Below are 112,565 nucleotides of genomic sequence, written 5' to 3' on the forward strand. Positions count from 1 at the left end.
CAACCCATCATCTGGCGAAGCGCCGAAAAGTTGGTCTCGCGGACCTGGCACGCGAAAAGGTCTTCTGGTTCGAACGGGCGCGACAGCCCGCGTTCTACGACCACTGCCAGGCGGTTTTCTCACGCCATGGGTTCGCCCCGTCAAAACTGAGGGAGCCATCGGACCATCACGTTCTACTGGGCGACGTCGCGAACGGACGTGGTATAGCCCTGCTGCCGAAATCGTTCACCGCCTTGAAGCGGGCAGGCGTCGTCTACAGGTCGCTGGTCGAGGGCGAGGCACTATCGGTTGGCATCGGACTCGCGTCGCACGCCGATCGGCCAGGCGTACGAGAAACACTGGCAGCAGCGGCAGAAGTGAACCAGCCGAGGGTTTCAATGGCCTGTCGAATTGCTTGACCTCTGTGGGCCAGGAGCGATCATTCGACACTACGACCTAGATCGTCGACACGCATTAGCGGGCTCGGTGTCAAATGAGCAAACAGTACCCGCGACTGCCTGAGCAGCCGATTTCGATTTCATTGGCCGAATGCAGTAGCCGTCCGCTCCCGCGATTGGAGCACGACTGACGTACCGGGTTTCCGCCGGACACCTGGCGCCTAGGCGGTGCCCAGGCGTGATTCGGCAATCCGCTTCAGATCGTCGGGAGTTGAAGCAGATTCAGCTAGCTGCTTAAGCAAGTCCCTGGCTCTCATTTCGTCTTTCTGACCACCATCGCCAAGCGTCAAACTCGTCGCCAGGTTAAGTATCGACCGGGGCAATCCGCGCGAGGCCAAAGCCTCGAGCAGCTGACGAGCTACTTCAGGTTCCCGGTTTCGGTTGCCGCTTAGCAACTCATCCGCAATCGACTCTACAAACTTCAGCGAGCTTTCGTTTTCCGTTCTGTGTATGCCAGCTACGAGCGCTCGTTCGAAGTGGCCAACGGAATGTTGCCCGACGTGAGCCAACGTACTCAGCGCCTCTTGAAAACTCAGATCTTCCTTTGAGCCGGCAAATGGCGTTTCTATCGGGTGCGCGCCCTCGTCACGCGCGTTCGCGGCCGATGGTTGCCACCATCGGACAAAGTCGTCCGCGGATTCACCGTGAAGGTCAATCGAAGATGCGGCCAATTGAGACGCCTGATATACGCGTCTCGCGGTCAGTGTCGCGCTGTCACACGCTTCGTCGAGTGCGGAAGCTTCTTCGCTGCCCAGCTCGCTGTGGAGGGCGGTCCAGTCGCTATAGCCGAAGACTTCGGAGGTGACTTGTCGCGCCTGCGATTCCTTTAGCGAAAGGCGGTATTTGAGCCGATTGGCGGCCCGTGTCGGGATAGACGCGTTCTGGAAGTAGATACGCATGGCTTTGGTCCGAGTATCCGTGCGGACGAGACTCCACAGCAGGCACGGAATCGAAATGGACTGTGAGGCCGCGGGGCGTGGCGCCCAGTCAAAAAATACCGTCGGTTTCTCATGCAGTCAAGCCTTACGCCTGCGGCCAAGGTCGTTGACTGTGGAAAAAACCTGTTCCCGTGATGCGGAAACTAGCTGGTTACCCACCGAGTTCGGGTGCGATCCATTCAGGATCGGGCAGCGAGCGGCCTGATTGAGACGTTCGACAGTGCCGCATACATCGTCAACAATGCAATGTCTGTCCGTTTGTCTGTCTGGACGCGACCTATTGCATTCGACTTAAAGTAACCGATAGCGTCGCCGATTTACTTCAGTGTCGATATCAGGATTCACATATGTCCCGCTCCGAGCGTCTTCTTCATCTCCTGCAAGTGTTACGTCGTTACCGACGTCCCGTGCGTGGCCAAGCCCTGGCCGAGGAACTCGGCGTGAGCATCCGCACGCTATACCGGGACATTGCCAGTTTGCAGGCGCAAGGAGCAATGATCGAGGGAGAACCGGGCGTTGGTTACGCGATGAAACCGGGTTTCATGCTGCCGCCCATGATGTTTCGCTCAGAGGAACTCGACGCCCTGGTTCTTGGCATGCGCTGGGTGGCCGATCGCTGCGACAAGACGCTCTCGTCCGGTGCGCTGAGCACGCTTGCGAAGATAGCCGCCGTACTGCCCGCTGAACTGCGTCGCGAACTGGAGGAGTCTTCGCTACTAGTCGGCGCGCCGTTGAAGAGACCAGCCCACAAAGTCTCACCTGACCTTCTGCGTACCGCAGTCCGAGAAGAGCATAAGCTCAATATTACATACGTGGACGCCAGTGGTATTCAATCGCAGCGTGTCGTTTGGCCCTTTGCCTTGGTGTATTTCGACCAAGCGCGGGTCCTGATGTGTTGGTGCGAGCTTCGAGCTGATTTTCGGAATTTCCGTTCGGACCGAATCTCGAACGTCGAGCCGTTGGAAGAGCGCTACCCCAAAAGGCGGTCAACACTGCTTCATGAGTGGCGTAGGCTCAATCTCGTCGCCAGCCGCACAATACTGCCAGAATCTGACAGTATCGACCATTAGACTGAGCTTCCTTTCTTGGTCAGGAGCTCAAAATGAAGTTCGCATCGGTTCGTGTAGTTACCCGGGATATCGATGGACAGGTGGAGTTTTATCAAAGGCTTTCCGGTATCGAGGCTGTACGTCCGGCGGATGGATTTGCGGAAATACGATTCGGAGGAGCAACGCTTGCGATATCGTCTGAGCATCTAATCGAGCTTTTCAATGTCGGCGCTGCCACTGCGGCTGCAAATCAATCGGCGATCCTGGAGTTCGAAGTGGAGGACGTTGACGCGGTGTTTGAGCGGATGTGCGCCTGCGGGACGAACATCGTAATGCCCACGACGTTGATGCCGTGGGGCAATCGCTCCCTTTTGCTGCGCGACCCGGACGGCAATCTCGTCAACATATTTTCTCGTCCCAAGAATTGAGGAAACCCGCCGTCACGACTGCCCGACTAGTCTTCATTGCATCACGCGGGATTCTTTACGAATCAGTTTACGGCATTGCAGTGCTGCCACACGTACACGCCTGCGTCGTCGTTCTTCCTGTTTGGAATTGCGCTCCTTAGTCAGATTGAGCGCGGCAACTCCGCATCAAACCGCCACCAACTCCCGCGCGCCTACTTTCGTCGGCGCAGTTACCGAACCGCCTCGCCGACCGGCAAAAGAAGAAGCCCCACTCCCCGTCTGGAACACAGCCACTGCCGAGGTCAATCTGCGAGCCTGGTCCTCAAGCGAACTGGCCGCGGCGGCGGCCTGCTCGACAAGCGCTGCATTCTGCTGGGTCACCTCATCCATCTGCGAGACCGCGAGATTAACCTGATCGATGCCGGTGCTCTGCTCGATTGCCGCCGCCGCGATCTCACTCATGATCGAACTCACACGAGCAATCGCGTCGACGATCTCGGTCATCGTCGAGCCCGAGCGTTGAACCAGTTGCGAGCCGGCCTGCACCCGTGCCGTCGATTCGTCGATCAAACCCTTGATCTCCTTGGCCGCCGCGGCGCTTCGCTGCGCCAGCGAACGCACTTCGCCCGCCACCACCGCAAAGCCGCGTCCCTGCTCGCCCGCGCGGGCCGCTTCGACCGCCGCATTCAGCGCAAGAATATTGGTCTGGAACGCGATCCCTTCGATCACACCGACGATGTCGGCAATGCGCCGCGAGTCGTCGACGATACCGTGCATCGTGCCCACCACCTGCTCCGTGAGATCGCCCCCTTGCGCAGCCAGACTCGACGCACCCTGCGCGAGCGAGCTGGCCTGCTTCGCGTTGTCGGCCGTCTGCTTGACCGTCGAAGTAAGCTGCTCGATGCTCGCAGCCGTTTCTTCAAGCGACGCCGCCTGCTCCTCGGTGCGTTGCGACAGGTCGGAATTGCCTGCGGCAATCTCGCTCACGCCGGTGTCGATGGATTCCGTGCCTTGCCGCACCGAGTTCACGGTCTCGATCAGCGATTCCTGCATCTTGCGCAACGCAGCCGCGAGGCGGCCCATTTCGTTGTCGCCCGTCACGACGATCCGGCCCGTCAAGTCGCCGCCCGCGATTCGCTGAAACTGCGCGATGGTGGCATCGACCGGACTGACGATCGCGCGCACCAGCACCGCGCGGCCGATCCACGAAGCCAGCAGCGACACCGCTATACCCACCGCCACCGCAATGCATATGGCATAGAACAGATCTTGTGCCTCCTGATAGCGTTGCGCGCCGTGGTCGAGCTGCAACTGTTCGAGCGCGAGCATCGCCTTTTCGTACGCGCTGTAGAGCGATGGCAGCTTATGCGCCTGCAATTGCTGGAAGGTGGTCCTGTCGCCGGCCTTGAGCGCGGCAAGAGCCGGATCGACGCCTTCGTGCAGGAAGGTGTCGCGCTTGTCCTGCATGTCCTTGATGAGACGCTGCTCGTCAGCGTCCGTGCTGGCGCGGCTCAAATAGTGAGCAAGGCGGTCGTTAGATGCTTTCTGGTACTGATCGAAACGCTTGAGCACGGCGTTCGCGCCATCCTGATCGTTCAGGTCTACGAGCGAGGCATACGTCGCCAGCGCCAGGCGCAAGCGCAACAGTTGTCCCGCGCTGCCTTCGAGGTCGGCGACAGCGGGTGTGTCCACGGTGTACATCTGCTGCAGCGACGCATTGCTCGAACGCAGCGACAACAGTCCGGCCGCGGCGCCAAACAGCAGCACGACGCCGAAGAACGCGATCAAGAGGGTGAGGCAGGTGCGAATCGACAGATTTTTCAACATCGGGCTTGTCTCCGTTGGGCTGCCTGACCGCATGTTCAGTAAAGCCTCGGCCACGCGTGCTGCGCCCAAGCCCGGTCGGCCAGGTCCGCAACCATTGTCTGAATTTAAGCGAATGCCACATATAAGGACTACGGCGGAAAAACAAAAAACTTTATGGCCGATAGCGCATACGCCTGCGATAGATCAACATACGAGCGGAAGCGAACGCTGCTTCAGGCCCGGCGTGGCGAGACTACCCGGGTGTTCGGCGGGCGGTGGATAACGGAAAGTCATGCGGGTGGTTTGACGGAGCACTGCGATGGCGGAAATAGGCGCGGCTGTGCTGGTGTTCGTGATATTGGTCGCCGCGACTGGCATCGGCGTATGGGTGCGGCCGCTGCTGCCCGAAGAGCACAAGGCGCACGAAACCGTGCAATTGATCCAGTTGGTAATCGGCATGCTGGTGACGTTCGCCGCACTGGTGCTTGGCTTGATGACGGCGTCCGCCAAGGCCAGCTTCGATACCACCTCGAATGATTTGCGCACCTACGCAGCCGATCTGATCGAATTCGATACGACCTTGCGGCAATACGGTTCGGATACCGATATTGGCCGGAGTCTTTTGCGGCAATACACCGCTGCCGCCATTGCATCGACGTGGCCTCACGAGCCGGTCCCCAGCGGCGACTATCCGAAAGATATTGGCACTCAGGACAATTCTCAGAGGCTGGAGAACGTGCAGCTCGGCGATATGTTGACCGCCGTGGGACGGGAGTTGCGGCGACTGCACGCGCAAGATCCGTTGCAACAGCGCGCGCTCGACGACGCGCTGTTGCAATACCGACGCGTAGTGGACGCGCGTTGGAAAATCATCGAGGAAGCGCACAGCACGATTTCACAGCCTTTCTTCACGACGCTGACGTTCTGGCTGGGCGTGATTTTTCTGAGTTTCGGCTTGATTGCGCCGCGTAATACGCTGGCGCTGGTGACTATTTCGCTTGGGGCGGTGTCGATTGCGTCCGCGATCTATGTGATCGTGGATCTGGATACGCCGTTTACGGGGCCGATTGTGGTTTCCAGCACGCCTCTGCGAGATGCGCTGGAGCATTTGAGGCGTTGAGGATTGCCTGGCTTTGAACCGGCGAATGTTTCGATCACGTGGCAGCAATCTGAAGTGAGTCGCCCGCAAGTTGATCATCGCCACTTTGCTTTATTCGACATTTCGACTATTATCGAATCATGGAAACAAACCAGACCATCGCCGCTCTGTCGGCACTCGCGCACGAGTCCAGACTCGCAATCTTTCGCGCCCTGGTACAAGCGGGGCCCGAAGGTATGCCCGCCGGCCAGATCGCCACGCTGCTGGATGTTCCGCCGTCGTCCCTCTCCTTCCACCTGAAGGAGCTGGCTCACGCGCAACTCGTCACCAGCAGGCAGGAGGGCCGGTTCGTCTTCTACTGCGCGAACTTCGCAACCATGAATGGCCTGCTGGCCTATCTCACCGAGAACTGCTGTGGTGGCAACCCCTGTTCGCCTGCATCAGCGTGCTCACCTTCCAGGGAGAAGCAGTCATGAAGCGCTTTCACGTTCACGTCGCCGTCACGGATCTCACCGCCAGCATCCGCTTTTATTCGGCGTTGTTCGCGGTTGAGCCTACCGTCGTCAAGAACGACTACGCGAAGTGGATGCTCGACGACCCACGCGTCAATTTCGCTATCTCACAGCGCGGCGCCACGCCAGGCCTCGACCATCTGGGCGTGCAGGTCGACGACGAAGCCGAACTGGCCGAGATGCACAGCCGGCTGGAAGGCGCCGCATTGCCGGTCGACGCGCAGATAGGCACCGCCTGCTGCTACGTCAAGTCGAACAAGTACTGGACCGTTGATCCGCAGGGCATCGCATGGGAGTCATATCACACACTGAACGACATCCCCGTGTTCGGCGAATCGCTTAGTACGCAGACCACTGCGCCAGCTTCCGAAGTTGCTGCATGCTGCGCGCCATCGTCGGGCAAACCCGTCGGCATTCCGGTCAAGTCTTCGTCGTGCTGCTGAGTCCTGCGCACGATCCAATGGGGAAAGTATGACCACCAACGTATTGATCCTTTGCACGCACAACTCGGCCCGCAGTGTGCTGGGCGAAGGCATGCTGAATCATCTGGCTGAGAAGCTGGGCAAGAACGTGCGCGCCTTCAGTGCGGGCAGCGCACCGGGCGGACGTCTCAATCCGTTCGCCGTCGAGGCACTCACGCGCGTGGGTATCGACGTGAGCGGCTACCACAGCAAGAGCTGGGACGAGTTTGCCGGCGACGGTGCGCCTGCGATGCGTGTCGTCATTACTGTCTGCGATAGCGCGGCCGCCGAGACGTGCCCCTACTGGCCGGGCAGTCCCGTCAAAGTTCACTGGGGCTATGCGGATCCATCTGTCGCACCAGGCGGCGACGAAGGCAGGCGCGTTGCGTTCGAACTTACCCGTCAGGCGATCGGATATCGGATGTTGCAGCTTCTCGCACTGCCGCTGGACACGATGAGTAACGACGAACTCCAGCGCGCGCTGACCGCTATTTCCGAATCATGACCACCGTGATTGCTCTTAAGCGCAAGGTTCTCGCCGAACTCGCGGGAACCGCCCTGCTGCTTGCGGTCGTGATCGGCTCCGGCATCATGGCCGAACGGCTCGCCGGCGGCAATGTGGCGATAGCCCTCCTTGCCAATACGCTCGCGACTGTCGGCGGACTGTATGTGCTGATCGAGGTCTTTGGACCCTTGAGCGGCGCGCATTTCAATCCGGCCGTCAGCGCCGTCATGACACTGCGTGGCGAGTTGCCGGCGCGTGAACTGCTGCCGTATATCGCCGCACAGCTGGTCGGCGCACTATTCGGCGCGTCGCTTGCACACGCGATGTTCGATTTGCCCATCGTCGAGCTATCGAGCAAGGTTCGCACGGGTACCGGCCAATGGATTGCCGAAGCCGTGGCGACTGCCGGCCTGCTGCTGGTCATCCTGCGTGCCCCCGCCGGACGCGCGTCGATCATGGTAGCGGCGTACATCGGCGCCGCGTACTGGTTCACCGCGTCAACGTCGTTCGCGAACCCGGCCGCAGCATTCGGCCGCATGTTCAGCGACAGCTTTGCGGGCATTGCGCCATCCAGCGTGCCCGGTTTCATCCTTGCCGAACTGATTGGCGCGGCAATTGGCCTCGGACTGCATACGGCGTTTGAACCGCGCGCGCAACGTCTTGACCACCCGAACCTGATCGAGTCCTCTGGTGAACACGGAGACACTCGCTGACGCTGGCGACCCCGGCTATGTACCTTTCCGGTTGAGGTCATCCAGCGCCCTGAATCCCGGATACAAAAAGAAAAACCCCACCAGAAGGCGGGGTTGATCTTTACAGTTCTCGCTTACGGGTGGTCAGAACGGAATATCGTCATCCATCTCATCAAACCCGCCGCCAGCCGGCGCGCTCGGACGGCTGGAACCACCACCCGCGCCACCGCCGCTGCCGCCACGCGAACCACCACCCGACATCGCACGGCCACCACCACCGCCGCCGCTACGCTCCGACGGCTCACCACGGCTGTAGCCACCTTCGTCGCCACCGCCCATCGAGCCGCCGCGGCCACCCAGCATTTGCATCTGTTCTGCAACGATTTCCGTCGAGTAACGGTCGGTGCCGTCTTGCGCCTGCCACTTACGGGTACGGATGCGCCCTTCCAGGTACACCGACGAACCCTTCTTCAGATATTCGGACACGATTTCCGCGAGACGGCCGAAAAACGACACGCGGTGCCATTCGGTGGCTTCCTTCATTTCGCCGGACGCCTTGTCCTTGTAGCGATCCGTCGTTGCAAGGCGGATGTTCGCCACTGCGTCGCCGCTCGGAAGATAACGGACTTCCGGATCGGCTCCGAGATTGCCGACGAGAATGACCTTGTTCACGGATGCCATGAGTTTCTCCTGTTGATCGCATTGCGGGCGGCGCGGCGAGTCACAATTCGTGCCTCAAGGCCGACAGGCCGGAGACCGGAACCGCGCCTCTGCCCGCCGCCGGGTGAGTTCTGGGTGAGTTCGGGATGCGCCGTATTACGCTTTGCGCGGCGGCTGTTTCATCTGTGCGGCGATTATAAGCCAGCACAACACCAGCCCCGAGCACGTAAAAAACACGGCGCTCTGCCCGTCCGCTTTCAGCAGCCAGCCGCCGACCACGCCGCCCAGCGCAAGACCGATCGACTGCGTGGTGTTGTACACGCCGGCGGCCGCGCCCTTGCGGGTTCCAGGCGCCAGTTTCGACACCAGCGAAGGCTGCGAAGCCTCAAGAATATTGAAGCCCAGAAAGTACACAAAAAGGATCGCCGCCACACTCAGAATCGTATGCGGAGCGACGCCCAATAACAACTGTCCGATCAGGATAAGACCAATCGCGGACAGCAGCACGACCTTCATTTTGGCGCGCTTTTCAGCGGCAATGATCGCCGGCACCATCATCACGAACGAAAGGCCCATGACCGGCAAATAGACCTTCCAGTGCGATGCGACCGGCAGGCCGCCGGCTTCGAGAATACGCGGCACGACGAGGAACAGCGCGGTTTGCGTGGCGTGCAGCACGAGCACGCCGAAGTTCAGGCGCAGCAGCTCGACGTTGTGCAGCACTTCGGCGAACGGCGCGCGCACGTGCACGGGCTTCGGCGCATCGGGCACGATCCACAGCACCACGCCGATCGCCACGATCGAGAAGATGCCGACCAGCGTGAACAGGCCGCTCATGCCGACCCACTGGAACACGATCGGCGCGCCCACGATCGCCACCGCGAACGACACGCCGATGCTGCCGCCCACCATCGCCATCGCCTTGGTGCGGTGCTCTTCGGCGGTGAGATCGGCGATAAACGCAATCACCGCGGACGACACCGCGCCCATGCCCTGAATGACCCGGCCGACGATGATCCACGTCATGTCGTGCGCGCCGGCCGCCACGAAGCTGCCGATCGCGAAGACCAGCAGGCCGGTGGCAATCACCGGTTTGCGGCCCACCTTGTCGGAGACCCAGCCGTAAAAGATGTACAGCATGGACTGCGTCACGCCGTACGCGCCGAGCGCGATCCCGACCAGCAGCACGTTGTCGCCGCCTGGGATGGTTTTCGCGTAGATCGAGAACACCGGCATGATCATGAACAGACCGAGCATGCGCAGCGCGAAGATGGCGGCAAGCGACACGGTCGCGCGCAGTTCGGGCGCAGTCATGCGTGAGGAGACAGCAGACGGATTGGACATCGGGAGCGTTCTTTGAATGAGCTGGGCGGCACACCGCGGGCGGGCACAGCGGCAAAACGGCGGCAACGGACACAGCGGCGCGCCTTGCCACGGGACAGCGGGCATGCAGGCGGCGCGGCGCTCGAGCCGGCGGCCTTGCTGCGCGCCTTCGCCGGCGCCTCGCGGTGCCTTGTGCTCGCGGAAAACAGCCCCAGTTAGACCTTATCCCCGCAGCACTGAACCGCTGCCTTACAGCTTGCCTCAGCGACTCTTCGGGCTGTCAGGAAGCCGTAACGGCGGTCTTGAAAAGTCGTTATAGTAGCAGGTTTGGTTCCTTCCTCTTTCCGCCAGTTCATGGAATAAATCCGTGGAACAAATCCGTATTCGTGGGGCTCGCACCCACAACCTGAAGAACGTCAACCTCGACTTACCCCGTCACAAGCTCGTCGTTATCACGGGCCTTTCCGGCTCGGGCAAATCGTCGCTGGCGTTCGACACGCTCTATGCGGAAGGACAACGGCGCTACGTCGAAAGCCTGTCCGCCTACGCGCGCCAGTTCCTGCAATTGATGGAGAAACCGGATGTCGACCTGATCGAAGGCCTGTCGCCGGCGATTTCGATCGAACAGAAGGCGACCTCGCACAATCCGCGCTCCACGGTCGGCACCGTTACCGAGATTCACGACTACCTGCGGCTATTGTTCGCACGGGTCGGCACGCCTTACTGTCCGGACCACGAAATTCCGCTGGAAGCGCAAAGCGTCTCGCAGATGGTCGACGCCGCGCTAGCGTTGCCGGAAGACACCAAGCTGATGATCCTCGCGCCGGTGGTGGCGAACCGCAAGGGCGAGCACGTCGAACTGTTCGAGGAAATGCAGGCGCAGGGCTTTATCCGTTTCCGGGTGCGCTCGGGCGGCGGCACCGCGAACGAAGGCGTCGCGAAGATCTACGAAGTCGATTCGCTGCCGAAGCTGAAAAAGAACGACAAGCACACCATCGACGTCGTGGTGGACCGCCTGAAGGTGCGCCCCGACATGAAGCAGCGCCTTGCCGAATCGTTCGAAACGGCACTGCGTCTCGCCGACGGCCGCGCGATCGCGCTCGAAATGGACACGGACAAGGAGCATCTGTTCAGCTCGAAGTTCGCCTGCCCGATCTGCTCGTATTCGCTGCAGGAACTGGAGCCGCGTCTCTTCTCGTTTAACAATCCGATGGGCGCCTGCCCGGAATGCGATGGCCTCGGCCAGATCACCTTCTTCGATCCGAAGCGGGTGGTCGCGCATCCGTCGCTGTCGCTCGCCGCCGGCGCGGTCAAGGGCTGGGACCGGCGCAATCAGTTCTACTTCCAGATGCTGCAAAGTCTCGCGGCGTTCTACGAGTTCGATATCGACACGGCCGTCGAAGACTTGCCGGAAAAGGTCCGCAAGATCCTGCTGTTCGGCTCGGGCAAGCAGGAGATCCCGTTCTCGTACATCAACGAGCGTGGCCGCACGTCGGTGCGCGAGCATGTATTCGAAGGGATCATCCCGAATCTGGAGCGGCGTTACCGCGAGACCGACTCGGTCGCGGTGCGCGAAGAGCTCGCCAAGTATCAGAACAACCAGCCCTGCCCGGCTTGCGCCGGCACGCGGCTGCGCCGCGAAGCGCGTTTCGTGCGGATCGGCGCGGACGGCGACGCGCGCGGCATCTTCGAAATCAGCGGCTGGCCGTTGCGCGACGCGCTCGGCTATTTCCAGACGCTGCGCCTTGAAGGCTCGAAGCGCGAAATCGCCGACAAGGTGGTCAAGGAAATCGTCGCGCGGCTGATGTTCCTCAACAATGTCGGGCTCGATTACCTGTCGCTCGAACGCAGCGCGGAAACGCTGTCGGGCGGAGAAGCACAGCGCATCCGCCTCGCGTCGCAGATCGGCTCGGGCCTGACCGGCGTGATGTACGTGCTCGACGAGCCCTCCATTGGCCTGCATCAGCGCGACAACGACCGGCTCATTTCCACGCTCAAGCATCTGCGCGACCTCGGCAACTCGGTGATCGTCGTGGAGCATGACGAAGACATGATCCGCATGGCCGACTACGTGGTCGACATGGGGCCGGGCGCGGGCGAGCACGGCGGCATGGTGATCGCCGAAGGCACGCCCAAACAGGTGCAGGCCAACGCGGCGTCGATGACCGGCCAGTACATGTCCGGCGCGCGCACCATCGAATATCCGGACGAGCGCAAGGATCCGGACGAACGGCGTCTGCGCATCGTCGAGGCGTACGGCAACAATCTGCGGCACGTGTCGCTGGATCTGCCGGTCGGCCTGCTCACGTGCGTGACCGGCGTGTCCGGCTCGGGCAAATCCACGCTCATCAACGACACGCTGTATCACTCTGTGGCACGCCACCTGTACGGCTCGTCCACGGAGCCGGCGCCGTACGAATCGATCGAGGGTCTGGAGCACTTCGACAAGGTCATCAACGTCGACCAGTCGCCGATCGGCCGCACGCCGCGCTCGAATCCGGCCACTTACACGGGCCTCTTCACGCCGATCCGCGAACTGTTCGCGGGCGTGCCCGCATCCAAGGAACGCGGCTACGATCCGGGCCGCTTCTCGTTCAACGTCAAGGGCGGCCGCTGCGAATCTTGCCAGGGCGACGGCGTGCTGAAGGTCGAAATGCACTTCCTGCCGGACGTGTACGTGCCGTGCGACATCTGTCACGGCAAGCGCTACAACCGCGAAACCCTGGACGTTCAGTACAAAGGCAAGAACGTCAGCGAAGTGCTCGACATGACGGTGGAGAGCGCCTATGAGTTCTTCAAGCCGGTGCCGGTCATCGCGCGCAAGCTGAAAACCCTGCTGGACGTGGGCCTAGGCTATATCCGCCTGGGCCAGTCGGCGACCACGCTGTCGGGCGGCGAGGCGCAGCGCGTCAAGCTCTCGTTGGAACTGAGCAAGCGCGACACCGGTCGCACTCTATACATTCTCGACGAGCCGACCACCGCCCTGCACTTCCATGACATCGCGCTGTTGCTGGAGGTGATTCACCGGTTGCGCGACCAGGGTAATACCGTCGTGATCATCGAGCATAATCTCGATGTAATAAAGACCGCCGACTGGGTGATCGATCTCGGCCCGGAAGGCGGAGCGGGTGGCGGTCAGATCGTTGCCCAAGGCACGCCGGAGCAGGTGGCGAAGTCGAAGGCAAGTTTTACCGGCAAGTATCTGGCGCCTTTGCTGAAACGCGCGGCCAGTCAAAAGTAACGCTGCATCTCACGGGTTGGAGACGGAATAAGCCATGGCCAAGCGGAATCAGGCGCGCGACGACGGGCAAGTGCAGGACCTACGCCCACGCCCGGTCAGGCTGACTAGCGACATGAGCCTGCCGAATTTGTCGGCAGTGGAAATCGGCAGTTATGTGCTGATGCTGTTCGGCATGTGGGCGGCCATCGAACTGCGGCTGCTCGGCGCGTTGCTCGCCGCGCTGCTGGTGTTCCAGCTGGTGCACACCATCGCGCCGCGCATCGAGCGCCACATGTCGAGCCAGCGAGCCCGCTGGCTCGCGGTGGTGATCCTGTCGACGGTTATCGTCGGCGCGTTGACCGGGCTCACGCTCGGCATCATCGAGCATTTCGAGAACGACGTGCCGAGCGTGCAGAAGCTGCTCGACCAGGCCATGCAGCTGATCGATCAGGCGCGCGGCCGGATTCCGCAGTTCATCGCCAACTCGCTGCCGGTCGATACCGAGCAGATGAAGACCCGGGCCACCGAGCTGATGCAGACGCATGCCAACATGCTGCAGCAAAGCGGCAAGACCGCGGCGCGCGCTTTCACGCACATTCTGATCGGCATGATCATCGGCGCGATTATCGCGGTCGGCGCGCAAAAGCATATGCAGCGGCTGCCGTTGTCCACGGCCTTCGTCACGCGCGTGTCACGTTTCGCCGACGCGTTCCGTCGCATCGTGTTCGCCCAGGTGAAGATCTCGGCGATCAACGCGGTCTTCACCGGCATCTTCCTGCTGCTGGTCCTGCCGATCTTTCACGATACCTTGCCGCTGTCGAAAACGCTGGTGCTGGTGACCTTCATCGTCGGCTTGCTGCCGGTGATCGGCAATCTGATTTCGAATACGATCATCGTCGCGGTGGCGCTCTCGGTGAGCTTTCCCGCAGCGGTCATGTCGCTCGCGTTCCTGATTCTGATTCACAAGCTCGAGTACTTCCTGAACGCGCGGATTGTCGGCGGACAGATCGAGGCGCGCGCGTGGGAATTGCTGATCGCGATGCTCATCATGGAAGCCGCGTTCGGTCTTTCCGGCGTGATCGCGGCGCCGATTTTCTACGCGTATATCAAGCGGGAATTGATTTACTTGCGGCTGGTTTGAGCGGGCGGCCACGCCCGGCGGCACCAGGAAAAGCGGCACTGCGGTGCCGTTTTTTTTACGCTCAGAAGTCGATGCGCGCGTTCAGCGGCAACGTGCGCGGATCGCCCGGCGTCACGTAGTCCGCGTGCCGCACTTACGGGAAACTTGCGGCCGATTGCGTGACTCGGCTAAGATGCGAATAATTCCCATTTGCATCAATACGTGGCTGTGACCATCCGTTCGCCTTTCCGCTCTGTCCCGCCGGCCCGCGCATGAGGCGCCAGTTCGTTCGCCTGCATCGCTGGTTCGGCGTCGCGACTGCGCTGTTTCTGTTCGTTGCCGGTCTCACCGGAGCGATCATCGCGTGGGACCATGAACTCGATGCGGCGTTAAACCCTTCGTTCTTCAACGCCCGCACCGCCGCGCCAGCGCTATCGGGACTGGAACTGGCGCGCCGCGTGGAAGCCGCCGATCCGCGGCTGCAGGTCACGTTCCTGCCGCTTACCGCCGAGCCCGGCCGTACGCTGCAAATGATGGTGCTGCCGCGCACCGACCCCGCCACACACAAGCCCTACCCGCTCGACTTCAATCAGATCGCCGTCGACCCAGCCAGCGGCGAGATTCAGGGACGCCGCGAATGGGGCGCCGTGTCGCTCGCGCGCCTCAATCTGCTGCCCTTCATCTACAAGCTGCACTACACGCTGCATTTGCCGTTCACCGGCGGCATCGATACCGGCACGTGGCTGATGGGTATCGTCGGCATCGTCTGGCTGTTCGACAGCGTGATCGCGCTCTGGCTGTCGTTTCCGAGCTTCAAGGCATGGCGCAAGTCATTCGCGTTCCGGTTCGGCCGCGGTGGCTATGCGCTCACGTTCGATCTGCACCGCTCAGGCGGCGTATGGATCTGGGGCTTGCTGATGATCGTCGCGCTAACCTCGGTGTCGATGAACCTCTCGTCACCCGTGGTGCGGCCGGTCGTGTCGCTGGTGTCGACGCTCACGCCGGATCCGATCAACAACCCTGAAATCCTGCGCGCTCCGCAACCCGGCGATCAGGTACTCAGCCGCGAACGCATCGTGCAATTGGCTGACCAAGCCGGCAAAGCACAGCACCTCACCGTGCCGCCGGGCGGTCTCTACTACGCGGAGGCCTTGCATGCGTACGGCGTGGGTTTTTATGCGCCAGGCAACGATCACGGCGACATCGGCCTCGGCAATCCGTGGATGTATTGGGACGCGGCCACCGGCAAGCCGCTCGGCATGCAGATTCCCGGCAAAGGCACGGCGGGCGATATTTTCATGCAGGTGCAATTCCCGCTGCACTCAGGACGCATTCTCGGTCTCGGCGGGCGGATTGCGATTAGCGCAGTCGGCATCGCGGTCGCCGTATTGAGCGCGACAGGACTGCTGATCTGGCTGAAGAAGATGAATGCGCGCCGCCGTTCGGCACAAAACGCAAACTTGGCGCGGGACCCGGGCAGGTCCGCGGCGAGGTCTTAGAAGAAAGGTGCGCCGGCATCACCCGGCGCCGGCACGCTGCCTAAGTGCCGCCTAATTGCAGCCTAAGCGGACGACAGCCTCGCCGGAGCGACACACAGCCGCCCCCTGCAAGCCCATCCACTGCGCCGCTTAGCGGAACACCACCGTCTTGCTGCCGTTCAGCACCACGCGATGCTCCACGTGCCACTTCACCGCGCGCGCCAGCGTCACGCATTCGACGTCGCGGCCGATCGCCGTCAATTGCTCCGGCGTCATGCTGTGGTCCACGCGCTCCACTTCCTGCTCGATGATCGGACCTTCGTCCAGATCCGTCGTCACGTAATGGGCGGTTGCGCCGATCAGCTTCACGCCGCGGTCGAACGCCTGGTAATACGGTTTCGCGCCCTTGAAGCTCGGCAGGAACGAATGATGGATGTTGATCGCGCGGCCGGCCAGGGCCTCGCACAGCTTCGGCGACAGAATCTGCATATAGCGCGCGAGCACCACCAGATCGGCCTGATGCTCGTCGATCACCTCGAGCACGCGCGCTTCCTGCGCGGCCTTAGCGTCGGGCGTGGCGCCCATCAGCGGAAAGTGATGGAACGGAATGTCGTAGCTGGCGGCGAGTTGATAGAACTCCTTGTGATTCGAGATGATGGCCGGAATCTCGATCCCCAACTGCCCAGTGCGATAACGGAACAGCAGATCGTTCAGGCAATGGCCGATCTTCGACACCATGATGACCACGCGCGGCTTCATCGATGCGTCGTGCAATTCCCAGCGCATGCCGAACTGCTCCGCAAGCGTCGCGAACGACGTGCGCAACGCGCTCAGCCCCGGATCGCCGCCCACCTGCTGAAAATGGACACGCATGAAGAACTCGCCGGTGCGGCTGTCACCGAACTGCGCGGAGTCGAGAATATTGCTGCCACGCTCGAACAGAAAGCCCGACACGGCGTGAACGATGCCGGGCCGGTCGGCGCACGACAGTTTGAGAATAAAGCTGTGATCGGTCGACATGACCTGGGTGACTCCCTTCTTCAATGCGTGGTTTGTTCGGTATGTATTGCTCGATGCGGCGCCTCTAAAAAGAGGGGACGTCCTGCACGGCTCGCTTCAATGCCTTCATGATGCGCAGGTCTGCGTGACAGTCAGATCAACGCCGGCGGCTCGAACACGGCCTCGATCCCCGCGCACGCTTCTTCATCTATCCAGCGGCGGCGCAGCAGGCAATCCAGCGTGGCGAGACTCGCGTCCACCGTCATGGCGCCCTCCTCGATCCAGCGCGCCACTTCGTCGATACGTGCGAGCCGGTGCTCGCCCACTTCGCCGTCCTGATTGCGCGGCGCGAAATCGGCCGGCAGCGCGAGGTCGTAAATGAAAATCTGCTCGGCCTGCGTGCCTTCCGGCAGCGACTGCAGCACATGCGCGGTGCGGCCCGCCACGGCGCGCGCGGCGATTTCCTCGGGAATGCCGGCTTCTTCCCAGCATTCCTTGATGATCGTCGCCTCGACGCCGAAGCCCCAGCCGATCCCGCCCGCCACGACGTTGTCGAGCATGCCGGGGTCGGTTGCCTTGGTGTCGCTGCGGCGCGCGATCCACAACTGCGGGGCGCCATCCGCATATTCTACGACGCCGTTCAGATGCACCGCGTACGTCATCGTGCCGAAGAAGCGCGACGCCGCGCGTTCGATATACGCGAGCGGAGGCACATCGAAGGCATTGCGGATCGCGTAGGTCTCGTTGCGCCAGCCGGGAATGCGGCCCTCGGCGGCGAGCGCGCCGATTACGGAACCGAGCGCGGCGCTACGCAGATCGACCGTATTGAACACTGGTTTGAGCGTCACACGGGCGCTGTCGATGTCGAACACATCGGGCCAGCGCGCGAGCAGCGGCACGTCGCTCGCGCGAATCCAGCCGACCTGTTCCGCGCCGATCCAGAACGGCACGTGCGCGCGCGCGTCGAAGCGGCGCGCGGCGGTGAGGCAAGGCAAAGTCATCTAAAGCTCCAAACTGTCCGCGGGCGCGGCCGGTGAGCGTGGCGCCCGTCAGTCGCGCAGCGCGACGCGAATTCCGATTGCGATAAACGTGGCGCCGGCCAGCCGGTCGAGCCACACGCCCACGCGCGGCCGGCGCTTGAGCCAACCGCCGATGATCCCCGCGCACACGCCGAACAGCGAAAACACCACCACGGTCTGCAACATGAACAGCACGCCCAGTTCGAGCATCTGCACCGTGACGCTTTGCGAGCCGTGCGGCTGCACGAACTGCGGCAGGAACACGACGAAGAACAAGGTCACCTTCGGATTCATCAGGTTGCCGAGCACGCTCTGCCGGAACACCGCGCTCAACGGTTGCGGCGGGCGCTCGTGCGCGGTCGCGAGCCCCTGGCTGCGCAGCGCTTTGATGCCGATCCAGACCAGATAGGCGGCGCCGGCCAGCTTGATCGCTTCGAAGGCCACCGGCGACGAACGCAGCAACGCGGCTACGCCCAGCGCGGCGAGCGTGGTGTGAAACGTGATACCGGCCGCGAACCCGAGCGCCGCGACGAGCCCCGCCGCGCGCCCCTGCGAGATGCCGCGCGCGAGCACTTGCAGATTGTCCGGGCCGGGCGCCATGGTGATCGCGATCGACGTGGCGAGAAACAGCAGGAAATTGGGCATCGTTCTGACCTTCTTGTTAGCAGGGAGAAGCGTGTGCAGCGGGTAAGCGAAAAACGCTCAATGACCTTCGAAAGCCGTCACCGTATAGAGCGGCAGGCCACCATTGCGCAGCAGTTTCGAGCCACCGAGCTCGGGCAGGTCGATAATGGCCGCGCCTTCCACCACGACCGCGCCGAGCCGCTGGAGCAGCATCTTGCCGGCCATCATCGTGCCGCCGGTGGCGATCAGATCGTCGACGATAACAACCCGGTCGCCCGGCTTGCAGGCGTCCTCGTGAATCTCGACGATCGCGCTGCCGTACTCGAGTTCATACGATTGCGCGACACGCTTGTAGGGCAGCTTGCCCGCCTTGCGGATCGGAATGAAGCCGATATTCAGCTCGTACGCGAGAATCGGCCCGATGATGAACCCGCGCGCATCCAGCCCGGCCACGTAGTCTAGCTTGGCGTCGATATAGCGCTGCACGAACAGATCGATCAGCACGCGCAGCGACTTGGGCTCCTGCAGGAGCGGCGTGATGTCGCGAAACTGCACACCCGCTTGTGGCCAGTCGGGCACCGTGCGAATGTGGCTTTTGATGTAGTCGGCCGCATCGAGCGGCGCGCTCGCGAGCGCGTTGGACATGATGTCTCCGGATGGACCTCAATGGGTCCGATGAAAAGCTAAAACCAGGGGTGTCACGACGGCACGCCGCCGTAACCGGGCGCGGGTGTCAGGCCGCGGCGGCGCCCGCGCGCCGGTGTTTCGAGAGCCGCTCCTCGGCTTCCGCCAGCTGTTCGGGCAGACCGCGCAGCACCACGATGTCGCTCGCGCGCAGCTTGGTGGACGGATCCGGCTCGACGCCGCGAATGCCATGGCGGCGAATCGCCGTCACTTCGACGCCCAGCTCGAACAGGCCCAGCTCCGCGAGGGTGCGGCCCACCGCGTCCGAGTTTTCGTCGACCGGCACCGATTGTAGCCGCACCTGTTCGTGGCCGTCGTCATCTTCCACGTCGTCGGCGCCGTGGAAATAGCCGCGCAACAGCGCATACCGTTCGTCACGCATTTCCTCGACCCGGCGCACCACGCGGCGCATCGGCACGCCCATCACCACGAGCGTGTGCGAGGCGAGCATCAGGCTGCCTTCGACGATTTCTGGAATCACCTCGGTTGCGCCCGCGGCCAGCAGCTTTTCCAGATCGGCGTCGTCGACGGTGCGCACGATCACCGGCAGCGTCGGCGCCAATTCATGGATGTTGTGCAGCACACGCAGTGCCGACGGCGTGTTCGCATAGGTAATGGCAATCGCCGCCGCGCGATGGATACCGGCGGCGAGCAGCGACTCGCGCCGCCCGGCATCGCCGAACACCACCGATTCACCGGCCGCCGCGGCCGCCGAGACCCGATCGGGGTCCAGGTCCAGCGCGACGTACGACAAGCCCTCGTGCTCCAGCATGCGCGCCAGATTCTGCCCGGCCCGGCCGTAACCGCAGATGATCACGTGGCCGCTCTGCTTCAGGCTTTGCGTGGCGATGCGCGTCATCTGCAACGATTGCATCATCCATTCCGTCGACGACAGCCGCAGCACGATACGGTCGGCATTCTGGATCAGGAACGGCGCGATCAGCATCGACAGCAGCATGGCGGCGAGAATCACCTGCAGCAAGGTGGCGTCGACGAGATGCTTGTCGAGAATCAGATTCAGCAGCACGAAGCCGAACTCGCCGGCTTGCGCGAGACCGATACCGGTGCGCATCGCCACGCCCGGCGAGGCGCCGAACAGGCGCGAGAGGCCCGTCACCATCACCGCCTTCAGCAGAATCGGCCCGACCAGAAAGCCGAGCACAATCAGCGGATGCTCCCAGATCACGCGCGGATTCAGCAGCATGCCGGTGGTCACGAAGAACAGGCCGAGCAGTACGTCGCGAAACGGCTTGATGTCCTCTTCCACCTGATGCCGGTACGGCGTTTCGGCAATCAGCATGCCGGCGATAAATGCGCCGAGCGCGAGCGACAGGCCGAACTTGTCCGTGATGAACGCCGCGCCGAGCGTCACCAGCAGCAGATTGAGAATAAACAGTTCCTGCGAGCGGCGCCGCGCGACCACGTTGAACCAGCGGGTCATGAAGCGCTGCCCCACGATCAGCAGCAGCGCCAACGCCACGACGATCTTGATGGCCGCCACGCCGAGGGCGGTCATGATGTTTTCCGAGTTGCCGCCCAGCGCCGCGATAACGATCAGAAGCGGCACGACCGCCAGATCCTGGAACAGCAAGACGCCGAAAATATTGCGGCCGTGCTCCGTCTCGATCTCGAGCCGCTCCGCCAGCATCTTGCTGACGATTGCCGTCGACGACATGGCGAGCGCGCCGCCCAGCGCCACGCTCGCCTGCCACGTAATGTGAACCCAGCGCTCCAGCACGAAGCCGAGCGTGACCGCCACCGCGATCGTGCCGATCACCTGCAGCAGACCGAGGCCGAACACGAGCCGGCGCATGGTGCGCAGCTTGGCGAGCGAAAACTCCAGCCCGATCGAAAACATCAGGAACACAACGCCGAATTCGGCGAGGTTCTGCGCGCCCGCCGAGTCCGGAATCAGGCCGAACGCGTGCGGCCCGACGACGATCCCCACCGTCAGATAGCCGAGCATCGGCGGAAGATTCAGAAAGCGAAACAGCACCACGCCCGCTACCGATGCCAGCAGCAGGAACAGTGTCATTTCGAGCGGGGAAATCATCGGCTAAAACGCATCGGTCAAGCGTCCTCGTTCGTCAGCGGAACCGCGCACGCAAAACGCCGTGCGACAAGGTTGAGGGGCCTTTAAAAGGGCTGATGAAAGCAGCGGCTTGGCACAGCAGGCCCGGCGCGGCGAACAGGCGCCTTTGCTATACTTCGCGAATGATAGCGAAAATCAATGGCGATCGGGCACTCACGCTCGCTCGTGACGTGCTCGACATAGAAGCGGACGCCGTGCGCGCGCTTCGCGATCAACTCGACGATGGTTTCGTCGGGGCGGTCGATTTCATCCTGGGTTGCAGTGGGCGCGTTGTCGTCTCCGGCATCGGCAAATCCGGCCACGTGGCCCGCAAGCTCGCGGCCACGCTCGCCAGCACCGGCACACCCGCGTTTTTTGTTCACCCTGCGGAAGCCAGCCACGGCGACCTCGGCATGGTCACCGCCGACGACGTCTTCCTCGCGCTGTCCAATTCCGGTGAAACCGAAGAGCTCGTGGCGATCCTGCCGCTCATCAAGCGGCTCGGGGCGAAGCTGATTGCCATGACGGGCCGTCCGTCTTCGAGTCTCGCACAACTGGCCGACGTGCACCTGAATTCCGGCGTGGCAAAAGAAGCCTGCCCGATGAATCTTGCGCCCACCGCCAGCACAACCGCCGCGCTCGCGCTCGGCGACGCGCTCGCGGTCGCGGTGCTCGACGCGCGCGGCTTCGGCCGCGACGACTTCGCCCGCTCGCACCCGGGTGGCGCGCTCGGCCGGCGTCTGCTCACTTATGTGCGCGACGTGATGCGCACCGGCGAACAGGTGCCGAAGGTCACGCCTGACGCAACCGTGCGCGACGCGCTGTTCCAGCTGACCGCCAAGCGCATGGGCATGACCGCGATCGTCGATCACGACGACCGCGTAACCGGCATTTTCACCGACGGCGACTTGCGCCGCGTGCTCGAGCGCGACGGCGACTTCCGCGCGCTGTCGATCGCGTCGGTCATGACCGCCGGCCCGCGCACCATCGGCCCGGACCAGCTCGCTGTGGAAGCCGTGGAACTGATGGAGCGCCACCGTATCAATCAGATGCTGGTCGTCGACGAAGCAGGCAAACTGATCGGCGCACTCAACATGCACGACCTGTTCTCGAAGAAGGTGATCTGATGGCCATCGCCCCCCTTACCGCCACCGAACGCGCGAGCCGCGTGAAGCTGATGATTTTCGACGTCGACGGCGTGCTGACCGACGGCGGCCTGCTGTTCACGGCGGAAGGCGACACGATGAAGGGCTTCAACTCGCTGGACGGCCACGGCATGAAGCTGCTGCGCGAAGCCGGCATCGAGACGGCGATCATCACCGGGCGCAAGTCGGGCATCGTGGCGGCGCGGGCGAAAGAAATGAACATCACGCACGTCTATCAGGGCGTGCAGGACAAACCTCAGGCATTCGCCGACCTGCTGCGTCAGACCGGTCTGACGGCGGAAGAATGCGGCTATATGGGCGACGACTGGGTCGATCTCGGCGTGATGCTGAAGGTCGGCTTCGCGGCGGCGCCGGCCAATTCGCATCCTGAAGTGATTGCGCGGGCCCATTGGGTCAGCGAGGCGCGCGGCGGCTATGGCGCTGCGCGCGAGGTCTGCGACGCGCTGTTGCGCGCCCAGCACAAGTACGAGGCGCTGCTCGCGGCCGCCTGTAGCGGCGAACAGCGGGGCCTCGTCGGATGAATCAATTTCGCTTGACTTCCCTGATTCCGCTGGTTGCCATGGCCGCGCTCGCCGGCATCACGTGGTGGCTGCTGCAAGCCACCCTGCCCCGGCAGAACGAAGGCGTGGTGCGCCCCAAGGAGCACACGCCGGACTATTTCGCCGACAGCTTCTCGGTTTCGGAACTCGATCAGTCGGGCGCGACGCAATACCGCCTGACCGCCCAGTCGCTGATCCACTACGAAGACGACGAACTGAGCGACCTGGTCAAGCCGGCCATGCGCGCGTTCCAGCCCGGTAAACCGGTCGTCACGGCAACCGGCGACACTGGCACGGTGAACGGCGACGCTTCCATCGTCAATCTGTACGGCAACGCTCGCATCCTGCGGGCACCCGGCAACGGCGCTCCGCAGATGCAAGCGGATTCCCAGCATTTTAGGGTGCTAGTCAACGACGATGTGATCGAGACCGAAAAGCCGGTTAAACTTCAGCGCGGCCTGTCGGTGATGACCGCCAGCGGCATGAACTACAACAACGTCACCCGGGTGATGCAGTTGTTCGGCAACGTGAAAGGCGCGATCGCCGCCTCCGACGCCGGCGGCAGCTCGCCCAAGCAACCCGGGTAATCCATTCCAGGCGTGACTGCATGAACGAATCGTTCCCCCGTTTTGATACCGGCCGCTCGCGCTCCCTGCCTGCGTGGCGCGCCGGACTCGCCGCGCTGATGGTCGCGTTGCCGCTGGCCGGCTTCGCGCCGCTCGCGCACGCGGACCGTGCTGACAAGGACAAGCCGCTGAACGTCGAAGCGGACAACATGACTTACGACGACCTCAAGCAGGTCAACATCTTCACCGGCCACGTGGTCGCCACCAAAGGCACGATCGTGATCAAGGCCGACCGCGTCGAAGTGACGCAAGACCCGCAGGGCTACCAGTACGCCACCGGCACCTCGAGCGGCGGCAATCTGTCGTATTTCCGCCAGAAGCGCGAAGGCCTCGACGAATACATCGAGGGCACGGCCATCCGTATCGACTATGACGGCAAGCAGGACCTGACCACGCTCACCACCAACGCCACCGTGAAGCGCCTGCAAGGCCTGTCCACGGTGATGGACCAGGTGCACGGCAGCGTCATCACGTATGACGGTCAGAGCGACTTCTACACCGCGAAGGCAGGCAAGGACGTTGCCGGCCCGGGCAATCCGACTGGCCGTGTGCGCGCCATGCTGGCGCCGCGCAATGGCGGCGCCGTGCCGCTGAACGGCGGGCCGGCCACGCTCGCGCCGTCCTCGTCGATCCCGGGAGCGCCGAACCAGTGAGCAATTCCGCGTCCCTCCCCAATCGCAAGCCGGCCGGCACCAGCAGTTCACTGGTGGTGCGCAACCTGAAGAAGCGTTATGGCTCGCGCACGGTCGTCAAAGACGTGTCGCTCGACGTGAAAAGCGGTGAAGTGGTCGGCCTGCTCGGCCCCAACGGCGCCGGCAAGACCACTTCGTTCTATATGATCGTCGGCCTCGTGCCGCTCGACGCGGGCGAAATCGACCTGGACGGCAAGTCGATCAGCCTGCTGCCGATCCATAAGCGCGCTTCGCTCGGCTTGTCGTATCTGCCGCAGGAAGCCTCGGTGTTCCGCAAGCTCAGCGTCGAAGAAAACATTCGCGCCGTGCTGGAGCTGCAACATGAGGACAACGGCAAGCGGCTTAGCAAAGACACCATCACGGCCCGCACCGAAGCCTTGCTCGACGAGCTGCAAATTGCGCATTTGCGCGAGAATCCGGCCCTGTCGCTGTCGGGCGGCGAACGGCGCCGGGTTGAAATTGCGCGTGCTCTGGCCACCAATCCGAGCTTTATTCTGCTCGACGAGCCGTTCGCGGGCGTCGATCCGATCGCCGTGCTGGAAATCCAGAAGATCGTCAAATTCCTGAAGCAGCGCAATATCGGCGTCCTGATCACCGATCACAACGTGCGCGAGACGCTCGGCATCTGCGATCACGCGTACATCATCAGCGACGGTTCAGTGCTGGCCGCCGGCGCGCCGAGCGAAATCATCGAAAACGAAAGCGTGCGGCGCGTCTATCTGGGCGAGCACTTCCGCATGTAAGTACACAAGGGATTCCCGGCGGCGCGCTCGCGCACCCGCCGGCTCCCTTTGCGCGCAACGCACATCCGGTTGTCTAGCCTGGTCCGTATCGCGTCCAGCGCCGACGAAAAGCGGCGCACGCGTAATTGCGCATGTCGCAAGGTATCGCGGTCGTGGCAAACTCTCTACAATGAAATTCAAATTGCCATGAAAGCCAGCCTCCAACTCCGCCTATCGCAGCATCTTGCGCTGACACCGCAACTGCAGCAGTCCATCCGGCTGCTTCAGCTGTCTACGCTCGAACTGCAGCAGGAAGTCGCAACGGCGATCTCGCAGAATCCGCTCCTCGAAACCGAGGACGACTGGATCGCGAGCCCGCTGCGCGTGGCGGCTGACGGCTCCGTGATCGCCCAGACGCCCAATTCCGCCCCTCCGCCCGACCAGATGGGCGGCAATTCGGCCTCGTCGTCGAGCAGCAGCGAGCGCGCCGAGAACGGCGAGCCGCAGGGGGTGGACGAGTACAACGGCCTCTCGGGCGACGGCAACAGCGACGCGTCGCAATGGAATCTGGACGACTACGGCCGTAGCGGCAATGCTTCGGACGACGACGATCTGCCGCCACTGCAAATCCACGAATCGAGCACCTCGCTGCGCGACCACCTGATGGCGCAATTGCGCGTGACCCAGGCGGGACAACGCGACCGGGCGCTGATCACCTTCCTGATCGAATCGCTCGACGACGACGGCTACCTGGCGGCCACCCTGGAAGAAGTGCTGGCCGACTTACCCGAAGAACTCGAGGTCGACCTCGACGAAATGAACGCGGCGCTCGCGTTGCTGCACAGCTTCGACCCGGCCGGGGTCGGCGCCCGGTCCGCATCGGAATGTCTCAAGCTGCAATTGGTGAGGCTCGACTCGTCGCCCACGCGCACGCTGGCGCTCGAGATTGTCGCCCATCATCTGGAACTACTCGCGGCACGCGATTTCACGCGGCTGCGCAAGCATCTGAAGGCCAACGACGACGATCTGCGCGACGCGCATGTGCTGATCCGCTCGCTCGAACCCTTCCCCGGCGCTGCTTACGGCAAAGCGGAAGCGGACTACGTCGTGCCGGACATCATGGTGCGCAAGACGGCGCAGGGCTGGCAGGCGGAGCTGAACCCGGAAGTGGTGCCGAAGCTGCGCATCAACCACCTGTACGCCAATATTCTGCGCAATAACCGGGGTGACCCGGGTAGCGGTTCGTTGCGCCAGCAACTGCAGGAAGCACGCTGGCTGATCAAAAACATCCAGCAGCGGTTCGAAACAATCCTCCGGGTCGCGCAGGCTATTGTCGAGCGTCAAAAGAGCTTTTTCGTGCACGGCGAAATTGCCATGCGCCCCTTGGTTTTGCGAGAAATTGCTGATACGCTGGGCCTACACGAGTCAACTGTCTCGCGTGTGACAACCGGTAAATACATGCTGACCCCATTCGGGACGCTTGAATTTAAGTACTTCTTCGGATCACACGTATCGACTGACACGGGCGGCGCGGCGTCCTCAACGGCCATTCGCGCGCTCATCAAGCAACTGATAGGAGCGGAAAACCCGAAATCTCCTCTTTCAGACAGTCGCATAGCCGAATTGCTGGCGGAACAGGGCTTCGTGGTCGCGCGGCGTACCGTTGCGAAGTATCGCGAAGCACTCAAGATCCCGGCAGTCAACCTGCGCAAGTCTCTGTAGCCCGTCGCCTTCCGTGGCGGGCATTTACCGGCCGCTCCGCAGTTGGCGGACAGGCTGGCCGATGCGACCTGCCAGAAGTCAGTCACCGGGGGGCGACTCAGGCAAGCCGACAGATCGACCGGACCTCTGTCATCGTGCGGACCAAGCGGCCATTAGCTTGGAGAAGCACTATGAATCTGCAGATCAGTGGACACCACCTCGAAGTTACGCCAGCGTTGCGCGAATACGTGATCTCCAAATTGGATAGGGTGCTAAGACATTTCGATCAGGTCATCGACGGCAGTGTGGTCCTCTCGGTCGACAACCACAAGGAAAAGGAAAAGCGTCAAAAGGTTGAAATCAACCTGCATCTCAAGAGCAAGAATATCTTTGTCGAGAGCTGTGACAGCGATCTTTACGCTGCGATCGATCTGATGATCGACAAGCTCGACCGGCAAGTGATACGCCACAAGGATCGTCTGCAAGGCCATGCGCACGAGGCGATCAAGTATCAACCGGCGCCGCTACTCGACGTGCCGCCGCAATAACGGAAATTAGAAGGTTTTCTTCATTTCCGCTTGATCCCCCGTAGCAGCCAAGCCGCCCGGAACCGGGCGGTTTTTGTTTTCAGACGCCGCTTTCACGCGGCAGCACGGCGCAAAACGACGCTAAAAAACAACCCATCGCGCATTGATGGCGCGCCGCACCATCCACAGCTACCGTGTTCTATAATGTTCCGGTTACCATCGGGGTCAAGCTAGCTCGAACGGAAATCGTCGGCCGGAGTCCTGCGCATTCGGACACCAAAACACATCGCCGTGAGCATCAAACGAATGGATCACCACTCAAACGCCCCTGCGAGGAGAACCCAGGCCACGTTTCCGCCTGCCAACATGAATCGTTTAGCCAAATATCTTCCCCTCGAGAACGTCGTCGTCGGACTATCGGTCACCAGCAAGAAACGCGTGTTCGAGCAAGCGGGCCTGATTTTCGAGAACCAGAACGGCATCGCCCGCAGCACGGTCACCGACAATCTGTTTGCGCGCGAGCGCCTCGGATCAACGGGCCTTGGTGAAGGCGTCGCGATTCCGCATGGCCGGATCAAAGGCTTGAAACAGCCGCTCGCCGCGTTCGTCCGCCTTGCCGAGCCCATCCCCTTCGAATCACCCGACGGCCAGCCGGTCTCGCTGCTGATCTTCCTGCTCGTGCCCGAACAGGCCACCCAGCAGCACCTCGAAATCCTTTCGGAAATCGCCCAATTGCTGTCCGATCGCGAAGCTCGCGAGCGCCTGCACACGGATGAAGACCGCGAATCGTTGCATCGCCTGCTCACTCAGTGGCAACCTTGATGCATCGGCGGTTATCCGCACGCCGTTTATCCGCCTGTCCGGCGCCTGCCGGCACGCGGGTACCGTCTGGCAAAATACGCGATCCGCGCTAGCGCAGCCGTCGCTTCGCCAGGCAAGCGGCCCACACTGGAGTCACTGACTCATGGATACGTCCAGCATCAACGCCCAGAGCATTTTCGACGATAACGCCGCCATGCTGAAGCTGAGCTGGCTGACGGGGCATGAAGGCTGGGAACGCGGCTTTTCTTCGGAATCGGTCGCCAATGCCACGTCGAGCGCTGACCTCGTCGGCCACTTGAACCTGATCCACCCAAATCGGATTCAGGTGCTCGGCGAAGCCGAAATCGACTACTACAAGCGTCAAACCGACGAAGACCGCTCGCGCCACATGGCCGAACTGATCGCGTTGGAGCCACCTTTCCTGGTGGTGGCAGGCGGCGTCGCCGCCCCGCCGGAACTCGTTCTGCGCTGCACCCGCTCGTCCACCCCGCTGTTCACCACGCCCATGTCCGCCGCCGCGGTGATCGACAGCCTGCGCCTCTACATGTCGCGCATTCTCGCGCCGCGCGCCACGCTGCATGGTGTGTTTCTCGACATCCTCGGCATGGGCGTGCTGCTCACCGGCGACTCGGGTCTGGGCAAAAGCGAACTCGGGCTGGAACTGATCAGCCGCGGCCACGGCCTCGTGGCGGACGACGCGGTGGACTTCGTGCGCCTCGGCCCGGACTTTGTCGAAGGGCGCTGCCCGCCGTTGCTGCAGAATCTGCTCGAAGTGCGTGGCCTCGGCCTGCTCGACATCAAGACGATCTTCGGTGAAACCGCGGTGCGCCGGAAAATGAAGCTCAAGCTGATCGTGCAACTCGTACGCCGTCCTGACGGCGAGTTCCAGCGGCTGCCGCTGGAGAGCCAGACCGTCGACGTGCTCGGACTGCCGATCAGCAAAGTCACGATTCAGGTGGCGGCCGGCCGAAACCTCGCGGTGCTGGTCGAAGCGGCCGTGCGCAACACGATCCTGCAATTGCGCGGTATTGATACGCTGCGCGACTTCATGGATCGCCAGCGTCTCGCGATGCAAGACCCCGACAGCCAGTTTCCCGGCAAACTGATCTGAGTCCGCCGCATCCTGCCTCGCCCGCGGCCGACGGCAGGCCGCGGCGCGCGCAAGGGGACTCAGATGCTATGATGAAATGTACGGTTTTGACGACTCCATGCGCATAATCCTGATCACCGGTATATCCGGCTCCGGCAAATCAGTTGCCCTGAACGCGCTTGAAGATGCAGGCTATTACTGCGTCGACAACCTGCCGCCGCGTTTTCTGCCGCAACTGGCCTCCTATCTCGCCGAGGACGGGCACGACCGCCTCGCGGTCGCGATCGATGCGCGCTCGAGCGCCTCGCTCGATGAAATGCCCGCCATGATCCGCGACCTGTCGCGCTCTCACGACGTGCGCGTGCTGTTCCTGAACGCGAGCACGCAGTCGCTGATTCAACGCTTCTCCGAAACACGCCGCCGCCATCCGCTGTCCGGGTCCACCGCCCTCGACGCGGACGTTGGCCTGCTCACCTCGCTCGGGGAGGCGATCGAACGCGAGCGCGAACTCGTGGCGGGGCTTGCCGAATTCGGCCATCAGATCGACACCAGCAACCTGCGCGCAAACGTGCTGCGCGCGTGGGTCAAACGCTTCATCGAGCAGGAGGCGGCGGGCCTCGTGCTGATGTTCGAGTCGTTCGGCTTCAAGCGTGGCGTGCCACTCGACGCGGATTACGTGTTCGACGTCCGCACCTTGCCGAACCCGTACTACGATCATGAGTTGCGGCCGCTCACGGGCCTCGACCAACCGGTGGTAGATTTTCTCGATGCACTGCCGGTCGTGCATGAAATGATCGAAGACATCGAGAAATTTCTCGCCAAATGGCTCCCGCATTTCCGCGATGACAACCGCAGTTATCTGACCGTCGCGATCGGTTGCACGGGTGGCCAACACCGTTCGGTGTTCATTGCGGAGACGCTCGCCGCGCGTCTCGCATCGTCGGCGAATGTCATTGTGCGGCACCGCGATGCGCCGGTGGAAGCCGGCGCGTCATCGAAGCTAGTGGCTTAACCGGCCGCATCGCGCGGCCTCAACTCGAAGCGTTGCGCCATGTCTTCTACTACTGTGCTTGCCGATGTACCGCTGTTTCCGCTGCATACAGTGCTGTTTCCCGACGGACTGCTGCCGTTGAAGATTTTCGAAGCGCGCTATCTCGACATGGCGCGTGATTGCTTGCGTGAAAATGCGCCGTTCGGCGTGTGTCTGCTGAAAAGCGGAGCCGAAGTGGCGCGCGAGCAGGAGCCTTCGGTGCCCGAAGCAGTTGGCTGTCTCGCCGAGATCGCGGAATGCGATGTTGAAGCTTTCGGCATGTTGCTGATCCGCGCGCGCGGCACGCGGCGTTTTCGCCTGCTGTCGCATCGCGTGGAGCCGAGCGGCTTGCTGGTCGGCATGGCGGAACCGCTCGGCGACGACATGCCGCTCGAAGGCAATGAGCAGTTGGCCAAATTCGGCGCCTGCGCTGAGGTGCTCGAACGGATCATCGCGACGATCCGGGAGCGTGACTCGGACAGCTTGCCGTTCGCGGAGCCGTTCAGGCTCGAAGATCCCTCATGGGTGTCGAACCGTCTGGCCGAAGTGCTGCCCATTGCGCTGCGCGCCCGCCAGAAACTGATGGAAATGCTCGACGCCGGCGGGCGGATCGATGTGGTCCATCACTACATGCAGCAGCACCAACTGCTTTGACGGCGACCGCGCGCCTCTCGAACTAATCAGATCAGCGTGCCTTGCAAACTATCCAGCAGTTTGCGCACCGGCGCGGGCACGCCGAACGAATCGAGATCGCTTAGCGGGACCCACGCGGTGCCGGCATCGCCCAGTGCGGCAAATGCGCCTGCGGCACGGTCCAGTTCCGCGAGGCGCGGTTCGATATCCAGCTTGAAATGCGTGAAGACGTGGGTCAGTGGCGCAAGCGGCGAGACCACGCCGGCACCACCGAAGGCACGCAGGCGCTCGGCGAGCGCGGCTTCGTCCGCGGCTTCCGGCAGGCTCCACAAGCCGCCCCAGATGCCCGACGGCGGGCGCTTCTCCAGCATCACCGCGTTGCCATCGCGCAGCACCAGCATCCACGTGCGGCGCGTCGGCACGGCCTTCTTCGGACGCGCCGTGGGCAGCAGGCGCTGACGTCCCGTCACGTTGGCAACGCAGTCGGCGGCGAATGGGCAACGCAGACAATCCGGTTTGCCGCGCACGCACAGCGTTGCGCCGAGGTCCATCAGCCCTTGCGTGTATGCGCTGACATCGGCGTCCGATGCGTTCGACGGCAGCAGCGACTCCGCCAGCGTCCACATCGCGTTTTCAACCTTTTTTTCTCCCGGAAATCCTTCGACGCCGAATACGCGTGCCAGCACGCGCTTCACGTTGCCGTCGAGAATCGTCGCGCGCGCGCCGAAAGCGAAAGACGCAATGGCCGCAGCCGTCGAACGGCCAATGCCCGGCAATTCCGCAAGCGCCTCGACCGATGCCGGAAACGCGCCGCCATGCTGCTCGACCACGACCTGGGCGCAGCGATGCAGATTGCGCGCACGCGTGTAGTAACCGAGCCCGGCCCACAACGCCATCACGTCGTCCGACGGCGCGGCGGCGAGCGCGGCGACAGTCGGGAAGCGCGCCAGAAATTTCGCGTAGTACGGAATCACGGTCGATACCTGCGTCTGCTGCAGCATGATTTCCGACAGCCAGATGCGATACGGGTCGCGCGTGTTCTGCCACAGCAAATCATGACGGCCATGCTGGCGCTGCCATGCGATCAGGCGTGTGGAAAAATCAGACATGACCGGGAAAGCAGGCGCTTCAGGCGCGGCGGACAAAGTTGTGCGCGGAGTTAAACGAGAAGGCATTGACGATTTAGCGCTGGCAGGTGGGACAGAAGTAGGTGGAACGCTGGCCCTGCACGATCTGTTTGACCGGCGTTCCACATACGCGGCACGGCAGTCCCGCGCGATCATAGACGAAATAGTCGAGCTGGAAATAACCGCTCTCGCCATTGCTGCCGACGAAATCCCGCAGCGTGCTGCCGCCCTTTTCGATCGCCGCGGCCAGAGTCACGCGCACGGCGTCCGCCAGCAGTTCGTAGCGCGCGAGCGAAACGCGGCCCGCCGCGGTGGTAGGCCGAATGCCGGCGCGAAACAGGCTCTCCGACGCGTAGATATTGCCCACGCCCACCACGATTTCGCCCGCCAGCAGCACCTGTTTGACCGACACCTTGCGCCCGCGCGTGAGCCGGTGCATCAGCGCGCCGGAGAATGCCGGCGAAAACGGCTCGACGCCGAGGTCCGCGAGGAGCGGATGGCCGAGCACGTCGCCGGCTGTGCGCGGATGCCACAGCACAGCGCCGAAGCGCCGCGGATCGCGATAGCGCAAAATGAAATCGTCGAAGATCCAGTCGATGTGATCGTGCTTCGCCGCCGCCGGCGGATGCGGCACATGACGCAGCACGCGCAGCGTCCCGGTCATGCCAAGGTGCACAATGAACCATCCCGCGTCGATCTCGAACAGCAGGTACTTGCCGCGCCGCTCGACCTTGCGCACCACATGTCCGCGCAAGGTTTTCGCAAGGTCAGCCGGAATCGGCCAGCGCAATGCGGGCGTGCGCACGTCGACGCGCTCAACCTTGCGGCCGGACACATACGGTTCGATTCCCCTTCGGGTAACCTCAACTTCTGGCAACTCTGGCATGTCTGACTGGTCTGCAACTTGCGTTAGTGGTTGTGCGCGTATTGTAGCGAGCGCGTTACAATCGTCCGAAACATTGAACGGATTTCCATGAACTTGTCCTTCGTGAAGCTGTTTTTGAAGCGCCCGGCTAGCGCATCCCGCGTACCGCACGCCGTGTCCGCTCGCCGGATGCTCGGCGCAGCCGCGCTCGCCGTCTGGGCACTGGCCGCCGTGCCCGCGCACGCGCAGGACCCATCGCCGGATTCGGATGACACCTCGGTCACCCTGCCGGACCCGCTCGGCCCGGCCTCGGCGGAGGACCAGAAGGCACTGCCTAACGTGCCGCTGTCGAGCCAGATCGTTTTCCAGGTGCTCGCCGCCGAAGTCGCACTGCAACGCGACCAGCCGGCGCCGGCCTACCAAACCTACCTCGCTCTGGCACGCGACACGCACGACCCGCGCATGGCGCAGCGCGCCACCGAAATCGCGCTAGCGGCGCAAAGCCCGTCGGACGCGTTGGCCGCCGCGCAACTGTGGCAGCAGTATGCGCCGAGTTCGGAACGCGCCGCGCAACTCGACGCGTCGCTGCTCGTGCTGTCCGGCAAGCCTGAAGACGCAGAGCCGATCCTGACCAGCGAACTCGCGAAGGCACCCGCGGACAGCCGCGGCGGCGCGATTCTGGCGCTGCAACTGCTGCTTTCGCGCGGTCCGAACCGGATCGGCGGCCTGCATGTGCTGCAGGACATGCTCAAGAACGACATGAACCGGCCGGAAGCGCAGTTGGCAATCGCTCGTCAACAGTTGCTATCAGACGACGCGCCGGGCGCGCGCAAGTCGCTCGAACAGGCGCTCACGCTCAAGCCCGACTATCTGCCGGCAGCACTGATGCTGTCGCAAATGGGCCCCGAAGAGCGCAAGGAAGGCATCGCCTCGCTCGAGAAGTATGTGCAGCAAAATCCGAAATCGCATGACGCGCGTCTCGCACTCGCGCAAATGTACCTCGCGAGCGACCGTCTTGACGACGCGCAGAAGCAGTTCGAGATCATGCACAAGAACAACGCGAACGACCTGACGCCGCTCATGGCGCTCGCGCTGATCAAGATCCAGCAGAAGAATTTCAACGACGCGCAAACGTACCTGGTCCAGTACGCCCAGCAAGCTGAAAAAACGCCGGGCGCCGATCCAGGCCAGGCGTATATCTACCTTGCGCAACTGTCGCTCGAACAGAAGAACGAAGCGGCCGCGAGCGACTGGCTGAACAAGATTTCGCCGTCGAGCCAGCAATACGTGCCATCGCAGGTCACGCGCGCGCAATTGCTCGCCAAACAAGGCAAGACGGACAACGCCCGCACGCTGCTCGCCGGCCTGCAGGCACCCGACCCGCGCGACCAGGCGCTGATCGCCCGTACCGACGCGGCTATCCTGTTCGACGCGAAGCGCTACCCGGAAGCGGAGAGCCGTCTGCAGGACGCCACGGCGAACTTCCCCGACGATCCCGATCTGACGTACGACTACGCAATGGCCGCCGAGAAGACCGGCCATTACGACATCATGGAAGCGCAGTTGCGCAAGCTGATCCAGACGCAGCCAGACAATCCGCAGGCCTATAACGCGCTCGGCTATTCGCTGGCCGATCGCAATCAGAGGCTTGCCGAAGCGGACAAGCTGGTCGAGAAGGCCTCCGCGCTGGCGCCGAACGACGCGTTCATCATGGACAGTGTCGGCTGGGTCAAATACCGCATGGGCGACACGTCGACGGCAATCAAGCTGCTGCGCAAGGCCTACGACATCCAGCCGAATGCCGAAATCGGCGCGCATCTCGGCGAGGTGTTGTGGAAGAGCGGCGCGCAGGATCAGGCACGCGCAGCCTTCCGCGATGCCCGCAAGCTCGAACCGGACAACGACACGCTCGTCAAAACGCTCCAACGTCTTCAGGTGAACGATCTTTGATGCGTCTTTCCCGTCTGATTTCCTTTCCCCGGGCGCCGCGTAGCGCGACGCTCGGACTCGCGGCGGCAGCGGTTGTAGCATTGGCGGGTTGTGCGTCGGTGAAACCGCAGGGGCCGTCCACGTCGAATGCCGCGACTGCCGTCACCGCCCAGACAAGCCGTGCTTACCAAGGTCGTTTCTCGATTCAGTACAACGATCAGAACGGCCAGCAGCGCAACGCTTACGGCAACTTCACGTGGCAGGAGACCGGCGACACCGTGACCCTGCAACTGCGCAATCCGCTCGGCCAGACGCTGGCGGTGGTCACGTCGTCGCCCGCAACGGCAACGCTCGAACTGCCGAACCGGCAGCCGCTCACCGCGGATAACGTGTCCACGCTGATGCAGAACGCGCTCGGCTTCACGTTGCCGGTCGAAGGGCTGCGTTACTGGTTGCAACCCTCGCCGGCGCCCACCTCGCGCGCAAAGACAGTGAACGATCCGCAGCAACCGTCGCGATTGAAGCAGATCACGCAAGACGGCTGGACGATCGACTACCTGGCCTATGCGGAGGCACCCGCCACCGGCGTCAAGCGCGTCAATCTGAGCCGCTCGGAGCCGCCGCTCGACATCAAACTCGTGCTGGATCAGTAACCCGCGCTTCATTGCGCGGCCTTGCCGCTTCTTCCGCGCCATCTGGCGCATGTTGCCTCGACTCATGATCGAAACGACCGATTCGCTGCGCGATTGCCTCGCGCCAGCGAAACTCAACCTCTTCCTGCACATCACCGGCCGCCGGCCGGATGGTTATCACACGCTGCAAACGGTGTTCCAGTTGCTCGACTGGGGCGACACGCTGCACTTCACTCGACGCGACGACGGACTCATCACGCGCAGCACTGAGATCGCCGACGTTCCGGCGGAGCACGACCTTACCGTGCGCGCTGCAACGCTCCTCAAAACACACACGGGCTCGAGTGAAGGCGTGGATATCGGCATCGACAAGCGTCTGCCGATGGGCGCGGGCCTTGGCGGCGGCAGTTCCGACGCGGCCACAACGCTCCTCGCGTTAAACCGGCTGTGGAAGCTCAATCTGCCCCGGCTCGAATTGCAGGCGCTGGCATTGAAACTCGGGGCCGACGTGCCATTTTTTGTTTTTGGAAAAAATGCGTTCGCTGAGGGTGTCGGAGAGGCTTTAGACGTTGTACAATTGCCGCCGCGCCATTTCCTAGTAGTGACGCCGAGGGTTCATGTTCCGACTGCAGCGATTTTTTCTGAAAAAGCGTTGACAAGAGATTCAAAACCCCTCACAATTACGGACTTTCCTGCAGAACTTAGCTGCAACACTGAATGGCCAGAAAGCTTCGGCCGGAATGACATGCAGCAGGTTGTCGTAGGGAAGTACGCGGAAGTAGCGCAAGTGCTGCGATGGTTTGAAAACGTCGCGCCAGCGCGGATGTCTGGATCAGGTGCAAGTGTTTTTGCAGCGTTCCGTAGTAAAGCTGAAGCAGAAGCGGTGCAAGCCAAACTGCCAGCCGAATGGAACAGTGCAGTGGCCGCAAGTCTCGATCAGCATCCACTCTTTACTTTCGCGTCATAAGTTTTGCATCGTCGAACGAAACTCCACGTTCGGCGGAGCTCAGAGTTAGTGTAGGGGAGTCGCCAAGCTGGTTAAGGCACCGGATTTTGATTCCGGCATGCAAAGGTTCGAATCCTTTCTCCCCTGCCAAAAAATCTCGCATTTCCCCTCGCCCCCAGCCTGAAGTAGGTGCACGATGAGCAGCCATGACGGCCTGATGGTTTTTACTGGCAACGCAAATCCCGCGCTTGCACAGGAAGTCGTCAAAATTCTCGGTATTCCCCTCGGCAAAGCCATGGTTAGCCGTTTCTCGGACGGTGAAATCCAAGTCGAGATTCAGGAAAACGTGCGCGGCAAGGATGTCTTCGTCCTGCAGTCCACGTGCGCGCCGGCGAACGACAATCTGATGGAACTGATGATCATGGTCGACGCGCTCAAGCGCGCATCGGCCGGCCGGATCACCGCAGCCATCCCCTACTTCGGTTATGCGCGTCAAGATCGCCGCCCGCGTTCCGCGCGCGTCGCCATCTCGGCGAAGATCGTCGCGAACATGCTGGAAATCGCCGGCGTCGAGCGGATCATTACGATGGATCTGCACGCTGACCAGATTCAAGGCTTTTTCGACATCCCGGTCGACAACATCTACGCAACGCCCGTGCTGCTCGGCGATCTGCGCAAGCAGAACTACGAGAACCTGCTGGTCGTTTCGCCAGACGTCGGTGGCGTGGTGCGTGCCCGTGCATTGGCCAAACAGCTGAATTGCGATCTCGCGATCATCGACAAACGCCGCCCGAAGGCGAACGTTGCCGAAGTGATGAACATCATCGGTGAAGTCGAAGGCCGTACCTGCGTGATCATGGACGACATGGTCGACACCGCCGGCACGCTCTGCAAGGCAGCTCAGGTTTTGAAGGAACGCGGTGCGAAGCAGGTGTTCGCTTACGCTACCCACCCGGTTCTGTCGGGTGGCGCAGGCGAGCGTATCGCAGCGTCCGCGCTCGACGAACTCGTTGTCACGGACACGATCCCGCTCGGCAACGAAGCGCGCTCGTGCGCCAAGATCCGTTCGCTGTCCAGCGCCGGTCTGCTCGCCGAAACGTTCTCGCGGATTCGCCGCGGCGATTCGGTGATGTCGCTGTTTGCTGAAAGTTAAGTATTTGCGAAGGCGCGGCGCATCGCATTGATGCGCCGCGCTTTTGCACAATCGGCATGAACGAACGAAGGTTCGTGCCGCAGCTCTGGGGCCTCAGCCAGAATGGCTTGGAGGCCCCGTTTTTACTGCCTGGTCGCGGGCAGTGCATTGGAGATTCAATATGAAAGTAGTCGCTTTCGAGCGTTCCTTGCAAGGTACGGGTGCGAGCCGCCGCCTGCGTAACTCGGGCAAGACCCCGGGCATCGTATATGGCGCTGGTGCAGACACGCAATTGGTCGAACTGGACCACAACGCGCTGTGGCACGCGCTGAAGAAAGAAGTTTTCCACTCGTCGATTCTCGACCTGGAAGTGGGCGGCAAGTCGCAACAGGTTCTGCTGCGCGACGTGCAATACCACCCGTTCCGTCAGCTCGTGCTGCACGTGGACTTCCAACGTGTCGACGCGAAGAAGAAGCTGCACACCAAGGTGCCGCTGCACTTCATGAACCAGGAATCGAACCCGGCAGTCAAGCTGTCGAGCGCGATCATCTCGCACGTCGTCAATGAACTGGAAATCGAGTGCCTGCCTGCGGCACTGCCGGAATTCATCGAAGTCGACCTGGCGAAGATCGAAGCGGGTCAATCGGTTCACGCGAAGGACATCGCGCTGCCGGCAGGTGTCTCGCTGGTTGCTCACGTCGAAGCAGAAAACCCGGTCGTCGCATCGGCAACGATCCCGGCTGGTGCAATCGCTGAAGGCGAAGCTGCTGCTGAAGGCGAAACGCCGGCTGCTTAATAGCGACTCAGGCGCAAAACAAGTAATCCTCTCGATCCGTTTCAATGAAACGGTCGACGTGACCCGCCGAGGTTCGCCCCGGCGGGTTTTTTTTCGGTTTTTTTCGGCTCGGCCGTGTTCGGATGGCGGGCCAGATGGACCTACGCAATCATGATCAAGCTGATCGTCGGGCTCGGCAATCCGGGCGCCGAATACACTGCGACGCGTCACAACGCCGGCTTCTGGCTGGTCGATCAACTGGCACGCGAAGCAGGTACGACGCTGCGCGATGAGCGGCGTTTCCATGGTTTCTACGCGAAGGCGCGTCTTCATGGTGAGGAAGTGCATCTGCTGGAGCCGCAGACCTATATGAACCGCTCGGGTCAATCGGTCGTCGCGGTCGCGCAGTTCTTCAAGATTCTTCCCGACGAAATCCTCGTCGCGCACGATGAACTCGATATGCCGCCAGGCAGTGTCAAGTTGAAACTCGGCGGCGGCAGCGGTGGTCACAACGGTCTCAAGGACATCACCGCGCATCTGTCGTCGCAGCAGTATTGGCGGCTGCGGATTGGGATCGGTCATCCGCGCGACCTGATTCCTGAAAGCGCGCGCGCCGGCGCCAAGCCGGATGTCGCCAACTACGTGCTGAAACCGCCGCGGCGGGAAGAGCAGGACGTGATCGATGCGTCGATCGAACGGGCGCTCGCGGTCATGCCGCAGATCACCAAGGGCGAGCTTGAACGCGCGATGATGCAGTTGCATCGCAATCAGTAGGCGGTCCGCGCGAGTCAGTATCGCCCCGTATCGCCAACGACAGTAACTATCCTGCATGGGACTGGAGAATCGCTTGAGCCGCTATTGGAGTGACATCGTTCATCGTCTGACGCCGTATGTGCCGGGCGAGCAGCCCGCGCTAGCACATCCGGTGAAGCTGAATACCAACGAGAATCCCTATCCGCCGTCGCCGCGCGTGCTCGAGGCGATCCAGCGGGAACTGGGCGACATGGCCGAATCGTTGCGGCGCTATCCCGATCCGACCGCGCGGAAACTGCGCGAAACGGTCGCCGCTTACCACGGAATTCGCGCCGAGCAGATCTTCGCGGGCAACGGCTCGGACGAAGTGCTCGCACTTACGTTCCAGGCCTTGCTCAAGCACGACAAGCCCTTGCTGTTTCCGGATATCACGTACAGCTTCTATCCGACCTACGCGCGGCTCTTCGAAATCGACTACCGGACCATTCCGCTCGACGACAGCTTCGCCATCAACGTCGATGACTACACGTCACCGAACGGCGCGATCCTGTTCCCGAACCCGAACGCACCGACCGGCCGACCGCTGCCGCTCGCCGACATCGAGCGCCTGGTGGCAGCCAATACCGGATCCGTGGTCGTGATCGACGAGGCCTACGTGGATTTCGGCGCGGAATCGGCGATTAGCCTGATCGAACGGTATCCCAATCTGCTGGTGGTTCAGACGGTATCGAAGTCGCGCTCGCTGGCGGGCATGCGCGTCGGTTTCGCGTTCGGCCACCCGGATCTGATCGACGCGTTGAATCGCGTAAAGGACAGCTTCAACTCCTATCCGCTCGACCGCCTCGCGCAAGTTGCCGCCACGGCCGCGTACGAAGACGATGCATGGTTTCGCGACACATGCGCCAAGGTGGTGGCGAGCCGCGAGCGGCTGGCCGCGGGGCTCACGGCGCTCGGTTTCGAGGTGGTGCCGTCGACCGCGAATCTGCTGTTCGCGCGCCACGAAGGCTACGATGCCGCCACGCTCGTGTCGCGGCTAAGGGAAAAGGAGATTTTCGTGCGGCACTTCAAGGCGCCGCGAATCGACCAGCATCTGCGCATCTCCGTCGGCACCGACGCCGAATGCGACATGCTGCTGGAGGCGTTGCGCGATATCTTCAGCGGGTACGTCGGCTGACACCGCGTGCCACGCAAAAAGTTTGCCGCACAAAGAAAACGGCGAGGCCAAGGCCTCGCCGTTTTTCCATCCACACACCGTATCTCACGCGCCCTTCGCCGCCTGCAGCGCGTGGTACTTCGCCATCAACCCTTCCGGCGTCTCCAGGTGCTCCGGATCGCGCGGAATGCATTCGACCGGGCACACCTGAATACACTGCGGTTCGTCGAAATGACCGACGCACTCGGTACATTTCTTGGGGTCGATGACGTAGATTTCCGGGCCCATCGAAATTGCGTCGTTCGGGCACTCGGGCTCGCATACGTCGCAATTGATGCACTCGTCGGTAATCATCAAGGCCATACTTCTCTCACTTCACGCCGGCCGCGGCCAGCTTTGATCCGTCAATCCTACAGTTTACGCCGGTTACGGCTGGGCCGCCGAAGCACCGTTGCTTGCGTCCATTGATGCAACCTTTTCCACCAGCCATTTCTCGACCGACGGGAATACAAATTTGCTGACGTCGCCGCCGAGTTGCGCGATTTCGCGCACGATGGTGCCCGAGATGAACTGGTACTGATCGGACGGTGTCATGAACATGGTTTCGACGTCCGGCAGCAGATAGCGGTTCATGCCGGCCATCTGGAACTCATATTCGAAGTCGGACACGGCGCGCAGGCCACGTACGATCACCCGGGCGTTATTGGTTCGCACGAAGTCCTTGAGCAGCCCCTTGAAGCTCATGACCTGAACGTTCGGATAGTGCCCTAGCACTTCGTGAGCGATGTCGAGACGCTCCTCGAGCGTGAAAAACGGCTTCTTGTTGCGACTGTCGGCAACGCCCACCACCAGCGTGTCGAAAATGCTCGACGCGCGCCGAACGAGGTCTTCGTGACCGCGCGTCAGCGGATCGAACGTGCCCGGGTACACGGCGACTACCATGAGACTTCTCCTCTCTTCAGACAAAAGGGCACGTCAAAGCGTCCACGCGACGCATTTGGCACCGGCCGCGCGCGTGACGGCAAACCGCCCGGCGCTTGCGTTTTGGAACGCGCATTATTCCTTATTTTCGCGTTGCAGCAAATGAAAGTGGACAGCGCCCGCTTTACCTTGCCGCACGATTTCCCACCCGGCAAGCGTCTCGTTGCAATCGAGCTCGAGCGCCTCACCGGCTTCCACATACAGAAAACCGTCGGCACTCACGAGCGGCACGGTCAGCGTGAGCGCCTTGCCGAGCAGATCGCCGTCGAACGGCGGATCGAGAAACACCACGTCGAACGATCCGGGCGCGAGACTTGCGGCGAGGCGCAAACCGTCTGCTTCAGCGATTTCGATCGTGCGCGCCGACAGCCGTTCCTGATTCGCGCGCAGCTGGCCGGCGGCTCGCGCGTTGCGCTCCACCATCACCACCCGCGCCGCGCCGCGCGAGGCCGCCTCGAAGCCCAGCGCACCGCTGCCGGCGAACAGATCGAGACAGCGCAGGCCATCCAGACGCTGGCCGAGCCAGTTGAAAAGCGTCTCACGCACGCGGTCAGGCGTGGGGCGCAGGCCGTCGAGGTCGAGCACGGGCAAGGGCGTGCGCTTCCAGTCGCCGCCAATGATGCGGATGGCGTGCGGCTTGCCGCCCTTGGACGAAGCGCCGTGGGCGCGGGATGGTGCGGAACGGGGCATGCAGTTTCGATTACGTGATGAAGGCGCCCGCCACGTCGAGCGGCGGATCGGAGCGCCAACGTTACCACAGCAACGCCCTGCGTCCAGCCTGGTCGATCGGCCAATACGACGGGCGGCGGCGCGCCTGATAAAATGTGCGGCTGCCAGCGCCTTGCATCCCGCATCGCAACGCTGCCTGCCGCTCCCGCCGGCCCTGTGCCGGCTGCGCGCCTCAGCGCGCGCTCTCACCACGCCAGATCATGTTCAGCTTTTTCAAACGATTCAAGGGTTCGAAAGAGTCCGAAAACGCGCCGGAAGCGTCGCAGTCAGCGCCGGAAGGCTCAACACCCGAGCGCGCCGCACAGCCGCCCGCAGAGCCTGCCACGCCGCCTGCGTCGCGCCCGGCGGCCACGCCGGCCAGCGTCGAGGCGCCGCTTCCTGCTGCGCAGTTCGCCACCGACCCCGAGCCGGAATACACCGCGCTCGAAACCGTCGAGATCGTCCCGCCGCCATTGCCGGACGCGGGCGCGAAGCGCTCGTGGCTGACGCGCCTGAAAACCGGTCTTTCCAAGACGAGTTCGAGCCTGACCGGTATTTTCGTCGGCACGAAGATCGACGAGGACCTGTACGAAGAACTCGAGACCGCGCTGCTTATGTCTGACGCGGGGGTCGACGCCACCGAATTCCTGCTCGAAGCGCTGCGCGAAAAAGTGCGCGCCGAACGCCTCAGCGAGCCGCAACAGGTTAAAACGGCGCTGCGCACGCTGCTCATTGATCTGCTCAAGCCGCTGGAAAAGTCGCTCATGCTCGGCCGCGCACAGCCGCTCGTGATGATGATCGCCGGCGTCAACGGCGCGGGCAAAACCACCAGCATCGGCAAGCTCGCCAAGCATCTGCAAAGTTTCGATCAATCCGTGCTGCTGGCCGCGGGCGACACGTTCCGCGCCGCCGCGCGCGAGCAACTGGCCATCTGGGGCCAGCGCAACAACGTGACGGTGGTGTCGCAGGAAAGCGGCGATCCGGCGGCGGTGATCTTCGACGCGGTCGGCGCCGCGCGTGCCCGCAAGATCGACGTGATGATGGCTGACACGGCCGGCCGTTTGCCGACCCAGCTGCATCTCATGGAAGAACTGCGCAAGGTCAAGCGCGTGATCGGCAAGGCCCACGACGGCGCACCGCACGAGGTGCTGCTGGTAATCGACGCCAACACCGGCCAGAACGCACTCTCGCAGGTGAAGGCATTCGACGACGCGCTCGGCCTCACCGGCCTGATCGTCACCAAGCTCGACGGCACGGCGAAGGGCGGCATTCACGCGGCGATCGCGCGGCAGCGTCCGATCCCGGTGTACTTCATCGGCGTCGGCGAGAAGGTCGAAGACTTGCAGCCGTTCAGCGCGGAAGAATTTTCGGACGCACTGCTGGGTGGTTGAACGCGGCGGCGTGCGCCGTTGCACCAGTAAAAAGGGCACCCCACGGAGTGCCCTTTTTTTATGACGTCACGACAACTGCCCGCTCATTCAATCATTCAGCGTCGGGCTGCGCGCCAGGCGCCGCGCGGGCGAACGCGTCGAGCTGCATCGCGTGATCGTAGATACGCTGAATGGTCGGAAACCTCGCCGTGTCGACCTTGAAGCGCTGCGCGTTGAACACCTGAGGAATCAGACACGCATCGGCGAGCGTCGGCGTGTCGTGGTAACACAGCTTGCCGGTGCGCGAATCGCCGGCCAGATGCTGCTCGAGCGTCGCGAAACCCGCTTCCACCCAATGCCGGTACCAAGCATCCTTCGCGTCGTCGTCGACACACAAAGTGTGCTTCAGATACTTCAGCACGCGCAGGTTGTTCAGCGGGTGGATCTCGCACGCCACCTGCAACGCCAATGACCGCACATGCGCGCGATCAACCGGCGTCGCGGGCAATAGCGGCGGCTCGGGATGCGTCTCTTCCAGATATTCGATGATCGCGAGCGACTGCGGCATCACGTCATGACCATCGACGAAGGTCGGCACAATGCCGTCCAGATTCACCTTGCGGTATTCCGGCTTCAGCTGCTCGCCGCCGTCGCGCACGAGGTGCACCGGGACGTAGTCGTACGGCAGGTTCTTCAGATTCAGCGCGATACGCACACGATAGGACGCCGAGCTACGGAAATAACTGTAGAGCTTCATGTTGTCTGTCTCCCCCAACCGGCGCTCAGACGACGCGCACGCTGAGCTCATCGAGTCCGTCCACGCCGCCCTTCATCAGATCGCCCTTCACCACGGCGCCGACGCCTTCCGGCGTGCCGGTGAAAATCAGATCGCCCGGTTGCAGCTCGAACAAGGTCGACAGGTAAGCAATCGTCTCCGCCACTGACCAGATCAGTTGCGACACATCCGAGCGCTGCTTGTCCTCGCCGTTTACCGACAGCCAGATCGCGCCCTTGCCGACATGCCCCACCGTGGCCGCCGGATGAATCGGGCCGAGCGGCGCCGAGTGATCGAAGCCCTTGGCGGTATCCCACGGACGGCCCAGCTTCTTCGCTTCGGCCTGCAAATCGCGGCGCGTCATGTCGAGACCGAGCGCGTAGCCGTAGACGTGGTCGAGCGCGCTCGCGACGGGAATATTCTTACCGCCCTTGCCGATCGCCGCCACCATTTCCATCTCGAAGTGGACGTTGTTCGACAGCGCCGGATAGGGGAATTCGCCGGTCTCGCCGGGCGCGACATACAGCACGGCGTCGGCCGGCTTGGCGAAGAAGAACGGCGGCTCGCGGTCAGGGTCGTGCCCCATCTCGCGCGCGTGCGCCTCGTAGTTGCGGCCCACACAGTAGATGCGGCGCACCGCGAACTTCTCGCCGGACCCCACGACCGGCACCGCGACCACCGGTGCGGGTGCGAATACGTAACTCATCCCGTTCTCCGTTCTTTGATTAGTGCCGCAAGCGGCGATAAAACGTTGAGTGTAACGCGCGGCAAAGCGCCGCGTACGGCACACCGGCATGGCGCGCCGAGGCCGGCGCCGCGAGCGCGAGGTCTCACCGGATCACCATAGATGCGATACTCACACTGAATCGCGTCCTTTGAATAGCATGGCCGGCCGCTTCATAGCGGCACGCCACCCCGCCCCATTGCGCCCCATGACCAACGCCGACATCGCCAATCCCTTCCCCTGCGCCCGTTTCATCAAGGAAATCGGCCGCGGCCCGAATGGCGCGCGCGCGCTGACGGCCGACGACACACGCACGCTCTACACCGCCATGCTCGACGGCCGCGTGGCGGAGCTCGAATTGGGCGCGGTGCTCCTCGCTTACCGCGTGAAGGGCGAAACCGCCGACGAACTCGCCGCGATGCTGGCCGGCGCCCATGCCTCGTTCGAGCCGGTTCATGTGCCGCACAGCACGTTCCGGCCCGTGTCGATACCAAGCTACAACGGCGCGCGCAAACAGCCCAACCTGGTGCCGCTGCTGGCCCTGCTGCTGGCGCGCGAGGGCGTGCCGGTGCTGGTGCATGGTGTGACCGAAGATCCGGGCCGCGTGACGAGCGCGGAAATCTTTACGCATCTGCAGCTTGCGCACGCACGCTCGCATGCGGATATCGAAGATGGCCTTGCCGAACAGCGAGTGGCGTTCGCGCCGATCAACGTCCTCGCGCCGAAGCTCGCGCGCCTTCTCGCGCTGCGCCAGCGCATGGGCGTGCGCAATTCGACGCACACCCTCGTGAAGATCCTGCAGCCGTTTGCGCCCTTGGGATTGCGTCTCGTGAACTACACCCACCCGCCGTATCGCGACAGCCTCACGCAACTGTTCAATACACATCCGGACGCGGCCGCCGGCGGTGCCCTGCTGGCGCGCGGCACCGAAGGAGAAGCGGTGGCCGACACGCGGCGTCAGGTGCAGATCGACTGGTTGCACGAGGGCATCTGCGAAACGCTCGTGCCGCACGAACGCTCGTCGCCCGATGCGCCGGAAGTCGACTTGCCCGAAGCGAAGGACGCGCCGACCACGGCCGCCTGGATCGCTGCCGTGCTGCGCGGCGAAGCGCCGGTGCCGAGCGCGATCGAGCGGCAGGTCGCGTTGATCGTCGACGTCGCGAGAACGGCGGCTTGATAACCGCGGGTTGACACGCTGCAGCATGCCGTCTTACATTAGACCCATGCGTTCCCTTCCGAACACCCTCCGAGTTACCTCCGGCCGCCTAGCGCGGCCCCTATCGCTACGTCTAGCGTAAGTCAGGCGTAGCGCCGCGCGCAGGCAACCTCAGTTGCTCAAAGCGTGGTCCTCCAGGCAGTTCCGCTGTTCCCGCATCACCTCCTAAGCGTAGTTCCTCACAACCTGTAAGCGTCTGCATTCGTCCGTTTACCAAGCGGGCGAAACGACGAACGAGGCACCTTATTATGTTGCGCAACCCCGCAGACAAATATCGCCCCTTCCCTGCTGTGCGCCTGACCGGCCGCAAGTGGCCGAGCCGCACGATCAACCAGGCGCCGGTCTGGATGAGCACCGATCTGCGCGACGGCAATCAGGCCCTGATCGAGCCGATGGACGCCGCGCAAAAGCTTGAATTCTTCGAGATGCTCGTCTCGGTCGGCTTCAAGGAAATCGAGGTCGGCTTTCCGTCGGCGTCGCAGGCGGATTTCGATTTTGTCCGCAAGCTGATCGAAGAACAGCGCATTCCCGATGACGTCACCATCGAGGTGTTCGTGCCGTCCCGTGCCGAGTTGATCGCGCGCACGTTCGAGGCGCTCGAAGGCGCGCCGCGCGCCATCGTGCACCTGTACAACGCGATCTGCCCGTCGTTTCGCCGGATCGTCTTCAACCAGTCGAAGGCCGGGATCAAGGCGCTGGCCGTGGAAGGCACGCGACTCATCAAGGAGCACGCGCAGGCGCGGCCTGGCACCCACTGGACGTTCCAGTACTCGCCCGAAACGTTCAACGCCACCGAGCTGCCGTTCTCACGCGAAGTGTGCGACGCCGTGGCGCAGACGTGGCGGCCCACGCGCGAGCACAAGATGATCATCAACCTGCCGGCGAGCGTGGAGGCGGCGACGCCGAATGTGTTCGCCGACCAGATCGAATGGATGGATCGCAATCTCGGCTTTCGCGACAGCATCGTGTTGTCGGTGCATCCGCATAACGATCGCGGTACGGCCGTGGCCGCCGCAGAACTGGCAATGCTTGCGGGCGCGGATCGCGTTGAAGGGTGTCTGTTCGGCAACGGCGAGCGCACCGGCAACGTCGATCTCGTCACGCTGGCGATGAACCTGGACGCGCAAGGCATCCAAACCGGCCTCGATTTCTCCGGCATCGCTGAGGTGCGCCGCGTCGTGGAGCGCTGCAATCAGCTGCCGGTGCATCCCCGCCATCCGTATGCGGGCGATGCGGCACTGCGGGCGGCAAGCGTCGAACGACACGACGCCACCATGCACGAAGACCGTGGGGCCACGGCCGGTTCGGCGAATCACACGGAGTGGATGGGCGTAGATAGGGAGAGTGTCACGGCTTGAGCGTCAGGCACGAGCGCGTCAACCGCGCGCTCGCGACAGCCGGCCGCTCACAAGGCGCAGCCGGCCCGCCGGAGTGGGCCCACAAGGCTCACTCGATTGCGCAACGGGTTGCCTGCCAGGCGATCAGGCGCCACCGCCCGTCTTCCTGCACATGGATTGCCGTGTAGGCAATCGGAAACAGCAGCGCGCCGTTATTCGCTTCCATTTCGATCAGTGCGCGGCCGGTCACGACGCATGTCTCGCGCCCCACCGGCAACACGTCTTGCGACTGTATTTCGATCTGGCGATAGCGGCGGCGCCCCGCAGTGATTCCGTCGATGAACTGCCGCTTCGTTTCTCGCTTGCCGTTCGTGTGAACATAGCTCACGTTGTCGGCGAGCAGCGTGTCGAGCGATTGCCCGTCACCCTCGACCATCGCACGAAAACGCTCTCGCTCCAGTCCTCGAATCGCCTCGATTATCTTTGCCACCATCGCTCAGCCCCTCGCACCGGTGAGCCTTACGTGGCCACGGTCGTCAGAAGTTATATTGCAGATATAGCTGGTGGAAATTTATACCAGGATTCGGCTCTTTGATACCGCCGTCTGAAATATGCTGGAAGCGGTAGCCTGCTTGGTACTGCTGGCGGCTACCGAACTGTAGCCCCACACCGGCCATCTCGGTGAACTGGAACGCCGTGCCCAACGTGAAGGTCGAAGATATCCGGGGACTCGTCAGCACGCGGATGCCCGAGCCCAATTCGGCATACGGGCGAATCAGACCCGACCCCTTGATGAATCGGATAAGCGGCGTGACTCCAAACTCGCCGATGTTGTCGTGGACGTTGCCTTCGTTGGTATGCCACCAGGACGCGTTGGCTTCGCCGATCAGCGCGAAGTGCCAATCACCGATCTGCCACCAGGTCAGCCCCGGATCCCAGACCAGACTAAGATCGAGTTTTTTGACGTGGCGATCGCCAAAACCGGCGCCCACCTGCATCCCAAATTGATCCGCGGAAGCCAGCCCCGACGCCCCGACTAGCAGAACAACTGCCGCGCCTTTTAGAGCCAGATCACGCCAAACACTCTTTTTGTTGTTCATCTAACACCCGAGCTTCGCCGAACGTTGAACAATTTGTAAAAAGTTTGTTCATTCTAAAGTGTTTTTTTGTTCGTCGTATTGTATGAATAATTGATACCTCTCCGCAATTAGTCACCTCCATACCCGGAAATATAGGTTACTTATAAGCAAGAAACTGGCTTACTAGGGTAATCCTGCGCCCAAGATATGCGCACTGGCGAACACTCCCCATGGCTATCGAAACACGAATTTCAATAGAAATTTGCGGAACTCGGATGCCCCTACATCCTCTAAGTATTAGCACTCGGCAATTCAGAGTGCTAACATCCATCGCTGGAGTCGTTACCTGAATAAGCTTTTGTCTGATTCCAAAGGAGTTTCCTTCGTGAGCCATGCTATGACCCTTCCGAGTACTTTGAGCCAGTCGTCGGCTAAGGCCGCTTCGGCAGGTGCACTGGCGCTCTCGCATTCCTCGCTGCTGCCCGGTCAACTGGGCAATATCGACGCCTACATCCAGGCCGTCAACCGGATTCCGATGCTGACGTCGGCGGAAGAACGCCAGTTCGCCACCGAATTTCGCGAGCACGACAACCTCGAGTCGGCGCGCCGCTTGGTCCTGTCGCACCTGCGGCTGGTCGTGTCGATCGCGCGCAACTATCTCGGGTATGGGTTGCCGCACGCCGACCTGATTCAGGAAGGCAATATCGGCCTGATGAAGGCCGTGAAGCGCTTCGACCCCGAGCAGAACGTGCGCCTCGTGTCGTACGCCATGCATTGGATCAAGGCTGAGATTCACGAATACATTCTGCGCAACTGGCGCATGGTGAAGGTCGCCACCACCAAAGCGCAGCGCAAGCTGTTCTTTAACCTGCGCAGCCACAAACAGGGGCTGGGCGCGTTCACGCCGGACGAGATCGAAGGTCTCGCCAAAGAGCTGAACGTGAAGCGCGAAGAAGTCGCTGAAATGGAAACGCGTCTGTCCGGCGGCGACATCGCGCTGGAGGGCCAGGTCGAAGACGGCGAAGAGTCGTACGCGCCGATCGCCTATCTGGCCGATTCGCATAGCGAACCGACCGCCGTGCTGGCGTCGCGCCAACGCGACAAGCTGCAAAGCGACGGCATCGCCAGCGCGCTGGACGCACTCGACGCCCGCAGCCGTCGCATCATCGAGGCACGCTGGCTGAAGGTGGAAGACGACGGCTCGGGCGGCTCGACGCTGCATGAACTGGCCGACGAGTTCGGCGTCTCGGCCGAGCGGATTCGCCAGATCGAGGCGAGCGCCATGAAAAAAATGCGCGGCGCACTGATCGAGTACGCATAAGGCCTGAGAAGCGTTTAACAAGCCGGTTCGCCTGGCTTGCTCGATCCAGCCGCACAGCCCCGCCCTCGCAAGAAGGCGGGGCTTTTTTTCGCCCTCGCGGCGGCGCATTCGCGCACGCGCACCCTCACTCGGGAACACGCCCGTGCGACACGCGTTTCTTGACGTATCACAAACCAGATAGCAATACTGCTCAGACCGAGCAGGGTTCGCGACCCAATGCCGCAGCACTGAACTCCTACGCGCGGGTGCTCTGCTCTTAATATCGGGGTGCACTTACCAGACCGTTCGCGCGGTCTGGCGCCAGCCGGATCCACCGGTGTGAAGTTGCCTTCTACCGATTATGACCATAGCCCTCAATCGCAACACCACGTCCCGCTCGAGTCTGCGCAAACGGCTCGCCGGCTGGGTGCGGGGTCCGACACTGGCGCGGGATATCGCCATTGTCCTCGCCATCAAATTCGTACTGCTGATGGCGCTCAAGTACACGTTCTTCAATCATCCGCAGGCGGAGCATATGTCGCTGCCGCCTGAGCAAGTCGCGCAGGCACTGTTGTCCGTGCCTGCCTCGCATCCGTCCCAAGGTGATCAACATGCCCGTTAGCGAAGTCGTAGAACTATCGCGCCTCCAGTTCGCCATCACGGCGCTTTATCACTTTCTGTTCGTGCCGCTCACCCTTGGCCTGTCGTGGTTGCTCGTCATCATGGAATCCGTCTATGTAATGACCGGCAAACAGATCTACAAGGACATGACCCAGTTCTGGGGCAAGCTGTTCGGCATTAACTTTGCGATGGGCGTCACCACCGGTCTCACGCTGGAGTTCCAGTTCGGCACCAACTGGTCGTACTACTCGCACTATGTCGGCGACATTTTCGGCGTGCCGCTCGCCGTTGAAGGGTTAATGGCGTTCTTCCTCGAATCGACCTTCGTCGGTCTGTTCTTCTTCGGCTGGAAACGGCTCTCGAAAGTGCAGCACGTGTTCGTCACGTTTCTCGTCGCACTCGGATCGAACCTGTCAGCGTTGTGGATTCTGGTGGCCAACGGCTGGATGAACAACCCGGTCGGCGCCACCTTCAACTATCAGACCATGCGCATGGAACTCGACAGCATTTTTTCCGTGCTGTTCAATCCGGTCGCGCAGGTGAAGTTCGTGCACACCGTCTCGGCCGGTTACGTTACGGCGTCGATGTTCGTGCTGGGCGTGTCGTCGTGGTATCTGCTGAAGCGCCGCGACACCGAATTCGCACTGCGCTCGTTCGCGATTGCCGCCGGCTTTGGCCTCGCGTCCACCTTGTGCGTAATCGTGCTCGGCGACGAATCCGGCTACCGCACCGGCGAAGTTCAACAGGTGAAACTGGCCGCGATCGAATCCGAATGGGAAACCGCGCCTGCGCCGGCCCCGTTCACGATCATCGGCATTCCGAATCAGAAGGAAGAGCGCACGGACTACGCGATCCGTATTCCGTATGCGCTCGGCCTCATCGCCACGCGTTCGCTGGACGAGCCCGTGATCGGCCTGAAGGATCTGATGGCGCGCAACGAAGAGCGCATCAAGAACGGCATGCTCGCCTACGCCGCGCTGCAGAAGCTGAAACAAGGCGACGCAACAGACGAAGCCAAAGCCGCCTTCGACGCCCACAAAGAGGATCTCGGCTACGGTCTGATGCTCAAGCAGTTCACGGCGAACGTCACCGACGCCACGCCGGATCAGATTGCCCAGGCCGCCAAGAAAACCATTCCGCCTGTCGCGCCGGTGTTCTTCTCGTTCCGGCTGATGGTCGGCCTCGGCATGCTGTTCCTCGCCACCTTCGTGCTGGCGTTCTGGTTTTGCGCGCAACGCTCCCTGTTACTGGAAAAGCGCCGCTGGTTCCTGCGCTGGGCCGTGTGGGCGATTCCGCTGCCGTGGCTCGCGGCTGAGTTTGGCTGGATCGTCGCTGAAGTGGGCCGTCAACCGTGGACCATCGCCGGCATTCTGCCGACCAGCCTGTCGGTCTCGAGTCTGACGCCGGGCGATCTCTATCTGAGTATCGCCGGCTTCGTGGTGTTCTACACGGTGCTGTTCATCATCGAAATCATGCTGATGTTCAAGTACGCACGGCTCGGCCCTTCATCGCTGCACACGGGGCGCTATCACCACGAACAACGCCAGCCGCTGAATCAGCCGCTGCCGTCCAACACGGCCGCCTGATTCGCCGCCACTGAGCATCAAGGGAAAGTTCACCATGGATTACGCAACTCTCAAACTGATCTGGTGGGTGCTGATCGGCGTGCTGCTGATCGGCTTCGCGCTCACCGACGGCTTCGACATGGGCGCGGCGATTCTGCTGCCGTTCATCGGCAAGACCGACGCCGAGCGACGCATCGTCGTGAATACGGTCGGCGCGACGTGGGAAGGCAATCAGGTCTGGCTCATCACGGCCGGCGGCGCGATGTTCGCCGCGTGGCCGCTGGTGTATGCCGCATCGTTTTCAGGCTTCTACTTCGCGATGCTGCTCGTGCTGTTTTCGCTGTTCTTCCGGCCGGTCGGCTTCGACTACCGCAGCAAACGTGAAGATCCGCGCTGGCGCAGTGCGTGGGACTGGGCACTGTTCGTCGGCGGCTTCGTGCCGGCGCTGGTGTTCGGCGTTGCGTTCGGCAACCTGCTGCAAGGCGTGCCGTTCTCGTTCGATACCGACCTGCGCGTCACCTACCACGGCGGATTCTTCGCGTTGCTCAATCCGTTCGCGGTGTTGTGCGGCCTTGTCAGCGTGTCGATGCTGGCCGCCCACGGCGCGGCCTTCGTGAAGATGAAATCGGATGGCGTGGTGGCGCAGCGCGCGTCGCTGGCATTGCGCATCGCTTCGTTCTCCGGAGTGGTTCTGTTCCTGATCGCCGGCGCGTTGATCGCCACGATGATCGGCGGCTACCAGGTGATCGACGCGCCGCCGCTCAACACGGTCGCCAATCCGCTGACGAAGAACGTGATCGGCGCGCCCGGCCTGTGGCTCACCAACTACGCCAGCTATCCGTGGATGGTGGCCGCGCCCGTGGCCGGCATCGTCGGTGGCCTGCTGGCCACGTTGCTCGCGCGCTCGCGCTTCGAGAAGAGCGCCTTTCTGTCGACTTCGCTGATGATCATCGGCGTGATTCTGACCGCGGGCTTTTCGATGTTCCCGTTCATCATGCCCTCATCACTGGACGGCCGCAGCAGCCTCACCGTATGGGATTCGACCTCGAGCCGCATGACGCTGCAGATCATGCTGGTCGCAGTGATCGTGTTCCTGCCCATCATCCTGATCTACACGAGCTGGGTGTATCGCGTGATGCGCGGCAAGGTGACGCACGCGGCGCTCGAAGAAAATCACCATTCGATGTACTGATCGGCAATACGCTTAACAGGAGTTTGTGATGTGGTATTTCAGTTGGCTGCTTGGCATTGGCGTGGCGTTGGCGTTCGGCGTCATCAACGTGATGTGGCTGGAATCGCGCCGGCCGTTGGAAGTGGGTAAACAGACAACGCGTTAACGCAGCATGCGGCGGAAACGCAAAAGCGGCACCTTGAATCGAATCAAGGTGCCGCTTTTTTTCTAACGCTACTGGAAAACTAACGGGACCAAAGCGGCCACGGCCGCCCCGGCGACACGCCGTTACGCCGGCAAAGGCGTTGCGCCGCCGCTTTCAGACATGCGCGCCGTCAGTTTCTCCGCATAGCTCGGCGCGGCTTCGCCTACGACGATATGGAACGTGTCCGCGGAGATCCATGCGGTGTCGAGCGTGGCGAGACGCTGACGATCGACTGCCGACGGATCGCGCACGACAATACGCAGGCGCGTCGTCGCCACCGCATCGAGCGACACGACGTTGCCAGCGCCGCCAAACACGGCGAGCCAGCGCAGCGGATCCGGATCGAGCGCACCGCCTTGATGGGCGACCGACGACGCCACCGGCGCGGCAGCAGCACGAGCGGCGGAAGCGGCAGGAGCCGCCGCCACCGGCTTGGCCGTATCGCCACCACCCTGCGCGATCACCGTACGGATTTCATCCGCAATGATGTCCGCTTCCGGTCCGATGATCACCTGCACATTGGTCGAGCCGCGCTTGAGCACACCACGCGCACCGATCGTCTTCAGTTCGTTTTCGTTGACCTTGTTCGAATCGACTACCGACAGACGCAAACGCGTCGTGCAGGCATCCACCACCGACAGATTCGACGCGCCGCCAAGCGCGGCGATATAGCGCTGCGCACGCGGCACGGCCGCACCGGCGACCGGCGACACGAAGCCGCCTGCCGTGAACGAATCGACCTGCTCGTCAGCGGCAGCCGGTTCGCGGCCCGGCGTCGCCATGTTGAACTTACGGATAAAGAAGCGGAACAGGCCGTAGTACACCACCATGTACACGAGGCCGAGCGGAATCGCCCACCAGCCCCGCGTCGACAGGCCGTAATTCAGCACGTAGTCGATGGCGCCGGCGGAGAACGTGAAGCCGAGGTGAATGCCAAGCGCCGAACAGATAGCGAGCGAGAGCCCCGTCAACAGCGCGTGAATCACGTACAGCACCGGTGCGAGGAACATGAAGCTGAATTCGATCGGCTCGGTCACGCCCGTGAGAAACGACGTGAGGGCCATCGAGAACAGCAGGCCGCCGACCACCGCACGGCGCTCCTTCGGCGCTTCATGGAACATTGCCAGACACGCGGCCGGCAGGCCGAACATCATGATCGGGAAGAAGCCCGTCATGAAGGTGCCCGCAGTCGGGTCGCCCGCGAAGAAGCGATGCAGGTCACCGGTGACCGCGGCGCCGCCCGGCGGCGTGAACGTGCCGAACACGAACCACGTCAGCGAATTGAGAATGTGATGCAGACCCGTGACAAGCAGCAAGCGGTTCAGCACGCCGAACACGAACGCGCCCAACGCGCCCGCGGTGGTCAGCCAGTGGCCGGCCGTATCGATCACGGCTTGCACCGGTTGCCACACATAGCCGAACGTTATACCGAGCACGAGGCAGACCACCCCCGTGACAATCGGCACGAAGCGTTTCCCTCCGAAGAAGGCCAGGTAGTCGGGCAGCTTGATGTCCTTGTAGCGGTTGTACAGCATGCCCGCGACGATACCCGCCACGATCCCGGACAACACGCCCATGTTGAGCTTGTCGTTGATGTCCTTCATCACCGCGACTTCGACCAGGTAGCCGATCGCACCCGCAAGACCCGCCACGCCGTTATTGTCTTTCGCGAAACCGACCGCCACGCCGATCGCCAACAGCAGCGGCAGGTTGTCGAAGATCGCGCCGCCGGCGTCGGCGATCATCTTGATGTTGAACACATCGGGCTGGCCGAGGCGCAGCAGCAGGCCGGCAACCGGCAGCACCGCAATCGGCAGCATCAGCGCGCGTCCCAGGCGCTGAATTTTCAGAAACGGATTCCCATCCATGGATATCTCCAATCCTTGTCTCGTGGTCGACTGACGTCGTTGAGTTTTGTAGCGATACGAAGTGTCTGTGCGAAGTTGGTCGCGGACCGTACGGGGCTCAGTCCAAAGGCCAGGTTTCGCGGCTTGCTGCTCTTACCGCTTGCGCCGATTCGAGCGCCAGGGCATCCTGGGCGCGTTGGCGGCACAGCTGATAATCGAGTTTGCGCACACGCGCCTTGATGCCCGGCACCGAGACCGGGTCCACCGAAAGCTCGGTCACGCCGAGGCCGACGAGCAGCGGCATGGCGAGCGGATCGCCTGCCAGCGCACCGCACACGCCGACCCATTTGCCATGCTTGTCCGCGCCTTGCACGGTGGCCGCGATCAGGCGCAGCACGGCCGGGTGCAAACCGTCGGCCTGCGCCGCGAGGTCGGCCTGGCAGCGGTCCATGGCGAGCGTGTATTGGGTCAGATCGTTGGTGCCGATCGACAGGAAGTCCGCGTGTTGCGAAAGCTGGTCGGCAAGCAACGCCGCCGACGGCACTTCGATCATCACGCCGACTTCGATCGGCTCCGTGCGGCCCGACTCGCGGGCAAATTCGTCGATGCGCTTGCGGATACGGATCAATTCGCCGACGTCGGTGACCATCGGCAGCAGAATGCGCACCGCGCCGAGCGGCTGAACCGCGAGCAGACCGCGCAACTGATCGTCGAGCAGATCCGGGCGCACCTGCGCGAGGCGGATGCCGCGCAGTCCAAGCGCGGGATTCGGCTCGGGCGGCAGCGTCAGATAGTCGACTTCCTTGTCCGCGCCGACATCCAGCGTGCGAATGATCGCGGTGCGGCCGCTCAATGCGTCCACAATTGCCTGGTAGCTCTGACGATGTTCTTCCGTGGTCGGCGCAGCCGCGCGATGAATGAATAGCAATTCGGTGCGCAGCAGACCGACGGAATCGGCGCCGTTTTCGACCGCGGTTGTCGCGTCGTCGAGCGTGGCGATGTTCGCGGCCACTTCGATCGCGCGGCCGTCGGAGGTCACCGCCGCTTGCTGCGACGTGCGGCGATTTGCTTCGCGCACATCGGCAAGACGGCTACGCTCCAGACGCGCCTGCTCGACATCGAGCGCGGTCGGGGCAAATTCGAGGCGGCCGGTGGTGGCATTCACCACCACCTGCGTGCCTTCGGGAATCGCGTGCAACGCGTCGCCGACTGCCACCAGCGCGGGAATGCCCGCCTGACGCGCGAGAATCGCCGCGTGCGAGGTCGCGCCGCCGCGCGCCATCACGAGAGCGGTGACACGCGAGCGATCCAGCGACGACAGGTCAGACGGCGTGAACTCCTCAGCCGCGAGCACGGCCTCGTCCGGCAGCGTGCGCGCCGCGGCGTTCGTGTAACCGAGCGCGCGCAGCACGCGCTTCTCGATGTCGCGCAGGTCGGAGGCACGTTCCGCGAGCAGCGCGTCTTCGATCTTGGCCAGGATGGCGATCTGGGCGCGGATGGCTTCGCGCCACGCAAAGCCCGCGCTCTTGCCGAGGCTGATCAGATCGCGCGCGGCATCGAGCAGCGTGGGATCTTCGAGCAGCACGCGATGCACCGCAAAAATGCCTGCTTCGCCCACCGCGCCACGCTGCGACGCATCGCGCACCGTGGTGCCGAGGTCCGCGTCGACAGCCGCGATCGCCTTGTCGAGCAGGCGGCTCTCCGCCGCGGACGTGCCGGTCGCCTTTTCCGGCGGATCGATGTCCGCGTCATCCCAGCGCACCAGTTTGCCAACCGCGATGCCCGGTGCCGCGCAAACGCCCGCGAGGGTATTCGGCGCAAGCGTCTCGCCTGCCGCGAGCGCCACGGTTTGCGGCGCGGGGGAAACCTCGCGTGCGGGTTTCTCTTCAACTTCGCCGTGCGCCTCACGCGTCAGTTCGTGAGCAATGGCCTCGATCGCGGCCTGGGCTTGCGGACCGACGCCAAGCAGTTCGACGGTCGCGCCTTCGCCCGCGCCGAGGCCCAGCAAACCGACCACGCTTTCGATCGCCGCTTTGCGCCCTTCGTAACGCACTTCGACGCGCGCATCGAAACCGCGTGCCGCTTCACGCGCACGCGCCGCCGGACGTGCATGCAGGCCGCCCGCGTGAGTCAGCGTGACCTGCTGACGCGCTTCTTCCGTCACGTTCGACGCACTCGCCTCGCGCGCTGCGTCGGCCGCGGCGCCGCTGCGGGCGCGCAGCAACAGCAGCGGCGTTTCACCTGCCTTCAGCAGGCCGCCTTGCGCACGCTCGACAATCTCGAACGCGTCCGAATTGGCAATCGCGATCACCGAGACGAGGCTCGGCGCATTCAGCGCGACCTGATCCTGATCGAACTCGATCAGCACCTGGCCGGCACGCACGTGGGCGCCTTGAGCGACCAGCGGCACAAAGCCCTTGCCGTTCAGTTCGACCGTGTCGATGCCGATGTGCAGCAGAATCTCGGCGCCTTCGGCGGTGGCCAGCGTCACCGCATGGCCAGTGCGCGCGAGATGGGTGATCGTTCCGTCGCACGGCGCGACGAGTCGGCCCTCGAGCGGACCGACGCCAATGCCGTCGCCGAACATGCCGCCCGAAAACACAGGGTCGGGCACCTTCGCGAGCGGCACGACCGGACCGGTCATTGGCGCGAGCAAAACAATATGGCCTTCAGAATGGCTCATCAAGCGGGACTCCTCGACACGTCGCATCTGATTTCTCGTCAGTGAGTTTCGGTGACTTTGTTGAGATGGCGCGGCGCATCGGGATTGCGCCCGCGCGCGGCGGCAAGGCCGGCGGCCATCACATAAAAGGACAGGATTGCTGCGATCGGATCGAGCGCAGCATGAGCGGTGGTTGCGAGCGGCAAGCTCGCTTGCGACACGTCGGCCGGCGCCGCGAGCAGCACACGGGCGCCGCGCGCCCGCATGTCGTGCGCGAGTTGCAACAGGCCGGCCTGTTCCGGTCCGCGCGGCGCGAACACCAGCAGCGGGTAGTCGCGGTCGATCAGTTCCATCGGACCGTGGCGCACTTCCGCGCTCGAAAACGCTTCGGCCTGGATGCCGGAGGTTTCCTTCAGTTTCAGCGCGGCTTCCTGCGCGATGGCAAGACCCAGACCACGGCCGATCACGATCATGCGCTCGACGCCGCGCAATTCGTCCACCGCTTTCGACCAGTCGAGTTTGCCCGCGGATTGCAGGGCTTCGGGCAGCGTTTTCAACGCGGCGAGCAGTTCGGCGTCGTTCTGCCAATGCGCGACCAGTTGCGCGGAGATCGACAGCATCGCGATATAGCTCTTGGTGGCGGCAACGCTCAGTTCCGGCCCTGCGACGAGGGGCAGATGCCACTCGCACGCATCGGCCAACGGCGAACTCGGCGCGTTCACGGCGGCCACGGTCAGCGCGCCGGCTTGACGCAGCGCCTGCATGGTGCCGACCAGATCCGGGCTCTTGCCCGATTGCGAAAACGCCAGCGCGAGCTGATCGCGCACTTGCAGCGGCGCCTGTTGCAGCGTGGCCACCGACATCGGCAGCGAGGCGACGGGCACGCCCAGGCGGCTCATCGTCAGGCTTGCGAAATAACTGGCCGCATGGTCCGAGCTGCCGCGCGCCACCGTCAGCGCGACATGGCGCGGCGCTTGCGCGAGCTTCGCCGCCAACGCCTCGACGCGCGAGGTATCCGAGAGTTGCGCGGCGACCGTTTCAGCGGACGCCAGCGCCTCTTTAAGCATATTCGACAATTGCTTCTCCTTCGACATACGTCGCGGTCAACGCCAGTTCACGATCGAACACGACCACATCGGCCCACGCGCCGCGCACGATGCGGCCGCGGTCTTCGATGCCCAGGTAGTCAGCGGCGTAGCGCGACAAGCGGTTTGATACGTCGGCGATCGGCAAGCCGATCGACACGAGATTGCGCAGCGCCTGATCCATCGTCAGGGTGCTGCCGGCGAGCGTGCCGTCGGCGAGACGCACACCGCCGAGGCACTTCGTCACATGCTGGCTGCCGAGGCGGTATTCGCCATCCGGCATGCCGGTGGCCGAGGTGCTGTCCGTGACCACGTACAGGCGCGGAATCGCGCGCAAGGCGGCGCGGATCGCGCCCGGATGGACGTGCAGCAGATCGGGAATGATTTCGGCGAATTCGGCGTGCGCGAGTGCCGCGCCGACCAGCCCGGGATTGCGGTGATGCAGCGGCGACATCGCGTTGAACAGATGCGTGAAGCCGCAGGCGCCGTGCTTGAGCGCGGCGACGGCGTCGTCGTAGGTGCCGAGCGAATGGCCGAGCTGCACGCGCACGCCGCGTGCCGCCATTTCGGAGATGATCTCCATGTGGCCGGCAATTTCCGGCGCGAGCGTGACCACGCGGATCGGCGCGATCGACAGATACTTCAGCACTTCGTCCAGCACCGCCGAGACGGCCGCGTCCGGCTGCGCGCCGAGCTTGCCGGGGTTGATGTAGGGCCCTTCCAGATGCACGCCGAGCACGCGCGCGCCGCCTGGCGTTCGCGTGCGCGTCACGTTGCCGAGGCCGGCGACCACGCTCATCAGTTCGTTGCGCGGCGCGGTCATGGTGGTGGCAAGCAGGCTCGTCGTGCCGTAGCGCGCATGCGTGCGGGTAATCGTTTCGATCGCGTCGCCCGCTTCCATCACGTCGGAGCCGCCGCCGCCGTGCACGTGCAGATCGATGAAGCCGGGCAGGATGTACGGCGCGTCGTTTGTCGACGGATCGGCGCGCTCGCCGGTGAGCGCCGTGATACGGCCGTTTTCGTATTCGAGCGTGCCGTGAATCCACCCATCGGTGGTGAGTATGTTTCCGGTCAGCATGAGTCTCTCTGGTGAGGCGTAATACGGGGTGTGGCTGAATGGCGCTTGTCGCGAGGCACCTGAGCCGGCTTCGCGGCCTGCCCGGCCACGCGGATCAGGTGCGCAATTCAGCGACGAAATCGTAGTAGTCGTCGCGGCAATAGGTGTCGGTCACTTCGATGGCGCGCTGGTCGGCGCTATAGCCGATACGGGTGATGACCAGCAGCGCCGAACGCGGTTCGATATCCATCAGGGCGGCGATCTCACCCGAAGCGTTGACCGCGCGAAAGTGCTGCAAGGCGCGCACGACGGCGGCGCCACGTTGTTCGAGATAGCTGTAAAGCGAGTCGCCGATGGTCTGCGGATCGGGCACGATCGCCACCGGCAGCGCCGAATGCTCGACCGCCATCACAATGCCGTCCGCGCGCCGCAGGCGCCGCAGACTCGCCACCGCCGCGCCGGGCGTGAGCCCGAGGTGCACCAGTTCGTCACGGTTAGCGGCGCGGATATCGCGCTCGAGCCATACCGAATCCGGCCGGAAACCGCGCTGCTGCATCTTCTTCGTGAAACCGGTGAGCCGTGACAGCGGATCTTCCACGCGCGGGGTGATGAAGCTGCCGGCGCCCCGCGCCCGCCGGATCAAACCTTGCTCGACCAGCAGCTCGATCGCCTTGCGTGCGGTGATGCGCGACACGCCGATCGCATCCGAGAGCGTGCGCTCCGAAGGCAGCGCCTCGCCCGCCGACCACACGCCGCAGTGAATCGCCGTCGCAAGATTGCGCGCGAGCTGCAGATAGAGCGGCGTGACGTTGCGGGCGTCAGGCGTCAGTGCGGACCAGCGAGTTTCCATGGGGCTCCGGCGGCCGTCGCGAAAAGGTTGCCTACGAAAAATGAGAGCCCATTATATAACCAACATAATACCAGTCAATCAACTGGTTCCATGCTGGTTAGATTCAGCGCAAAGCCTTGCTGGATAAGGCTTGCGAGAGTCTGAGGAGGGGCTTGTGAGCCCTTGCGCGAGCCCAGGACTTACCCGTATTTGAGCGCCTTGAAGGCATCCACACGGTTCCAGGTGGTTCTCATCGGAGTCAAAAAGCTAGCTGCGATCGATACCTTTTTAATACCAATTCGATCGAAACCCTGCCGGCGTAGCTTTTGTTAATGGGGTACCTTCCAATATAGTGGTGAGTAGCAAGCCATAAACACTCCTCCGGAGAGCAGCATTTGACCGATTCCGAGGCGCTGCGGCGCGCTCATGCCGTCCGCCATTTCAACCGTTTTTATACGCAGCACATTGGCGCACTGCATGAGCATCTGGCGAAGACCGAATTCTCGCTGACAGAGGTACGCGTTTTACACGAGCTCTACCGCGGACGTGCGCAAACGGCCTCGGTGCTCGGGCGCGCGCTCGGTCTCGACAGCGGTTATCTGAGCCGTCTGCTCACCAGTTTCGAACGGCGCAACCTGATCACGCGCCGCCCCTCGGAGACGGATGCGCGGCAGTCGCTGATTGCCTTGACGGAGAGCGGACACGCCGCTTATGTCCCGCTCGATAGCGCGTCGCTCGAAGAAGTGTCGGCGATGCTCAACGACCTGTCGGCGCTCTCACAGGAACAGTTGATCTCGGCAATGAAGGTCATCGAGCGGCTGCTCGGTGACAAGCCGCTGCACGAACTCGTGTTGCTGCGCCCGCCGCGCCCCGGCGAATGCGGCTGGCTCGTGCATCGGCAGGCACAGTGGTTCGCCGCGCAATACGGTTGGGATCAATCGTTCGAGGGACTGCTCGCGCGGATCGTCGCCGATTACGCGCAACGCAACGATCGGGTGCGGGAGATGTGCTGGGTGGCCGATCAGAATGGCGTGGTGGTCGGCTCGGTGTGCATCGTCGGGGTATCGACGACAGTGGCGGGGGTGCGGCTCCTGTGGGTCGAGCCGGATGTGCAGCGCCTGGGCATCGGCACCCAACTGCTCAGCGAGTGCGTGCGCTTTGCGAGGCGCGCGGGCTACACGAAGCTCACGCTGACCACGGCCGCCTCGCTGGAAAACCCGCGGCGCCTGTGCGAGCGCGCCGGCTTCAGGCTTGCCGGCGCGGCGGCTGAGCACCGTTTCGACAAGGACCTGATGATCGAGCGGTGGGAACTGGAGTTATAGGATTGTAGAAGCGCCGCCGCTTAGAACGACGGCACCACCGAACCCTTGAACTGCGTCTTGATGAACTGGCGCACGTCTTCAGACTGATACGCCGCGACCAGCTTCTTGACCCACGGCTTGTCTTTGTCCTGGGTACGCACGGCGATCAGGTTCGCGTACGGGCTGTGCACGTCTTCGAGCGCGATGGCGTCTTTGGTCGGCTGCAGACCGGCGGCCAGCGCGAAGTTCGTGTTGATCGCGGCAGCGTCGACATCCGCGAGCGAACGCGGCAGTTGCGCGGCGTCGAGTTCCACCAGCTTGATCTTCTTCGGATTCTCGGCGACGTCGAGCGCCGTCGCGTTGTTGCCGTTGGTACCCGCGCCGGCCTTCAGCTTGATCACGCCTTGCGCCTGCAGCAACAGCAGCGCGCGGTTTTCGTTCGACGGATCGTTCGGCACCGCGACCTTCGCGCCTTGCGCCAGATCCTTCAGCGACTTCAGCTTCTTCGAGTAGATGCCGAGCGGGGAGATGTACGTGAGGCCGGCGTTGACGATCTTGTAGCCGCGCTGCTTGATCTGGCTATCGAGATACGGCTGGTGCTGGAAGCTGTTCGCGTCGAGGTCGCCCGCGTCGAGTGCGGCGTTCGGCTGCACGTAATCGTTGAATTCGACGACCTTCACGTTGAGGCCTTCGCGCTTCGCCACTTTCGTGACGACTTCCCAGATTTGCGCGTCCGGACCGCCGATGGTCCCGACCTTGATGACTTTGTCGTCGGCGTGCGCGCCGAAGCTGGTGACGATCGCCGCGCCGGCGACCAGTGCCGAGAGGGCCTTGATAAGTGTTCTGCGCTGCATGTGATTCTCGCTGCTTTTAATCTGTTTCTAATCGGTCTCTGATCAGTGTCAGATGCGGGTGGAAGCCGGCGGCAAGTCTGCTTGTGGCAGAACGCCGCCAACTGGACCGCAAATGGTCTCATACGACCGGCGAGAAGTGAAATATCACGATCGCATATGGATATGCACCTTGAGCGGCGCGGCTTACGCGGCGCTCACCCGGAACGCGCTCACGGTCTCGCGCAGACGCCCCGCCTGATCCTGCAACGAAGCAGCCGCGGCCGCCGCCGCCTCGACCAGCGCGGCATTTTGCTGCGTCACTTCGTCCATCTGCGTGACGGCGCGGCCAACCTGGGCAATGCCGCTGCTCTGCTCTTCGGATGCCGCCGCGATCTCGCCCATGATGTCGGTCACACGCTGCACTGCCTGCAAAATTTCGCCCATCGTCGTGCCGGCCTGCTGCACGAGGGTCGACCCGTTGTTCACGCGCTCAACCGACGCGTTGATCAACTGCTTGATCTCCTTGGCCGCCGTGCCCGAACGCTGCGCGAGGCTGCGCACCTCGCCCGCGACGACCGCGAAGCCGCGGCCCTGCTCGCCGGCGCGCGCGGCTTCGACCGCTGCGTTCAGCGCGAGAATGTTGGTCTGAAACGCGATCCCTTCGATCACGCCGATGATGTCCGCGATCTGTCGCGAGCTGTCGTTGATCTCGCCCATCGTGCCGATCACGCGGCTCACCACGTCGTTGCCACGGGTCGCGATGTCGGATGCGTTATGCGCGAGGCCGCTCGCCTGCCGGGCGTTGTCGGCGTTCTGCTTCACCGTCGCAGTCAGCTCCTCCATGCTCGCCGCGGTCTCCTGCAGCGAGGCGGCCTGCTGCTCGGTGCGCTGCGACAGATCGCCGTTGCCGGCCGCGATCTGCTGCGTCGCCGACGCGATGGATTCCGCCGAACGCCGGATCTCGCCGATGGTCCGCTGCAACCGGTCCTGCATGTCGTGCATGGCCGCCATCATGCTGGTCGAGTCCTGCGGACGAACGTGAACCACCTGCGTCAGGTCGCCTTGCGCGATACTCGCCGCGAGCCGCGCCGCCTGGTCTGGCTCGCCGCCGAGACTGCCCCGCACATTGCGGATGATCAGCACCATCGCGAGCGAAATGAGCGCGGCGATCACCAGCACGACGGCAAGGTGCCCGAGCAGCGTGTCGTAGTACACGGTGTCGATGTCCTTGATGAACACGCCACTCGTAATGTTCCAATCCCACGGCGCGAAACGCACCACGTAACTGATTTTCGGCACTGCGGTCTCGCTGTGCGGCAGGCGTCCGCGATACTCGGCGAAGCCCCGGCCGCTTGCCTTGGCCGCGTCGACGATGGCCACGTACAGCAGCTTGCCGTCGGGGTCCTTGAAGTCGCCCACCGGCTTGCCCGTCATTTGCGGCAGGGTCGGGTGCATCAGCACGACCGGTTGTGAATTCATCACGAACAGGTAGCCGGATTCGCCGTAGCGCATCGTGGCGAGGCGAGCGAGGGCTTCACGCTGGGCGTCCGCTTCGCTCAGCTTGCCTCCTTGCACAAGCGTGTAATAGCCGTTCACGATACCCTGCGCCGCTTCGACCAGGTTCACCATGCCCGCCTTGCGCTCGGCCAGCATCGTGCTGCGCGTCTCGACCGCACTCCACAAGCCGACGCCGAGCAACCCCAGCCAGACGAGTGCGAGCAACAGCCATAGTTTGCGATTCAAACTCATCCTGCTCATTGATGTGGTCTCTCTCGTGTGAGTCGTGTTCTGTTTGCGCCCCCGTGCCCGTCATCTATCGCGCGCAAACGATTGCTACAAATATATCGGCATGGCTAGCGGTCAACTTGAGAAACGCACTTAGGAGGGCCGCCACGGCATGAGACGACACTCGGGCTGATCGAAGGCGCGCAAGGAGCCGCTCGCTGACCGATAATCGACGACTTGGGCCGCGTAGTTTGCGGTCGCCCTTTTGTCTGCGAGAGCCCTCATGTACGTCATCAATCTCACCTACACGGCATCACTCGAACGCGTCGACGACGCGCTGGAAGCACATCGCGCATTTCTGACGCAGCATTTCGAAGCGGGTGTGTTCGTGGCGGCCGGCCCCAAAGTGCCGCGCGACGGCGGCATCATTCTGGCGGTGCGCATCGAGCGCGAGAGACTGGATGAGATCCTCGCCAGCGACCCGTTCGCGCAGCAAAAGCTCGCGAATTACGAGGTGACGGAGTTCAAGGCGACGCGGCTCGCGCCGGGGTTGAATATGCCGATTCCGGCTTGAGCGCTAATACTTGCGCGCTATTTAGCGCGGGGGAAGTGAAAGCGGGCGCGTGATACCGCACGTGCCCGCAGGCAATGCGCGTATCAGTCGAGCAGCAGCTTGATGTCGTGCACCCAGGGCGTTGCACCCTGCCCGTCACGCGCGAACAGACGCAGCTTGCCGTCCGTGTCGAACACATAGCTCGCTGCCGTGTGATCCATCGTGTAGCTGTCAGGCGTTTTGCCCGGCACCTTCGCGTAGTACACGCGGAAGTCTTTGGTGATCTTGGTGAGCTGCGCCTGATCGGCCGGGCGCAAGCCAACGAACGTCGGATTGAACGCCGGCACGTATTGCGCGAGCAAGGGCGGCGTGTCGCGCTCGGGATCGACGGTGACGAACAGCACCTGCACGCGTTTCGCGTCTTCAGGGCCGAGTTGCTGCAGCGCTTGCGAGAGCTCGGCCATGGTGGTCGGGCACACGTCCGGGCAATGCGTATAGCCGAAGAACAGCACCACCACCTTGCCCTTGTAGTCCGCCATGGTGCGCATGGTGCCGGACGTGTCGGGCAGCGAGAAGTTGCTCCCGAATTGCGTATTGCCGGTGATGTCGAGATTCTGGAAGGCCGGCGGCTGCTTGCCGCAGCCCGCCGCCAGCAAGGCGCCGCCCAGCGCGCAAGCCATCACAGCGGCACGCGCTGCGCGCGCGAAGCGGTTTTTGAGCATGGTATTACGCGCCAATCACGACACGCGCATAGTGGTCGATCAACAGCGCTCCGAACAGCAGCGAGAGATAGACGATCGAATAACGGAAGGTCTTGCGCGCCAGATCGTCCGAGTATTCCCGATAGATCTTCCACGCGTAAGCAAGGAACACGGCGCCGAGCAGCACCGCCGCCACGAGGTACACCACACCGCTCATGCCGGAGATGAACGGCATCATCGTGACCGCGAACAGGATCACCGTGTACAGCAGAATATGCAGGCGCGTGTACTTTTCGCCGTGCGTGTTCGGCAGCATCGGCAGGCCTGCATTCTCGTAGTCTTTGCGGCGATACAGCGCGAGCGCCCAGAAATGCGGCGGCGTCCACACGAAGATGATCAGCACCAGAATCCATGCATCACCCGGCACGTGGCCCGTGACCGCGGCCCAGCCGAGCGCCGGCGGCATGGCGCCCGAAGCGCCGCCGATCACGATGTTCTGCGGCGTGGCGGGTTTGAGCAGCAACGTATAGATGACCGCATAGCCGACGAAGGTGGCCAGCGTGAGCCACATGGTAAGCGGATTGGCGAACGTGTAGAGCGTCCACATGCCGACGCCGCCGAGCACTGCCGAAAACAGCAGGATCTGCGCAGTGGTGATTTCGCCACGGGCGGACGGCCGCCACGAGGTACGCCGCATCTTCGCGTCGATCTTCTGTTCGACGAGGCAATTGATGGCGAATGCCGCACCCGCCAGCAGCCAGATACCGACGGTGCCGCCGATCAGGGAGGTCCACGGCACCATGCCGGGCGTAGACAGGAACATGCCGATGACGGCGCAGAACACGGCGAGCTGCGTGACGCGCGGCTTCGTCAGGGCGAGGTATTGGGAGACCCGGCTACCGGGCGTTTGGGAGAGTGTTGTGCTGTCCATGTGAAGTCACGCTGGCGCGGCATCGCGCGCTGGGAGCGCGGCGCGGCCGGGACGGCTATAAGCGATTCGAAAGTTTAACATAACGAGCAGAAGCAGCAGGATTGCGGCCCCACCGTTATGCGCGACCGCAATGGGCAACGGCCACTGCAGAACGATGTTCGACAAGCCGGTGATGAACTGGATCAGCACCACCAGCAGCACGCCGTTCGCGGGCCGCCGCAGCGACTCGAAGCGGCGCAGTTTCAGCGCGATCCAGACGAGATAGGCGACCACCACGATCGCGAACGTGCGGTGCGTCCAATGGATCGCCACCAGCGCGTCCTGGGTGATCATGTCGCCGTCGCCGGTCATGCCGAGCGCGCGCCACAGGTGGAAACCGTGCGCGAAGTCCATCGGCGGAACCCATTGACCGTTGCAGGTCGGGAAATCCGTGCACGCAAGCACCGCGTAGTTCGTGCTGACCCAGCCGCCCAACGCGATTTGCGCAATCAGCAGCACCAGCGCCGCGAGCGCCGCCGCACGCCAGCGCGCGGCCTCCGGCTCATAGGCTGGGAGCGGCGTCTGCCGCACGGCCAGCCAGCCGAGCGTGCCGAGCAGCGCGAGGCCAAGCAGCAGGTGCGTGGTGACGATAATCGGCTGGAGCTTCATGGTCACGGTCCAGGCGCCGAACGCGCCTTGCACCAGAATCAGCAGGAGCAGGGAGGTCGGCCACCACGGCGACACATGCAGCGCACGGCGCTTGATACGCGCCGTCCACGCAATGATCGTCTGCGCGATGATCAGCACGCCGATCGCCATTGCGAAGTAGCGGTGGATCATTTCAATCCAGGCCTTCGTCATGCTGACGGGGCCGGTGGGCATGGCCTGGTGCGCGGCCGTGATTGCCGCATGCGCGATGAACGGCGACGACGTGCCGTAGCAGCCCGGCCAATCGGGGCAGCCGAGGCCGGAATCGGTGAGACGCGTGAAGCCGCCGAACATCACCAGGTCGAGCGTGAGGAAGGTGGTGAGCCAGACCAGCTTGCGGAATTTGTTGTCGTCGGCCTTGACCCACACGTAGGACAAGGGCAACAACGCGATACACAAGCCGATCAGGGCCAGTTGCAGTACGAACATCTTTTCTTACCCTGGTTGCGGCATCAGCCGATCCTCGACCATTTGCGCAGCTTGGTCAGATCGCCCTTGATCTTGCTGGGGTTCGGATCTTTCGGGAAACGCATCATCAGATTGCCGTTCGGATCGACCAGGTAAATGTGGTCGTTCAGTTTTGTTCCGTTATCCACGGGCAGCCAGGTCGACACCTGCGCCGGGTCGGCAATCAACATGTCGGTGTCGGGATAGGCCTTTTGTATCACGTCCGCGACGTTGCCTGCATCGGTGCGCAGCCACACTTCCACGACGCGATCGCGTTCCGGGCCCTGGGCTGCGCGGATTTGCCGCATGAAGTACAGCTTGGTGACACAAGCTTTGTCGCACGCGGCGTTGTCGACGGAAATCATGAGCCAGCGGCCGCGCAGTGACGAGAACTTGACGGGCTTGCCGTCCTCGCCCGTGACCATCAGCGAGTCGGGAATCGGCCGTTGCGGCTCGACCAGCGTGCCGTAGCTCGTGCTGCCACCGGCCGGCTTGATCACGTAGTACATGAAATAGGACACGGCGATCGGTGCGCCGCAAATGATCGCCACTAACAGCAACATCCAGCGGCCGCGCTTCCACGAGCCCTGGCCGTTGGGTTGACCGGGCATCGCCTGCGGTGCTGCGGATTTGCCGGCTTGCGGCGAACGGGAAGAATGCGTCGACACTACAAAACCTCTTTCAATAAGTGCGCGTGATTGCGCGGCCACCCGGCCTTACGCAGGTCATCAAGCCGCGTGTACTGCGCTTGTACTGCGTTATACGCCAGGCGCGTGCTCTTTCTTCGCGGCGCGGCGCGCGGCGTACAAGCCGAACACGAGCGCCGCTGCTGCCATGCCCCACCACTGGAACATGTAGCCGTAATTGCGCTCGACACCGCTGGTGGGCGCGGGCCAATCGCGCACCAGTTTGTCGCCGTCGTCACTCAACTGCTGAATCACGAACGGTTGCAACGGCAGACCGGTTTCCGCAGCGTACGCGGCGGTATCCAAGTTCTGGCGGATCGCCTGATGCTCCGCCGAGCCGCCCTGCCCCAACTCGTAAGCACGCGACGCGTCGGCCCGCGCGATGCCTTCGATTTCGATTTCGCCTTGCGGCGTCGTGTACGGCGCGATGGTCTCGCGATTGTTCATGTTGCGCGGCAGCCAACCGCGATTGACCAGCACATAACCGCCGTCGGCCAGTTTAAAAGGCATCACGACGTAAAAGCCCGGCTGATCGTTATACGGACGATTATCGAGGTAGACGACCTTGTCCGCGACGAAACTGCCGCGCGCCTTCACGCGATGAAACTCAATGTCCTTCAGGGCGACAGGCGCGGCGCTCACCGGCTGCGCGGGCGCACTTTCGAATTGCGTGATGTGCGCTTCGAGCGCCTCTTTCTGATGCGCGCGGTCGCGCTGCCAGAAACCAAGCCGCACCGTCACCACGATCACCAGCAGAATCAATAGCGCCGGAACGAGGCGAATCTTCATTAGGAACGCTCCATGGCGGCCTGCGGCGTGACGGGGAACGTACGGCAAACGTGGGCGCGCGGTGCGATAATAACTGTCTTGCCTCTGCGCTTCCTTGTTTCAGCTGGTTCCATGCACATTCTCGTTCCCATCGCCTTCGTCCTGATCATCGCCAGCATGGTGTCGGCGTTGTACTTCATGATGCATGACAAGGGCAAAACCAAGCGGATGGTCTGGTCGCTCGCCACGCGGGTCGGCCTGTCGATCTCGCTGTTCCTGTTCATCCTGTTCGCTCACTGGATGGGCTGGATTCAGTCGACCGGTATTCCTTACGGGCGCTGAGCCCGGCGGCAATCTCTTCACGCCGCCCCAAGCAAAACGCCGCCCTGACAGGGTCGAGGGCGGCGCTGCATAAGTCCTGCAATAAGTCCTGCATACTGCTCGAGCGCCCCGCCCCACAGGGCATTGCGCGAACGGCCCGCACGCATTCCGGATTACCGGTCGGCGCAGGCCGGACTGAGTTACAGCCAGTACACGACCACGTACAGCCCGAGCCACACCACGTCCACGAAGTGCCAGTACCAGGCCGCGCCTTCGAACGCGAAGTGATGGTCAGCCGTGAAGTGGCCGCGAATCATCCGCACCAGCACGACCGCCAGCATCGTGCCGCCGAGGAACACGTGGAAACCGTGGAAACCCGTCAGCAGGAAGAACGTCGAACCGTACACGCCCGAAGCCAGCGTCAGATTCAGTTCGTTGTACGCGTGGAAGTATTCGAAGCCCTGCAGGAACAGGAAGCAGATCCCGAGCACGAGCGTAGCCGCCAGCCAGGCGATAGCCTTCTTGCGATGATCGTCACGCAGTGCGTGGTGCGAGACCGTCAGCGTCGCGCCCGAGGACAGCAGCAGCGCGGTGTTGATGGTCGGCACCGGCCACGGCTGCATCGACTTGAAGGTCGAGACCAGCGCTGCCGGACCGTTGTTCGGCCACACCGCCGAGAAATCCGGCCAGATCAGCTTGTAGTCGAGACTGCCCAGTTGATGCAGCGCGATTTCACGCGCATAGAACAGCGCGCCGAAGAACGCACCGAAGAACATCACTTCGGAGAAGATGAACCAGCTCATGCTCCAGCGGTACGACTTGTCGACATTCTTGCCGTACATGCCGCCTTCCGACTCGGCGATCGCGTCGCCAAACCAGTGCCACAGCGTAAAGAGCAGCCACAACAGACCGACGACGACGCCGATCGGCGCCCAGTCGTGGTCGTTGATCCAGGCCGCAAGCGATCCGAGCATGACCAGCAACCCGCAAGCGGCGCTGATCGGATGCCGCGACGGATGCGGTACGAAATAGTACGGGCTCTCGTTTTGACCGCTCATTCTTGATTCTCCACTTCAGTCCAGTTGTTCCGGAATCTCCGGCTGTATCTTCGGCGGCGCGTCGATACCGCACCGCTTCGCTCTAATTCGTGGGCTCTGCTTTGCCCGGTACTACGTGCGCATCAAGCGCATCAACCCACTACCGCACGCACAACCAGAATCAACGCCACGATAAAGATCGCCGCGCAAATCACCGCTGCCGCGATGACGTGCAGCGGGTTCAGCTGCGTGGCATCCGCTTCCAGATCGCGACGCTTGCGCACGCCGAAAAACGACCAGAGCACAGCACGCATCGACTGGCCAAAACTGCTCTTGCGCGGGCTGCCGCCGTTATCGCTCATTCTGTCGTCTTCCTTCGCCTGCGACGCCCGTCATCAGGCAGGATTGGCGGTGGTTGCCGCCGCATTGGCCGTGGGCGCGGCGCCTCCGGCCGTCGCCGCTGCCGGCGTATTCAATTCAAAGAACGTGTACGACAACGTGATCGTTTTCACGTCCTTCGGCAACTTCGGATCGACCACGAACACCACCGGCATCCGCTTGGTCTGATTCGCCGTCAAGGTTTGCTGCGTAAAACAAAAGCACTCGATCTTCTTGAAGTACTCGGTCGCCTGCTTCGGCGCGTAGCTCGGAATGGCTTGCGCCTGAATCGTGCGCGCCTGTTCGTCGCTGACCTCGTACATCACTGTCGTCACTTCACCCGGATGCACGTCGAGACTGCGCTGCTCCGGCTTGAAACCCAGCGGGCCGCGCGCGTTCGCATCGAATTCGATCGAAATCGTGCGGCTCATGTCGACCTGCGTGTTCTTCGCCTCGCGCGCCGTGGCATCACGCTGCACAAGATTGTTGATGCCGGTGATCTGGCAGATTGCGCGGTACATCGGCACCAGCGCGAAACCAAAACCGAACATCATCAACGCGACGATGAACAGCTTGATCAGCATCGAACGGTTAAAAGAGCGGTCGGCCTGAGCCGGCGGTTGCGTCGACATCTCAATCCTCAACAAACCTGCAAACCGGATTCCAATGGTGCGTCAGGTGAAAAACCACTGCTTGATGATGACGCTCGCGAAAAAGACCGCCGCGATGGCGAACATCACAAGACCAATCCGCCTGTTGCCTGCGCGAATCTGCTCCGGCGTACGTCGTTCCTGTGGATTGCGCGTCATGCTCGACTTTCTGAATACATTGCGTGACTTCTGGCTTGCAGCCGCCGCGGGGCGGCTACCCGGTGCCGGCAGCGGCATACTGCGCGCCGCCGGAACCGCTTACCTGGCGACCGGTTACTCGACGGTCGGCGGGTGTTCGAACGTGTGGAACGGAGCCGGGCTCGGCACGGTCCATTCGAGGCCCGTTGCGCCGTCCCACGGCTTGTCGCTGGCTTTTTCGAGCTCGCCGCCACCACGGTAGGCCGGCAGCGCAACCGCGAACAGGAAGTAGACCTGAGCCAGACCGAAACCGAACGCGCCGATCGAGATGACCTGGTTCCAGTCCGTGAACTGTGCCGGGTAGTCAGCGTAACGACGCGGCATGCCTGCGAGACCGACGAAGTGCATCGGCAGGAACGCGAGGTTGAAGAAGAACAGCGATGCCCAGAAGTGGATCTTGCCGCGCGTCTCGTTGTACATCCAGCCGGTCCACTTCGGCGCCCAGTAGTACCAGCCCGAGAACAGCGCGAACAGCGAGCCCGCCACCAGCACGTAGTGGAAGTGCGCCACCACGAAATAAGTCCCGTGATACTGGATGTCGAGCGGCGCCATTGCCAGCATCAGGCCCGACAGACCACCGAACGTGAACACGATCAGGAAGCCCACCGCGAACAGCATCGGCGTTTCGAAGCTCAGCGAACCGCGCCACATGGTCGCGACCCAGTTGAACACCTTCACGCCCGTCGGCACGGCGATCAGCATGGTTGCGTACATGAAGAACAGCTGGCCCGTCACCGGCATGCCGGTTGCGAACATGTGGTGCGCCCAGACCATGAACGACAGAATCGCGATCGACGAAGTTGCGTACACCATCGAGCTATAGCCGAACAACGGCTTGCGCGAGAACGCCGGGATCACCTGCGACACGATCCCGAACGCCGGCAAGATCATGATGTACACCTCGGGGTGCCCGAAGAACCAGAAGATGTGCTGGTACATGACCGGGTCGCCGCCGCCTGCCGCGTTGAAGAACGACGTGCCGAAGTGGCGATCGAACAGCACCATGGTGATCGCGCCTGCCAGAACCGGCATCACGGCGATCAGCAGGTACGCGGTGATCAGCCACGTCCAGACGAACATCGGCATCTTCATCAGCGTGAGGCCGGGTGCGCGCATGTTCAGGATCGTCACGACGATGTTGATCCCGCCCATGATCGACGAAGCACCCATCAAGTGGACCGCGAAAATCGCGAAGTCCATGCCCGGGCCCATCTGCGTCGACAGCGGCGCGTAGAGCGTCCAGCCCGCGGCGGTCGCGCCGCCCGGCGAGAAGAACGAACCGACCAGCAGAACAGCCGCCACCGGCAGCAGCCAGAAGCTGAAGTTGTTCATGCGCGCGAACGCCATGTCCGATGCGCCGATCTGCAGCGGCACCATCCAGTTCGCGAAGCCGACGAAGGCCGGCATGATCGCGCCGAACACCATGATCAGCCCGTGCATGGTGGTCAGCTGGTTGAAGAACTCGGGACGCATGATCTGCAGGCCCGGCTCGAACAGCTCGGCACGGATCATCAGCGCCATCACGCCCCCGGAGAGGAACATGGTGAACGAGAAGATCAGGTACAGCGTACCGATGTCCTTGTGATTGGTTGCGAACAGCCAACGACGCCACCCATGCGGCGTTTCGTGGGCATGGTCGCCGTGCACGTGCTCGTGGCCCGCGACTACATCGTGTCCGATGCTAGACATGACAATCTCCTAAAGCGAATTCTGCGGTGCTGACCATGAACACGTCAGGCGGCCGGGCTGATCTGAACGCGCCGGGCTTCTTTCGCGTCGGTGCCGCCCGTGATCGTTTCCGGCTTCTTCAAAATAATATGGTCTTCGGCAATGCCGGCTGCTTTCAGCGCGTCGCGCACGGCTTCGGCACGGCTCTTCGCAAGCTTCGCGTTGAGGTCGGCGGAACCGGTAGCGTCGGTGAAGCCCGACAGCGTGAATTTCGCGTCCGGATGCGACTTCGCGTAGGCGGCAGCCGCGTCGACCGCCGCTTTCGCATCAGCCGGCAGCGTGCTCTTGCCGGTGTCGAAGTAGATGCTGGCCGGCAGTGCCGCTTGCGTTGCCGCCGCGCTGTCCGAGCCTGCCGCGGCCGCCTGCGCGCCCGACGCTGCCGCGCCCGAAGCCGCCTCTGCGCCGCTAGCCGCCGCGCCTGCGTCGGCCAGATGGTTGCCGCCTTCCGGCAGCTTGCCGTTGCGCGCATCCGCAACCTGCTTCGGCTGGAGAATGTCGCCGGTGTGGTTGCCCCACGAGTTGCGCTCGAACGTGATGACCGAAGCAATTTCGACGTCGTTCAACGTCGGCGCCCACGAAGGCATCGCATTCTTGCCCTTCAGCACCAGGCTGACGTGCTCGGCAATCGCGCCGTTGGCGATCTTGCTGCCGTCGAGCGCCGGGAATGCGCCTGCGCCCTTGCCGTTCGGCTGGTGGCAGACCGCGCAGTTCGCCGCGTACACCTTGCCGCCGCGCTCCATCAGCTCAGCCAGCGTGTAGGTCTTGTTCGGATCGTCCTGGCCGGCGGCCATTTTCTGCTTCTGCACGTCGACCCACTTCGCGTAGTCGTCGGCGGACAGCACTTCGACCACCACCGGCATGAACGCGTGTTCCTTGCCGCACAGCTCGGTACAGAAGCCGCGGAACGTGCCGGTCTTCTCAGCCTTGAACCACGTGTCGCGCACGAAGCCCGGGATCGCGTCCTGCTTCACGCCGAAGGCCGGCACGTACCAGGAGTGGACCACGTCGTTCGCGGTGGTGATGATGCGGATTTTCTTGCCGACGGGGACGACCAGCGGATTGTCGACTTCCTGCAGATACGTAGTGGAAATCGGCTGGCGGCCGTCGGTTTCGGCGCGCGGCGTGGCCAGCGTGGACAGGAAGCTGATGCCCTCGCCCGGGCCCTTCACGTAGTCGTAGCCCCATTTCCACTGGTAGCCGGTGACCTTGACGGTCAGGTCGGCGTTCGTGGTGTCTTTCATCGCGACGACGGTCTTGGTGGCGGGCAGCGCCATCAGCACGACGATGATGAACGGCACGATCGTCCAGATGATTTCGACGGTGGTGCTTTCGTGGAAATTCGAAGCCTTGTGGCCTTTCGATTTGCGGTGAGCAAAGATCGAATAGAACATCACGCCGAACACGCCGACGAAGATGACCAGGCACAGAACCAGCATGAACATGTGGAGGCTGAAGAGCTCCTCAGCGATTTTCGTCGCAGGCGGCTGGAGATTGATCTCGTTGACGGCAGGGCCGCCCGGAACATCGCCCACTGCCAGGGCGGCACCGGCGAAAAGCAGTCCGCTCATCGCCAGCACGCCCATGAGGGCTCGCTTGATTGTTTTCATAGCTTCCTTACCCAAAATTTCCATTCAAACCCTCGACCCCGCCGGCAGGCTTTCTCGCGCTCCCCCTTGAACGCCGCGCGGCTGCACACACGTTAAGAAAACGCAGGGCCGCCCCAAGTTTTCTTCCCCCTCGGGGGGCCTGGCGCGAAGCGCCAGGTTTGGGGGCCCTCTTAACAGCGTGTGAGCCACATACGCAATTCACCTGCGAACTGCGCGCGCCGATACTGCGCGAGATGTTGCCCGATCATGATCGTCTGGCCGCGCGAGACCAGTTTGATCCGGTCACGCGGCGTTGCGCCCGCCTCGATCCGCACCCAGCGCGGATTGAACTCGAACTGCGTGAGCTGCTCGGCGCTGACCTGCTCGATGACGAGCCGGTTCTGAAACAACCGGACGCGCTCGTAATCCACAGCATGCCGCGCATAGATGGCAAATGCGATGGCCACCGCCAGCAATTCGATCCCGGTGAACGGCAACACCAGCCAGGCGCCGACCAGGAACAGCATGAAAGCAATTGCCAGCGAGACCAACGCAAGCGATACATAGAAACATACGAACTGTCGCGGCGATATCGAGCAGTTGCGTTTCATGGTCCAGTCTTTGAGAACTGGTTCTGAATCCGCCAGCAGATCTGATGCTCCCATCGCTGCCTCCTGCTGATTCTGCGTCCCCTCTTCCGGCCGCCCGATCACCGCCGTACATCTTATCTTGTTGCTCTGCGCCGCAAACCCGTTGTCCCAAATTTGGGGGGTCCGGGCGACAAACTGACGCATTATAGGCGCGATCCATGGCATCCACAAGCAAGCCTCAATTGCCCCACAAGCCCGGCGCGACAAGCCTCTGCGCCGTTTTGACACCGCTTTTGCGGGTCTTTTGAAGCGGTAATTTCAGACATAACAGATGTCCTCTTTACCACCTCGCTGATTCCTCACCGGCTCCTCGACGAGCCTCGTCCGATATCCTCGATTCGCACAATGCCATGACCTTCAGCCGTGGTACGCGGCACGGCTTTCCACGCGTGTCCGTAGATCACCTCGAAGGTCAGCGCGATCGTGCCGTCGGCGCGCCGGCGGGCGTCGAGCGCCGCCAGCAAAGCCTTGTGCAGCCTGCGCGCAGCAGCGCTCGACGACCCTTCCCGCTCGAACGGATACGCGCCCCAGCGGCGCACGTCCGCAAGCAGTGACTCGGGTGACTTATAGGTAATGGTGAGGACTTCCTGGTCCATCACGGGGATCTCGAAGCCGCTTTCGACCAGCATGTCGCCAAGATCATGCATGTCGACAAAGTCAATGACATGCTTGCGCGACGCAACGCCATGCGCGGCCTCGATCTCGGCGTAGGCACCGCGCAACTCCTTGAGCGAGTCGGGGCCGAGTGTGCTGAACATCAGCAATCCGTTGACTTTCAGCACGCGCTGCCATTCGGGAAACACAAGATCGGGCCGCGAGTGCCAGTGCAGCGCGAGATTGGACCAGATGAATTCAAAGGCGCCGGCCGAAAACGGCAGCGCCGAAAAGTCAGCTTGCGCGAACCTCGGACCGCGCGCGCCGAGCGCCTTGCCGAGCGTAGCCGGCAGAAAGCGCCGCCAACTCGTGTCACCCGCATCGTGTCGCAGCGCACGCGTGAGCATGCCGTGCGACAGATCGGCGCCGAACACCGGCGCTTCGGGGAAGCGTTCGCGCAACGCGGGGATGTCTTCACCAACGCCGCAACCGGCGTCGAGCACGCTCGCCGGCGTGACTTTGATGTAGTCGAGACGCTCGCGCATGCGCTGCGCGATTTCGCGCGGCAGGAACGCGACTTCGCCGAAGGTCGTGGCCCGCCGGTCGAAGATTCGCCGCAGACGCCGGGAATCATAGGCCGGACGGCCTGTTTGAGCAGAAGTTGGGGGCATGGGTGTCGTACTGGCGTAGAGCACGAAGTATACTCGTTCGCTTCCTTCCATTCAGCGTGGAAGGCCTTTGCGGGCGCTCCAACCATGCCATTCCGGCCATTTTCTTCTTCTTCCGGCGACTCATTCGCGCGTATCAGGCGCGGCGTGTTGCCGAATCTCTGCGCACTGTGCGGCAACTTGTCGCAGGCAACGCTGTGCGCCGGCTGCGCTGAAGCCTACTGGAATGAAAGCCGGCTTCGCTGCACCGTCTGCGCGGTGCCGTTATCGGCAGCGCGGCGAGCGAGGCACGCGCACTACCGGTGCGCGGATTGCATCGGCGAGCCGCCGCCGTTCGACGCGACCTTCGCCCTCGCCGACTACCGGGCACCGCTCGACACCCTGGCGGTCGGCCTGAAATTTCGCGCCCGGCTGATGCTGGCGCGGGAATTCGCCCTGCGCCTCGCGCGTCTCGCGCAAGACGCCCGGCAGGACCGGAGCGAGTGGCCCGAAGTGATCGCACCCGTGCCGCTCGCCAGCCGGCGGCTTACCGAGCGCGGCTATAACCAGGCATGGCAGATTGCCAAACCGCTCGCCCGCGCGCTGCAGGTGCGCAGCGACGCAACCTTGCTGCATCGGGTGATTCATACCGTGCCGCAGTCGCGGCTCGATCTCGACGCACGCCGGCAGAACGTAGGCCGCGCCTTCAAGGTCGCACAACCCGTGCAAGGGCTGCATGTCGGCATCGTCGACGATGTGATGACCACCGGCGCGACGCTCGAGGCGCTGGCGCGCACGCTAAAAGCGGCCGGCGCACGGCGCGTCACCAACTTCGTCGCGCTGCGCACACCCAAAAACTAGTCTCCACCCGACCTCATCATGTTCAACGTCGTTCTAGTAGAACCGGAAATTCCGCCGAATACCGGCAACGTGATCCGCCTGTGCGCCAACACCGGCGCCAAGCTGCATCTGATCGAGCCACTCGGCTTCCCGCTCGACGATGCCAAGTTGCGCCGCGCCGGCCTCGACTATCACGAATATGCGCAGATGAATGTCCACGCCGACTGGGACGCCTTCATCGCCAAAGAATCACCGGACCCGGCACGCATGTTCGCCTTCACCACCCGCGGCGCGGGCCGATTTCACGAGCACGCGTTTCAACCGAACGACTGGTTCGTGTTCGGCGCCGAAACGCGCGGCCTGCCCGATTCGGTGCTCGACCGGTTTGCCAACGAACAGCGCGTGCGGCTGCCCATGCGCCCGGGCAACCGCAGCCTGAATCTGTCGAATACCGTCGCGGTAGTGGTGTTCGAGGCCTGGCGTCAGACCGGCTTCGACGGCGGCGCCTGACGGCGCGTCAATTCGGCCTCGTAGCGGGCGAACATGGCGTCGTCGAAGCAGGCGAACACCACCTGCTCGATCAGCGGCGTGCGCGGCAAGGTGTCGAGCACCGTGCCGACGGCAATCCGCACGGCGTCGTCGGCGGGAAAATGGTAGATTCCGCAACTGATTGCGGGAAACGCGATGCTCCTGCATTGCGCCTCGCGCGCCACCTCGAGCGAGCGCTGGTAGCAGGACGCCAGCAAATCGGCTTCGCCATGCGCACCACCCCGCCAGACCGGGCCGACCGCATGAATCACATGTTTGGCTGGCAGGCGGTAGCCACCGGTCAGCTTCGCGTCGCCGGTCGCGCAGCCGCCAAGCGTCTCGCACTCGCGCACCAGCTCCCTTCCGGCCGCGCGATGAATCGCGCCGTCCACCCCGCCTCCGCCCAATAACGACGTATTCGCAGCGTTGACGATCGCATCCACGGCAAGCGTGGTGATATCGACCACGCGCGCTTCCAGCGTGCAATGATTGAAACTGAGCATGGGAACCTCGCCAATCCGAAGCGTCGATAAAACGTGGACAGCGATAGCAGGCAGCCGTTCAGCGCTTTGCGCGCCAAACGGCTGAAAGACAAGGCTTATTCAGCTTTGGAGTCGCGCCGCAGCAAGGCGCTGACGGCGTCGCGAGGTGCCACGCCGTCGAACAGCACGGCACAGACCGCCTGGGTGATCGGCATTTCAATGGCATGAGCTCGCGCGATGGCGAGAACCGCCTGCGCGCAACGCACGCCTTCGGCCACATGGCCGAGGCCGCCGAGAATATCGTCGAGCGTGCGGCCCGCGGCGAGTTGCAAGCCGACAGTACGATTGCGCGACAGATCACCAGTTGCGGTCAGGATCAGGTCGCCCAAGCCAGTCAAACCGGTGAAGGTTTCCGCCCGCCCGCCGAGCGTCACGCCGAGGCGCGACATTTCGGCGAGGCCGCGCGTAATCAGCGCCGCGCGCGCGTTCAGACCGAGCCCGAGGCCGTCGGCAATACCCGTGGCGATCGCCAGCACGTTTTTCACCGCGCCGCCCACTTCCACGCCGACGACGTCGTCGCCGGTATAAATGCGCATGGCGCCATGATGAAACGCGGCGACCGTGCGCTCGCGGCACGCCGCCGATGCACTCGCGATGGTCAGCGCGACCGGCAGGCCCTGCCCGACTTCGCGCGCGAAGCTCGGACCGGATAGCACGCCGTTGCTGCCGTGCCCCGGCAGTTCAGCCGCGACAACCTGATGCGGCAGCAACTGCGAATCGGCTTCGAACCCTTTGCACAGCCACACCACATGCGCCGGCACCTTGCCGGCATCGCGCATGGCTTGAAACAGCCCGCGCAGTCCGGCCACGGGCGTTGCCACGACGCACAACGCGTTAGCGGCGAGCGCATGGTCGAGCGCCGCGCCCAGATCTGCCTCATAACGAAGCGCCGCCGGCAACGCGACGCCCGCCAGATAGCGGGCGTTTTCGTGCGAAGCGGAGAGTTCGGTAATGAGCGCGGGCTCGCGCGCCCACAAGACCGTGTCGTGCCGTAAGGCCAGATGGCCGGCGAGGGCGGTGCCCCATGCGCCGGCGCCGAGGACAGCAACCTTCATAGCCGGCACTGCGTGCGACACTTTAGTGCGTGACGCCGTTTTGCGCCGCGCCGTCCTGGCTGCCCATTTGCGCGAGACGTTGCTCGTACAGCGCCTGGAAGTTGATTTCGGCGAGGTGGATCGGCGGGAAGCCGGCGCGGGTGATCGCGTCGGCGATGTTCGAGCGCAGGTACGGGAACAGAATGGTCGGGCAGGCAATGCCGACCAGCGGATCGATCTGCTCAGCCGGAATGTTGCGGATGTCGAAAATGCCGGCTTGCTTGGCTTCGATCAGGAAGGCCACCTTGTCCGACACCTTGGCCGTGACGGTGCCCGTCACGAGAATTTCGAACACGGATTCAGCGAGGCGCTCGGCCTTCACGTCGACTTCGACTTCGACCGACGGCATGTCCTGTTCGAGGAAGATGCCCGGCGAATTCGGCTGCTCGAGCGACATGTCCTTCAGGTAGATACGCTGGATGTTGAAGAACGGCTGGTTATTCTCGTCAGACATGATTGAATGATTCCCTGATAGGTATGCATGGCGGCGGCCCATGATTTCATGGGCCGCCAGATCGTTGCGGCGCATTCCCGCCCTTGGGACAGGAATACGCCGGCTTGGTGTTCAACCCGCCCGCTCACGCGCCGGCGGGCGTGAGAATTCAGGCGGCTTCGAGCAGCGGCGTCAAACCGCCCGCACGATCGAGCGCGGAGAGGTCATCGTATCCGCCAACATGCGTCTCGCCGATGAACACTTGCGGCACCGTACGGCGTCCGGTCCGGGTCATCATTTCGTCACGGCGGGTCGGATCCTTGTCGATCAGTACCTTCTCGACGTGCTCGACGCCGCGCGACTTTAAAAGACGTTCGGCCATCTGGCAATACGGGCACACCTGGGTGCTGTACATGATCACTTTGTTCACTTGGCTGCTCCTTGTTTCACAACCGGCATACCGGCTTTCTGCCAGGCGTCGACTCCGCCTTCGAGAACATGGACTTCCGCGTATCCCGCATCCTGCACGATACGCGCTGCCTTGTTCGACTGCTGGCCGGTCTGGCATACCAGCAGCACCGGGTTGCTCTTGTTCTTCACGAGCTGGGCGACTTTCGCCTGCAGCTCCGCGAATTCAAGGTGCCGCGCCGCGGGCAAGTGCCCCTTGGCGAAGTCGGCGGACGGCCGCAGGTCGATGACCGCCGCATTGCGCCGGTTGATCAGCTGGGTGGCTTCAGCGGCCGAGAGGCCGCCGCGGCCGCGCCGGCTGATCGTCGGCCACAGCAGCAACACACCAGAGATGAGGACGATCGCGATCAGTACAAGGTTTGTGTAATCAGTGAAAAACTTCACGGAAAATCCGCCGAAAAAGAGAGAAATCGAAAAGGGCAATCCACCCATTATAAAATAACCGTCTGACGCGATGGCGGCGCTCCTTTAGAGGACCCCCGCAACGCTTACCGCTTCCTCACTACCGACCAGCAATCTCATGTACAAACTCGTTCTCATCCGCCACGGCGAATCGACGTGGAACAAGGAAAACCGCTTCACGGGCTGGGTCGACGTCGACCTCACGGAGCAGGGCAACCGCGAAGCGCAGCACGCGGGCGTGTTGCTGAAGGAATCGGGCTACACATTCGACATCGCCTACACGTCGGTGCTCAAGCGCGCGATCCGCACCCTGTGGCACGTGCAGGACAAGATGGATCTGATGTATCTGCCGGTGGTGCATTCGTGGCGTCTGAACGAACGCCATTACGGCGCTCTGTCGGGCCTGAACAAGGCGGAAACCGCCGCGAAATTCGGCGACGAACAGGTGCTGGTCTGGCGCCGCAGCTACGACACGCCGCCGCCGGCACTCGAGCCGACCGACGAGCGCGCGCCCTACGCCGATCCGCGCTACGCGAAGGTGCCGCGCGAACAGCTGCCGCTCACCGAGTGCCTGAAAGACACGGTCGCACGCGTTCTGCCCTTGTGGAACGAGTCGATTGCGCCGGCCATCAAGTCGGGCCGCAAAGTCGTGATCGCCGCGCACGGCAACTCGATTCGCGCCATGGTGAAGTACCTGGACAATATTTCCGACGAGGACATCGTCGGCCTGAACATTCCGAACGGCGTGCCGCTCGTCTATGAACTCGACGAGAACCTGAAGCCCATCACGCACTACTATCTGGGCGACCAGGAGGCCATTGCCAAGGCGCAGGCCGCGGTCGCCAGCCAGGGCAAGGCAGGCTGATCCTCCTGCCACGCTGCCGCCTCGCGGTGAAAGAGGCCGCGGGGCGGCGGCCAACGGGCCGCGCCGGCCGGTGAAACATACCGGCCGGCGCGGCCCGCTGCATTCTGGCGTGCCTTTTAGCGCCCGCCCTCCGCGTGTTACGGCACATTACTTCGGCGCGACCACCCCAATCCCACGAACCAGACCCGGCCGGTGCTGTCGAATCCCGATTGGCTGCGCTACGCCCTGAGTTGCCGGGTGTGCAGTTATACTTGTCCGTCCCCATCTCTATCGACGCTGCCACGCGCTTCCGACCGCAACAGACTCTATGCGAAAGAACCTGAAAAATATCGGCCTGATTGCCGCGGGCCTTGCTACCGGTGTATTTGCCACCCTGCAACTTTCCGCCTCGGCCCAGCAACCCGCCAGCGCCGCGGTCGCCCCGCTGCCGCTGGACCAGCTCAGGCTCTTTGCCGAAGTGTTCGGGCAAATCAAACACGAGTATGTCGAACCGGTCGACGATAAAAAGCTCCTCACCGCCGCCATCAAGGGCATGGTGTCGAGCCTCGACCCGCACTCGTCCTACCTCGACAAGACCGATTACGAGGAACTGCAGGAGCAGACCAAGGGCCGTTTCGCCGGCCTCGGCATCGAAATTTCGTCGGAAGACGGGCTGATCAAGGTCATTTCGCCGATCGAAGACACGCCCGCGTTCCGCGCCGGCATCCGCCCGGGCGACCTGATCACACGCATCAACGACAAGCCGGTGCGCGGCATGACGCTCGACCAGGCCGTCAAGCAGATGCGCGGCGACCCGGGCACCAAGGTCACGCTCACCATCTTCCGCAAGACCGACGACCGCACGTTCCCGCTCACGGTCACGCGCGCGATCATCAAGGTCCAGTCGGTCAAGATGAAGATCCTCGCGCCGGGTTACGCGTATGTGCGCATCACCAGCTTCCAGGAACGCACCACGCCTGATCTCGCCGCGAAGCTGCAGGACATCGCGCGTCAGCAGCCGAATCTGAAGGGCCTCGTGCTCGACCTGCGCAATAACGGCGGCGGTCTGCTGCAAAGCGCGGTCGGCGTGGCCGGCGCGTTCCTGCCGCCGGATTCGGTGGTGGTGTCCACCAACGGCCAGATTCCGGACTCGAAGCAGGTCTATCGCGACACTTACGACAACTACCGCCTGCAATCCTTCGACAGCGATCCGCTGAAAGACGAAGCGCCGATCTTCAAGACGGTGCCGATGATCGTGCTGACCAACGCGTATTCCGCGTCGGCGTCGGAAATCGTCGCGGGTGCGCTGCAGGACCAGCATCGCGCGCTGATCGTCGGCAAGACCACCTTCGGCAAGGGTTCCGTGCAGACCGTGCGCCCCATGACGGCCGACACCGCGCTGCGCTTGACCACGGCGTATTACTACACGCCGAGCGGCCGTTCGATCCAGAACAAGGGCATCCGTCCTGATATCGCGGTCGACCAGTACGCTGAAGGCGATCCGGACGACGCACTCGTCACCCGCGAAGTCGACTACTCGAATCACCTTGCGAACACGCAGGATCCGAACGAGAAGAAGGAAGCGGAACAGCGCGAACAGGAACGCATGGACCAGTTGCGCCAGCTTGAAGAGCAGAACGACAAGAAGACGCCGGAACAGCGTCAGAAGGATCGTGAGCGCAAGCCGGTGGAATTCGGTTCGACCGACGACTTCATGCTGCAACAGGCGCTGAACAAGCTGGAAGGCAAGCCGGTGCAGGAATCGAAGTCGCTGACCGAGCGTCGTCTCGCGCAGAACAAGCCGGAGACGTCGGCGTCCGCGCCGGTCTCGGTCAAGGCGACGCAACCGGTACCGGGTGCATCGGCGCCGGCAGCGCCGGCCAAGTAAGCACTCAGCTCTGACGGGTCTTCGCGGCGCCACAGCCTGCGAAGACCCGCGCGGCGGCCGGCACGCGCCGGCCTATTCGCCAGCTTCGACAGTTCCTTTGCGCGATTAGAATAAGCACAACGACAGCGCGCGCGGCAGACTCGCCTTCTGCCTTCCATCGCGCGACACACTTACGCGCCTCGCCATGAACGACGATCAACTCCTCCGCTATTCCCGCCACATCCTCGTCGACGAAATCGGCATCGAGGCACAGCAGCGCTTTATCGATGCTCACGCCATCATTGTCGGCGCGGGCGGACTGGGCTCGCCCGCTGCGCTGTACCTGGCGGCGGCCGGCGTCGGCCGGTTGACGCTGGTCGATGCCGATACGGTCGACCTGACCAATCTGCAGCGGCAGATCCTGCACGTGACCGCGTCCGTCGGGCGCAAGAAGGTGGAGTCCGGGCGCGACGCGATCGCACAGATCAATCCCGAGGTGACGGTAAATGCGGTGGCCGAGCGTGTCGACGACGCGTGGCTTGATCGCGAGGTGCCGCATGCCACCGTCGTGCTCGATTGCACGGATAACTTCGCGACGCGCCACGCGATCAACCGGGCGTGCGTGAAGCATGGCGTGCCGCTGGTGTCGGGTGCGGCGTTGCGCTTCGACGGCCAGATCAGCACCTTCGATTTCCGCGACGAAAGCTCACCCTGCTACGCGTGCGTGTTTCCCGAAGACCAGCCGTTCGAGGAAGTCGCGTGTTCGACCATGGGCGTGTTCGCACCCACCGTCGGCATTGTCGGTTCGATGCAGGCCGCCGAAGCGCTCAAGGTAATTGGCGCAATCGGTACGCCCTTGCTGGGGCGCCTGATGATGCTCGATTCGCTGCGAATGGAATGGAACACCATGCGCATTGCGCGCCAGCCGGATTGCCCGGTGTGCGGGCAAGCGCACCCGTCTTGATGCTTGCCGTTCGCTGAAAAAGAAACGCCGCACAATGTGCGGCGTTTCTTTTGAAACAAGCCAGGCTAACAGTTCAGATCAGCGCGACCCGTTTGAGCGCCGCCTGCACCTCTTCCGGTTCGAACGAAGCCAGCACGTCGGCCACCGGCTTCTCCAGCGTCTTCAGATGCGAGCGCAGGATTTCCTGCTTGACCTCCAGCAACTGGCTCGGATGCATGGAAAACTCAGTGAGGCCCATGCCGAGCAACAGGCGCGTCAACGCCGGATCCCCCGCCATCTCGCCGCACACCGACACCGGCACCCCTGCCCGCTTCGCCTCGCGCAGCGTGAACGCGATCAGATGCAGCACCGCCGGATGCAGCGGATCGTACAGATGCGCGACCGAGTTGTCCGCGCGGTCGATTGCCAGCGTGTACTGGATCAGGTCGTTCGTGCCGATAGACAGAAAATCGAGCCGCTTCAGGAACAGCGGCAACGCGATGGCGGCCGCCGGAATCTCGATCATTGCGCCGACCTGCACGTTGGGATCGTAGGCGATGCCCGCGTCGTCGAGTTGACGCTTGGCCTCGCGAATCAGATCCAGCGTCTGGTCGATTTCCTGCGCATGCGCGAGCATGGGGATCAGAATCTTCACCTTGCCGAACGCCGACGCGCGCAGAATGGCCCGCAATTGCGTGAGGAACATCTGCGGCTCGGAAAGGCTCCAGCGAATCGCCCGCAATCCCAGGGCCGGGTTCGCGGCGGTTTCGTAGCCGTCACCCGCGTTCATGGCATCGAGCGGCTTGTCGGCGCCCACGTCGATGGTGCGGATCGTGACCGGCAAACCGTTCATCAGCTCGACCGCACGACGATACGCGCCGAACTGTTCCTCCTCTTCCGGCAGATGATGCTTGTGATTCATGAACAGGAACTCGGTGCGGAAGAGGCCCACGCCGGTCGCGCCCGAGTCGATCGCGGCGCGCGCGTCTTCCGGCAACTCGATGTTCGCGCACAGTTCGATGCGAGTGCCGCACAGCGTTTGCGTGGGCGAAAATTTCAGCCGCTGCAGCTTGCGCTGTTCGAGCGCTTTTTCGCTCTGCCGGTACGAGTACTCCTCCAGCACGATCGGCGCGGGATCGACGATCACAATGCCGTGGTCGCCGTCGACGATGATCAGGTCGTCCTGACGGATCAGCGCACTCGCGTGCTGCACGCCAACCGCGGCTGGAATGCCGAGGCTGCGAGCAACGATCGCCGTGTGCGAGGTGCGGCCGCCGAGATCCGTGACGAACCCCTGAAACGTCTGCGTCTTGAACTGCATCATGTCGGCCGGCGCGATGTCGTGCGCGACCACGATCATCTCGTCGCACGCGCCATGCACGCCGTCCACCAGCGCCCCCGAAGCGCCTGCCAGCGCCTTCAATATGCGCTCCACCACCTGTTCAATGTCGGCCTTGCGCTCGCGCAGGTATTCGTCTTCGATATCGTCGAAATGGCGCGACAGGCGCTCGAGTTGTTCGGTCAGCGCCCACTCCACGTTGTAGCGGCGCGTGCGAATCAGGTCGAAGGTCTCCTGCACGAGCATTGCATCGTTCAGGATCATTGAATGAACGTCGATGAACGCGCCCATTTCACTGGGTGCGTCTGCGGCAAGATCGGCGCGCAGCGATTCGAGCTCGTAGTGCACGTGCTGCTGGGCCGCGCGAAAGCGCTCGATCTCGCCCTCGATCTGGGCGTGTTCGATCAGATAGTGGTCTACGTCGAGTGCGGCCGGGGCGATCAGATAAGCCCGCCCGATGGCGATACCGCGTGACACGGGAATTCCATGCAGCGTGAAGGACACGCGCACCTCCTCTAGTTGTGTGATGCCGCGGCAAACCGCTGCAATGCTCTCAGACACTCTTGCTCATTATAAATTCCGCGCCCGTCGCAGGTGCGCCGCGGCTATGTGCACCGCAGCACGAAATGCCGTAAGCACCCGGGCAACACGACGTCGCCCGCCTTGCATTCCAGCAATCCACTCCCCCGCCTGCGAATCCCGACACGCGCGCCCTCACGCGCGTGACACCGGCCATTGTCACGCGCTAAAAAAAACGCCGCGGACAGCCGCGGCGTTGATGCTCATCGCAACGTGAACGCGCAATTTCACTGACCCTCGCCGAATTTATCGGCAATCAGTTTCAGCAATGCGTCCATCGCTGCTTTTTCGTCTTCGCCATCTGTTTCGATCAGCACCGTGCTGCCAATACCCGCCGCCAGCATCATCACACCCATGATGCTTTTGGCGTTGATACGGCGGCCATTGCGGCTCATCCAGATTTCCGCCTGATAGTTGCCCGCGAGTTGCGTCAACTTGGCCGACGCGCGCGCGTGCAGCCCCAGCTTGTTCACAATAGTCGTTTCCTGTTGCAGCATGTGATGGTCCGAAGCGCGGGTAAATGTTGTCGTGAAAGGTGAAACTGCCAACCAGTTGCAATACGTTTGAAGCCTTCGTTCGCTATCCAGGCTGACCACTACAAGCCAGCCGAGTCGGCCTTCTGTGTCAGATCGGCATCTGCCGGCAAGGCGGGCAGACAATCGCCGCCGCACGCCGCATCGGGCGGCAAAGCCGGCAAGCAGTCGCCCGACTCCGTAGCGGGCGCGACAGGCGCCGGCGTAGCGGGTCCGATTGCATGCACGCCCTTGGTCCCGCCGCCGAGTGCCTTGTCGACCAGCGTGTCGAGCGGCGTGGCGCGATAACAGACCGCGCGCACCAGCATCGGCAAGTTGACGCCGCACAGCACGCGCACATCCGGCACGGAAGCAAGCCGGCCCGCGATATTCGCCGGCGTGGCGCCGAACATATCCGTCAGCACGAGCGCGCCGTTTTCTTCCTTGAGGCGCTCGATTTCCGAGTTCGCAAAAGCAACCTGTTGTACGGGATCGCAATCCGGCGATACGTCGATCACGCCGATACGCGCCGGCAAGCCACCGTAGATGTGCGAAATACAATCGCGCAACGCGGTGGCGAGGGGAGCGTGCGCAATGATCAGAATGCCTGCCATGTCAGCCTTACTGCAAAAGAACGGCCCCGAACCGTGGACCGGGACAAAGCCCGGTTCGCAAGCGCCTTCGACCGGCCGTGGGCCATGAGGGCGGGAACACATCACCTGGCGAGCGGGCCGCCGCGCACGGCATAGCACCGGCGCTGGCGAAAAACTGCTCGCTTACAGTCCGCAATCCATTTCCATGGCATCTGTCAGGTGCTATGGATTCGGCTTGGCGCGGAAGAGCAGGCATTGTAGCAGCCCATTTTCACGCCAGAGCGTGGGTTCCGCGCGCTGCAGATTCAATCCACAGTTTGGGGGGCCCGGCGGACATTCAAGGGCATGTATCAGGCCGCGCCGAAGCCGCCTTCAACCGGCCGCGCGCTCCAGCGCGTCGATGAACATCGCGGCAACGTCGAAGCCGGTCTGATCCATGATCTCGCGGAAACATGTCGGGCTCGTCACATTGACCTCGGTCAGCCAGTCGCCGATCGCATCCAGTCCGACCAGCAGCAAACCGCGTGCGGCGAGCACCGGCGCGAGCGTATCGGCGATCTTGCGATCATGCTCGGTCAGCGGACGGGCCACACCGAGGCCACCGGCCGCGAGATTGCCGCGCACTTCATTACCCTGAGGAATACGCGCGAGCGAAAATGGCACGGCTTCGCCGCCGATCAGCAAGATGCGCTTGTCACCCTCCTTGATTTCGGGAATGAATTTTTGCGCCATCACCGAACGCGCGCCGTCGTGGCTCAGCATTTCGATGATCGAGCCCAGATTCATGCCGTCCGCCTTGACGCGGAACACGCCCATGCCGCCCATGCCGTCGAGCGGCTTCAGGATCACGTCGCCGTGCTGTTCATGGAACGCGCGCAGGCGGGTCGCGTCGCGCGTGACCAGCGTGGGGGCGACGAACTGCGCGAACTCGCCGATCGCCAGCTTTTCCGAGTGATCGCGAATCGCCTGCGGCTTGTTGAAGATGCGCGCGCCGCCGCGTTCGGCGATTTCCAGCAGCCACGTCGACGTGACATATTCCATGTCGAAGGGCGGGTCTTTGCGTATCACCACCGCGCTGAAGCTCTTGAGCGAGCGCGGTGCCGCGGGTTCGGCGTCGTACCAGACGTCGCGATGCAGATCCGTCACGTCGCCGGTAATCGCAAAGCGCTGCACGTTCGCCTCGACGTCGCCGCCCGTCCACGCCAGATGCTTCGGCTCGCACGCGTACACCACGTGACCGCGGCGCGCCGCTTCGGCCATCATCGCGTAGGTCGAGTCTTTGTAGATCTTGAAGTGCGAGAGCGGGTCGGCGATGAAAAGAATGTCCATGAAGGTCCCGATGCGCCCTGACGGGCTTGGCATTGATCGTAAATAGTGTCGTTGAAAATGGCGCTGGCGGCACGCATGCCGCCAGCGGCCACTCGAGGCGGCTTAAACCTGAATCGCTTCCGGATCGGTCTTTTCCAGTTCCACCGACGCGGCCAGCAGCCCGAGGCGCGCCACCACGCCGTACATATAGAAGCGGTTCGGCGGCGCCGCGCCGGGCTTGGCGTGGGCGTCCGGCAGCGCCGTATGCTCGAAGCCGAGCGGCACGAAGTGCATGCCCGGTGCGTTCAGATTCTGATCGCGCTCGCGGCCGCCATGCACGCGGTAGAAGCCTCCCACCACGTAGCGGTCGATCATGTACACGACCGGCTCGGCGACTTCTTCGCCGATGCGCTCGAAGGTGTACACGCCTTCCTGCACGATCACGTCATGCACTTCGAGGCCGTCTTTGGTGGTGGCCATTTTCGCGCGTTCGCGCTTGGTGAGCGCGGCCACTTCCGACGCGTCGTGCACGGTCATCACGCCCATGCCGTAGGTACCCGCGTCCGACTTGATAACGACATACGGTTTCTCGGAAATACCGTACTCGCGATACTTTCGCGCGATCTTCTTCAGGACGCCGTCGATCGCCTCCGTCAACGCTTCCTCGCCGGTGCGCGCCTGGAAATCGACGCCTTCGACATGCGCGAAGTACGGATTGATCATCCACGGATCGATTTCGACCATCTTCGCGAACTTTTTCGCAACGTCGTCGTAGCAGGAGAAATGCGTCGATTTGCGGCGCACGGCCCAGCCGGCATGCAACGGCGGCAACAGATACTGCTCGTGCAGATTTTCGAGGATGGGCGGAATGCCGCCCGACAGATCGTTATTCAGCAGAATCGAGCACGGGTCGAAATTCTTCAGACCAAGGCGCCGCGGCGAACGCTCGAGCGGCTCGAGCACGAGTTTCTGGCCGTCGGAAAGCGCAATCGTGACCGGTCCGTTGATGTTTTCGTCGAGCGTGCCGAAGCGCACGTTCAAGCCGGCCTGGCGCATGATCGCGGCCAGCCGGGCGACATTCTCCAGATAGAACGCATTGCGCGTATGGCGCTCGGGAATCACCAGCAGGTTCTTGGCATCCGGGCAGATCTTCTCGATCGAGGCCATGGCGGCCTGCACGGCGAGCGGCAACACTTCTTGCGGCAGGTTGTTGAACGCGCCGGGGAACAGATTGGTGTCGACCGGGGCGAGCTTGAATCCCGCATTACGCAGATCGACGGAACAATAGAACGGCGGCGTGTGCTCCTGCCATTCGAGCCGGAACCAACGTTCGATTGCGGGCGTGGCGTCGAGGATCTTCCGCTCAAGATCGAGCAGCGGGCCGTTTAACGCCGTAACTAGGTGCGGAACCATTGATCACTCGCAGACTGGAGAAAAAAGATTGTAGAGCAAATGCTTTGTCCATTTGGGGACGGTTTCTCCATTCGCAAGCGGACGCGAATGCATTCTCGCTATCGCCATGATAGGCGCGGAAATCTGCCGTTTACAAGATGGCGCGCAAGAAAAAGCCCGCCATGAAGGCGGGCCAAAGTCGCTGCGCTTGATTGTGATCGTGGGAGCCCGTGAACACGGGCTCGCGCGGGTTTGCTTACTCGACGTGTTCGCCGTGCAGAACCACGTCCAGACCTTCGCGTTCCTCTTCTTCCGTCACGCGCAGGCCCATCACCATGTCGATGACCTTCAGCAGGATGTAGCTCACCACGCCGCTGTAGACCAGCGTCGTCAGCACGCCCTTAGCTTGCAGGATGACGCTGCCGTCCGCGCCGCCAATGTCCTTGACCGCGAACACACCGGTCAGCAGAGCGCCGAGGATACCGCCCACGCAGTGCACGCCGAACGCGTCGAGCGAGTCGTCGTAACCGAGCTTGTGCTTGAGCCACGTTGCCGACCAGAAGCAGACCACGCCGGCGGCGATACCGATCACCAGCGAACCCGTCATGCCGACGAAGCCCGAAGCCGGCGTAATCGCCACCAGACCTGCCACAGCGCCCGATACGATACCGAGCACCGACGGCTTACCCTTGGTTGCCCATTCGGCGAACATCCAGCCGAGTGCCGCTGCTGCCGTTGCCACTTGCGTGGCGAACATCGCGAAACCGGCACGGCCGTCTGCCGCCACCGCCGAACCCGCGTTGAAACCGAACCAGCCCACCCACAGCATCGCGCCACCGATCAGCGTGAGCGTCAGGTTGTGCGGCGCCATTGCTTCCTTGCCGTAGCCGACGCGCTTGCCGAGCACCAGTGCGCAAACCAGAGCCGCAATACCGGCGTTGATGTGCACCACCGTGCCGCCCGCGAAGTCGAGGATGCCCGCGCTAGCCAGCCAGCCGGTCGGTTCCCACACCATGTGCGCGATCGGCGAGTAGACGATGATCGACCACAGCGTCATGAACACGAGCATCGCCGAGAACTTCATGCGGTCGGCAAACGCACCCGTGATCAGCGCCGGGGTGATGATCGCGAACGTCATCTGATAGACGCAGTAGACCGTTTCCGGGATGGTCGGCGCGAGGTGGCTGACGGTCAGCGTCGTCGCCTTGTCGCCGTGAATGTAGTTCATGCCCGACATGAAGAAGCGCGACAGGCCGCCGATGAACGAGCCACCCGGCGTGAACGCGAGGCTGTAGCCAATCACAACCCAGATGATCGACACGAGGCAGGTGATCGCGAAGCTTTGCATCAGGATCGCGAGCACGCTCTTCTTGCGGACCATGCCGCCGTAGAACAGCGCCAGACCCGGGATCGTCATGAACAGCACGAGCGCGGTGGAGGTCAGCATCCAGGCGGTGTCGCCCGAATTGATCTTCGACGAGTCGACCGAGAACGGCGCGGTCGGGGCGGCCGGTGCGGCGGCAGCGGATGCGGCCGATGCATCAGGTGCGGCGGCGGCGCTGGCAGCCGGCGCGGCGGACGCGTCAGCAGCCGGTGCCGAAGCGGCGGCGGCAGCCGGAGCAGCCGAAGCGTCCGGTGCCGGTGCGCTCGCCGTCGCAGCGGGAGCAGCAGCCGAGGCGGCGGCGGGGGCGGAAGCGTCGTCCGCGAGGGCGGCGCCGATACCGCCCGCGAGCAGCGAACCGGCCATCAGCAAGGACATCATTAGTTTGCGCATCTTTCGTTTCCTCTTGTCGCTATCTGTGTCGCTATCTTTTGGTATTACAGAGCGTCCGCGCCGGTCTCTCCGGTGCGAATCCGAATCACCTGTTCGATGGGGGTGACGAAAATCTTGCCGTCGCCGATCTTGCCGGTGCGTGCCGCGCGTTCGAGCGCCTCGATCGCCTGGTCGACGATGTCGTCCGAGACTGCCGCCTCGATCTTCACCTTCGGCAGGAAATCGACGACGTATTCAGCGCCGCGATACAGCTCCGTGTGGCCTTTCTGGCGACCGAAGCCCTTGACTTCCGTCACCGTGATGCCCGAGACGCCGATGGCCGACAAGGCTTCGCGCGCCTCATCGAGCTTGAACGGCTTGATGATTGCGGTAATGAGTTTCATGAAATTCCTCGCTTAGTTGCGTAACCCGTTGCGTAACCCGTTTGCCTTACCCGTTTGCGTACCTGTAACCCGTTCGCGTGGTCTCGTTCCGCAGCCGGCAACCAGGTGCCGACAGCGCGCGGGGCAGTAACAGCAACTCGCGTGCCATGTTGTGTCAGACTCCGCATCGCGGGCATGGCACAAGGGGCTCAAGCCACCCTGGCCGGAAGGCCAGCGTTGGCGTGGCACGCTGGCGCGGCGTTTGGATCGTTGCTAGAGTGTTCGCAGCTTTTGGACATACGGACGCGCACCAAAGGGGCTCATGCGGCAACGGCACCCAACGAGACATGCACCAACACAGCCCATGCGCCGAAACGAAGCACAGCCGCAATGAAACATGCACATTATTTGTGCACCAAGGGGAACACCATGAAACAACCGAACGATGTTTTTAACGACTTTCAGGCCCGCATGAGCGATCTGCTCAAGAATTCGCCGGCCAAAGATGTCGAACGCAACGTGAAAGCCATGCTGTCGCAGGGTTTTTCGAAGCTCGATCTGGTCACGCGCGAGGAATTCGATACGCAGACTCAAGTGCTGGTGCGCACCCGCGCCCGCCTGGAAGAGCTGGAGCGCCGCGTCGCCGAACTCGAACAGAAGCTGCCGGTTACGCAAACGCCGTAACGAGCTGCTCGCGGCGTATTAGCCGCGTTGTGCTGCACATCACAGGCAAGCGAGCCGTGACGTCATCAGCGTTTTAGGGGATTTGCACGCGCCCTCGGCGCGCCGTCCGACGGGAGAAAACATGTCGCTTGCCGTGGTGCGCAGTCGCGCGCCGGCCTCTGGCCGCGCGCCCGAAGTAACCGTCGAGGTCCACCTCGCGAACGGATTGCCGTCTTTTTCGATCGTCGGCCTGCCTGATCTGGAAGTACGCGAAGGCCGCGAGCGCGTGCGCGCGGCGCTGCAGAACTGCAACTTCGATTTCCCGGTCAGGCGCATTACGGTCAACCTCGCTCCCGCCGATCTACCCAAGGAATCAGGCCGCTTCGATCTGCCGATCGCTTTGGGCATTCTCGCGGCGAGCGGACAGATTCCCGCCGAAGCCTTGCAGCACCGTGAATTCGCCGGCGAACTCTCCTTGACTGGCGCGCTGCGGCCCATGCGCGGCGCCTTCGCCATGGCCTGCGGCACGGCGCGCAGCGGCGCCGCCCCTTCTTCGATTCCGGACGAACCGTTGCCAGGTGAGACGGCGGCTCATCGCACGCCGCAGTTGTACCTGCCCGCCGCGAGCGCGGCAGAGGCAGCGCTCGTGCCCGGCGTCGACGTCTACGGCGCCGCCGATCTGCCGTCGCTGTGCGCTCATCTGGCGGGCGCTCCCGATGCGCGCCTCCATCCCGTCGCCGCACCCGATCTGGCCGACAGCGCGGCGGACGCCGTGCCGGACATGAGCGACGTCATCGGCCAGCGCGGCGCGCGCCGCGCGCTCGAAGTGGCGGCGGCAGGCGGCCATCACGTGTTGCTTGTCGGGCCGCCCGGCGCGGGCAAGTCGATGCTCGCAGCCCGCCTGCCGGGACTGCTGCCGGCCATGACCGACGAGGAAGCGCTCAGCTCCGCCGCCCTGCTGTCCGCCAGCCGCGCCGGTTTCTCGCCGTCGCAATGGCGCCGGCGGCCGTTTCGCGCGCCGCATCATTCGTCGAGCGCGGCGGCGCTGGTGGGCGGACGAAACCCGCCGCAGCCGGGTGAAATCACGCTGGCGCATCTGGGTGTGCTGTTCCTCGACGAATTGCCCGAATTCGACCGCGATGTCCTCGAAACGCTGCGTGAGCCGCTGGAAGCCGGCCGCATCACGATTTCACGCGCCGCCTTGCAGGCGGATTTCCCGGCGGCCTGTCAGCTGATTGCCGCCATGAACCCGTGCCCATGCGGATGGCGCGGCGACCCCAATGGCCGCTGCCGCTGCACGCCAGAGATCGCAGCGCGCTATCTGCGCAAGCTGTCCGGGCCCTTGCTCGACCGCATCGACATTCAACTCGAGATTCCGGCGCTCACGCCCGCGGAACTGTCCGCCCGCTCATCCGCGTCTGGCGAAACCAGCGCGTTGATTGCCGCACGGGTGAGCCGCGCACGCGAACGGCAATTGAGCCGTCAGGGCAAAACCAACCGGGAACTGGGTGGCCGGGAAGTTGACGAGGTCTGCCGTCCCGATAGTGCGGGCGAATCCTTGTTGCGCGAAGCCGGCGAACGCTTTGGCTGGTCGGCGCGCGCGTACTACCGGGTTCTCAAGGTGGCGCGCAGCATCGCCGACCTCGCCGGCGCGGCCATGCCGAGCGCCGCGCAGATTGGCGAGGCGATTCAATATCGCCGGGCTTTTGGGTCCCTATAAAGCGAAAAATGCCCTGTCAAGACTTGACTTATGCACATCCACGCGCTCCAGACAGATTTTGAAACAACTGAAAGGTCGATTGTGGCCTGCACTCAAAAGGCGTTGATTTGATTGACTTTTTTTAAACTTTCCGAGCGGACGAAAACTAACAGAACGCCCATAGGACGGGCATCTGCGGGCAATTGGGCTGAGTTCTCAACAGAGTTATCCACAGCGCCTGTGGGTAACAGGAAAACTTCAACGTAAACCGGGAATTAGCGTGCGATGCTGCGAAGGAACTTTCACTGTGCCTCGCAACCCACCGCGCGCCGAATCAAACAGCAGCACTGTTTTCAATACAGCTGGAACGACGAAAAAAACTGGTCCACCTGTTCCTGCTGTATCGGTTTGGAAGCAATGATCGCCACCTGATAGACATGCCGGCCGCGCGCCACCAGCCGCGCATAGACTGTGCGGGCCTCGCGCTGGGAACCGGCCTCGCCGCTCAGCTTCATTTCCAGACCGGGCACCTTGCCACCGGCGGCTAACGGGATCTGCACGGCATGCGCGTCAGGCGCGGCGCCCACGTTGCGCGCGAGTCCCGTGCGCAGGAAATCGAGCGCGGCGCGCTGCGTGGCCTCGCTGTCGTTCGGCAGGATCACCGTGCCGACCGCGAAGACGGCGTCGCCTGCTTCGGCGGTCTGCATCGCCATCTGCATCGGTGTTCCGTCGATCTGCACCGCGCGCTGGTCGTTGCCTGGCTTGGCCGGCAGGTCGACCGTGTAGCCGTTGTCGTTGTTCATGATCGTACGCCAGTCGAAGGTCGGCGAGCAGGCGCCGAGCCCGGCGGTCAACGCCAGAACGCAGGCCGTCCCGCCCAGCATTGCGCGCAGCCGTGGCGGCCGGGAAACATTGCGGGCCGCCCGGCCGGTGGTCCGAAATCCGCCCGGGGCGCGGCTCGCGAAAAGAGGACGGAACAGACTTTGCAAGAGAGAGCGAAAAGCGCGGCAAACGGTTCGGAACATGGGGACGGAAGATCGGACGAACGGTAACGTAAAACCCTATTATCCGCTCCCGGTCCGCGTCCTGCCTCACGGCCGGAATCGGGCTACAATGGCGAAGCTGTTCGAAGACGCAGTCCAGCACCGCGCCGAAAGCCCAAACCGACGCACTGTCCCGCGCGACTCTCGAGGTTCCGTACATGAGCAACACCCCATCCACTGCCGCCCGGCGCGCGAACCCGCTTCGCTACATCATCATGGCCGCCGTTGCCGTTGCGATCGCTATCGCCGGTTATTTCGCGTTTGCCGGCCAGCAACGCGTGCCTGATGCGACCTTCACGTTGTTGTCGGGCCAGAAAGTCTCGACCGCCGACCTCAAAGGCAAGGTCTATCTCATCAATTTCTGGGCGACGAGCTGCGACACCTGCATGAAAGAGATGCCGCAGATGGTCCAGACCTATAACCGCTACAAGGACCAAGGTCTCGAATTCGTGGCGGTCGCGATGAACTACGACGCGCCGATGTACGTGGCCAACTACACGCAAACCCGCCAGTTGCCGTTCAAGGTTGCAATGGACGACGGCTCTGCCGCCAAGCAGTTCGGCAACGTGCAGCTCACGCCCACCACCTTCCTGGTCGATAAAGACGGCAAGATTCTCAAGCGCTACGTCGGCGAGCCGCAATTCGCGGAACTCGACCAGCTGCTGGAAAAGGCGCTGAAACCGGCCTGAACGCGCAGCACCGCCTGAACAGATTTCGAAGAGCTCAAGAAAACGCCGGCGTCGCATTTCGACGCCGGCGTTTTTATTTGCTCACCGCTCCCCTTCTCCTTTGGCCGCGAGGCCATAGCGCTTGATCTTCTCGTAGAGCGTTGCTTTGCCGAGCTGCAGCTTGTCGGCTGCGACCGCGACCACGCCGCCTGTCTGCTCCAACGCCTCCGCGATCACCGCCCGCTCGAACTGTTCGACGCGCTCCTTCAAAGGTTGCGTGGCGGCGCTGTCCTCGCCGAACGACATGACCGGGTCGTCGGCGATGCCGAGCACGAAGCGGTCAGCGGCGTTGCGCAGCTCCCGCACGTTGCCCGGCCAGTCACGCTGTACCAGGCCGGCACGCTGACGGTCGGTGAGGATCGGCGCTGGGCGTTGATAACGGACCGCCGCATCCAGCAGAAAATGCTCGAACAGCGGCACGATGTCCTCGCGGCGCTCGCTCAGCGGCGGTAGCGCAATCGTGACCACGTTCAGCCGGTACAGCAGATCGCGCCGGAACGAACCGTCGGCGACGTGTTCGGCCATATCGCCCTTCGCGGCGGCGATAACCCGGCAATTCACGCGAATCGGCTGATTCGAGCCGAGCCGCTCCAGCACACCGTCCTGCAGCACGCGCAACAGCTTGACCTGCAACGCGAGCGGCATGCTCTCGATTTCGTCCAGAAACAGCGTGCCGCCCGAGCCATGTTCGAGCTTGCCGATGCGGCGTTTCGCCGCGCCCGTGAATGCGCCCGGTTCATAGCCGAACATTTCCGACTCGAACATCGGCTCCGGCAACGCGCCGCAATTCACGGCGATGAACGGCTTGTCGCGCCGCGGCGACAGTTCATGCAGACTGCGCGCGATCAACTCCTTGCCCGCGCCGGTGTCGCCGTTGATCAGCACGGAAGCATCGGTCGGCGCGACATTCGCGATCAGCCGCCGCACCTGCTCGATGGCAGGACTGCGGCCGATGATGCGCGGCGCCACCGTGCTCTGCTCCGCCAATTCGCGGCGCAACGCGAGGTTCTCGAGCACCAGCTTGCGGCGCTCCAGCGCCCGCCGGACGGTTTCGATCAGACGTTCGGAAGCGAACGGCTTCTCGATGAAGTCATAGGCGCCGTCGCGCATTGCCTGCACGGCCATCGAAATATCGCCGTGGCCGGTCACAAGAATCACGGGCACATCTGGCGCGCGTTCATGGCACTGCGCAAGCAGTTCGAGACCGCTCGCGCCCGGCAAGCGAATATCGCTGACGATCACGCCGGAGAAGTCCGCGCTGATCATCTTCGCCGCGGACTCCGCCGAGGCATGGCCGATCACGTCGAAGCCCGCGAGTTGCAGACTCTGCACGCTGGCGCGCCGCACCAGTTCGTCGTCCTCGATATACAGCACTTGCAAGCCGTGGTTCTGCATGGCGCTTTCCGTCTGATTCAGGAACCCGTTGTCAGCGGGTCGGATGTGGGGCTGGTTTGCACACGCGCCCGGCGCAGCGTCAACACAAATAATGCACCGCCGTCCGGCGCATTGCGCGCGACCAGGGTGCCGCCGCAGTCGCGTGCGATCGACGACGAGATCGCGAGGCCCAGTCCCAGCCCCTGGCCCATTTCCTTGGTGGTGAAGAACGGTTCGAACAGACGCGGCAAAACGTCGTCAGGAATGCCGGGGCCGTTGTCGCTCACGGCGAACGAGAGGCTCGCATCGCCGATGTCGATCCCTATCGAAATGCGCGGAGGACTCAAGCCCGCCGTGGCGTCGAGCGCATTGCCAAGCAGGTTGATGAGCACCTGTTCGAGCCGCAGGTCGTCGCACTGCGCGATCAGTTCGGGATGGTCATCCGCGAGGCTCAACGGCGTACGCGTGCCGCTGGCTGCATCGACCAGGGTAAGCGCGAGATCCACGCCCTGCAAGCGCTTTTGCAGCAGCGCGACAACGTTGCGCAGCGCCCGCACGACCGGCGCGCGTGCATTGCGTGGCCGGGCGCGCCCGACAAACAGCTTGAGCTGATTGGTGATCTTGCCCATGCGCTCGGTGAGCGCCGCGATCGCTTCGAGATTCTCACGCGCCGACGCCTGGTCGCCGCGCTCGAGCAGCACCCGCGTGTTGTCCGAGAAGCCCCGCAGCGCGGCGAGCGGCTGATTCAATTCATGCGTGATGCCCGCCGCCATCTGACCGAGTGCCGCCAGCTTGCTCGCCTGGATCAGCTCATCGTGCGCGGCGCGCAATTCCTGCTCGGCGCGCGTGCGCTCGGCCACTTCCTTGTGCAACTGTTCGTTCGCCTGGGACAGATCCGCGGTGCGCTCGGCGACCCGCTGGTTCAGTTCAGCGTAAGCCTTCTGCAGCAGCGCGCGGCTCCTCATCACTTCGCGCACGCGCGCGCGGCGCATTCTCCAGTAGAACGCGAGCAGCACGAGCGACACGTAGCCGAAGCCAGTGACGATGGTCGCCTTGCGCGCGTCGGCGTCGACCGGATCGACGGGGGACAGCGTAATCAGATGCCAGTCCGGTTCGCCCATGCCGCGCCGCGACGCCAGATAGCGCGGCGCATAACGGCCGCCGCCGATGCGCACGATCTGCGCGCTGCCTTCGAGCGTGCGCTCGATGGACACCGGCAGCGGCGCGATCGGCTGCTGCGCGTATTGGCGAGCCTGGTAGATCGAATCGGCGACCTGCCCCGAGAGCGGCCGGATGGTGTGGTATTTCCAGGCCGGCACCGACGACAGAAAGATCACGCCGTGATCGTCGGTCACGACGAGCGGTTCGGACGCATCCACGCCCTGAAACCATTCGAGATCGAGCTTGACGACCGCCACGCCGACAATCTTCCCCTCGCGCCGCACGGGCTGCGAGATGTAATAGCCCGGCGCCTGCGAGATCGTGCCGATGCCGAAGAAGCGGCCCACGCCGCCTTTGACCGCGTCGACGAAATACGGCCGGAATTGATAGCCGGCGCCGATGAAGCTGCCCGGCCCGTGCCAGTTGCTCGCGGCCACGCAGTAGCCGTCGAGCGGGATGATGTAGGTGACCGTGGCGCGCGCGTGGCGATTCAGGTCTTCGAGATATAGATTGGCACGCGCGACGTTGGCCGGACTGGGATTGACCAGCACGTCCTGCACGATCGGATGTTCCGCCAGCAGATAAGGCAGCGATTCATAGCGCTCGAGCGTACTCTTCAGCACGTTGGTGGTGCGGTCGACCCGCACGGCGGCGTTGCGCCGCAGATTGTCGATGCCGCTTTGCCACGCGAGGCTATAGGTGAGCCCGCACGCCGCCACGAGCCCGGCAACGAGCGCGAAGAGGATCAGCAGGCGTCGCGTCACGTTGGCAATATCCGATCGGTGAGGATCGTTTATTGTGGCATAAGGCAGCGCGCCGTCGGCGCGAGCTTCGTCGGCCGACGGCGTGGAAGTGGAACGCGCGAACACCGGTTTCATACGCTGGTGTCCGCGGTCGTGAGGGTTGTGCTAAAGCGTAATGCCGACGCGCTGATTAAACGCCGGCCGGTTCCTTGACCGGCACGTCGCCGCGCAAGGCGGCATTCAGCTTGCTGCGGTCCAGTTCCTTTTCCCATGCCGACACCACCACCGTCGCCACACCGTTGCCGACAATGTTCGTCAGCGCACGGCATTCGCTCATGAAGCGGTCGATGCCGAGAATCAGCACCATGCCCGACAGCGGAATGGTCGGCACCACCGCCAGGGTCGCCGCCAGCGTGATGAAACCCGCGCCGGTCACGCCGCTCGCGCCCTTCGAGGTCAGCATCGTCACCGCCAGCAGCGTGAGCTGCTGCGTCCACGTGAGGTCGGTGTTGGTGGCCTGAGCGATGAACAGCACAGCCATCGTCATGTAGATGTTGGTGCCGTCGAGGTTGAACGAATAACCGGTCGGCACCACGAGGCCCACCACCGAGCGCGAGCAGCCGAGCTTTTCGAGCTTCTGCATCAGTTGCGGCAGCGCGGCTTCGGACGAGCTCGTGCCGAGCACGATCAGCATCTCTTCCTTGATGTACGCGACGAAGCGCAGGATGTTGAAACCCACCGCGCGCGCGATGATGCCCAGCACCACCACCACGAACACGATCGAGGTCAGATAGAACGTGCCGATCAGCTTGAGCATCGGCAGCAGCGAACCGATGCCGTACTTGCCGATGGTGAACGCCATCGCGCCGAACGCGCCGATCGGCGCCAGCTTCGTGATGATGCGCACCACGCCGAACAGCACATGCGAAAGGCCGTCGATCAGGTTCGTCACGACTTTGCCCTTCTCACCCGCCGTCGCGAGCACTGCGCCGAACAGCAGCGCAATCAGCAGGATCTGCAGGATTTCACCCTGCGCGAACGCCGACGTGATCGTGTCCGGAATGATGTGCATGAAGAAGTCGACCGTGCTCTGGCCGTGCGCCTTCGCGGCGTACGACGCGACAGCCTTGCCGTCGAGCGTGGCCGGGTCGATGTTGAAGCCCACGCCGGGCTTCAGCACGTGCGTGGCGATCAGGCCAAGCACCAGCGCGAAGGTCGAGACGATTTCAAAGTACAGCAGCGCCTTGCCGCCCACGCGGCCCACCTTCTTCATGTCTTCCATGCCGGCGATACCCGTCACCACCGTGCAAAAGATGATCGGCCCGATCACCATCTTGATCAGCTTGATGAAGCCGTCGCCGAGCGGCTTCATGTCGACCGCGAAATCGGGCGAGTAATGCCCTAGCACGATGCCGATGATGATCGCCACGATCACCTGGACGTACAGCACTTTGTGGATAGGTTTCTTCACGATGGTTCCTGCGATATGGATGAGCTCATGGCCTGCCACGCTGCGCATCATGCGAACGAAGAGTCGTCACGCCTGTGCACGGAATGAGGCCGCGACAAGACGACGAATTCAGAAATACCGGGAAGGGAAATCAGACATCGTTGTCTCCTTGCTTTAGTTGTCGGACCGTTGCGGCCGCGCAATCTCTTTTGCAAGGTCAATGCCAGCTTGACGTCAGGGTCAGCGCCTTGATTTTTATAGGATTTTTGGCGGACCCTGACGCAGGCCGTCCGGGATTCCGGAAATCCGGACGAGGGCTGTCGGGGAATCCGGAATTCGCCACGACGGCGAACTCACGAAAACCACGGGAAAACCCCGAGCGCCTTTCAGGGCGGACAGGTCGCGCAGATCCCTTTGCGCGCCGTATCGCGTCAGTCAGTCTTTAAACGCTGCCCTCTTCCAGGACCAGCAGATTGTCGTGCGAGAAACCCAGCGACACCGGTTGCCCGCGCTCCGGCAATCCGCGATTCGGGTCGTTGAAAACATCGAGCGAAATCACCGCGTCTTTCACTCGCGTTCTAATGCGTACCACCGCGCCCAGAAAATTCACCTCTTCGACCGTCGCGTTCAGCGTGTTGCGGCCGGGCGCGGCCGGTTCCAGCACGATCGCTTCGGGCCGCAACGCGAGCAGGCGCTGCTTGCCGGCATCGTTCGCGGGCAGCTCCTGCGTGGTGGTCAACTCCTGACCGTCCACGGCCATCTTGCCCGTCGCCGGATCGACCACATGCCCCGCCAGAATATTCAGCGTGCCGACGAAGGACGCGACAAAGCGCGTGCGCGGATAGTTGTAGATCTCCGAAGGCGTACCGATCTGCTCGACGCGGCCTTCGTTCATCACGACGATGCGGTCGGAAATCGACAGTGCCTCTTCCTGATCGTGCGTGACGAAAATCGACGTGATGCCGAGTTCGCGCTGCAGCGCCCGAATATCCTGGCGCAATGAAATCCGGATCTTGGCGTCGAGCGCCGAGAGCGGTTCGTCGAGCAGCAACACCTGCGGCTTGCTCGCCAATGCCCGCGCCAACGCCACGCGCTGCTGCTGGCCACCCGACAATTGCCACGGATAGCGCTCGCCGAGATGCGGCAGCTTGATCAGTTGCAGCATCTCTTCGACGCGCTTCCCGATCTCCGCCTGCGGCCGATGCGCGATCTTCAGACCAAAGCCGATGTTGTCGGCCACCGTCATGTTCGGAAAGAGAGCGTATGACTGAAACACCATGCCGACCTTGCGCTGCCGTGTGCGAAGGTACGTGACGTCCTTATTGTCCAGCCGGATGACGCCGCGCGTCGGCGTTTCGAAGCCGGCGATCATGCGCAGCACCGTGGTCTTGCCGCAGCCGGACGGTCCAAGGAAGGTAATGAATTCGCCGCGTTCGATCTGCATGTCGAAGTGATGCAGCGCCGTGTTGGCCCCGAAGGCCTTATGCAGATTTTCGATCTCGAGAAATGCCATGATTCGCCGCCTCAGTGCGTCAAATTCGTTTCGTCAAACTTTCTGGCCGCTCAACGCGCGTGCCGAGCCGAATACCTGAATCAATCCCATCGACGCCCACGTAATCACGAACGCGATGATCGCGAGCGCCGACGGTTCATACGCGCGGTTTGCGCCGATCAACTGCAGATACGGCCCAAACGCGGGGCGGTCGAGCAGGCTCGCCAGCGTGAACTCGCCGATCACCACCGCAAAGGTGAGAAACGCGCCGGACAGAATGCCCGAGCGGATATTCGGAAAGATCACCTTGAAGAGGATCGTCGGCCAGTTCGCGCCGAGGCACTCGGCCGCTTCGGTGAGCGAGCGCACGTCGACCGCGCGCAGGCCCGCATCGACCGAACGGTACATGTACGGCAGCGAGAGCGTCACGTACCCGAACACCAGCAACAGGTCGGTCGCGCGCTCGTTACCCGTGAGCGGCAGAATCGAGCTGCTGTTATAGATACGCAGGTAGCCGAACACGATCACGATGGCGGGCACCACCAGCGGCAACAGCGTAATGAACTCGACGACGGGCCGCAGCTTCGGCAAGCGCAACTGCACCCAGTAAGCGGTCGGCACCACCAGCAGCACGCCGACGATAATCGTCAGCAGCGCCATCAGGATCGAATAACCGAACGAGGCCTGAAACCGCGGATCGGACAGCACGACGCTGTAAGCCTCGAAGCTATACGTGCCGCGCTTCATGCGCAGGCTGAACTCGACCGTGGCGAGCAACGGAATCAGGAAGTACAGCGAACCGATAGTCACCGCGGTCCACGCACCCACACGCGACTGGCTCTTCATCGACGCCCCCTTTCCGCGCGTGAACGCAGCCAGATGTAGCCGCCGTTCGATAGCCCCGTCACCAGCACCATGCCGAGCGCGAGTGCATAGCCGAGGTTCTGGTTGTGCATCACGTCGCCGCGAATCTGCGCGTACAGCAGGATCGTGACGATGTTCAGCGAACTACCCGTCAGCGCATAGGCGGTCGCCACCGCGCCGAACGAATTGGCGAACAGCAGCAGCGTCGCGCCGAGCACGCTCGGCCACAGCACCGGCAACGCGACGTAGCGCCAGTATTGATAGGAGGTGCCCCCGAGGCAATCGCAGGCCTCGCGCCATTCGCGCTTCAGTCCGTCGAGCGCGGGCGTGACGATCAGCACCATCAGCGGAATCTGGAAGTACAGATAGGTCAGCGTCAAGCCGGAAAAGCTCAGAATGCTGAAACCCGTCGAGTACAGGTTGAAGCCGAGGTACTTTTTCAGCAACACGGTCACGAGCCCGACGCGCCCCAATGTGCAGATGAAAGCGAACGCCAGCGGCACGCCCGCGTAGTTCGACGCGACGCCGGAAAACGTCATCAAGGTCGGACGAATCCAGCCCGGCAATTTACCTTGCACCGCCGCCCATGCGAGCAGCGAGCCGATCAGCGCGCCGCCGAGCGAAGACGCCGCACTCACCTTGAAGCTGATCCAGTAGGCGTCCAGCACAGTGGGCTGGAGCAGATCGCGGAAATTGGCGAGCGTGAAGTGGCCCTGCGAATCCTGGAATGCGCCGACCATCAGGAAGCCGGTCGGCAGCAGCAGGAACAACAGCGCGAAAGTAAAAAACGGCACCACGCCGATCCAGGCGAGGAGTTGCGACGCGCGTCCCGGTCCGTCGACGCGAGGCGCAGGGGTGGGGACTGGCGGAACCAGCAATTCCGGCTGCGCCGACCCAGCATCCGATGAAGCGCTCATAGCTCACCCTTTGAGCATTCTGGAAAACACCGGGCGCGCCGCTCGTCACGAGCAGCGCGCCACCGGTACAACGACACACTACGGGTCGACATCGCGAAGCGGGCATGGCGCCGGCCTCGCAACGTGCGCGGCGCCGCTTACTTCACGTTCGCGCCGACCGTTTCGTCCCAGTGCTTCGTGATGGTTTCCTTGTACGCGTCCTGTTGCGACAGCGTCGGGAACACCACGTTCTTATACGACGACGGCGGCGGCAGCTTGTCGAGCAGGGCTTGCGGGACCTTCTTGCCGGCCACCAGTTCGTTGTAGCGCATCGGGTGGCAATAGCCTGCCAGCCAGCCAAGCTGGCCTTCGTCCGAATACAGGTACTCCATCCAGAGCTTGGCGGCGTTCGGATGCGGCGCGTAGGCGCTGATTGCCTGCACGTAGACGCCTGCGACCACGCCCGTTTTCGGAATCACCACCTGCACCTTCGGGTTGCCCTTCAGCGTGTCGCGGTCAGCCAGCGCGTTGTAGTCCCAACGCACGACGATCGGCGTGGTGCCTTGCGCGAGCGACGCGGCCTTGCCGATTACCGGCACGAAGTTGCCGTTCTTGTTCAGTTCGGCAAAGTACTGGAGACCGGCCTGGTCGGCCTTGCTCGCGTCGCCCTTGCTGTGCGACAAACCTGCCGCATACACCGCCTGGATCGCCTGATTGGCCGAGCGCGGGTCGCCTGCCAGCGAGACCGCATTCTTATAGTCAGACTTGAGCAGATCGCTCCAGTCGGACGGCGCCTTGTCGATCATGTCGGCGTTCACTTCGAACGACAGCACGCCATAGTAATCGCCGTACCAGTAGCCGTCGGCGTCTTTCGAATCGTTGGGAATCGAATTCCACGTCGAGACCTTGTAGGGTTGCAGCAACCCCTGGGCCTTCGCGGTCGGACCGAACGACAGACCCACGTCGATCACGTCGGGTGCTTGCGGACCCTTGTTGCCCTTGTTCGCCTTGATGGCTTCGACTTCGTCGCCCGAACCGGCATCCGGATTCAGCTCGTTGATCTTGATGCCGTATTTCTTCTGGAAGCCGGCGACCAGTTGACCGTAGTTGCACCAGTCGTGCGGCAACGCGATCACGGTGAGCTGGCCTTCCTGCTTGGCCGCTGCGATCAACGAATCGAGCGGCGCGGCTGAAGCGCCGGTGCTGACGCCGGCTGCGGCGACACCCGCAATGGCCGACATCGAAAATAGGCGAGCTAACGCGGTGCGGTTCATGGTTTTCCCCATCCTCTGCCGAAATTGCTACGTTTGGAAAATTTCTAGTTCGAACTTCGGGCTTGCGCCTGTGCGCACTGGCACACGCTCACAACGGCGCAAGCGCCATCCTCAGACCGGGTTTGCCGGCGCGGAAAGCATGTCGTGGTGCAGTGTATCGATGCGATCTGTACAAATCATGTCGACGCCCCACTGCGCGAGCTCCTGTGCGCGAGCCGGGTCATTCACCGTGTAAGCCAGCACGCGCAGGCCGGCGGCGCGAATCTCCGCGACCAGCGGCTCGCTCAGATACCGGTGGCTCGCGTGAAGCGACACGCAGTCCAGTTCACGCACGATGCGCAGCCAATCCGCGGGCACCTCTTCGAACAGCATGCCGCGCCGCAGCGATGGCGCGGCGTCGCGCGCGGCAGCCAACGCTTCATATGAAAACGACGACAGCAGCGGCGGCGTCTGCTCTTGCCACAATTTTTGCGCGCCGCTTGCCACGAGGGTTCCGGTGATCTCGTCGCGGCCCGGACACGGCTTGATTTCGATGTTGGCGGCGATGCCGTCGCGCGCGCAGCGCTCTGCCGCCTCGGCGAGCGTCGGCAGGCGCGTGCCGGCGAACTGCGGCCCGAGCCACGCGCCGGCGTCGAGCGCCGCCAGTTCCTGCCACTTGTGATCGGCGGCGGCGCCATGCCCGTTGGTGGTGCGCTCGAGCGTATCGTCGTGCAGCAGAAAGAGCTGATTGTCGGCGGACAGCTTTGCGTCGAACTCGACCATGCGGTAGCCGTACTGCACGCACGCGTCGAAACCGGCCAGCGTGTTCTCCGGCGCCAGCGTGCCGCCGCAGCGATGCGCTACCAGGCGCGGATACGGCCAGACTGCGGATGAAGCGCGATGAATTCCGTCTTCCACGTCTCGTTACCTTTCAGATAGCGCGGGTTGAATCCGCTTGCGGCACGTTGCAGGCGGCCCCGCGTGCCGCGTTTACCCTGATGCCGACATGCCTGGCGCCGTGTTCCTCATTATAAGGATGACGAAGCGTGCGGCCTTCCGGCAATGCAGAACGCCGCGGGCGCATCGCTCCAGCGGCAAGTTTCAGGATCTACAATAACAACGGCATGAGTCAACCAAATTGCCAAAAAACGCCGCAAAATGCTCGAACGTGGATATTTCACTTCCTTTTCGAACATTTGATGTTCGAAACAGGCGCAATGCCACGATGAGCGAAGGCTAAGGTTAAATACACAAACTTGCAAGCTACCAAAAAAATACAACACAAATTAGCGAAAGTAGTACGCTTGACATCATCTGGACACACATTCGTGACAACGATGTCACCACTAAAACAAGCTATGCGATTGCGCGTTCGCATCCAAGGGAAATTGCATGTGGCAGGAAGATCGTCATCAGAGAACTCGCGCGTTGCTGTCGACGCTTCAGCGTGTGTCGACCGAGCGGATCATGGCGGATCTCGGGGTATCGCGCGAAACCGTGCGGCGCGATCTGCTGGACCTCGAAGCACTCGGTGAATTGCGGCGAGTGCATGGCGGCGCGATCAAGCCCGCCGACGAAGCACCCATAGCCGAACGCGCGCACATGCGCGTCAAAGCCAAAACCGCAATCGCCAAGGCGGCCACGGGTTTGGTCGCGAGCGGCCAGACGCTGTTCATCGACGCCGGCACCACCACCGCCACGCTGGCCGAAGAACTGGCCAAGCTGGCCAATCTGACTATCGTCACCAACTCGATCGACGTCGCGTTGAAGATGCGCGCCGTGGTGGATCAAACCAAGGCCGCCAACGAAGTGATCCTGCTCGGTGGCTCGATCAGCGACCGAGCGGCGGCGACCACCGGCGCCACCACCGTGCTCGACATTCAGCGTTATCGCGCGGACATGGCGCTGCTGTCGCCGGTCGGCGTTGACCACCGGCATGGCGCAACCAACTACGATCACGCCGAAACCGAAGTGGCGCGCGCTATGGTCGCCAATGCGGACCGCGTCGTGATCCTCGCCGACTACAGCAAGATCGGCCAGCGCAGCCGTATTTCGTACTGCCCACCAGATCGGATCGACGTGCTCGTCACCAACAAAAAAGCGGCCGATGCCGCCGATTTCGCAGCGCTGAAAAAGAAACTCGAAGAGATCGTGCTGGCATAAGGAACGGGCCTCGCGGCCCGATGCCCGATGGTCTATTCCTTCACATGCATCGTGTCGAGCGCGCGCTTGCGCAAGCGCGTGTCGTGCAGCGCGCCGGCTGCGTCGAGCACCGGATAGGCGGTCGAGCAGAACAGCGAGTTGAGCCGTTTCATGTCGCTGATCAGATCCAGATGCAGCGCACTGGTCTCGATGCTGCGCACCGTCTGCCCCGCAAGCCTGTCCAGGTGCCGGTACGAATACGCGCGCTCCAGATCGCGAAAGCGCTCCTTTTCCGCCAGCAGGCGCTCGGCGCACCGCAGATCGCTGGTCAGAAACACCGACAGTCCAAGTTGCAGATTGCTGGCGAGCCGCGTCTGCAAGTCGTCAAGTTCGCCAAGCCCTTCTTCTGAGAACGACAGACGGTGAGCGATCTTCTTTTCCTCGATGTCGCAGACGATCCGCTCGATGATGTCGCCGGCATGCTCCAGGTTGATGGTCAATGCAATGATGTCGGTCCAGCGGCGGCTCTCGGCTTCGTCGAGCTGCTCGCGCGAGATCAGCGTCAAATAGGATTTGACCGCGGCGTACAGCTCGTCCACGTCGTCGTCCATGCGGACCGTTTCCCGCGCTTTTTCCAGATTGTTGTGATGAATCAGGCCCGCGACATTGTCGAGCATTGTGCTCACGATGTCACCGATACGCAGCACCTCGCGGGCGGCATTGGCAAGCGCGAGCGTAGGCGTGGGCAGCGCGGCGGCATCCAGGTGCAACGGCCGCAGTTCGCCGTTCGACTGCGGCCGCTCGGGCAGGACGCGCACGCAGATACGCGCCACCGGATCGATCAGCGCGAGGCACGCGCAGCAGCGCAGCGTGTTGTAGATGAGGTGAAAGCCGACCGTGGCTTCGCGCGGATTGGCGATCAGCACCGGCAGCCCGCGCGCGAGCAGCGGCGCGAACGGCAGGATCAGCAATGCGCCGGCCAGCTTGAACGCAAAGCTGCCCAACGCGAGACGCCGAGCCGCCGCGTTCTGCGCGACGGTACCGAGGAGTGCGAGCAGACCGCTGCCGAGATTCGCGCCGATCACGAGGCACAACGCGACCTTCAGCGAAATCACCCCGGATGAAGCGAGCGTGGCGGTCAGCAGGACCGCGGCCAGGCTCGAATACGACAGCACGGCGAAAGTGGCGCCGACCAATGCGTCGAGCATGGTGTCGCCGGTCAGCGCACCGAACATCACGCGCACGCCGGCGCCCTGCATCATGGGCTGGGCCGCTTGCACGATCAGATGCAGCGCCAGCAGGATCAAGCCGAGACCGATCAGCGTGCGGCCAGTCTGGCCGAGACGGGTTTCCTTGCGCGACAGGAAGAGCGGCACGCCGAGCAAGATCAGGATAGGCGACAACCAGGACAGATCGAGCGTGAGAATCCGTGCCATCAGCGCGGTACCCACGTCGGCGCCGAGCATGATCGCGAGGCCGCTGGTCAGCGACAGGAGCCCCTGCGCCGCGAACGACGTGACGATTACCGCGGTGGCATTGCTGCTCTGCACGAGGCTCGTGACGCCGACGCCCGAGAGAAAAGCCCGCCAGCGGCTGCCGGTACTGCGCCCCAGCACCTCACGCAGATCGGAGCCGAGGACCCGCAGAATCCCGGTTCGCACAATGTGCGAACCCCACACGAGGAGTGCCACACCGGCCAGAAGGTTTAGGAGTATCAACATAAGGCACTGCGCGTCCATTCCTGCTGCCATGACCCGAACCGCGTGCCGCGTGAACCGGCACCCGGGCGTATATGACACTAGTGTTGCACATTTTTGCCTTATTGTAATTTTGTGCTTTTAAATATACGCTCGCGCAACACCGTGGATGACTGTGCGTCGGCTCATGGCCGGTCATGCGGTTAGTTCAACCACTTAATCACAAGGACTCTGAATGAGCCGCAACCTCGCGCTGTTCGACCTGGACCACACCTTGCTGCCGCTCGACAGCGACCAGGCGTGGGCCCACTTTATCGCCGGATTGGGAATCGAGGGCGCGGCGCGCCACGCGCGGGAAATCGACGAGTACTACCAGCAGTATGTGGCCGGCACACTCGATATGTCCGCCTATCTGAACTACACGCTGGCGCCGCTCGCCCGCCACTCGCGCGAACAGCTCGACGCATGGCACGTGCAATTCATGCAGGAAGTAATTGCACCGGCTATCCTGCCGGCGGCGCGCGAACTCGTGCAACGGCATATTGAAGCGGGCGACCTGTGCTGCATCGTCACCGCGACCAATGTGTTCATAACCGAGCCGATCGGCAAGGCGCTCGGCTTCGACCATCTGCTGGGAATCGAACTTGGCACGGAAGGAGGAGATCCGTCGGCGCGCTTTACCGGGACCGCGGTCGGCATACCCACGTTCCGCGAAGGCAAGATTGCGCGCACCGAGAGCTGGCTGGCCTCGCTCGGTCAGCGCCTCGAGGATTTTCCGCAGAGCTGGTTCTATAGCGATTCGATCAACGACGTGCCCTTGCTGGAACGCGTCACGCATCCCGTCGCGACCAATCCCGATCCGCGTTTGCGCGCCATCGCCACGCAGCGCGGCTGGCCGGTGATCGAGCTGTTTGCGTAAGTCTGAGCCTGAGCCGCAGCGGCCACGCTACCCGCGCCCTTTCCAAGGCACGAGCCGCCGCTCCAGCGCACGCATGCCGAGATCGAAGAGCCAGGCAATCAGACCGATCAGCACGATGCCCATCACCACCACATCGGTACGCAGGAAGCTCGATGCGTTGAGCACCATCTGACCCAGGCCCGCGGTGGCCGCCACCATCTCGGCGGCAACCAGCGTGGTCCAGCCGAAGCCGATCGCGATACGCAGGCCGGTCAGGATCTCCGGCAGCGCAGCCGGCAAGACCACATGACGCACGATCTGCGAGAACCGGCCGCCTAGCGAATAGGCGGCATGAATCTGTTCGACGGTCGCGCTGCGCGCGCCGGCGCGTGCGGCCATGGCAATCGGCGCAAAGCAGGCCAGATAGATCACGACGATCTTCGCCGTTTCGTCAATGCCGAACCAGATCACCACCAGCGGCAAATAGGCGAGCGGCGGCAGCGGCCGGTAGAACTCGAGCGGCGGATCGAGCAGGCCGCGCGCGACCCGGCTCACCCCCATCAGGATGCCGACCGGCACAGCCGTGAGCGCGGCTAGCGCAAACGCGCCGAACACGCGCAAGGCGCTCCACGCGAGGTGCTCGGAGAGCGGCAAGCCGCCCTGAATGCGTCCATGCCACGCGTCGAGAAATGCGGCCACCACGGCTTCGGGCGTCGGCAGAAAGAGGGGCGGCAGCCAGTGCAAATGCGTGGCCAGCCACCACAACGCGGCGAGCGTGGTGACCGACGCCGCGCTCAATGCCGCGGTCGGACCTTCGCCCGGCAAGCGCCAGCCGTGCGAGGGCCGCGCCGTCCGTTGCGGCCGTTCGTTGATCCGCTCGCCAGCGCGAGCGAGCGGCACATTGTTCAATGATTCACGCGACACCGTCACGACACCACCTCTTCCTGATTGCGTTCATGCAGGCGGCGCACCAGCCGCTCACGCCACTCGATGAAATCCGCCGACGACTTCACCGCGCGCGCATCGCGCGTCTCGAGGAAACGTCGCGCGAACGGTAGATCGTAGCTATCAGCGATGCGCCCCGGTCCCGGCGTCATGACGACGAGACGGGTTGCAAGAAAGAGCGCCTCCTCGACGCTATGCGTGATGAAGAACACCGTCTTGCGCGTGCGACCCCACACGTCGAGCACGAGTTCCTGCATCGACTCGCGCGTCATCGCGTCGAGCGCGCCCATTGGCTCATCCATCAGCAACACCTGCGGATCGCTCGCCAGCGCGCGTGCAATGCCCACGCGCTGCTGCATGCCGCCTGAGAGCGCATAGACCCGCGAGCGTGCATACCGCTCGAGTCCGACGAGTCTCAACATGTCCAGCGCGATGCGCTCGCGCTCCGGCTTCGGCACGCGCTGAAAGCGCAAACCGAGCGCCACGTTGTCGAGCACGTCGAGCCACGGCATCAGCGCATACTTTTGGAACACCACGCCGCGATCGGCGCCGGGTCCGAGCACTTGCTCGCCGTTCAGCCGCACTTCCCCTTCGGTCGGCGGAATAAAGCCGGCAATGCAGTTGAGCAAGGTGGTCTTGCCGCAGCCCGACGCGCCCAGCGCGACTACGAACTCGCCGGGCTCGATGCGCAAATCGACATCGGCGAGCGCAACATGCGGCGGGGCGCCACGCGCGCCTTCGTAGGCGACATGCAGCCGCCGGATTTCAAGAGCGCTCATC

General features: G+C 63.0%; 111 protein-coding genes, 1 tRNA gene and 1 pseudogene. 51 read left to right on the plus strand and 62 right to left on the minus strand.

What is annotated here, in order from left to right:
* Positions 1–398: LysR family substrate-binding domain-containing protein (locus A6V37_RS05265; RefSeq protein ID WP_165614416.1), on the plus strand; the 398-nt coding region annotated here is incomplete at its 5' end.
* A 200-nt stretch (positions 399–598) separates the two neighbouring features.
* Here A6V37_RS05265 and A6V37_RS05270 read toward each other — a convergent pair.
* Positions 599–1,336 (minus strand): hypothetical protein, encoded by a 738-nt coding sequence (locus A6V37_RS05270; RefSeq protein ID WP_064266519.1) that lies wholly within the window; start codon positions 1,334–1,336, stop codon positions 599–601.
* Between the two features lie 386 nt (positions 1,337–1,722).
* On the opposite strand from A6V37_RS05270, the gene A6V37_RS05275 reads away from it, so the two are divergent.
* Entirely contained in the window at positions 1,723–2,445 is a 723-nt protein-coding gene (locus A6V37_RS05275) for a helix-turn-helix transcriptional regulator (protein ID WP_064266520.1), read from the plus strand.
* Between the two features lie 32 nt (positions 2,446–2,477).
* Positions 2,478–2,852: a VOC family protein gene (locus A6V37_RS05280; protein ID WP_064266521.1), complete on the plus strand. Its 375-nt coding sequence runs from the start codon at positions 2,478–2,480 to the stop codon at positions 2,850–2,852.
* A gap of 165 nt (positions 2,853–3,017) precedes the next feature.
* On the opposite strand, the gene A6V37_RS05285 is transcribed toward A6V37_RS05280, so the two are convergent.
* Positions 3,018–4,658 (minus strand): methyl-accepting chemotaxis protein, encoded by a 1,641-nt coding sequence (locus A6V37_RS05285; protein WP_064285829.1) that lies wholly within the window; start codon positions 4,656–4,658, stop codon positions 3,018–3,020.
* A gap of 298 nt (positions 4,659–4,956) precedes the next feature.
* Between A6V37_RS05285 and A6V37_RS05290 the strand changes: the two genes are divergently transcribed.
* The 5 genes from A6V37_RS05290 (at position 4,957) to A6V37_RS05310 (ending at position 7,927) form a co-directional block, all read left to right on the plus strand.
* The gene (locus A6V37_RS05290) at positions 4,957–5,757 is read left to right on the plus strand and encodes a bestrophin-like domain (RefSeq protein ID WP_064266523.1); all 801 of its coding nucleotides are present in this window, start codon (positions 4,957–4,959) and stop codon (positions 5,755–5,757) included.
* Between the two features lie 119 nt (positions 5,758–5,876).
* Positions 5,877–6,212 carry an ArsR/SmtB family transcription factor gene (locus tag A6V37_RS05295; protein WP_064266524.1) on the plus strand — a complete coding sequence of 112 codons (336 nt, stop codon included), beginning with the start codon at positions 5,877–5,879 and terminating at the stop codon, positions 6,210–6,212.
* On the plus strand, positions 6,209–6,691 hold the full coding sequence (locus A6V37_RS05300; protein WP_064266526.1) for an ArsI/CadI family heavy metal resistance metalloenzyme: 483 nt from the start codon (positions 6,209–6,211) through the stop codon (positions 6,689–6,691). Before A6V37_RS05295 ends, A6V37_RS05300 begins: the two co-directional genes overlap by 4 nt.
* 28 nt (positions 6,692–6,719) lie before the next feature.
* A complete protein-coding gene (locus A6V37_RS05305; protein ID WP_064266528.1) occupies positions 6,720–7,214 on the plus strand; it encodes an arsenate reductase ArsC in 495 nt (164 codons plus the stop codon).
* Positions 7,211–7,927: an aquaporin gene (locus A6V37_RS05310; RefSeq protein ID WP_423213099.1), complete on the plus strand. Its 717-nt coding sequence runs from the start codon at positions 7,211–7,213 to the stop codon at positions 7,925–7,927. The genes A6V37_RS05305 and A6V37_RS05310 overlap by 4 nt, the downstream gene beginning before the upstream one ends.
* Positions 7,928–8,050: 123 nt before the next feature.
* On the opposite strand, the gene A6V37_RS05315 is transcribed toward A6V37_RS05310, so the two are convergent.
* Complete coding sequence (locus tag A6V37_RS05315) at positions 8,051–8,587, minus strand: single-stranded DNA-binding protein (RefSeq protein WP_064285830.1); 537 nt, start codon at positions 8,585–8,587, stop codon at positions 8,051–8,053.
* A gap of 135 nt (positions 8,588–8,722) precedes the next feature.
* Entirely contained in the window at positions 8,723–9,910 is a 1,188-nt protein-coding gene (locus tag A6V37_RS05320; protein WP_075643418.1) for an MFS transporter, read from the minus strand.
* 346 nt (positions 9,911–10,256) lie between these two features.
* Here A6V37_RS05320 and uvrA point away from each other — a divergent pair, with 346 nt between their 5' ends.
* The 3 genes from uvrA (at position 10,257) to A6V37_RS05335 (ending at position 15,728) form a co-directional block, all read left to right on the plus strand.
* Positions 10,257–13,130 (plus strand): excinuclease ABC subunit UvrA, encoded by a 2,874-nt coding sequence (gene uvrA / locus A6V37_RS05325; RefSeq protein ID WP_064285831.1) that lies wholly within the window; start codon positions 10,257–10,259, stop codon positions 13,128–13,130.
* 34 nt (positions 13,131–13,164) lie between these two features.
* Positions 13,165–14,250, plus strand: coding sequence for an AI-2E family transporter (locus tag A6V37_RS05330; RefSeq protein WP_064285832.1), 1,086 nt, complete (start codon positions 13,165–13,167; stop codon positions 14,248–14,250).
* A 251-nt stretch (positions 14,251–14,501) separates the two neighbouring features.
* Positions 14,502–15,728 carry a PepSY-associated TM helix domain-containing protein gene (locus A6V37_RS05335; protein WP_064266537.1) on the plus strand — a complete coding sequence of 409 codons (1,227 nt, stop codon included), beginning with the start codon at positions 14,502–14,504 and terminating at the stop codon, positions 15,726–15,728.
* Between the two features lie 129 nt (positions 15,729–15,857).
* On the opposite strand, the gene purU is transcribed toward A6V37_RS05335, so the two are convergent.
* From purU to A6V37_RS05360, 5 genes are all read right to left on the minus strand, one after another.
* Positions 15,858–16,727: a formyltetrahydrofolate deformylase gene (gene purU, locus A6V37_RS05340; RefSeq protein WP_064266539.1), complete on the minus strand. Its 870-nt coding sequence runs from the start codon at positions 16,725–16,727 to the stop codon at positions 15,858–15,860.
* A 131-nt stretch (positions 16,728–16,858) separates the two neighbouring features.
* Positions 16,859–17,707: an NUDIX hydrolase gene (locus tag A6V37_RS05345; protein ID WP_064266541.1), complete on the minus strand. Its 849-nt coding sequence runs from the start codon at positions 17,705–17,707 to the stop codon at positions 16,859–16,861.
* A 48-nt stretch (positions 17,708–17,755) separates the two neighbouring features.
* Positions 17,756–18,370 (minus strand): LysE family translocator, encoded by a 615-nt coding sequence (locus A6V37_RS05350; protein ID WP_064266543.1) that lies wholly within the window; start codon positions 18,368–18,370, stop codon positions 17,756–17,758.
* A 57-nt stretch (positions 18,371–18,427) separates the two neighbouring features.
* Positions 18,428–18,994 (minus strand): adenine phosphoribosyltransferase, encoded by a 567-nt coding sequence (locus A6V37_RS05355; protein WP_064266545.1) that lies wholly within the window; start codon positions 18,992–18,994, stop codon positions 18,428–18,430.
* A gap of 88 nt (positions 18,995–19,082) precedes the next feature.
* A complete protein-coding gene (locus tag A6V37_RS05360) occupies positions 19,083–21,086 on the minus strand; it encodes a monovalent cation:proton antiporter family protein (RefSeq protein ID WP_064266547.1) in 2,004 nt (667 codons plus the stop codon).
* A gap of 161 nt (positions 21,087–21,247) precedes the next feature.
* Here A6V37_RS05360 and kdsD point away from each other — a divergent pair, with 161 nt between their 5' ends.
* From kdsD to A6V37_RS05415, 11 genes are all read left to right on the plus strand, one after another.
* Positions 21,248–22,231, plus strand: a complete 984-nt coding sequence (gene kdsD, locus A6V37_RS05365) for an arabinose 5-phosphate isomerase KdsD (protein ID WP_064285833.1) — start codon at positions 21,248–21,250, stop codon at positions 22,229–22,231.
* Entirely contained in the window at positions 22,231–22,791 is a 561-nt protein-coding gene (locus A6V37_RS05370) for a KdsC family phosphatase (protein ID WP_064266551.1), read from the plus strand. Before kdsD ends, A6V37_RS05370 begins: the two co-directional genes overlap by 1 nt.
* Entirely contained in the window at positions 22,788–23,396 is a 609-nt protein-coding gene (gene lptC, locus A6V37_RS05375) for an LPS export ABC transporter periplasmic protein LptC (protein WP_064285834.1), read from the plus strand. The genes A6V37_RS05370 and lptC overlap by 4 nt, the downstream gene beginning before the upstream one ends.
* 20 nt (positions 23,397–23,416) lie before the next feature.
* A complete protein-coding gene (gene lptA / locus A6V37_RS05380) occupies positions 23,417–24,088 on the plus strand; it encodes a lipopolysaccharide transport periplasmic protein LptA (protein ID WP_064266555.1) in 672 nt (223 codons plus the stop codon).
* A complete protein-coding gene (gene lptB / locus A6V37_RS05385) occupies positions 24,085–24,870 on the plus strand; it encodes an LPS export ABC transporter ATP-binding protein (RefSeq protein WP_064266556.1) in 786 nt (261 codons plus the stop codon). The genes lptA and lptB overlap by 4 nt, the downstream gene beginning before the upstream one ends.
* A gap of 186 nt (positions 24,871–25,056) precedes the next feature.
* On the plus strand, positions 25,057–26,571 hold the full coding sequence (locus A6V37_RS05390) for an RNA polymerase factor sigma-54 (RefSeq protein ID WP_064266558.1): 1,515 nt from the start codon (positions 25,057–25,059) through the stop codon (positions 26,569–26,571).
* A gap of 170 nt (positions 26,572–26,741) precedes the next feature.
* A complete protein-coding gene (hpf, locus tag A6V37_RS05395) occupies positions 26,742–27,098 on the plus strand; it encodes a ribosome hibernation-promoting factor, HPF/YfiA family (protein WP_064266560.1) in 357 nt (118 codons plus the stop codon).
* Positions 27,099–27,383: 285 nt separating this feature from the next.
* Positions 27,384–27,899 (plus strand): PTS sugar transporter subunit IIA, encoded by a 516-nt coding sequence (locus A6V37_RS05400; RefSeq protein ID WP_075643419.1) that lies wholly within the window; start codon positions 27,384–27,386, stop codon positions 27,897–27,899.
* A gap of 142 nt (positions 27,900–28,041) precedes the next feature.
* On the plus strand, positions 28,042–29,010 hold the full coding sequence (gene hprK / locus A6V37_RS05405) for an HPr(Ser) kinase/phosphatase (RefSeq protein ID WP_064266564.1): 969 nt from the start codon (positions 28,042–28,044) through the stop codon (positions 29,008–29,010).
* Positions 29,011–29,107: 97 nt separating this feature from the next.
* The gene (gene rapZ / locus A6V37_RS05410) at positions 29,108–30,001 is read left to right on the plus strand and encodes an RNase adapter RapZ (RefSeq protein ID WP_064267166.1); all 894 of its coding nucleotides are present in this window, start codon (positions 29,108–29,110) and stop codon (positions 29,999–30,001) included.
* Between the two features lie 39 nt (positions 30,002–30,040).
* Positions 30,041–30,673: an LON peptidase substrate-binding domain-containing protein gene (locus A6V37_RS05415; protein WP_064285835.1), complete on the plus strand. Its 633-nt coding sequence runs from the start codon at positions 30,041–30,043 to the stop codon at positions 30,671–30,673.
* Positions 30,674–30,699: 26 nt separating this feature from the next.
* On the opposite strand, the gene mutY is transcribed toward A6V37_RS05415, so the two are convergent.
* Together mutY and mutM are read right to left on the minus strand one after the other, a co-directional pair.
* Positions 30,700–31,827, minus strand: coding sequence for an A/G-specific adenine glycosylase (gene mutY / locus A6V37_RS05420; RefSeq protein ID WP_207547594.1), 1,128 nt, complete (start codon positions 31,825–31,827; stop codon positions 30,700–30,702).
* A gap of 7 nt (positions 31,828–31,834) precedes the next feature.
* Positions 31,835–32,665 carry a bifunctional DNA-formamidopyrimidine glycosylase/DNA-(apurinic or apyrimidinic site) lyase gene (gene mutM, locus A6V37_RS05425; protein ID WP_064266570.1) on the minus strand — a complete coding sequence of 277 codons (831 nt, stop codon included), beginning with the start codon at positions 32,663–32,665 and terminating at the stop codon, positions 31,835–31,837.
* An 87-nt stretch (positions 32,666–32,752) separates the two neighbouring features.
* Between mutM and A6V37_RS05430 the strand changes: the two genes are divergently transcribed.
* The 8 genes from A6V37_RS05430 to hisC all read left to right on the plus strand — a co-directional run bounded on the left by A6V37_RS05430 (position 32,753) and on the right by hisC (position 39,985).
* Positions 32,753–34,594 (plus strand): tetratricopeptide repeat protein, encoded by a 1,842-nt coding sequence (locus A6V37_RS05430; protein WP_064285836.1) that lies wholly within the window; start codon positions 32,753–32,755, stop codon positions 34,592–34,594.
* A complete protein-coding gene (gene lolB / locus A6V37_RS05435) occupies positions 34,594–35,226 on the plus strand; it encodes a lipoprotein insertase outer membrane protein LolB (protein WP_064266574.1) in 633 nt (210 codons plus the stop codon). The genes A6V37_RS05430 and lolB overlap by 1 nt, the downstream gene beginning before the upstream one ends.
* A gap of 64 nt (positions 35,227–35,290) precedes the next feature.
* Positions 35,291–36,172 (plus strand): 4-(cytidine 5'-diphospho)-2-C-methyl-D-erythritol kinase, encoded by an 882-nt coding sequence (gene ispE / locus A6V37_RS05440; RefSeq protein ID WP_064266576.1) that lies wholly within the window; start codon positions 35,291–35,293, stop codon positions 36,170–36,172.
* Positions 36,173–36,224: 52 nt separating this feature from the next.
* Positions 36,225–36,301, plus strand: a tRNA-Gln gene (locus tag A6V37_RS05445).
* Between the two features lie 46 nt (positions 36,302–36,347).
* Positions 36,348–37,304: a ribose-phosphate pyrophosphokinase gene (locus A6V37_RS05450; protein ID WP_064266578.1), complete on the plus strand. Its 957-nt coding sequence runs from the start codon at positions 36,348–36,350 to the stop codon at positions 37,302–37,304.
* Between the two features lie 160 nt (positions 37,305–37,464).
* Positions 37,465–38,079: a 50S ribosomal protein L25/general stress protein Ctc gene (locus A6V37_RS05455; RefSeq protein WP_064266580.1), complete on the plus strand. Its 615-nt coding sequence runs from the start codon at positions 37,465–37,467 to the stop codon at positions 38,077–38,079.
* Positions 38,080–38,229: 150 nt separating this feature from the next.
* A complete protein-coding gene (gene pth / locus A6V37_RS05460) occupies positions 38,230–38,832 on the plus strand; it encodes an aminoacyl-tRNA hydrolase (protein ID WP_064266582.1) in 603 nt (200 codons plus the stop codon).
* A gap of 73 nt (positions 38,833–38,905) precedes the next feature.
* Positions 38,906–39,985, plus strand: a complete 1,080-nt coding sequence (gene hisC / locus A6V37_RS05465) for a histidinol-phosphate transaminase (protein ID WP_064266583.1) — start codon at positions 38,906–38,908, stop codon at positions 39,983–39,985.
* A gap of 84 nt (positions 39,986–40,069) precedes the next feature.
* On the opposite strand, the gene A6V37_RS05470 is transcribed toward hisC, so the two are convergent.
* From A6V37_RS05470 to rsmD, 3 genes are all read right to left on the minus strand, one after another.
* Positions 40,070–40,327 (minus strand): YfhL family 4Fe-4S dicluster ferredoxin, encoded by a 258-nt coding sequence (locus tag A6V37_RS05470; RefSeq protein WP_064266587.1) that lies wholly within the window; start codon positions 40,325–40,327, stop codon positions 40,070–40,072.
* Positions 40,328–40,390: 63 nt separating this feature from the next.
* The gene (gene coaD, locus A6V37_RS05475; protein WP_064266589.1) at positions 40,391–40,906 is read right to left on the minus strand and encodes a pantetheine-phosphate adenylyltransferase; all 516 of its coding nucleotides are present in this window, start codon (positions 40,904–40,906) and stop codon (positions 40,391–40,393) included.
* Between the two features lie 114 nt (positions 40,907–41,020).
* Positions 41,021–41,635, minus strand: a complete 615-nt coding sequence (rsmD, locus tag A6V37_RS05480; protein WP_064266591.1) for a 16S rRNA (guanine(966)-N(2))-methyltransferase RsmD — start codon at positions 41,633–41,635, stop codon at positions 41,021–41,023.
* Positions 41,636–41,874: 239 nt separating this feature from the next.
* On the opposite strand from rsmD, the gene ftsY reads away from it, so the two are divergent.
* On the plus strand, positions 41,875–43,044 hold the full coding sequence (ftsY, locus tag A6V37_RS05485; protein WP_064285837.1) for a signal recognition particle-docking protein FtsY: 1,170 nt from the start codon (positions 41,875–41,877) through the stop codon (positions 43,042–43,044).
* Positions 43,045–43,135: 91 nt separating this feature from the next.
* On the opposite strand, the gene maiA is transcribed toward ftsY, so the two are convergent.
* Positions 43,136–43,780 (minus strand): maleylacetoacetate isomerase, encoded by a 645-nt coding sequence (maiA, locus tag A6V37_RS05490; protein ID WP_064266595.1) that lies wholly within the window; start codon positions 43,778–43,780, stop codon positions 43,136–43,138.
* 25 nt (positions 43,781–43,805) lie between these two features.
* Entirely contained in the window at positions 43,806–44,504 is a 699-nt protein-coding gene (locus tag A6V37_RS05495; RefSeq protein ID WP_064266597.1) for a fumarylacetoacetate hydrolase family protein, read from the minus strand.
* Positions 44,505–44,730: 226 nt separating this feature from the next.
* On the opposite strand from A6V37_RS05495, the gene ybiB reads away from it, so the two are divergent.
* Positions 44,731–45,699, plus strand: coding sequence for a DNA-binding protein YbiB (gene ybiB / locus A6V37_RS05500; protein ID WP_064266599.1), 969 nt, complete (start codon positions 44,731–44,733; stop codon positions 45,697–45,699).
* A 287-nt stretch (positions 45,700–45,986) separates the two neighbouring features.
* Positions 45,987–47,009: pseudogene (locus tag A6V37_RS05505) on the plus strand (2-isopropylmalate synthase); the annotation flags it as partial.
* Between the two features lie 175 nt (positions 47,010–47,184).
* Here the strand turns inward: A6V37_RS05505 and A6V37_RS05510 are convergent.
* Both A6V37_RS05510 and A6V37_RS05515 read right to left on the minus strand, forming a co-directional pair.
* Entirely contained in the window at positions 47,185–47,568 is a 384-nt protein-coding gene (locus tag A6V37_RS05510) for a nuclear transport factor 2 family protein (protein WP_064266603.1), read from the minus strand.
* A 43-nt stretch (positions 47,569–47,611) separates the two neighbouring features.
* Positions 47,612–48,175: an acyloxyacyl hydrolase gene (locus A6V37_RS05515; RefSeq protein ID WP_064266604.1), complete on the minus strand. Its 564-nt coding sequence runs from the start codon at positions 48,173–48,175 to the stop codon at positions 47,612–47,614.
* Between the two features lie 364 nt (positions 48,176–48,539).
* Between A6V37_RS05515 and rpoH the strand changes: the two genes are divergently transcribed.
* The 5 genes from rpoH (at position 48,540) to cydX (ending at position 52,977) form a co-directional block, all read left to right on the plus strand.
* Complete coding sequence (rpoH, locus tag A6V37_RS05520; RefSeq protein ID WP_064266606.1) at positions 48,540–49,475, plus strand: RNA polymerase sigma factor RpoH; 936 nt, start codon at positions 48,540–48,542, stop codon at positions 49,473–49,475.
* Between the two features lie 340 nt (positions 49,476–49,815).
* Entirely contained in the window at positions 49,816–50,076 is a 261-nt protein-coding gene (gene cydP / locus A6V37_RS05525) for a cytochrome oxidase putative small subunit CydP (protein ID WP_064266608.1), read from the plus strand.
* A complete protein-coding gene (locus A6V37_RS05530; RefSeq protein WP_064267167.1) occupies positions 50,066–51,661 on the plus strand; it encodes a cytochrome ubiquinol oxidase subunit I in 1,596 nt (531 codons plus the stop codon). The genes cydP and A6V37_RS05530 overlap by 11 nt, the downstream gene beginning before the upstream one ends.
* 34 nt (positions 51,662–51,695) lie before the next feature.
* Positions 51,696–52,832: a cytochrome d ubiquinol oxidase subunit II gene (gene cydB, locus A6V37_RS05535; RefSeq protein ID WP_064266610.1), complete on the plus strand. Its 1,137-nt coding sequence runs from the start codon at positions 51,696–51,698 to the stop codon at positions 52,830–52,832.
* A gap of 28 nt (positions 52,833–52,860) precedes the next feature.
* Positions 52,861–52,977, plus strand: a complete 117-nt coding sequence (gene cydX, locus A6V37_RS05540; RefSeq protein WP_064266613.1) for a cytochrome bd-I oxidase subunit CydX — start codon at positions 52,861–52,863, stop codon at positions 52,975–52,977.
* Positions 52,978–53,099: 122 nt separating this feature from the next.
* Here the strand turns inward: cydX and nagE are convergent, their stop codons facing one another.
* The 5 genes from nagE to A6V37_RS05565 form a co-directional block, all read right to left on the minus strand.
* On the minus strand, positions 53,100–54,884 hold the full coding sequence (nagE, locus tag A6V37_RS05545; RefSeq protein ID WP_064285838.1) for an N-acetylglucosamine-specific PTS transporter subunit IIBC: 1,785 nt from the start codon (positions 54,882–54,884) through the stop codon (positions 53,100–53,102).
* A gap of 97 nt (positions 54,885–54,981) precedes the next feature.
* Entirely contained in the window at positions 54,982–57,546 is a 2,565-nt protein-coding gene (ptsP, locus tag A6V37_RS05550; protein ID WP_064285839.1) for a phosphoenolpyruvate--protein phosphotransferase, read from the minus strand.
* Positions 57,547–57,584: 38 nt separating this feature from the next.
* Entirely contained in the window at positions 57,585–58,601 is a 1,017-nt protein-coding gene (locus A6V37_RS05555) for an SIS domain-containing protein (protein WP_207547595.1), read from the minus strand.
* Positions 58,585–59,688, minus strand: a complete 1,104-nt coding sequence (gene nagA / locus A6V37_RS05560; protein WP_064285840.1) for an N-acetylglucosamine-6-phosphate deacetylase — start codon at positions 59,686–59,688, stop codon at positions 58,585–58,587. Before nagA ends, A6V37_RS05555 begins: the two co-directional genes overlap by 17 nt.
* Positions 59,689–59,782: 94 nt before the next feature.
* Positions 59,783–60,517 (minus strand): GntR family transcriptional regulator, encoded by a 735-nt coding sequence (locus A6V37_RS05565; protein WP_064266622.1) that lies wholly within the window; start codon positions 60,515–60,517, stop codon positions 59,783–59,785.
* A 374-nt stretch (positions 60,518–60,891) separates the two neighbouring features.
* Here A6V37_RS05565 and A6V37_RS05570 point away from each other — a divergent pair, with 374 nt between their 5' ends.
* Positions 60,892–61,818 (plus strand): bifunctional helix-turn-helix transcriptional regulator/GNAT family N-acetyltransferase, encoded by a 927-nt coding sequence (locus A6V37_RS05570; RefSeq protein WP_064266629.1) that lies wholly within the window; start codon positions 60,892–60,894, stop codon positions 61,816–61,818.
* Between the two features lie 20 nt (positions 61,819–61,838).
* Here A6V37_RS05570 and A6V37_RS05575 read toward each other — a convergent pair whose 3' ends face one another.
* Both A6V37_RS05575 and A6V37_RS05580 read right to left on the minus strand, forming a co-directional pair.
* On the minus strand, positions 61,839–62,651 hold the full coding sequence (locus tag A6V37_RS05575) for a MetQ/NlpA family ABC transporter substrate-binding protein (protein WP_064266631.1): 813 nt from the start codon (positions 62,649–62,651) through the stop codon (positions 61,839–61,841).
* Between the two features lie 183 nt (positions 62,652–62,834).
* A complete protein-coding gene (locus A6V37_RS05580) occupies positions 62,835–64,388 on the minus strand; it encodes a methyl-accepting chemotaxis protein (RefSeq protein ID WP_064285841.1) in 1,554 nt (517 codons plus the stop codon).
* A 250-nt stretch (positions 64,389–64,638) separates the two neighbouring features.
* Here A6V37_RS05580 and A6V37_RS05585 point away from each other — a divergent pair, with 250 nt between their 5' ends.
* Complete coding sequence (locus A6V37_RS05585; protein WP_064266637.1) at positions 64,639–64,929, plus strand: YciI family protein; 291 nt, start codon at positions 64,639–64,641, stop codon at positions 64,927–64,929.
* Between the two features lie 83 nt (positions 64,930–65,012).
* Here A6V37_RS05585 and A6V37_RS05590 read toward each other — a convergent pair whose 3' ends face one another.
* The 5 genes from A6V37_RS05590 to A6V37_RS05610 all read right to left on the minus strand — a co-directional run bounded on the left by A6V37_RS05590 (position 65,013) and on the right by A6V37_RS05610 (position 69,149).
* Complete coding sequence (locus tag A6V37_RS05590) at positions 65,013–65,630, minus strand: SCO family protein (RefSeq protein WP_064266639.1); 618 nt, start codon at positions 65,628–65,630, stop codon at positions 65,013–65,015.
* A 4-nt stretch (positions 65,631–65,634) separates the two neighbouring features.
* Positions 65,635–66,540 carry a heme o synthase gene (gene cyoE / locus A6V37_RS05595; protein ID WP_064266641.1) on the minus strand — a complete coding sequence of 302 codons (906 nt, stop codon included), beginning with the start codon at positions 66,538–66,540 and terminating at the stop codon, positions 65,635–65,637.
* A gap of 6 nt (positions 66,541–66,546) precedes the next feature.
* The gene (locus A6V37_RS05600) at positions 66,547–67,656 is read right to left on the minus strand and encodes a COX15/CtaA family protein (protein ID WP_064285842.1); all 1,110 of its coding nucleotides are present in this window, start codon (positions 67,654–67,656) and stop codon (positions 66,547–66,549) included.
* A gap of 23 nt (positions 67,657–67,679) precedes the next feature.
* The gene (locus A6V37_RS05605; protein WP_064285843.1) at positions 67,680–68,342 is read right to left on the minus strand and encodes an SCO family protein; all 663 of its coding nucleotides are present in this window, start codon (positions 68,340–68,342) and stop codon (positions 67,680–67,682) included.
* Positions 68,343–68,432: 90 nt separating this feature from the next.
* A complete protein-coding gene (locus A6V37_RS05610) occupies positions 68,433–69,149 on the minus strand; it encodes an SURF1 family protein (protein ID WP_064266647.1) in 717 nt (238 codons plus the stop codon).
* Between the two features lie 111 nt (positions 69,150–69,260).
* On the opposite strand from A6V37_RS05610, the gene A6V37_RS05615 reads away from it, so the two are divergent.
* On the plus strand, positions 69,261–69,470 hold the full coding sequence (locus A6V37_RS05615) for a twin transmembrane helix small protein (protein ID WP_007179452.1): 210 nt from the start codon (positions 69,261–69,263) through the stop codon (positions 69,468–69,470).
* A gap of 179 nt (positions 69,471–69,649) precedes the next feature.
* Here the strand turns inward: A6V37_RS05615 and A6V37_RS05620 are convergent, their stop codons facing one another.
* The 8 genes from A6V37_RS05620 to A6V37_RS05655 all read right to left on the minus strand — a co-directional run bounded on the left by A6V37_RS05620 (position 69,650) and on the right by A6V37_RS05655 (position 76,941).
* Positions 69,650–70,507: a cytochrome c oxidase subunit 3 gene (locus A6V37_RS05620; protein WP_064266649.1), complete on the minus strand. Its 858-nt coding sequence runs from the start codon at positions 70,505–70,507 to the stop codon at positions 69,650–69,652.
* Positions 70,508–70,638: 131 nt separating this feature from the next.
* Complete coding sequence (locus A6V37_RS05625) at positions 70,639–70,848, minus strand: DUF2970 domain-containing protein (protein ID WP_064266651.1); 210 nt, start codon at positions 70,846–70,848, stop codon at positions 70,639–70,641.
* Positions 70,849–70,881: 33 nt separating this feature from the next.
* Positions 70,882–71,496 (minus strand): cytochrome c oxidase assembly protein, encoded by a 615-nt coding sequence (locus tag A6V37_RS05630; RefSeq protein WP_064285844.1) that lies wholly within the window; start codon positions 71,494–71,496, stop codon positions 70,882–70,884.
* A 42-nt stretch (positions 71,497–71,538) separates the two neighbouring features.
* A complete protein-coding gene (locus A6V37_RS42055; RefSeq protein WP_100249372.1) occupies positions 71,539–71,673 on the minus strand; it encodes a cytochrome oxidase small assembly protein in 135 nt (44 codons plus the stop codon).
* Between the two features lie 114 nt (positions 71,674–71,787).
* Positions 71,788–73,401 (minus strand): cytochrome c oxidase subunit I, encoded by a 1,614-nt coding sequence (gene ctaD / locus A6V37_RS05640; RefSeq protein WP_064266656.1) that lies wholly within the window; start codon positions 73,399–73,401, stop codon positions 71,788–71,790.
* Positions 73,402–73,445: 44 nt separating this feature from the next.
* Positions 73,446–75,071 (minus strand): cytochrome c oxidase subunit II, encoded by a 1,626-nt coding sequence (gene coxB / locus A6V37_RS05645; protein ID WP_064266658.1) that lies wholly within the window; start codon positions 75,069–75,071, stop codon positions 73,446–73,448.
* 146 nt (positions 75,072–75,217) lie between these two features.
* Entirely contained in the window at positions 75,218–75,691 is a 474-nt protein-coding gene (locus A6V37_RS05650; protein ID WP_064266660.1) for a DUF2244 domain-containing protein, read from the minus strand.
* 284 nt (positions 75,692–75,975) lie between these two features.
* A complete protein-coding gene (locus A6V37_RS05655; protein WP_064285845.1) occupies positions 75,976–76,941 on the minus strand; it encodes a methyltransferase domain-containing protein in 966 nt (321 codons plus the stop codon).
* Between the two features lie 84 nt (positions 76,942–77,025).
* Here A6V37_RS05655 and A6V37_RS05660 point away from each other — a divergent pair, with 84 nt between their 5' ends.
* A complete protein-coding gene (locus A6V37_RS05660) occupies positions 77,026–77,778 on the plus strand; it encodes a ComF family protein (RefSeq protein ID WP_064266664.1) in 753 nt (250 codons plus the stop codon).
* Between the two features lie 18 nt (positions 77,779–77,796).
* Positions 77,797–78,267, plus strand: a complete 471-nt coding sequence (trmL, locus tag A6V37_RS05665; protein WP_064266666.1) for a tRNA (uridine(34)/cytosine(34)/5-carboxymethylaminomethyluridine(34)-2'-O)-methyltransferase TrmL — start codon at positions 77,797–77,799, stop codon at positions 78,265–78,267.
* Here trmL and A6V37_RS05670 read toward each other — a convergent pair.
* The 5 genes from A6V37_RS05670 to A6V37_RS05690 all read right to left on the minus strand — a co-directional run bounded on the left by A6V37_RS05670 (position 78,240) and on the right by A6V37_RS05690 (position 81,206).
* Positions 78,240–78,788, minus strand: a complete 549-nt coding sequence (locus A6V37_RS05670) for an O-acetyl-ADP-ribose deacetylase (protein WP_064266668.1) — start codon at positions 78,786–78,788, stop codon at positions 78,240–78,242. The genes trmL and A6V37_RS05670 overlap by 28 nt on opposite strands.
* Positions 78,789–78,883: 95 nt before the next feature.
* On the minus strand, positions 78,884–79,882 hold the full coding sequence (locus tag A6V37_RS05675) for an NAD(P)H-dependent glycerol-3-phosphate dehydrogenase (RefSeq protein ID WP_064266670.1): 999 nt from the start codon (positions 79,880–79,882) through the stop codon (positions 78,884–78,886).
* 22 nt (positions 79,883–79,904) lie between these two features.
* Entirely contained in the window at positions 79,905–80,375 is a 471-nt protein-coding gene (secB, locus tag A6V37_RS05680) for a protein-export chaperone SecB (RefSeq protein ID WP_064267168.1), read from the minus strand.
* 148 nt (positions 80,376–80,523) lie between these two features.
* Entirely contained in the window at positions 80,524–80,784 is a 261-nt protein-coding gene (grxC, locus tag A6V37_RS05685) for a glutaredoxin 3 (protein WP_064266672.1), read from the minus strand.
* Positions 80,781–81,206, minus strand: coding sequence for a rhodanese-like domain-containing protein (locus tag A6V37_RS05690; protein WP_064267169.1), 426 nt, complete (start codon positions 81,204–81,206; stop codon positions 80,781–80,783). Before A6V37_RS05690 ends, grxC begins: the two co-directional genes overlap by 4 nt.
* 136 nt (positions 81,207–81,342) lie before the next feature.
* Between A6V37_RS05690 and gpmA the strand changes: the two genes are divergently transcribed.
* The 3 genes from gpmA (at position 81,343) to A6V37_RS05705 (ending at position 84,899) form a co-directional block, all read left to right on the plus strand.
* On the plus strand, positions 81,343–82,089 hold the full coding sequence (gpmA, locus tag A6V37_RS05695) for a 2,3-diphosphoglycerate-dependent phosphoglycerate mutase (protein ID WP_064266674.1): 747 nt from the start codon (positions 81,343–81,345) through the stop codon (positions 82,087–82,089).
* Between the two features lie 307 nt (positions 82,090–82,396).
* On the plus strand, positions 82,397–83,956 hold the full coding sequence (locus tag A6V37_RS05700; RefSeq protein WP_064266676.1) for a S41 family peptidase: 1,560 nt from the start codon (positions 82,397–82,399) through the stop codon (positions 83,954–83,956).
* Positions 83,957–84,140: 184 nt separating this feature from the next.
* On the plus strand, positions 84,141–84,899 hold the full coding sequence (locus A6V37_RS05705; RefSeq protein WP_064266678.1) for a HesA/MoeB/ThiF family protein: 759 nt from the start codon (positions 84,141–84,143) through the stop codon (positions 84,897–84,899).
* Between the two features lie 73 nt (positions 84,900–84,972).
* Here the strand turns inward: A6V37_RS05705 and ptsP (A6V37_RS05710) are convergent, their stop codons facing one another.
* The 7 genes from ptsP (A6V37_RS05710) to A6V37_RS05740 all read right to left on the minus strand — a co-directional run bounded on the left by ptsP (A6V37_RS05710) (position 84,973) and on the right by A6V37_RS05740 (position 92,758).
* Positions 84,973–86,721, minus strand: coding sequence for a phosphoenolpyruvate--protein phosphotransferase (gene ptsP / locus A6V37_RS05710; protein WP_064266680.1), 1,749 nt, complete (start codon positions 86,719–86,721; stop codon positions 84,973–84,975).
* A gap of 302 nt (positions 86,722–87,023) precedes the next feature.
* On the minus strand, positions 87,024–87,293 hold the full coding sequence (locus A6V37_RS05715) for an HPr family phosphocarrier protein (protein ID WP_064266683.1): 270 nt from the start codon (positions 87,291–87,293) through the stop codon (positions 87,024–87,026).
* A 98-nt stretch (positions 87,294–87,391) separates the two neighbouring features.
* Positions 87,392–87,922 carry a PTS sugar transporter subunit IIA gene (locus A6V37_RS05720; RefSeq protein WP_064266685.1) on the minus strand — a complete coding sequence of 177 codons (531 nt, stop codon included), beginning with the start codon at positions 87,920–87,922 and terminating at the stop codon, positions 87,392–87,394.
* A gap of 351 nt (positions 87,923–88,273) precedes the next feature.
* On the minus strand, positions 88,274–89,230 hold the full coding sequence (gene gshB, locus A6V37_RS05725) for a glutathione synthase (protein ID WP_064266688.1): 957 nt from the start codon (positions 89,228–89,230) through the stop codon (positions 88,274–88,276).
* A 102-nt stretch (positions 89,231–89,332) separates the two neighbouring features.
* On the minus strand, positions 89,333–90,622 hold the full coding sequence (gene gshA, locus A6V37_RS05730; RefSeq protein ID WP_064266689.1) for a glutamate--cysteine ligase: 1,290 nt from the start codon (positions 90,620–90,622) through the stop codon (positions 89,333–89,335).
* Between the two features lie 235 nt (positions 90,623–90,857).
* Positions 90,858–92,375 carry an ammonium transporter gene (locus A6V37_RS05735; protein ID WP_064266690.1) on the minus strand — a complete coding sequence of 506 codons (1,518 nt, stop codon included), beginning with the start codon at positions 92,373–92,375 and terminating at the stop codon, positions 90,858–90,860.
* A gap of 44 nt (positions 92,376–92,419) precedes the next feature.
* Positions 92,420–92,758, minus strand: coding sequence for a P-II family nitrogen regulator (locus tag A6V37_RS05740; protein WP_006048089.1), 339 nt, complete (start codon positions 92,756–92,758; stop codon positions 92,420–92,422).
* A gap of 408 nt (positions 92,759–93,166) precedes the next feature.
* Between A6V37_RS05740 and A6V37_RS05745 the strand changes: the two genes are divergently transcribed.
* Together A6V37_RS05745 and A6V37_RS05750 are read left to right on the plus strand one after the other, a co-directional pair.
* Positions 93,167–93,421, plus strand: coding sequence for an accessory factor UbiK family protein (locus A6V37_RS05745; protein WP_064267170.1), 255 nt, complete (start codon positions 93,167–93,169; stop codon positions 93,419–93,421).
* 121 nt (positions 93,422–93,542) lie between these two features.
* On the plus strand, positions 93,543–95,120 hold the full coding sequence (locus A6V37_RS05750; protein ID WP_064285846.1) for a YifB family Mg chelatase-like AAA ATPase: 1,578 nt from the start codon (positions 93,543–93,545) through the stop codon (positions 95,118–95,120).
* Positions 95,121–95,452: 332 nt separating this feature from the next.
* On the opposite strand, the gene A6V37_RS05755 is transcribed toward A6V37_RS05750, so the two are convergent.
* A complete protein-coding gene (locus A6V37_RS05755; protein ID WP_064266693.1) occupies positions 95,453–96,124 on the minus strand; it encodes a hypothetical protein in 672 nt (223 codons plus the stop codon).
* A 176-nt stretch (positions 96,125–96,300) separates the two neighbouring features.
* Here A6V37_RS05755 and A6V37_RS05760 point away from each other — a divergent pair, with 176 nt between their 5' ends.
* Positions 96,301–96,831 carry a TlpA disulfide reductase family protein gene (locus A6V37_RS05760; RefSeq protein ID WP_064266695.1) on the plus strand — a complete coding sequence of 177 codons (531 nt, stop codon included), beginning with the start codon at positions 96,301–96,303 and terminating at the stop codon, positions 96,829–96,831.
* Between the two features lie 81 nt (positions 96,832–96,912).
* On the opposite strand, the gene A6V37_RS05765 is transcribed toward A6V37_RS05760, so the two are convergent.
* From A6V37_RS05765 to ugpQ, 8 genes are all read right to left on the minus strand, one after another.
* Positions 96,913–98,265: a sigma-54-dependent transcriptional regulator gene (locus A6V37_RS05765; RefSeq protein WP_064266697.1), complete on the minus strand. Its 1,353-nt coding sequence runs from the start codon at positions 98,263–98,265 to the stop codon at positions 96,913–96,915.
* 17 nt (positions 98,266–98,282) lie between these two features.
* Complete coding sequence (locus A6V37_RS05770; protein WP_064266699.1) at positions 98,283–100,283, minus strand: sensor histidine kinase; 2,001 nt, start codon at positions 100,281–100,283, stop codon at positions 98,283–98,285.
* Between the two features lie 55 nt (positions 100,284–100,338).
* Positions 100,339–101,619: a dicarboxylate/amino acid:cation symporter gene (locus A6V37_RS05775; RefSeq protein ID WP_064267171.1), complete on the minus strand. Its 1,281-nt coding sequence runs from the start codon at positions 101,617–101,619 to the stop codon at positions 100,339–100,341.
* Between the two features lie 421 nt (positions 101,620–102,040).
* Positions 102,041–103,111: an ABC transporter ATP-binding protein gene (locus tag A6V37_RS05780; RefSeq protein WP_064266701.1), complete on the minus strand. Its 1,071-nt coding sequence runs from the start codon at positions 103,109–103,111 to the stop codon at positions 102,041–102,043.
* Between the two features lie 33 nt (positions 103,112–103,144).
* Positions 103,145–103,936: an ABC transporter permease gene (locus tag A6V37_RS05785; protein WP_064266703.1), complete on the minus strand. Its 792-nt coding sequence runs from the start codon at positions 103,934–103,936 to the stop codon at positions 103,145–103,147.
* Entirely contained in the window at positions 103,933–104,871 is a 939-nt protein-coding gene (locus tag A6V37_RS05790; protein ID WP_064285847.1) for an ABC transporter permease, read from the minus strand. The genes A6V37_RS05785 and A6V37_RS05790 overlap by 4 nt, the downstream gene beginning before the upstream one ends.
* A gap of 137 nt (positions 104,872–105,008) precedes the next feature.
* The gene (locus A6V37_RS05795; RefSeq protein WP_064266707.1) at positions 105,009–106,124 is read right to left on the minus strand and encodes an ABC transporter substrate-binding protein; all 1,116 of its coding nucleotides are present in this window, start codon (positions 106,122–106,124) and stop codon (positions 105,009–105,011) included.
* Positions 106,125–106,235: 111 nt separating this feature from the next.
* Positions 106,236–107,021 (minus strand): glycerophosphodiester phosphodiesterase, encoded by a 786-nt coding sequence (gene ugpQ, locus A6V37_RS05800; RefSeq protein ID WP_064266709.1) that lies wholly within the window; start codon positions 107,019–107,021, stop codon positions 106,236–106,238.
* A 474-nt stretch (positions 107,022–107,495) separates the two neighbouring features.
* Here ugpQ and A6V37_RS05805 point away from each other — a divergent pair, with 474 nt between their 5' ends.
* Positions 107,496–108,266, plus strand: a complete 771-nt coding sequence (locus A6V37_RS05805) for a DeoR/GlpR family DNA-binding transcription regulator (RefSeq protein WP_064285848.1) — start codon at positions 107,496–107,498, stop codon at positions 108,264–108,266.
* Positions 108,267–108,298: 32 nt separating this feature from the next.
* Here A6V37_RS05805 and A6V37_RS05810 read toward each other — a convergent pair whose 3' ends face one another.
* On the minus strand, positions 108,299–109,966 hold the full coding sequence (locus tag A6V37_RS05810) for a Na/Pi cotransporter family protein (RefSeq protein ID WP_064267172.1): 1,668 nt from the start codon (positions 109,964–109,966) through the stop codon (positions 108,299–108,301).
* A 211-nt stretch (positions 109,967–110,177) separates the two neighbouring features.
* Between A6V37_RS05810 and A6V37_RS05815 the strand changes: the two genes are divergently transcribed.
* Positions 110,178–110,861 carry a histidinol-phosphatase gene (locus tag A6V37_RS05815; RefSeq protein WP_064266713.1) on the plus strand — a complete coding sequence of 228 codons (684 nt, stop codon included), beginning with the start codon at positions 110,178–110,180 and terminating at the stop codon, positions 110,859–110,861.
* A 27-nt stretch (positions 110,862–110,888) separates the two neighbouring features.
* Here the strand turns inward: A6V37_RS05815 and A6V37_RS05820 are convergent, their stop codons facing one another.
* Both A6V37_RS05820 and A6V37_RS05825 read right to left on the minus strand, forming a co-directional pair.
* Positions 110,889–111,713 carry an ABC transporter permease subunit gene (locus A6V37_RS05820; RefSeq protein ID WP_064267173.1) on the minus strand — a complete coding sequence of 275 codons (825 nt, stop codon included), beginning with the start codon at positions 111,711–111,713 and terminating at the stop codon, positions 110,889–110,891.
* Positions 111,714–111,766: 53 nt separating this feature from the next.
* On the minus strand, positions 111,767–112,564 hold the full coding sequence (locus A6V37_RS05825; protein WP_064266715.1) for a taurine ABC transporter ATP-binding protein: 798 nt from the start codon (positions 112,562–112,564) through the stop codon (positions 111,767–111,769).
* Position 112,565 lies beyond the last annotated feature (1 nt).

Source organism: Paraburkholderia ginsengiterrae (genome assembly GCF_001645125.1).
GTDB lineage: Bacteria > Pseudomonadota > Gammaproteobacteria > Burkholderiales > Burkholderiaceae > Paraburkholderia > Paraburkholderia ginsengiterrae.

Bases quoted from the DNA above. Each gene is read 5' to 3' on its own strand.
- A6V37_RS05655 (WP_064285845.1), bottom strand. From the start codon at position 76,941: ATGCCCCCAACTTCTGCTCAAACAGGCCGTCCGGCCTATGATTCCCGG.
- A6V37_RS05310 (WP_423213099.1), top strand. From the start codon at position 7,211: ATGACCACCGTGATTGCTCTTAAGCGCAAGGTTCTCGCCGAACTCGCG.
- A6V37_RS05755 (WP_064266693.1), bottom strand. From the start codon at position 96,124: ATGTTCCGAACCGTTTGCCGCGCTTTTCGCTCTCTCTTGCAAAGTCTG.
- A6V37_RS05530 (WP_064267167.1), top strand. From the start codon at position 50,066: ATGCCCGTTAGCGAAGTCGTAGAACTATCGCGCCTCCAGTTCGCCATC.
- lptA (WP_064266555.1), top strand. From the start codon at position 23,417: ATGAACGAATCGTTCCCCCGTTTTGATACCGGCCGCTCGCGCTCCCTG.
- A6V37_RS05565 (WP_064266622.1), bottom strand. From the start codon at position 60,517: ATGGAAACTCGCTGGTCCGCACTGACGCCTGACGCCCGCAACGTCACG.
- A6V37_RS05350 (WP_064266543.1), bottom strand. From the start codon at position 18,370: ATGCCCAATTTCCTGCTGTTTCTCGCCACGTCGATCGCGATCACCATG.
- A6V37_RS05750 (WP_064285846.1), top strand. From the start codon at position 93,543: ATGTCGCTTGCCGTGGTGCGCAGTCGCGCGCCGGCCTCTGGCCGCGCG.
- A6V37_RS05675 (WP_064266670.1), bottom strand. From the start codon at position 79,882: ATGAAGGTTGCTGTCCTCGGCGCCGGCGCATGGGGCACCGCCCTCGCC.
- cydP (WP_064266608.1), top strand. From the start codon at position 49,816: ATGACCATAGCCCTCAATCGCAACACCACGTCCCGCTCGAGTCTGCGC.
- A6V37_RS05670 (WP_064266668.1), bottom strand. From the start codon at position 78,788: ATGCTCAGTTTCAATCATTGCACGCTGGAAGCGCGCGTGGTCGATATC.
- nagA (WP_064285840.1), bottom strand. From the start codon at position 59,688: ATGCTGACCGGAAACATACTCACCACCGATGGGTGGATTCACGGCACG.
- A6V37_RS05280 (WP_064266521.1), top strand. From the start codon at position 2,478: ATGAAGTTCGCATCGGTTCGTGTAGTTACCCGGGATATCGATGGACAG.
- A6V37_RS05515 (WP_064266604.1), bottom strand. From the start codon at position 48,175: ATGAACAACAAAAAGAGTGTTTGGCGTGATCTGGCTCTAAAAGGCGCG.
- A6V37_RS05805 (WP_064285848.1), top strand. From the start codon at position 107,496: ATGTGGCAGGAAGATCGTCATCAGAGAACTCGCGCGTTGCTGTCGACG.
- purU (WP_064266539.1), bottom strand. From the start codon at position 16,727: ATGTCGACCGATCACAGCTTTATTCTCAAACTGTCGTGCGCCGACCGG.
- A6V37_RS05470 (WP_064266587.1), bottom strand. From the start codon at position 40,327: ATGGCCTTGATGATTACCGACGAGTGCATCAATTGCGACGTATGCGAG.
- A6V37_RS05735 (WP_064266690.1), bottom strand. From the start codon at position 92,375: ATGCGCAAACTAATGATGTCCTTGCTGATGGCCGGTTCGCTGCTCGCG.
- cydX (WP_064266613.1), top strand. From the start codon at position 52,861: ATGTGGTATTTCAGTTGGCTGCTTGGCATTGGCGTGGCGTTGGCGTTC.
- A6V37_RS05370 (WP_064266551.1), top strand. From the start codon at position 22,231: ATGGCCATCGCCCCCCTTACCGCCACCGAACGCGCGAGCCGCGTGAAG.
- ctaD (WP_064266656.1), bottom strand. From the start codon at position 73,401: ATGTCTAGCATCGGACACGATGTAGTCGCGGGCCACGAGCACGTGCAC.
- gshA (WP_064266689.1), bottom strand. From the start codon at position 90,622: ATGGTTCCGCACCTAGTTACGGCGTTAAACGGCCCGCTGCTCGATCTT.
- secB (WP_064267168.1), bottom strand. From the start codon at position 80,375: ATGTCTGACGAGAATAACCAGCCGTTCTTCAACATCCAGCGTATCTAC.
- lptC (WP_064285834.1), top strand. From the start codon at position 22,788: ATGAATCAATTTCGCTTGACTTCCCTGATTCCGCTGGTTGCCATGGCC.
- A6V37_RS05740 (WP_006048089.1), bottom strand. From the start codon at position 92,758: ATGAAACTCATTACCGCAATCATCAAGCCGTTCAAGCTCGATGAGGCG.
- A6V37_RS05745 (WP_064267170.1), top strand. From the start codon at position 93,167: ATGAAACAACCGAACGATGTTTTTAACGACTTTCAGGCCCGCATGAGC.
- A6V37_RS05715 (WP_064266683.1), bottom strand. From the start codon at position 87,293: ATGCTGCAACAGGAAACGACTATTGTGAACAAGCTGGGGCTGCACGCG.
- A6V37_RS05660 (WP_064266664.1), top strand. From the start codon at position 77,026: ATGCCATTCCGGCCATTTTCTTCTTCTTCCGGCGACTCATTCGCGCGT.
- A6V37_RS05355 (WP_064266545.1), bottom strand. From the start codon at position 18,994: ATGTCCAACGCGCTCGCGAGCGCGCCGCTCGATGCGGCCGACTACATC.
- A6V37_RS05720 (WP_064266685.1), bottom strand. From the start codon at position 87,922: ATGGCAGGCATTCTGATCATTGCGCACGCTCCCCTCGCCACCGCGTTG.
- A6V37_RS05450 (WP_064266578.1), top strand. From the start codon at position 36,348: ATGAGCAGCCATGACGGCCTGATGGTTTTTACTGGCAACGCAAATCCC.
- mutY (WP_207547594.1), bottom strand. From the start codon at position 31,827: ATGCCTTCTCGTTTAACTCCGCGCACAACTTTGTCCGCCGCGCCTGAA.
- A6V37_RS05650 (WP_064266660.1), bottom strand. From the start codon at position 75,691: ATGGGAGCATCAGATCTGCTGGCGGATTCAGAACCAGTTCTCAAAGAC.
- A6V37_RS05815 (WP_064266713.1), top strand. From the start codon at position 110,178: ATGAGCCGCAACCTCGCGCTGTTCGACCTGGACCACACCTTGCTGCCG.
- nagE (WP_064285838.1), bottom strand. From the start codon at position 54,884: ATGGATGGGAATCCGTTTCTGAAAATTCAGCGCCTGGGACGCGCGCTG.
- A6V37_RS05360 (WP_064266547.1), bottom strand. From the start codon at position 21,086: ATGATTTCCCCGCTCGAAATGACACTGTTCCTGCTGCTGGCATCGGTA.
- A6V37_RS05390 (WP_064266558.1), top strand. From the start codon at position 25,057: ATGAAAGCCAGCCTCCAACTCCGCCTATCGCAGCATCTTGCGCTGACA.
- A6V37_RS05510 (WP_064266603.1), bottom strand. From the start codon at position 47,568: ATGGTGGCAAAGATAATCGAGGCGATTCGAGGACTGGAGCGAGAGCGT.
- gpmA (WP_064266674.1), top strand. From the start codon at position 81,343: ATGTACAAACTCGTTCTCATCCGCCACGGCGAATCGACGTGGAACAAG.
- A6V37_RS05320 (WP_075643418.1), bottom strand. From the start codon at position 9,910: ATGTCCAATCCGTCTGCTGTCTCCTCACGCATGACTGCGCCCGAACTG.
- lolB (WP_064266574.1), top strand. From the start codon at position 34,594: ATGCGTCTTTCCCGTCTGATTTCCTTTCCCCGGGCGCCGCGTAGCGCG.
- A6V37_RS05600 (WP_064285842.1), bottom strand. From the start codon at position 67,656: ATGTTCGTACTGCAACTGGCCCTGATCGGCTTGTGTATCGCGTTGTTG.
- A6V37_RS05285 (WP_064285829.1), bottom strand. From the start codon at position 4,658: ATGTTGAAAAATCTGTCGATTCGCACCTGCCTCACCCTCTTGATCGCG.
- gshB (WP_064266688.1), bottom strand. From the start codon at position 89,230: ATGGACATTCTTTTCATCGCCGACCCGCTCTCGCACTTCAAGATCTAC.
- A6V37_RS05705 (WP_064266678.1), top strand. From the start codon at position 84,141: ATGAACGACGATCAACTCCTCCGCTATTCCCGCCACATCCTCGTCGAC.
- A6V37_RS05790 (WP_064285847.1), bottom strand. From the start codon at position 104,871: ATGAGCGCTTCATCGGATGCTGGGTCGGCGCAGCCGGAATTGCTGGTT.
- ftsY (WP_064285837.1), top strand. From the start codon at position 41,875: ATGTTCAGCTTTTTCAAACGATTCAAGGGTTCGAAAGAGTCCGAAAAC.
- A6V37_RS05335 (WP_064266537.1), top strand. From the start codon at position 14,502: ATGAGGCGCCAGTTCGTTCGCCTGCATCGCTGGTTCGGCGTCGCGACT.
- A6V37_RS05430 (WP_064285836.1), top strand. From the start codon at position 32,753: ATGAACTTGTCCTTCGTGAAGCTGTTTTTGAAGCGCCCGGCTAGCGCA.
- rapZ (WP_064267166.1), top strand. From the start codon at position 29,108: ATGCGCATAATCCTGATCACCGGTATATCCGGCTCCGGCAAATCAGTT.
- A6V37_RS05825 (WP_064266715.1), bottom strand. From the start codon at position 112,564: ATGAGCGCTCTTGAAATCCGGCGGCTGCATGTCGCCTACGAAGGCGCG.
- kdsD (WP_064285833.1), top strand. From the start codon at position 21,248: ATGATAGCGAAAATCAATGGCGATCGGGCACTCACGCTCGCTCGTGAC.
- A6V37_RS05620 (WP_064266649.1), bottom strand. From the start codon at position 70,507: ATGAGCGGTCAAAACGAGAGCCCGTACTATTTCGTACCGCATCCGTCG.
- A6V37_RS05765 (WP_064266697.1), bottom strand. From the start codon at position 98,265: ATGCAGAACCACGGCTTGCAAGTGCTGTATATCGAGGACGACGAACTG.
- A6V37_RS05795 (WP_064266707.1), bottom strand. From the start codon at position 106,124: ATGAACCGCACCGCGTTAGCTCGCCTATTTTCGATGTCGGCCATTGCG.
- A6V37_RS05315 (WP_064285830.1), bottom strand. From the start codon at position 8,587: ATGGCATCCGTGAACAAGGTCATTCTCGTCGGCAATCTCGGAGCCGAT.
- A6V37_RS05290 (WP_064266523.1), top strand. From the start codon at position 4,957: ATGGCGGAAATAGGCGCGGCTGTGCTGGTGTTCGTGATATTGGTCGCC.
- coaD (WP_064266589.1), bottom strand. From the start codon at position 40,906: ATGGTAGTCGCCGTGTACCCGGGCACGTTCGATCCGCTGACGCGCGGT.
- A6V37_RS05610 (WP_064266647.1), bottom strand. From the start codon at position 69,149: ATGAAGATTCGCCTCGTTCCGGCGCTATTGATTCTGCTGGTGATCGTG.
- A6V37_RS05305 (WP_064266528.1), top strand. From the start codon at position 6,720: ATGACCACCAACGTATTGATCCTTTGCACGCACAACTCGGCCCGCAGT.
- ybiB (WP_064266599.1), top strand. From the start codon at position 44,731: ATGACCAACGCCGACATCGCCAATCCCTTCCCCTGCGCCCGTTTCATC.
- A6V37_RS05580 (WP_064285841.1), bottom strand. From the start codon at position 64,388: ATGAGCAGGATGAGTTTGAATCGCAAACTATGGCTGTTGCTCGCACTC.
- A6V37_RS05760 (WP_064266695.1), top strand. From the start codon at position 96,301: ATGAGCAACACCCCATCCACTGCCGCCCGGCGCGCGAACCCGCTTCGC.
- A6V37_RS05495 (WP_064266597.1), bottom strand. From the start codon at position 44,504: ATGAGTTACGTATTCGCACCCGCACCGGTGGTCGCGGTGCCGGTCGTG.
- A6V37_RS05585 (WP_064266637.1), top strand. From the start codon at position 64,639: ATGTACGTCATCAATCTCACCTACACGGCATCACTCGAACGCGTCGAC.
- coxB (WP_064266658.1), bottom strand. From the start codon at position 75,071: ATGGAAATTTTGGGTAAGGAAGCTATGAAAACAATCAAGCGAGCCCTC.
- A6V37_RS05270 (WP_064266519.1), bottom strand. From the start codon at position 1,336: ATGCGTATCTACTTCCAGAACGCGTCTATCCCGACACGGGCCGCCAAT.
- A6V37_RS05330 (WP_064285832.1), top strand. From the start codon at position 13,165: ATGGCCAAGCGGAATCAGGCGCGCGACGACGGGCAAGTGCAGGACCTA.
- A6V37_RS05810 (WP_064267172.1), bottom strand. From the start codon at position 109,966: ATGTTGATACTCCTAAACCTTCTGGCCGGTGTGGCACTCCTCGTGTGG.
- ispE (WP_064266576.1), top strand. From the start codon at position 35,291: ATGATCGAAACGACCGATTCGCTGCGCGATTGCCTCGCGCCAGCGAAA.
- ptsP (WP_064285839.1), bottom strand. From the start codon at position 57,546: ATGAGCCATTCTGAAGGCCATATTGTTTTGCTCGCGCCAATGACCGGT.
- A6V37_RS05575 (WP_064266631.1), bottom strand. From the start codon at position 62,651: ATGCAGCGCAGAACACTTATCAAGGCCCTCTCGGCACTGGTCGCCGGC.
- A6V37_RS05275 (WP_064266520.1), top strand. From the start codon at position 1,723: ATGTCCCGCTCCGAGCGTCTTCTTCATCTCCTGCAAGTGTTACGTCGT.
- A6V37_RS05345 (WP_064266541.1), bottom strand. From the start codon at position 17,707: ATGACTTTGCCTTGCCTCACCGCCGCGCGCCGCTTCGACGCGCGCGCG.
- A6V37_RS05785 (WP_064266703.1), bottom strand. From the start codon at position 103,936: ATGAAGAGCCAGTCGCGTGTGGGTGCGTGGACCGCGGTGACTATCGGT.
- A6V37_RS05590 (WP_064266639.1), bottom strand. From the start codon at position 65,630: ATGCTCAAAAACCGCTTCGCGCGCGCAGCGCGTGCCGCTGTGATGGCT.
- A6V37_RS05415 (WP_064285835.1), top strand. From the start codon at position 30,041: ATGTCTTCTACTACTGTGCTTGCCGATGTACCGCTGTTTCCGCTGCAT.
- A6V37_RS42055 (WP_100249372.1), bottom strand. From the start codon at position 71,673: ATGACGCGCAATCCACAGGAACGACGTACGCCGGAGCAGATTCGCGCA.
- maiA (WP_064266595.1), bottom strand. From the start codon at position 43,780: ATGAAGCTCTACAGTTATTTCCGTAGCTCGGCGTCCTATCGTGTGCGT.
- A6V37_RS05780 (WP_064266701.1), bottom strand. From the start codon at position 103,111: ATGGCATTTCTCGAGATCGAAAATCTGCATAAGGCCTTCGGGGCCAAC.
- A6V37_RS05300 (WP_064266526.1), top strand. From the start codon at position 6,209: ATGAAGCGCTTTCACGTTCACGTCGCCGTCACGGATCTCACCGCCAGC.
- A6V37_RS05615 (WP_007179452.1), top strand. From the start codon at position 69,261: ATGCACATTCTCGTTCCCATCGCCTTCGTCCTGATCATCGCCAGCATG.
- cydB (WP_064266610.1), top strand. From the start codon at position 51,696: ATGGATTACGCAACTCTCAAACTGATCTGGTGGGTGCTGATCGGCGTG.
- A6V37_RS05455 (WP_064266580.1), top strand. From the start codon at position 37,465: ATGAAAGTAGTCGCTTTCGAGCGTTCCTTGCAAGGTACGGGTGCGAGC.
- A6V37_RS05770 (WP_064266699.1), bottom strand. From the start codon at position 100,283: ATGAAACCGGTGTTCGCGCGTTCCACTTCCACGCCGTCGGCCGACGAA.
- hprK (WP_064266564.1), top strand. From the start codon at position 28,042: ATGGATACGTCCAGCATCAACGCCCAGAGCATTTTCGACGATAACGCC.
- pth (WP_064266582.1), top strand. From the start codon at position 38,230: ATGATCAAGCTGATCGTCGGGCTCGGCAATCCGGGCGCCGAATACACT.
- trmL (WP_064266666.1), top strand. From the start codon at position 77,797: ATGTTCAACGTCGTTCTAGTAGAACCGGAAATTCCGCCGAATACCGGC.
- A6V37_RS05625 (WP_064266651.1), bottom strand. From the start codon at position 70,848: ATGAGCGATAACGGCGGCAGCCCGCGCAAGAGCAGTTTTGGCCAGTCG.
- A6V37_RS05630 (WP_064285844.1), bottom strand. From the start codon at position 71,496: ATGTCGACGCAACCGCCGGCTCAGGCCGACCGCTCTTTTAACCGTTCG.
- A6V37_RS05400 (WP_075643419.1), top strand. From the start codon at position 27,384: ATGGATCACCACTCAAACGCCCCTGCGAGGAGAACCCAGGCCACGTTT.
- A6V37_RS05700 (WP_064266676.1), top strand. From the start codon at position 82,397: ATGCGAAAGAACCTGAAAAATATCGGCCTGATTGCCGCGGGCCTTGCT.
- hpf (WP_064266560.1), top strand. From the start codon at position 26,742: ATGAATCTGCAGATCAGTGGACACCACCTCGAAGTTACGCCAGCGTTG.
- cyoE (WP_064266641.1), bottom strand. From the start codon at position 66,540: ATGGACAGCACAACACTCTCCCAAACGCCCGGTAGCCGGGTCTCCCAA.
- mutM (WP_064266570.1), bottom strand. From the start codon at position 32,665: ATGCCAGAGTTGCCAGAAGTTGAGGTTACCCGAAGGGGAATCGAACCG.
- rsmD (WP_064266591.1), bottom strand. From the start codon at position 41,635: ATGCCCCGTTCCGCACCATCCCGCGCCCACGGCGCTTCGTCCAAGGGC.
- A6V37_RS05295 (WP_064266524.1), top strand. From the start codon at position 5,877: ATGGAAACAAACCAGACCATCGCCGCTCTGTCGGCACTCGCGCACGAG.